Raw genomic sequence first — 115,343 nt, forward strand, 5'->3', positions numbered from 1 at the left:
TCAAGGAAGATAAAACTATGACCGCTGAACAATCCTTTATTGCAGAACTGACCAGTGATCACGGCCACCTGCATTTCCCTCGCCTGACACACGGCCGCGAAGTCACGATCCCTGTCACGGGCTTCTTCGACTTCTCCCCCACTCATACATTCGTTTCAGATACTTTATTTGCCAATAGAGACCTGCATCGTGCTCCCTTGCAGTTCTACTTCCTGAATATTGGAGGTTTTGTCTATCGCATGTTTGTTATCACGCCTGGCCCGCTCTTTGGCAGACTAGTCGGCATTGACGAAAATGACTGTCTCACCGCGATGGATGGTCCGAATGCAGGCCCAAAGAAATCCGCCATGTTTCATTTTTCAGACAAGAACGGCAACCTTGCTTCTCTCGACGACCCCAAATCAAACACTCTGTCCGTAACAATTCATGCTAACAACTACTCGCTAAAGCGCCGAAAGAATACAAGCGAAGGATTTATTATCTATACAGGCGCGGGAGTCCAGATAAACTTCACACTGAAAATCATCAAGCGCAACGTAGACTCGAGCATTCTGACCGTTTAATCATTTCAGGACCTGCCTTTTCATATAACAAGAAAAGGCAGGACAAACTTACCATCGAGCAAATACCTCGGCAGTTATGCTTCTACGCGAGAAAAGCTTTCACGAATCCTCTCTTCCGGCAAATCATCGGCGATGAACACGATCACGCTTTCACGCGTTTCATCGTCAGCCCACTCCGTGTCCCAATCGAATCCGTATAACTTCAACACCCCCTGAAACACCATGCGCCGCGGCTCGCCAAGGATGTTCAACACGCCTTTGTAGCGCAGCAATTGCTTGCCATGATCTTCCAGCAGTTCGTTCATGAACTCGCTGAGCTTGTCGATATCCAGCGGCTTGTCGGTGCGCAGCACCAGGCTCGAAATGCGGTCGATGGACGGCGCTTTGCTCACCGGGCGCAGGCTGACACCGCCGCCAAGGTCGGCATTGAGGTTGAAACCGCGCACGTCGAGCAATTCGGCCAGATCGATCTTGCCGTGCTCGACCACACGGATCGGTGCGCGACGGTTGATGCGGGTCAAGCGCTCGCTCAGCGCGGTAAAGGTCGCCTCGTCCACCAGATCGCGCTTGCTCACCAGTAACCGGTCGGCGAAACCGATCTGCGCCTGGGCGATGGTTTGAGTCAGGTGAGTGTCGGCGTGCGCCGCATCGACCAGGGTAATGATGCCGTCGAGGATGTAGCGCTCGCGCAGCTCTTCATCGATGAAAAAGGTTTGGGCCACCGGTGCCGGGTCGGCCAGGCCGGTGCATTCGATCACCAGACGGTCGAAGGCGATTTCGCCGCTGTCCAGGCGTTCGAGCAGCAGGTACAAGGCCTTTGTCAGATCGGTGTGGATGGTGCAGCAAACGCAGCCGTTGGACAGCGTCATCACTTGCACCGGTTCGTCGCCCAACAGTTGGGTGTCGATACCGGCGTCGCTGAATTCGTTCTCGATCACAGCGATTTTCAGGCCGTGTTCGGCTTTGAGCAGGTAGCGCAACAGCGTGGTTTTCCCCGCGCCGAGAAAGCCGCTGAGGATCGTGACGGGGATGGGAGAGGACAAACGGGTTCTCCTGTTTCACAAAATTAGAAAACAACACTAAAAAATTGTGGGAGCGGGCTTGCTCGCGAAAGCGGTGTCTCAGTCGACATTAATGTTGAATGACACACCGCTTTCGCGAGCAAGCCCGCTCCCACAGGGACTGCATCAGCCTGGCTGTTGCATCAACAGCACTTCGGCCCACCCTTGCCACCGTAACGAGCCTCTTGGCGTTCCCGGAAGAACATCTCGTAGGTCATCACCGGTTTGTCCGGGTGTTTGGTTTGCATGTGCTCGACGTAATTGTCGTAGTCGGGCATGCCGACCATCAGGCGCGCGGCCTGACCGAGGTATTTACCGAGGCGACTCAGGTCATTGAACATACTGCAATCCTCGATCAAGCATCCGGCAGAGCCTGGAATGGCGCTTCTTTATCCGTACGTTGTTTGCTGCCCCAGGCGGAAATGCCGACCTTGAGCGCATAGAACAGGATACTGAATACCACGAACAGGAACAGCGCCGTCAGCGTTGCGTTGGTGTAGGCGTTGAAGATCACGTGCTGCATCTGCGTAATGTCCTTGGCCGGGGCGAGGATCTGACCGTTGGCCAGCGCATCGCTGTACTTCTTGGCCAGCGACAGGAAGCCGATCGCCGGGTTGGCATCGAACAGCTTGATGAAGCCGGCGGTGGTGGTGCAGATCAGCAGCCACACGGCAGGTAGCATGGTGACCCAGACATAGCGCTGGCGTTTCATTTTGATCAGCACAACGGTGCCGAGCATCAGCGCGATACCGGCGAGCATCTGGTTGGAGATACCAAACAGCGGCCACAAGGTGTTGATACCACCCAGCGGATCGATCACGCCCTGGTACAGCAACCAACCCCACATCGCCACGCAACCAGCGGTTGCGATCAGGTTGGCGGTCCAGGATTCGGTGCGTTTCAGCGCCGGCACGAAGGAACCCAGCAAGTCCTGCAGCATGAACCGTCCGGCACGGGTACCGGCGTCCACAGCCGTCAGGATGAACAGCGCTTCGAACAGGATTGCGAAGTGGTACCAGAATGCCATGGTGTTTTCACCCGGCAGGACACTGTGCAGGATCTGCGCAATACCAACCGCCAGGGTCGGCGCACCGCCGGCACGGGCCAGGACCGTGGTTTCACCGATGTCCTTGGCCACCGCTTGCAACGCTTCCGGGGTGATTGCAAAACCCCAGCTGCTGACGGTTTGTGCCACGGCCACCACGTCACCGCCGACGACTGCCGCCGGGCTGTTCATGGCGAAATACACGCCCGGCTCAATCACCGACGCGGCAACCATGGCCATGATGGCGACGAAGGATTCCATCAGCATGGCGCCGTAACCGATGTAACGGGCGTTGACCTCGTTATCCAGCAGTTTCGGCGTGGTGCCAGAGGAGATCAGCGCGTGGAAACCCGAGACCGCGCCACAGGCGATGGTGATGAACAGGAACGGGAACAGACCGCCCTTCCACACCGGCCCGGTACCGTCGACGAACTGGGTCAGCGCTGGCATTTTCAGCTCGGGCATGGTGATCAGGATGCCGATCGCCAGGGCCACGATGGTGCCGATTTTGAGGAAGGTCGACAGGTAGTCACGCGGGGCCAGAATCAGCCACACCGGTAACGAGGCGGCCACGAAACCGTAACCGACCAGCATCCAGGTAATCTGCACGCCGTTGAAGCTGAACGCCTTGGCCCAGAACGGATCAGCGGCAATCTGCCCGCCCAGCCAGATCGAACCGAGCAGCAACAGCACGCCGACCACGGAGATTTCACCGATGCGGCCCGGACGGATGTAGCGCATGTAAATGCCCATGAACATCGCGATCGGGATGGTCGCCATCACCGTGAAAATGCCCCATGGGCTTTCGGCCAGGGCTTTCACAACGATCAGCGCCAGCACCGCGAGGATGATGATCATGATCAGGAAGCAGCCAAACAGCGCGATGGTCCCGGGGATGCGGCCCATTTCCTCACGAACCATGTCGCCCAGGGAACGGCCGTTGCGGCGGGTGGACATGAACAGGACCATGAAGTCCTGAACGGCACCGGCCAGCACCACGCCGGCAATCAGCCACAGCGTCCCGGGCAGGTAACCCATCTGCGCCGCCAGGACCGGACCGACCAGCGGCCCTGCGCCAGCGATGGCTGCGAAGTGGTGGCCGAAGAGGATGTGTTTGTTGGTCGGCACGTAGTCCAGACCGTCATTGTTGAGCACGGCGGGGGTGGCCCGTCGCGGGTCGAGCTGCATCACATTGTTAGCGATGAACAGACTGTAGTAACGATACGCAACCAGATAGATGGCCACGGCAGCGACCACAATCCACAAGGCGTTGATTGCCTCGCCTCGGCGCAATGCCACTACACCCAGGGCGCACGCCCCTACGGTTGCCAGCAGCAGCCAGGGTAGGTGGCGTAGCAGGCTATTATTATTTTTCATTTTATGATTCCAGCCAGGGTGGACAAGAAAGACAGTCATCCCGAGTTTAGCGCTAACGGCCGCAAAGGCCATCCCCCGACATGGGTTGAGCCATCACTTTGCTGGCAACCTGTGACAATGCGGGTCTATAGTCAGCGAACATTTACGAGGATTGCCTCATGAGCGAGCACCCTGCCGATCGCCGCCGCTTCAAACGTATTGCGTTCGATGCCCGAACCGAGCTGAGCCAAGGGGAATTCATCTGGCCGGTGAAGTTGATCGATCTGTCACTGAAGGGACTGTTGATCGAAAAGCCCGAACCGTGGCTGGGAAATCGGGAGTGGCATTTCCTGGTCGATGTTCATCTCAACGAGGACGTCGCCATCAAGATGGATGTGCAACTGACCCACGATGATCATGGTCAGCTCGGCTTCGTCTGCAAACACATCAGCCTGGAATCCATCGAACGCCTGCGGCGGTTGGTTGAGCTCAACCTTGGCGATCCGCAACAGCTTGAGCGCGAACTGGGCGCTCTGATCGAAATCTAAAGACTGGCGTCATTCCAATGTGGGAGCGGGCTTGCTCCGGGCGGCGTTCCGACGAAAGCGGTGTGTCAGGTGCCATTGATGGCAACTGACACTCCCTCTTCGCGAGCAAGCCCGCTCCCACAGGGTTTGTGTTCTGTCTGGAAAGTTAATCGAACAGGGCGTCGAGCGCCTGTTCCAGGCGCGTTACGGCAATAATCTGCAACCCCGGCGGCGCTTCTTTAGGCGCATTGCCCTTAGGCACGATGGCGCGTTTGAAGCCGTGCTTGGCGGCTTCTTTCAAGCGTTCCTGGCCGCTCGGCACCGGGCGTACTTCGCCGGAAAGCCCGACCTCGCCGAACACCAACAGATCGTGGGGCAGTGGCCGGTTGCGCAAACTGGACATGACCGCCGCCATCAGCGCCAGATCGGAGGCCGTTTCCAGCACCTTCACCCCGCCAACCACGTTGAGAAACACATCCTGATCGTGGGTCGGAATGCCGCCGTGACGGTGCAACACCGCCAGCAACATCGCCAGCCGATTCTGATCCAGACCCAGCGTTACCCGACGTGGATTGGCCAGATGGCTGTCGTCAACCAGCGCCTGGACTTCCACCAGCATCGGCCGCGTCCCTTCCCACGTCGCCATGACCACACTGCCCGGCACTTCTTCCTGCGCACGGGTGAGAAAAATCGCCGAAGGGTTGGAGACTTCTTTCAGCCCCTTGTCGGTCATACCGAATACGCCCAGTTCGTTGACGGCGCCGAAACGGTTTTTCACCGCCCGCAGCAAACGCAAACGCCCATCGGATTCGCCTTCGAAATACAGCACCGTGTCGACCATGTGCTCCAGCACCCGTGGCCCCGCCAAAGCGCCTTCCTTGGTCACGTGGCCGACCAGGAAAATGGCCGTGCCGCTCTGCTTCGCATAGCGCACCAGCAACGCCGCGCTTTCCCTGACCTGGGACACGCCACCCGGTGCCGACTGCAGTTGCTCGGTGAAGATCGTCTGGATCGAGTCGATCACCATTACCTTGGGCTTTTCCTGCCGGGCGGTGGCGATGATGGTTTCGATGCAGGTTTCGGTCATCACCCGCAGTTGATCCTGAGGCAAACCGAGACGGCGCGCGCGCATGGCCACTTGCTGCTGGGATTCTTCGCCGGTGACGTACAGCGCCGGCATGACTTTGGCGAGGTTGCACAGGGTTTGCAGCAGAATGGTCGATTTGCCGATGCCAGGATCACCGCCGATCAGCACCACCGAACCGTCCACCAGACCACCGCCCAACACCCGATCGAGCTCGCTGGACGCTGTGGAAAAACGCGGGATTTCTTCAACGCTGACTTCGGCCAGGGTCTTGATCTGTGCCTGTTGACCAGTCCAGCCGGTGCGACCGCTGGGGGCTGCTGCGCCACCGCTCTCCACCATGGTTTCGGTCAGGGTGTTCCAGGCCCCGCACTCGCCGCATTGGCCAGCCCACTTGGGGAAGGTTGAGCCGCACTCGGTGCAGCCGTACATGCGCTTGGCCTTGGCCATCTGAACTCCCGGCAAAAACCGCGATGATAGCTCAGCTGGAGTGGGTCACGCGCGGCGAAGTTACCCAGCGCCCCCCTGGCAGCAACTTGTTCAGTCTTTTGAATACATCCACTGCATTACTAACGGTGAAAACTGTACAACTTTCTCAGAAATTACTTTACACAATAGTTGTCTCGCTCAATAAAACAAAAACCAGAACCTGTACAGGCCTTCATCATTTACAACTTGAATGTACAATCCAGCCGTTAAGCAAACTTTACAATACGAACAACCAAGCCAGTGGCAATATAATGGCATTCTCCGCATCAAATATCAGATGGGACTGTTTAAGGTACGAGTCCATACATCCTGTAAACCATTCACATTAAACGACATATACCGCAGCTTATCCTTGCATCGAACGAGTGATACTAAAGCCCCTACTTTTTATGTTTGTTTCTGCACTCCCTCCACTCAGCAGAGCTGAGCGATCGAGGGAGAAAATGCCCACGGGCGCCCGGGACGCCCAACATTAAAGCGGCTACCCCGAACACGGTGGCCGGCAAGCGCTATACACAGTTGTTTCAAGCACGAAGCACCATGCTGATTTACACTGCGTTCACCAACCTCATCTGTAACAAGGAATAACCTATGGGCGTGATAAGTGAGTTCAAGGCCTTCGCGGTCAAAGGTAACGTGGTCGACATGGCGGTCGGTATCATCATCGGCGCCGCCTTCGGCAAGATCGTTTCATCGTTCGTCGGCGACGTGGTAATGCCACCGATTGGCCTGCTGATCGGAGGGGTGGACTTCAGTGATCTGGCCGTAACGCTCAAGGCAGCCAACGGCGATGTCCCCGCGGTAGTGCTGGCGTATGGCAAATTCATCCAGAGCCTGATTGACTTCATCATCGTCGCTTTCGCGATCTTCATGGGCGTCAAAGCCATCAACCGCCTGAAACGCGAAGAGGCCGTAGCGCCAACGCTGCCGCCGGTTCCGACCAAGGAAGAAGAGCTACTGGAAGAGATCCGCGATTTGCTCAAGGCTCAGAACAATCGGCCCTGAAGACGTTAGTCAAACAATCAACGGCGCCCCTTGAGGCGCCGTTTTTTTACCAGTAGTTTTCCACCGCCACCTGCCCGGGCCGGCGACTGAGGCTCAAGTGCATGTGGCGTTGTTTGAGCAATTTGCGCGTGTCATCGATCATCTGCGGGTTGCCGCAGAGCATGACCCTTGAGTGCTCGGCTGTCAGCGCCAGGCCTGCCGCCCGCTCCAGCTCGCCATTTTCGATCAGCGCAGTGATCCGGCCGCTCAGAGCGCCAGCATGTTGCTCCCGGGTGACGGTAGTGATGAACTGCAGTTTGTGCGCAAACTCCGCTAAATAGTCGCGCTCGGCCAACCCGCTGACGAGGTCCTGATAAGCCAGTTCCCGGGCTTCACGCACGCTGTAGACCAGGATGATTCGTTCGAATTTCTCCCAGACCTCGAAGTCCTGCAGGATCGACAGAAACGGCGCCAGGCCGGTGCCTGTGGATAACAGCCAGAGATCACGGCCGTCGACAAAGCGATCGAGCGTCAAGTAACCAAAGGCCTGACGCTCGACCAGCAGCGTATCGCCGACTCCCAGCCGACTCAGCTCACTGGTGAACTCCCCCCCTGGCACCACAATGGAAAAGAATTCGAGGAACTCGTCATAGGGCGACGACACCATGGAATAGGCGCGCCATACGGTGCTGCCGTCAGCCTTGGTAACGCCCAGCCGGGCGAATTGTCCTGCACGAAAACGAAAACCCGGGTCCCGGGTGGTCCGCAGGGTGAACAGACTGGGGGTCAGCGACTGGACGTCGAGCAAGGTCTGGCGAGTGAATTTTTCTGCGCTGGCGGTCATGGGGTGCTCCATTCAACAGATAGCCACAGTGTCCCGCAAAGCGGACAGCTTAAACACCGGTGATTTGTAGTGGCTTTAGCCAGGACCTCATTTACATTAAGTTCATAGTACGACTTAAACATTAACCACGCGGTTAACGAGCCTGATTACAATAAGCCCGACATGCCCTTATCTACTCTAATTTCCTGACGTTAGAACCAGATATTTGTTTAAAAATCTCAAACCAAGCTAAAAAGTCTCACACAGACTTAGGAAACATCCTACACTCGCCTTCGTGCCAGATCTTGGATCCAAAATGGCACCCCCAAGTATCAACATCTGGAGAGACACAATGGAGAGGTGGAAGGAATCACAACTCAATCAATTATCACAGGCAACGGAGATTGAGACTGCCTACCGGATTTCACTCGGCTTTGCGAAAAACATTGGCTTTAAATTTTTCGCTTTTTCAACAACATACCAAACAAAAACTGACCACTTTAATACAGTCCAACTCAACAACTACCCGACGGATTGGAACATTGAATATGAACAAAAAAATTTCAACGCAATAGACCCGGTAGTGGCTCACTGCAATCACTCCAGATTGCCTGTCCTATGGAGCGAAGAACTTTTTTCCAAGACTCCCTGGTTGTGGGATGCGCTTGAGAAGCAAGGATTGCAGCATGGCTGGTCACAATCGGTCCATGACGAGGACAATGGTGTTTGCAGCATTCTGAGCCTGGCCAGAAGCCATTGCCCGATCACTGCATTTGAGCTGTATGAAAATCTCGGTTTCTCGGTGTTCATCGGGCGCCACCTGCACGGGTTGGTCACACAGACACTGCCCAAGAAAGCGGCGAAGCCGGTCGTGCCGCATTTGTCTCCCCGCGAAATCGATGTATTGAGGCTGGCGGCTGATGGCAAGACTGCCTATGAGAGTGCCAGAATCCTCAATCTCAGCGCACGCACGGTCAATTTTCATGTGCAAAGCGCGATTCTGAAACTGGGAGTCAATAACAAGATTTCCGCAGTCATCGCCGCAACCAAGGACGGTATTCTCAACAGCAGCGCGATTCGCTGAGCCAAAAAACCTGCAAGTAATCCAAAAGAAAAAAACGTACCATTTGCGGTCCTTCTTGAGTGATGACGTGTAAACCTTCACGGCGCAGTACACTCGGACGGTCTCGCCCGCTACAACGCCCTTGGGCCGCGGGACACCTGTTGATGACCCCCGTTGATTACCCAGAGCCCCGCCTCATGCCCTTGCTCGAAACACCCTTCGCCCGACTCGACCTGATCCGCCAGCCCGAACAGCAGAACGAACCGCTGCAGGCGTTTGACGCCGCAGACGAATACCTGCTAACCCATCTGGCCGACCAACAGCCCTCGGCCGACACTCGGGTTTTGGTGCTCAACGACAGCTTTGGCGCATTGGCCGCCAGCCTGGTGGGCAAGGTTCAAGTGACCAGCAGCGGCGACTCGTTCCTGGCCTTTCAGGGACTGGAAAAAAATCTGATCCGTAACGGCCTGGCATTTGATGCGGTGCCAAGCGTACCTGCCAGTGAAGCCTTTTCAGGCCCCTTTGACCGGGTACTGATCCGGGTCCCGAAAACCCTCGCCTTGCTGGAAGAACAATTGATTCGCTTGCAAGGCCAACTGGCGCCGGGAGCCCAGGTGATTGCGGCGGCGATGATCAAGCATTTGCCCCGCGCTGCGGGCGATCTGCTGGAACTCTACATCGGCCCGGTGCAAGCCTCGTTGGCGGTGAAGAAGGCTCGGCTATTGATCGCGACCGCTGAAGTCAAAGCACCCGTCGTGTCCCCCTACCCGACCCGCTATCGACTCGACGCCCCTGAGATCGAACTGCTGAATCACGCCAATGTGTTCTGCCGCGAAGGGTTGGATATCGGCACGCGAGCGTTCTTGCCGCACCTGCCAAAGAACCTTGGCTCCGCGCGGGTGGCCGACCTCGGTTGTGGCAACGGCGTTTTGGCCATCGCCAGTGCCCTGCAAAACCCAGACGCCCACTACACGCTCGTGGATGAATCGTTCATGGCCGTGCAATCGGCGGCCGAAAACTGGCGCGCGGCACTGGGTGACCGGGAAGTGGTGGTACGTGCCGGCGATGGTTTGGCGGGCCAGGAACCACAGTCTCTGGACGTCGTACTGTGCAACCCGCCGTTTCACCAACAACAAGTCGTCGGCGACTTCCTGGCCTGGCGCATGTTCCAGCAGGCCCGAGAGGCGCTGGTCGTCGGTGGCGCGCTGTACATCGTCGGCAACCGTCACCTGGGTTATCACAGCAAGCTCGCGCGGCTGTTCCGCGGTGTCGAGCAAGTGGCGGCCACACCCAAGTTCGTGATCCTTAAAGCCCGAAAATAATCCCGGGTAAAAAAAACCCTCCAGCCAAGGAGGGTTGTGAATCCGTGCCGCAAGGCAACGGGATGGGATCTGCTGCAAAAAATCAGTGGGTCGTCAGCCCCGCGGCATTCATGAACATGCGCATCAGACTGGCCACGATGAACAGCGCCACAACGCTACCGGTCCAGATCATCGCCAGCCAGCCGAGTCGCTGCCAAAGCGGCTTTTTCTCTGCTGCTTCGATTTCCTGCAAGGAATGTTTACCCGCCATCATCGCAATCTCCTCTGAAGAAACGGCGCAGGTATCAGCCCTGCGCCACAGTCGCGCGTTCTAGTGATAGCCATCTTCGTGGGTGACCTTGCCGCGGAACACGTAGTAGCTCCAGAAGGTGTAACCCAGGATGAACGGGATGATGAACAGCGTGCCCACCAGCATGAAGCCCTGGCTTTGCGGTGGTGCGGCAGCGTCCCAGATCGAGATCGACGGCGGCACGATGTTCGGCCACAGGCTGATACCCAAACCGCTGTAGCCGAGGAAGATCAGCACCAGCGTCAGCAGGAATGGCGTGTAGTGCGCATTGCGAGCCACTGCACGGATCAGACCGTACATGGTCACCAGCACCAGAATCGGCACCGGCAGGAACCAGAACAGATTCGGCAGGGTGAACCAGCGAGCGGCAATCTCGGCATGGGCCAGCGGGGTCCAGATGCTGACAATACCAATCACCGCCAGTACCACAAAAGCCAGTGGCCGAGCCAGGTCATGCATCTGTTCCTGCAACTTGCCTTCGGTCTTCATGATCAGCCAGGTGCAACCGAGCAGCGCATAAGCCACCACCAGCGCCACGCCGCAGAACAGGGTGAACGGCGTCAACCAGTCCAGTGAGCCACCGGCAAATTGGCGATTGACCACCGGCAACCCATCAATGAATGCACCCAACGCAACGCCCTGGAAAAAGGTGGCGGCAACCGAGCCACCGATGAACGCCTTGTCCCAGAGATGGCGCTTGTCGTCCTTGGCCTTGAAGCGAAACTCGAAGGCCACGCCGCGAAAGATCAGCCCGATCAGCATGAAAATCAGCGGCAGGTACAACGCCGAGAGCACCACCGAATAGGCCAGCGGAAAGGCACCGAACAACGCTGCACCGCCCAGTACCAACCAGGTTTCGTTACCGTCCCAGACCGGCGCGACGGTGTTCATCATCACGTCACGATCGGTCTTGCCCGGAATGAACGGGAAGAGAATCCCGATCCCCAAATCGAAACCGTCCATGACCACATACATCATGATGCCGAAGATGATGATCACGGCCCAGATCAGCGGAAGATCAATACCCATGAGTCAAATCTCCTTGGTCAGGCTGGGGCGGTGGTCGTCGTCACCGTTGTCATCGGCGGCGGACAGCGGACGGGCCGGCGTGCGTTTCTGGCCAGGACCACCCTCGTTGGTTTCCTTGCCTTCGTCGATCTTCGGCCCTTTGCGCACCAGGCGCATCATGTAGCCCAGACCGGCACCGAACAGCGCGAAATAGACCACGACGAACATGATCAACGTGATGCTCATCTGCATGAAGCTGTGATTGGAGGACGCGTCTGCCGTGCGCATCAGGCCGTAGACCACCCACGGCTGACGGCCGATTTCAGTGGTGAACCAACCCGCGAGGATCGCGATCAGGCCGGACGGCCCCATCCACAACGCCAGGTACAGGAACGGTCGCGAGGTATACAGCTTGTCGCGTTTACGCAGCCACAGGCTCCACAGACCCGTGAAGATCATCAGCATGCCCAGGCCCACCATGATCCGGAACGACCAGAACACGATGGTTGAATTCGGCCGGTCTTCCGGCGGGAATTCCTTGAGTGCCGGGACCTGTTTGTCCAGCGAGTGCGTGAGGATCAGGCTGCCCAGGTACGGGATCTCTACCGCGAATTTGGTCCGTTCTTCTTTCATGTCCGGCCAGCCGAACAGGATCAGCGGGGTCGGCTCATCGCCGTGGTTTTCCCAGTGACCTTCAATCGCGGCGATTTTCGCCGGCTGATGCTCAAGCGTGTTCAGCCCGTGGAAGTCACCGATGACCGCCTGAATCGGCGCCACGATCAAGGCCATCCACATGGCCATCGAGAGCATGGTGCGGATCGCCGGGTTGTCCTTGCCTCGCAGCAAATGCCAGGCCGCCGAGGAACCGACGAAGAAGGCGGTCGCAACGAACGCTGCCGTGGCCATGTGCATCAGGCGGTACGGGAACGACGGGTTGAAGATCACCGCCAGCCAGTCCACCGGAATGACCTGGCCATTGACGATTTCGTAGCCTTGCGGCGTCTGCATCCAGCTGTTGGACGCGAGAATCCAGAAGGTCGAGATCAGTGTGCCGATGGCGACCATGACCGTGGCGAAGAAGTGCAGATTGCGCCCGACCTTGTTCCAGCCGAACAGCATGACCCCGAGGAAACCGGCTTCGAGGAAGAAAGCGGTGAGTACTTCGTACGTCAGCAGTGGCCCGGTCACGGAGCCGGCGAAGTCCGAGAAGCGGCTCCAGTTGGTGCCGAACTGATAGGCCATGACGAGTCCGGAGACCACGCCCATGCCGAAGTTGACCGCAAAGATCTTCGACCAGAAGTGGTACAGATCGCGGTACGTGTCGTTATGGGTTTTCAGCCACAGACCTTCGAGCACCGCCAGGTAACTCGCCAGGCCAATGGTGATGGCGGGAAATAGAATGTGAAACGAAATGGTGAACGCGAACTGAATCCGGGCGAGATCAAGTGCCTCCAAACCGAACATAAGTCTTCCTCTGTCAGGTAATACCGGCTGAAGGCTTGCGGCCTACACCCACTGCCCCCACGGATATGGAGTGTGGCGAATTTGAATTCGTTCTTTTTCTACAAACATCACAACGTAGGGAGTCTGGCCATCTGGCCGCCGGATCAATTCCACGAGCGGTCTTGATCTGGATCAAGCAACGTTGAAAGAGTAGTCCCATTTTTGACGATGGACGGTGTGGTCTTTTGCCGCGTGACAGGTTGCCTCAGCGCTACGGTCATAGGCAGAAACATATTCCCTGTGGGAGCGGGCTTTCTGCGTTTTCGAGATCGGTGTCTAGCTAACTAAATTTCCCTGCCCTGCAACTTTTGGTTACAGCTTGGTGATAATCTCGACCCTCCCCTCGCTCAAGACCTGCCCTCAGATGCCCAGCCAAGCGCCTTTGCTGTTACGTCATCACCGCCCTTTTATCGCGTTCTGGCTGGCTCGGGTGTTTACCGCCAGCGGTTTCCAGATGCTCACCGTGGCCATTGGCTGGAACCTCTACCAATTGACCGGCAATGTGCTCGATCTGGGCCTCGTCGGTCTGGTGGAATTCGCCCCGCGGGTGCTGTTCATGCTGCACACCGGGCACGTCGCGGACCGTTATGACCGGCGCAAGGTCGCGGCAATCTGTCAGTCCGTGCAAGCGTTGATCGCCCTGTCGCTGGCCATCGGTAGCGCGACCGACAATGTCACCCGGGAGATGATCTTCATCCTCGCGTTCCTGCTCGGTGCCGCCCGCTCCTTCGAAATGCCGACCACTCAAGCCTTGTTGCCGAGCATCGTGCCCAGCGCGCTGTTCCCCCGCGCCGTCGCCGCCGCCCAATCCGCACAGCAATCGGCGACTATCGTTGCCCCGGCCCTCGGAGGATTGCTTTACGCCTTCGGCAGCGTCTGGGTCTATGGCCCGACGGTGATCCTCTACCTCATCGCCTGCCTGCTGATGCTCAACTTGCCTGCACGGCAGACACCGCTGAACAAGGGCAAGGCGACGCTGGATTCACTGCTGGCGGGTATCCGCTTCATTCGTAGTCGTCCGGACATTCTCGGGGCGATTTCTCTGGATCTGTTTGCCGTCCTGCTCGGTGGCGCAACGGCGTTGCTGCCGGTGTTCGCCAAGGACATCCTGCTGACCGGCCCTTGGGGCCTGGGCCTGCTGCGTTCAGCGCCGGCAGTCGGTGCGCTGCTGATGTCGCTGTACCTGGCGAGATTTGCCGTGGAGCGCAACGTCGGACGGGTCATGTTCACCGCAGTGGGTGTGTTCGGCGTCGCGACCATTGCGTTCGGCCTGTCGACCTCGTTCTGGTTTTCCCTGGCGGTGTTGGTGGTGCTGGGCGCGGCGGACATGATCAGCATGGTGATCCGCGCCTCCTTCGTGCAACTGGAAACCCCGGACGAAATGCGCGGTCGGGTCAGTGCCGTGAACGGCCTGTTCATCGGTGCTTCGAACCAGTTGGGCGAGTTTGAATCCGGCTTGACCGCCCACTGGTTCGGCACCGTACCGGCCGTGGTCATGGGCGGTATTGGCACATTGGTGGTGACCGGGGCGTGGATCAAACTGTTCCCGACCCTGGCTAAGCGCGACCGCATGCATGTGCCGGTGGAAGAAGTGAAGGTCTGAAGCAGTTTGTCCGGGGCACGTTCTAGACCACCAACTCCCCCGCCACCGCCGCTCGCGTGGCCTTACCGCAGAGTTGCTCCACCAGCGTCAGGGCGAATTGCAATGCCGCCCCTGAACCCTGCGCGGTGATGCAGTTGCCATCGACCACCACCGGTTGATCGACGAAGTTGCACCCCAACAGTTGATGGCTGGCCGAGGGCAGGCAGGTCATGCGCCGCTGACGCAGTACGCCAAAGGCTTGCAACGCCAGCGCCGGGGCCTCGGCGATGCCGGCGAACAGGCGCCCGGCCGCTGCCTGATCCTTGATCAATTGTTGCAGGGGTTGATGCGCCGCCAGATGTTGCGCCCCCACGTCACCACCGGGCAGGACGATCAGGTCGAACGGCTGTGCCAGCACGTCCACCAGCATCGCATCGGACGTCACTCGGGTGCCGCGCGCGCAGGTGAGCATGCGCCGTCCCTCGACGCTGGCCACCACCACTTCAACCTTGGCACGGCGTAGCACATCGATCAGGGTCACTGATTGCAGGTCATCGATGCCCTCGGCGAGGGTAATCAGAGCTCTAAAGGTCATGGGCGCAGTCCACTGGATGATCTTTAAAGCGTAGTCAGCTTTCCCGCCCCTTGTTCGAGCCTGCCGTTACTTGATGTAAAGCTGCGTCGACAATGTATTGCCTGGCGCGTTGATCGACGTGTTGCTGAAGGTGAACGTGCCTTCCTGTTTACCCGCCAGATCGAAGACGTACAGATAGCCGACGGTTTTTTTCCCGACGGTGCACTCAGTCAGGTTGCCATTATCAAACGCACAGACCGGGGTCCGGGTGCCGTTCACTTCAAAACCGTCCACCCCGACATGCGCGCTACGACCGTAACCGACTTCCAGCACGTAGACCTTGATGTTCGGTCCGCTGTGATTGCAGCGGGTTTGCTCTTGCCCCTGCGCAATGTCTTCAAAACCACAGCTCGGCGACTCGACCTTGAGTACCTTCACCTGACTCAACGGCGCCGCCGATGCAGCCGAGGCGGTGTGTGCCCCCAGGAACAAGGCGATCGACACTCCGAATACGGCAATCAGACGTTTATTCATGCAATACATAAGTACCCCCAAAACCAGCGCGCAGTATGGCGCACTTGGCTTTACCGCAAAACATCGACGACGATCGCAGCCATAAGCAGCCATAACCCCACGCTGCTGGTATGATGCGCGGCTTTTTCCGACCCACAGAAAATTACCAGGCGCCAGCAGCGGTCTGTGCTTTGCTGTTGAGGTCGATACATTCACGGCGCCTGGCGCGCCACGGGGAGCAGACATGCTGGAAAGGCTGTTTCAACTCAAGGCACACAACACCAACGTGCGGACCGAGATTCTGGCGGGCTTCACGACCTTTTTGGCCATGGCCTACATTCTGTTCGTCAACCCGAGCATCCTCGGCGAGACCGGCATGGACAAGGGCGCGGTGTTCGTCGCCACGTGTCTGGCAGCCGCCATCGGTTCGACGGTGATGGGCCTGATCGCCAACTACCCGATCGCGCTCGCGCCGGGCATGGGCCTGAACGCCTTCTTTACCTACACCGTGGTCCTGCACATGGGCCACACCTGGCAAGTAGCGCTGGGGGCGGTGTTCATTTCGGCAGTGCTGTTCTTCCTGCTGTCGATCTTCCGCATCCGCGAATGGATCATCAACAGTATCCCGTTGCCGCTGCGCTCGGCGATTGCCGCCGGTATCGGCCTGTTCCTGGCCCTGATCGCCCTGCATAACGCAGGCATCGTGGTGAGCAACCCGGCAACCATGGTCGGCCTCGGCGATTTGAAACAACCGGCCCCGATCCTCGCGACCCTCGGCTTTGCCCTGATCGTGGCCCTTGAAGCACTGAAAGTACGCGGCGCAGTACTGATCGGCATTCTGGCAGTGACCATCGCTTCGATCGTGATGGGCTTCACCCCGTTCGGCGGCGTGATGTCGATGCCGCCGTCCCTGGCCCCGACCTTCCTGCAACTGGACATCAAGGGCGCCCTGGACATCGGGCTGGTCAGCGTGATCTTCGCCTTCCTGTTCGTCGACCTGTTCGACAACTCCGGCACCCTGATCGGCGTCGCCAAGCGCGCGGGCCTGATGGGCAAGGACGGCCACATGCCGAAAATGGGTCGCGCCCTGATTGCCGACAGTACCGCGGCCATGGCCGGTTCGCTGCTGGGCACCTCGACCACCACCAGTTACATCGAATCCGCAGCCGGCGTGAGTGCCGGTGGCCGCACTGGCCTGACCGCCGTTGTCGTGGCGATTCTGTTCCTGCTGGCGCTGTTCTTCTCGCCGTTGGCGGCCAGCGTTCCACCCTTTGCTACCGCACCTGCGCTGCTGTTCGTCGCGGTACTGATGACATCCGGCCTGGCCGAAATAGACTGGGACGACATCACCGTCGCCGCACCGGTCGTGGTCACTGCTCTGGCCATGCCGTTCACTTATTCCATCGCCAATGGCATCGCCTTCGGTTTCATCTCCTGGACCGCGATCAAGTTGCTGTCAGGCCGCGGCCGTGAGCTGAACTCGGCACTGGTGATTCTGTCGATTCTGTTCGTGATCAAGCTGGGTTGGTTCAACGCATGACTTTTGATTCCAAGGCTTACGCCGTTCAGCTCGAAGAGAAGGTCACGCGCCTGCGTGACCTGTTGGCCCCGTTCGGTGCGCCAGAACCTGTGGTGTTCGACTCGCCGCTGAAAAACTTCCGCCTGCGCGCCGAATTCCGCCTGTGGCGCGAAGCCGGTGATCGTCACTACGCGATGTTTTCCCAGGAAGACAAGCGCACGCCGATCCTGATCGAAGAATTTCCGATCGCCAGCCTGCGCATCAACGAATTGATGCCGCAGCTGAAAGCAGCGTGGCAAGCCAGTGCGGCCCTGAGCAACAAGCTGTTTCAGGTGGAGTTCCTGACCACCCTGGCCGGCGATGCGATGATCACCTTGTGCTATCACCGCCCGCTGGACGAGCATTGGCACGCGGCGGCGTCGAAACTGGCAGCCGATTTGAACGTCAGCATCATCGGCCGTTCCAAGGGCAAACGCGAAGTGATCGGTCACGATTACGTGGTCGAGCAGATGGACGTCGGCGGTCGCACCTTCAGCTATCGCCAGCCGGAAGGCGCGTTCACCCAGCCCAACGGCACCGTGAACCAGAAGATGCTCAACTGGGCTTACGACTCACTCGGTGATCGCTCCGACGATTTGCTGGAGCTGTATTGCGGCAACGGCAACTTCACCTTGCCGCTCGCGACGCGCGTGCGCAAAGTGCTGGCCACCGAAATCAGCAAGGCGTCGGTCAATGCCGCGTTGAGCAATCTCAGCGAAAACGCTGTGGGTAACGTCACCCTGGTGCGCTTGTCCGCCGAGGAGCTGACCGAAGCCCTGAACGAAGTTCGTCCGTTCCGTCGTCTGCACGGTATCGATCTGAAGAGCTACGAGTTCGGTAGCGTCTTCGTCGATCCGCCTCGCGCCGGCATGGATCCGGACACCTGCGAGCTGACCCGTCGCTTCGACAACATCCTCTACATCTCCTGCAACCCGGAAACCCTGGCGGCCAACATCGCCCAGTTGCACGACACCCATCGCATCACCCGATGCGCAATGTTCGACCAGTTCCCGTGGACCCATCACATGGAATCCGGGGTGTTGTTGACCCGCCGGTAATTGCCGACGCCAGATACAAATCAGCCGTCATCACGACGGCTTTTTTGTGCGTGCTTAAAGGGTGATATCTGTCTTGCGCGGGCGCCCGCCCTTACGGCCATTCGCCCGCGCAGCCTCTGCTTTGGCAGCGCTGCTTTGGCGACCATTACGCGAGGCGATGACCGACGCAGCCATCTCCATCAGCGGCTTGCTGGCCGAAATCATCCCGGCGATGGAGACTTGCAGATCCTTGCCCTCGTGGCAAAGGGCAGTCCCGGAAAAGCCGACTTTCAGGTCTGCGAAATCCTCGACGTCGAAATCATCGAACTCCGGATAGTGCTGCACGGGCAACAGCACGCCACTGCCATCAATGAAATTGACCGCCAGGCACGGTTCCACAAAGGTCACCGAAGTCGCCCGCAGACCGCCTTTGTGGCGCAGCTGGCCACGCTGGATGGCTTCATCCAGCACGGCTTCGGTTACGGGCCGATCCACCAACATTTTTGCTGTTATCGTTTTCATAGTTCGATCTCCACGCCCTCCGGAACGCCTATCAGCGCCAGCAGGGTCTTGTTCGTCTCGGGCTCATAGCAAGCCGAGCCAATCATGCAGGTCGTACTGGCGACCCTTTTTACCACCACGACTTCGCTGGTTTGCCAGTCCCATATCTGATGATCGAGGCAGACCGTGTGCAGCTTGTCCCACCAGATGCACCGAGCGCGGCGCAAATGAGCGGGTTGTCCGAGCGCGTGACGCAACCCTTCCAACACCGCTACAGGTGGCCTTCGAGAATGAGGAACCACGTCCCACAGCTCGACACTGTTGTGCCAGAAGCTGAATTTGAAGCGCGCACTCCAGGTTCCGGCATCCACATGTGCATGCGGCGGGCAGTGCTCATCGCGCAACATAATCACCATTGAAAACCCTTTGTAGCTGAATAATCGCATGCTAACCCATCCGTTAGGTTAATGAGCCCGAAGACCCGACATTCCCTGGAAAATCCGATAACTGGCACAGTGCTGAATCATCACTGCGACTTTTGAGACTAGCGCCAAGGCTCGGCTCGGGCCGGTGGATAACACCGCAAAATGGTAAGCAATCCTTTCCTCGCGCCTACAAAAAAGCCGTCCCGAGGACGGCTGTCTTGGCTTGTCAGGAAATCAACCCGACGGGTTTGTTCATCACGAACGCCCTGTATCTGTGTGCAGACATCTGATAAACACTGACTCACACACTTCATTTGATCCCCGGTGTAATCAATCATGCAGCGACAATTCGACGATCTTCAACTGGGCAGCATCGAGCTGTTTTGCCTGGCCGCCGAGGCCGGCAGCTTTACCGCTGCCGCACTGGTGGCTGGCGTGACGCCCGCAGCCGTGAGCCGTTCGGTGTCGCGCATGGAAGAACGCCTGGGCGTGCAGTTGTTCGCCCGCACCACTCGCAGCGTCAAGCTGACCGACAGTGGTCGCCGGTATTACGAAGAATGTCGCCAGGCGCTGGCGCAACTGGTCGAGGCCCAGCGTGAGGTCATGGGCCAGCAGCAACAGCCTTCCGGCACCCTGCGCATCAGCATTCCCACCACCTATGCCCATCACCGGATTCTGCCGTTGTTGCCGGCTTTCCGGGCGCGCTTTCCAGCGGTGAAGGTCGAGTCGCACATCAGTAATCGCAACATCGATTTCGTCGGTGAAGGCTATGACATGGCGATCCGCGTGCGGGCGATTCCGGATTCCGGCCTGATAGCCCGACAGTTGGAAGACGCCGCGCTGGTGATGATTGCCAGTCCTGACTACCTCAAGCACGCGGGCATTCCACAAACGCTGGATGATCTTAAACAGCACGAGTGCATCCAGTACGAATTGCCCAGCAGCGGTCGGCGGATTGCCTGGCTGTTCAACGACAATGGCGTGCACCGGGAGATTCTGGCCGAGGGCAACCTCAGTTGTTCCGATGATGTGCTGGGCGGCGTGACCCTGGCCAAACATGGCGCGGGACTGTTCCAGACCTATCGCTTCATCGTCGAAAACGAACTGGCCGATGGCTCGCTGGTGGAAGTGCTCAAGCCCTATGGCGGGCGCTCGCGGCCGTTCACCCTGCTCTACCCGCAAACGCGCCATATGCCGTTGCGTTTAAGGGCGTTTATCGATTTCCTGGTTGAGCATCTGCCCCGCTGAAAAGCCGAAACCGTCCGATCACCGCACACATTAACCTTGAGAACCGCCTCTTCAATTGACCAAATTAACCATCTAGTACAATTTATCTCCACAGGCTGAAACCCTCGGCCAATGCCAAAAACAATAAGTGGAGAGACCCCGATGTCCCCTATCGTTCTGGTGCTCAACGGCCCGAATCTGAACCTGCTCGGCACCCGTGAGCCGGCGACTTACGGCCACGAAACTCTGGCCGACATCTCTGCGTTGTGCGGTCGTGCCGCCGAAGAGTTCGGCCTGGCGGTGGAGTTTCGCCAGACCAATCATGAAGGCGAACTGCTCGACTGGATTCACGCCGCTCGCGGCCGTTGTGCCGGGATCGTCATCAACCCGGCCGCCTGGACCCACACCTCGGTCGCGATCCGCGATGCCCTGGTCGCCAGCGAATTGCCGGTTATCGAAGTCCACCTGTCCAACGTTCATGCCCGCGAGCCCTTCCGCCATCACTCTTTTGTGTCGGCCATCGCCACGGCGGTGATGGCCGGTTTCGGCAGCCACGGCTATCGCCTGGCGCTGGAGCATTTCAGCCAACGTTTAAAGGGATGAAGACCGTGACTCAGAACAACGCGGTACTGGCCGGACTGATCGGCGCCGGCATCCAGGCCTCTCGCACCCCCGCCCTGCACGAGCATGAAGGCGATGCCCAGGGTTTGCGTTACCTCTATCGCCTGATCGATCTGGACCCGTTGAAACTCGACAGCAGCGCCCTGCCCGACCTGCTGATCGCCGCCGAGCGGATGAACTTCACCGGCCTGAACATCACCTTTCCGTGCAAGCAGACGATCATCCCGCTGCTCGACGAATTGTCACCGGAAGCCCGCGGCATTGGGGCGGTGAACACAGTTGTGCTGAAGGACGGCAAACGCATCGGCCACAACACCGATTGCCTGGGCTTCGCCGAAGGTTTCCGTCGTGGCTTGCAGGGCGTTGCCCTAGAGCGCGTCGTGCAAATGGGCGCCGGTGGCGCCGGCGCGGCAGTGGCCCATGCACTCTTGAGTGAAGGCGTACAGCTGCTGAGCATTTTCGACGTGGAGACCAGCCGCGCCCAGAGCCTGGCGGACAACCTCAATCAACATTTCGGCAGCGGCCGGGCTGTTGCGGGCCATGACTTGTCGAGCACCCTGTCCCAGGCTGACGGTCTGGTAAACACCACCCCCATGGGCATGAAAAAACTGCCGGGCATGCCAGTGCCGGTGGAGCTGCTTCGAGGTGAGTTATGGGTGGCGGAGATCGTTTACTTCCCGCTGGAAACCGAACTGCTGCGCAACGCCCGCGCGTTGGGTTGCCGCACGCTGGATGGCGGCAACATGGCGGTGTTTCAAGCGGTGAAGGCGTTTGAGTTGTTCAGCGGCGTGGTGCCGGATGCGCAGCGAATGCTCGAGCATTTTCAGAGCATGAATGGCTGAAAAGCGAAGGCGTCAGGCCTGCAGATAGCGCAAAACCGACTCGCAGATCATCGCCCGATGACGTTGCTTGATGCTTTCTTCCGGCAGGTCGATCTGAAAAATCTCACTTAAGGTATGGCGGTTCGACACGCGATAGAAGCAGAACGAGCTGATCAGCAGATGCACATCCAACGGCTCGAGCCCCGCGCGGAACACACCTTCCTCAGCACCGCGACGCAAAATCTCGCCCAGTGAATCGAGGATGGTGTTGTTCATCGCCTTGATCGCATCGGAGCGCTTCACGTATTCAGCGTTGTGAATGTTCTCGATGCTGACGATACGCACGAAGTCGACATTACGATCATGGTGGTCGAAAGTGAACTCCACCAGCCGCCGAATCGCCTCCACCGGAGCCAGTTCCGTCAGGTGCAGACGATTTTCGGTGCTGCGGATATCGCCGTAGAGTTTCTCCAGCACCTCGACGTAGAGCTGTTCCTTACTGCCGAAGTAGTAATAGATCATGCGTTTTGAGGTGTGGATGCGCTCGGCAATCGCATCGACGCGAGCGCCGGAAAGCCCCTGCTGGACGAACTCGACAATCGCCTCTTGAAGGATATTCTCGCGGGTCTTTTCCGGGTTGTTCTTGCGACTCTTGCGCGGCTCGACAATCGGCTCGTCGGACGCTGCGGAGAGTTCTGAAGTTATCGTCATTGCGGGCTCACGGCCATCACTGCACAGGTTGGCGATTATGGGCCGCGCCGCACAGTGAAGGAAGCCGCGCGGCGGCGGTTTGTACCCATGTTTACGATTTTCCTACAACTTTGCCTGACGTACGGCACCGCTTCGAGACTTGGCCATGGCCGCCAGTCGCACCGCGACGTTGGCTGCGCCGTAACCTGCGTAACCGTTCTTGCGCTGGATGATTTCGAAGAAGAAGCGTCCTTCGAACGGTTCGGTATACACATGGAACAGCTCGCCACCTTGGGCATCGCGGTCATAGAGCACGTTGTAATAGGCCAGTTCACTGAGGAATTCGTCGTCGAAATCGAACCGTGCGGCGAGGTCATCGTAGTAATTGAGCGGGATATCCAGCAGCGGTACGCCCGCCTCCTTGGCCCGGCTGACTTCGGCAAAAATATCGTCGCAATCGAAGGCGATGTGATGCACGCCGGAGCCGCGATAACTCGACAGTGCATGTGAGATCGCGGTGTTGCGGTTCTCGGAAATGTTCAGCGGCAAGCGGATCGAACTGTCCCGGCTGCGCAGCGCACGACTCTTTACCAAGCCGTACGGGTCAGGCAGCACCACTTCATCATCGGCTTCAAAATCCAGCAGGCTTTTATAGAACAGCACCCAACTGTCGAGGCTGTCGGCCGGCAGCGCCATCGCCATATGGTCAATGCGCTTGAGGCCGCCGCTGGCCACGGCGGTGGGTTGCAGATTGAAGTCGGTGCCGTAGACATCGGCGTCCTGGTCCACCAGATAAATCAGGCTGCCATCCGGCGCGCGCACCGCGGCGAGCTCCAGTTCATTGGGGCCGACCAGCCCGCGATACGGCTGACCTTTATATGCCACGGCCCGAGCCAGCGCACTGGCGCTGTCCTTGACCCGCACGGCGGTGGCGCACAGCGAGGGGCCATGTGCCTCAAAAAAACTGTGGGCGAACGAGTAAGGCTCGGAATTGAGGATCAGGTTGATATCACCCTGACGCAGCAAGCTCACACTCTTGGAACGATGCTGGCCGGCTTTGACAAAACCCAGCCGCTCCAGCCAATGGGACAGCTTGGCGCCAAGGCTTTCGTCCACGGCGAATTCAAGAAACTCGATGCCGTTGTACTCGCTGGCCTGGGGCGTCTCGAACAGAATGTCGACAGTGGCCGGTGGCATGGCTTCCTGCGCCAGACGCTCGCGGGTTTTCTCTTCCAGGTACAGCAACGAGCGCAAACCATCAGCGGCATTGGCCCGTGGCGGCGCGGCGCGGAAGCCGTCGTTGAAGATCTCCAGCGACAACGGCCCGGTGTAACCGCTCTTGATGATTGGCGCGAGAAAACCCGGCAGATCGAATTCGCCCTGGCCCGGGAAACAGCGAAAATGCCGGCTCCACTCCAGCACGTCCATGGCCAGGATCGGCGCGTCGGCCATTTGCACGAAGAAAATCTTGTCGCCGGGAATCTCGGCGATCGCGCTCGGATCACCCTTGAGCGACAGCGTGTGAAAACTGTCCAGCAACACGCCGAGGCTCGGGTGATCGGCCTGACGGACGATGTTCCACACCTGTTGATAAGTGTTCACGTGGCGGCCCCAGGCCAGCGCTTCGTAGCCGATCCGCAAGCCACGAGCACCAGCGCGTTCGGCCAGCAAGCGTAAATCGTCGATCAGAATCTGTTCGTCACCGATGGCGTCGGCCGAAGCGTTGCTGCATACCAGCACCAGGTCGGTGCCCAGTTCCTGCATCAGGTCGAACTTGCGCTCGGCCCGTTCCAGGTTGCGCGGCAGACGGTCGCGGCGGCAGCCCTCGAAATCCCGGAAAGGTTGAAACAGCGTGATCGCGATCCCGAGATCGGCGCACATCTGTTTAATTTCCCGCGGACTGCCGTCGTAGTAGAGAAGGTCATTCTCGAAAATTTCCACCCCGTCGAAACCGGCGGCGGCGATGGCTTCAAGTTTTTCCGGCAGGGTACCGCTCAAGGACACGGTGGCAATGGAACGCTGCATATTTCGACTCCCGGTGGTGGAGACAATCTTGTTATCAATCGCACGCTTCGAGTAGGAGCACGGCTTGCCGGCGATGGCGATTTCGAGGACGCCATCGCCGGCAAGCCGGGCTCCTACAGGGATGGCGTTTAACTTGGGATGGATTATTGGCCGGTCGAATCGACACAGCAATTCAAAGTGTACTACCCAGTTAGTTTTGCGTGCGATTATCGAACACAATGGCCCTTGGCGAATTGACGATTTTTCGTCCACTGCGCAACATCAACGCCACATTGGGGGCCGTCATCAACCACGGCCCCCGGTGACCAAAGACCCAGAACACCACATAAAAATAATCGGTGGCCTACATGACTCCTTCTGAAAGCTCTTCCATGGAGCGCTCCTCCATGACTCCTGCCACCAGCGGCATCGGCGACAAGATCCGCGGTGCGATGGCGGTCGGCAAAACCCGTTGGGGCATGCTGGCGCTGGTGTTCTTCGCCACCACCCTGAACTACATCGACCGCGCCGCACTGGGCGTGATGCAGCCTATTCTCGCCAAGGAAATGAGCTGGACGGCGATGGACTACGCCAACATCAACTTCTGGTTCCAGGTCGGCTACGCCATCGGTTTCGTGCTGCAAGGCCGGTTGATCGATCGGGTCGGCGTCAAGCGCGTGTTCTTCTTCGCCGTGCTGCTCTGGAGCCTGGCGACCGGCGCCCACGGCCTGGCCACTTCGGCCGTCGGCTTCATGGTCTGCCGATTCATTCTGGGTCTGACGGAGGCCGCCAACTACCCGGCGTGCGTGAAGACCACCCGGTTGTGGTTCCCGGCCGGCGAACGCGCCGTGGCCACCGGCATCTTCAACGCCGGGACCAACGTCGGCGCGATGTTCACCCCCATGTTATTGCCGCTGATCCTGCATGTATGGGGCTGGCAGGCCGCATTCCTGTGCATGTCGGCACTGGGCGGGATCTGGTTGTTGTTCTGGGGCTTGAAGTACTACAACCCGGAAGAACATCCGAGCGTCAAACAATCGGAACTGGACTACATCCAGAAGGAAGTCGAACCGGAACAATCCCGCGTACCGTTCTCGAAAATCCTGCGCATGCGTGGCACTTGGGCCTTCGCCCTGGCTTATGCGATCACCGCGCCGGTGTTCTGGTTCTACCTCTACTGGCTGCCGCCGTTCCTCAATCAGCAATACAACCTGGGGATCAACGTGACCCAGATGGGTATCCCGCTGATCATCATCTACCTCACTGCCGATTTCGGCAGCGTCGGCGGCGGGATCCTGTCCTCGTTCCTGATCGGCCGTGGCGTCAACCCGATCAAGGCGCGGCTGATGTCCATGTTCCTGTTCGCCTGCTGCATCGTCGGCGTGATCATGGCGGCGGGTTCGAGCAGTCTGTGGGTCGCGGTGTTCGCCATCTCCCTGGCCATCGGTGCGCACCAGGCCTGGACCGCGAACATCTGGAGCCTGGTGATGGACTACACGCCTAAACACATGATGAGTACGGTGTTCGGCTTCGGTGGCATGTGCGCGGCCATCGGCGGGATGTTCATGACCCAGTTGGTCGGCCACATTCTGACGATCACCAACAACAACTACACCGTGCTGTTCACTATGATTCCGGCGATGTACTTCATCGCGCTGATCTGGATGTACTTCATGGCGCCGCGCAAGATTCCTACAGTCACCCCGTAAAACCCCTCCCCCGGCAGGCCTGATTCCAGGCCTGCCCTGCTGCTCTCACTGACGACTCTGCTGCCAGGCGGCTGCCAACCCGCTGCAACAAATCACCGCGATCCCGACCACGGTGGTCAGGGTCGGCGTGTGAGAAAACAGCAACCAGCCCAGCAAGCCGGCAAAGACAATCTGGCAATAACCGAACGGCGCCAACAACGCCGGGGCCGCGTGGCGGAAGGCTTGCGTCAGAAACAGGTGAGCCGTCATCCCGCAGGCGCCCAACGCCACCATCATGAATCCATGGCCCAGGCTGGGGACTTGCCAGAAGAAAGGCACCAGTGCGCTCATTACCAGGGTGTTGCACAGCCCGGCGAAGAAGTTGCTGGTGGTCGGGCTGTCGATATTGCTGAGCTTGCGGGTGAGCAACTGATAGAAGCAGAAAAACAGCGCCGAGCAGAGCGGCAGCAACACCGCCGGGGTAAAGAGTTCTCCGCCGGGATGGACGATGATCAACACGCCGATGAAGCCGCAAATCACCGCAATCCACTGGCCACGCGTGACGTGCTCGCGCAGCAGTGGCACCGACAGCGCAGTCACCAGAACCGGCGCAAGAAAGTTGACCGCCGTAGCTTCGGCCAAGGGGATGTACTGCAAGCCAGTGGTGAAAAACAGACTGGTGCCCAACAGGCACAACGCCCGCAACAGCTGAAGTAACGGCCGTTTGGTTCGTAGGACACCCAGCCCGGATTGCGGCAGAAAAATCCCGGCCATCAGTAAGGTGTGAACCAGATAACGGGCCCACACCACCATGACGATCGGGTAGAAGCCCGAGAGGTATTTCGACAAGGCGTCGTGACTGGAAAACAGGAAGGTCGCAACGACGATCAGCAAAATCCCTTTGAAGGGTTGGTTTACGCCGGAGAGCGGAGTGCTGACGGTCATTCGATATCCCTTGTGTAGTGCATCAACTATTTAAAAGCATCCCTTACAGGAAAGACGAACATAATTAATCTAGAACCTTGTTCCAGATTCCTACACAAGCAAACCGAAAAAGTGTGCGAACAACGCACGGTTTCTGTAGGAGCAAAGCTTGCTCGCGATGCAGGCACCGCGGTGTTTCAGACAGACCGCGTCATCGTTCATCGCGAGCAAGCTTTGCTCCTACAGGGGTGGTGGTCAGCTGAACAACTCCGACGCCAGACTGGCCGCTGACAGCTCATCGGCAAACTTCAACAACAGCGGCGCCAACTCATGCAATCGCGCCCCCGGCATCCGCGCACTCGGCCCGGCGATGCTCAGCACACCGATGACTCGACCATCACTCGGATGTCGCACCACCGCAGCAATCGCCGAGGTGCCCACCGCCGAACTTTCCTCAACCCAGGCATAACCCTGCTCCCGCGCCATACGCAGGCGCTCCAGCAATTCGATGTTGGAGCGTGGTGCATTCGGCCCGAGGTCTTTCGGCCGCTCACCACCCTGCCGTTCGACCAGGGACAACGCCTCGGCATCGCTCATACACGCCAGCCACGCATGCCCCGACGCGGTGTAAAACAAAGGCGCATCGCGGCCCATGTCCGGGTCGTAGCGCAGGCCGGAACGGGCGCCCTGGGATTTGGCGATCCAGATCTGCCGCTCACCTTCAATCACCCCAAGACGCACCAGCTCACCGGTTTCCTCGGCGAGGCGATCAAGCACCGGCTGCACAATATCGGCGCCGCTGCCCGACAAATAACGGAAACCCATGGCCACCAGTTTGGTTGACAGGTGATACCGCAGGTTCTCCGGATTCTGCCGCACATAACCCAGCCGAATCAGCTCGGCGAGCAACCGGTGAGTCGCGCTTTTGGGAATATCCAATTGCTCCGCCAGCGTCTGCATCGGCAGGCCACGAGGGTCACTGGTGAGGCTTTCAAGCACGCTGAAAACACGTTCAATCTGACTGCCGGCCATGGGAGGTTCCACACAAAATTTGTCCGATTCTAGAAGACAACCGACCGAATGCGAAATCTGGAACCAACTGTCCGATAACGATGCAGGCGGTCGCCTGCTCGATAAAAACCCGTCGCCTGAAGGAATTAGATGGGTTGTCCGTGTTCAATACGAGTCTGGAAGACGCCCGGCCACCCACCACAGGTTGCCGGGACGGCTGCTGTGCGCAACAAAAGATGGACGACCGGACTGGCGCCGCTCCCGCTCAGCAGCAACACTCATCCCCACGGACAATCAGAGGATTCCCACATGCTATGGAAAAAAGGCCGACGCAGCGACAACGTGGTCGATGCCCGTGGAGATGATGTCGGCAGTGGCGGTGGCGGGATGCGTTTCGGTGGCGGCAAGGGCCTGAGCCTGACGGCGATTATCCTGATCGTCGGGATCGGCTGGATGACCGGCCAGGACCCGCTGCAAATCCTCGGGCAACTGACCGGGCAGATGAGCGAGCAATCTGCACCGGCACCGACTCAAACCCGCAAGGCGCCACCGGCCACTGATGAAGGAGCCGAGTTCGTGCGCTCGATCCTCGGCGATACCGAAGACACCTGGGGTCAGATTTTCCAGCAGGCCGGTCGTCAATATAAGGACCCGACCCTGGTGCTGTTCAGTGGCCGCGTCAACTCGGCCTGCGGTCTGGCCAGTTCGGCGACCGGTCCGTTCTATTGCCCGGCGGACCAGAAGGTCTACCTGGACATGAGTTTCTTCCAGGAAATGTCCCAACGCTTTTCCGCCGCTGGCGACTTCGCCCAGGCCTACGTGATCGCTCACGAAGTCGGACACCATGTGCAGACCTTGCTCGGTGTGTCGGCGAAAATTCAGACCGCCCGCCAACAGGGTCGGCAGATGGAAGGTGACGGCGGTTTGCTGGTACGCCAGGAACTGCAGGCCGATTGCCTGGCCGGAGTCTGGGCCAACAACGCGCAGAAACGGCTGAACTGGCTGGAACCCGGTGACATCGAAGAAGCCTTGAACGCCGCCAATGCCATCGGCGATGACCGCTTGCAACAGCAAGGTCAGGGTCGTGTGGTGCCGGACTCGTTTACTCATGGTACGTCGGCGCAAAGGGTGCGCTGGTTCAAAACCGGATTCGCGCAAGGCCAGGTCGGCCAGTGCGATACCTTTGCAGCGAAAAACCTATAAATGAATAAGTGGCTGTTAGCTCTACTGATCACCTGCGCAAGCGCCCAGGCTGCCGAGCATGCGGTCAAAGAGGTCAGCTCCGGACGCCTGCTGCTGACTGCAGGTGAAATCGCGGTGGGCATCGGCACGGCGCCGACGAAAATCGAACGCGTGCTGATCATCATCCATGGTCGATTGCGCAATGCCGATACCTATCGCCAGAGCGCCGTGCACGCGGCCGAACAGGCCGGGCAAACCGCGAGCACCTTGGTGATCGCCCCGCAATTTCTCAATGAAACCGACGTCGCGGCCCATCCCGTGGCTGACAGCGTATTGCGTTGGCAGGGCAATGACTGGATGGCGGGCGGTGAATCCAGCGCTCCGTTTTCCATGAGTTCCTACGCGGCGCTCGACGAAATCATCGCCCGAATCGGCGATCGAAAACAGTTTCCGGACGTGAAGCAAATCGTCATCGCCGGTCACTCCGGCGGCGCTCAGGTGGTGCAGCGATACGCGTTGCTGGGCCACGATCAGCCAGCGCTCAAGGCGGCCGACATTCAGGTGCGTTACGTCATTGCCAACCCGTCGTCTTATGCGTACTTCGATGAACGACGGCCGGTGGCGTTCAAACACGCCGGTTGCCCGAATTTCAATCGCTGGAAATATGGACTGGTGGATTTACCCGCCTATGCCAAAGGGCAAACCGCCAAGCAGCTGGAAGAAAACTACGTCAAGCGCGATGTCGTTTACCTGCTCGGGCAGCAGGACAACGACCCGAATCAGCCGGCGCTGGATAAAAGCTGTGAGGCCCAGGCTCAGGGCGCCAATCGATTGGCTCGCGGGCGTAATTATTTTGCTTATCTGAAGCGGCTGCATCCTCAAGGTTTGAGTCAGCAACTGATTGAAGTACCCGGGGTCGGGCATGACGGGGATGGGATGTTCAACTCGCCGCAGGGTCAGAAGGCGTTGTTTGGTCACTGAGTTTTGTGGTGCCTGATCAGACGCCTTCGCGAGCAAGCCCGCTCCCACAGGTTTTGTGTTGGACAAAGTATTGTGATCAACACAAAACCTTGTGGGAGCGGGCTTGCCCGCGAAGGGGCCTTCAAGCGAACAACATTTGCCGCAACGCCACGCAATCCGCGGCATGCCAATCCGTCAACTCCGGCCAGGGATTATCCGGCAGGTTCACCAACACCGTCCGCGCCCCTGCCGCCCGACCGCAATCCAGATCAAAACGGTAGTCACCGACCATCACCATCTCACTGGCCGGGACATTCCAGGCCTGGGCCAACTTCAGCAAACCACCGGGATGCGGCTTTGGCGGTGCTTCATCACGGCCCAACACATCCTCCACCGCGAAGCAGTCGGCCAGGCCGATCGCCTCCAGCGTGACATGCGCCAGTTCGCGCGCATTGCGCGTGAGAATGCCCAGGTGATAACCGCGCCCGGCCAGCTCGCGCACCAGTTCTACCGCACCCGGTGCCGCTTTCGAACCGAGCGCCAGATCCCGTTCGTGTTCCAGCAACCACGCATGTTTGGCGGCGGCTTCATCGGCCGGCAGCGCGGCGAGGTGGGTCAGGATGTCGTGTTCGGCAGGAATCGCCAACGCCACGCGGATCGCCGCGAAGTCATGCACGGCCACCGTCAGGGTGCCGTCCATGTCGAACACCCAGTGCCGCACCTCGGCCAGGCTCATGCCCAATCCTTGCGGTGACGAATCAGGCCTTCCTGCGTGACCGACGCCACCAGTTGCCCGGCACGGTTGAACACGCTACCACGGCAGAAACCGCGCGAGTTGCCCGCCCAAGGACTGTCCATCGCATACAGCAACCAATCATCGGCGCGCAGATCCTGATGGAACCACAGTGCGTGATCGAGGCTGGCAACCTGCATGTCTTTCTGCCAGACCGATTTGCCGTGAGGCTGCATCGACGTAGTCAGCAGACCGAAGTCCGAGGCGTAGGCCAGCAAGTATTTATGTAGCGCCGGAGAATCGGCCAAGGCACCGTCGGCGCGAAACCAGACGTACTTGATCGGATCGGACGGCTGCGGGTTGTAGGGATCTTTCTCGGTGATCGGGCGGAACTCGATCGGTTTCGGGCACAGAAATTTTTCGCGCATGTGCTCGGGGATCAGGTGCGCGCGCTGCTGAGTGAGTTCCAGCTCCGACGGCAGGTTCTCCGGGCCGACCACAACCGGCATCTCGGCCTGGTGCTGGAAGCCTTCTTCGTCGTACTGGAACGACGCACTGCAGGTGAAGATCGGGTTGCCCTTCTGGATCGCCGTCACCCGGCGCGTGCTGAAACTGCCACCGTCGCGCACCCGATCAACCTGATAAACCACAGGCAATGCGGAATCGCCGGGACGCAGGAAATAACCGTGCATCGAATGCACATGGCGCGCTTCTTCGACCGTCTGACTGGCCGCCGACAGGGACTGACCGATCACCTGACCACCGAACAGCTGACGAAAACCCAGGTCCTGGCTGCGGCCACGGAACAGGTTTTCTTCGATCGGTTCCAGGGTCAGCAGGTCAACCAGATCATCCAACACTTGGCTCATTCAGACTCTCCTCACACAACGCATGCCGCGCAGTCATGGCTGCGACGGTCGATTCAATTTCTGGCCAGGGCCCATGGGAGCCATTGTAAACGTCCGTGCCGGCTTATCCATGCAAGGTTTGCAGCCATTGTTCACGGGTGATGCGGTACAGCGCATGGTGACGCAGGGGATGATCGACCGCGAGCATCGGGTGGTCGAAATCATCGGCTGAATCATGGTGCATGCCGATGGCCTGCATGACTTTCTGCGACGGCGTGTTGGTTTCGGTGGTGAAGGACACCACTTCTTTCAGCGCCAACCGGTCAAACCCGCAGCGCAGAGCGGTCCACGCTGCTTCACTGGCGTAGCCAAGGCCCCAGTGCTCGCGGGCCAGGCGCCAGCCGATTTCGGTGGCCGGGGTAAAGCATGCGTCGAAGCCGACCTCGGCGAGCCCGGTAAAACCGATAAATGCCCCGGTGTCCTTGCGCTCCAGCGCCCAGAGACCGAAACCATGTTCGGCAAAATGACCACGAATCCGTCCGATCAGCGAGGCACTTTCCAGACGACTCAAAGGCGCCGGAAAATATCGCATCACCTGTGGATCGGCGCACATCACCGCAAACTCCGGCAAATCTTCATCGCTCCACTGCCGTAACAGCAGTCGCGCGCTCTCGAGTTCCAGTATCGGTTCCATCATCTCCCCCTTTCCATGCCGCAAGTCTACAACGCTGGTAGGATCCGTCCTTCATTCCTACGTTAATTCGTCATGCCCCTGCCCCTGATCTATCACGAAGACTACAGTCCCGAGTTCCCGGCGGATCACCGCTTCCCCATGGACAAGTTTCGCCTGCTGCGCGATCACCTGGTGGACAGCGGACTGACTCGCGACGCCGACCTGCTGCGCCCCGACCTCTGCCCGCCAGAGATTCTCGCGCTCGCACATGACCCTGCGTATATCGAACGCTACATGGGCGGCGAGTTGTCCCGCGAAGACCAACGGCGCCTCGGCCTGCCCTGGAGCGAAGCCTTGGCCCGGCGCACGGTGCGGGCGGTTGGCGGCTCGCTGCTGGCGGCCGAGCAGGCGCTGGAACATGGTTTGGCCTGTCACTTGGCCGGCGGCACCCATCACGCGCATTACGACCATCCTGCCGGGTTCTGCATCTTCAATGACCTGGCCGTGATCAGCCATTTCCTGCTGGAAAGCGGTCGGGTGAATCGGGTGCTGATCTTCGACTGCGATGTACATCAGGGCGACGGGACTGCACGGATCCTGCACAACACCCCGGAGGCGGTGACCGTTTCCCTGCACTGCGAGAAGAACTTTCCTGCACGCAAAGCCGAAAGTGACTGGGACATTCCACTGCCCAAGGGCATGGGCGATGCCGATTACCTGAAGGTGGTGGACGATGCGCTCAATTATTTGCTGCCGCTCTACCAACCTGACTTGGTGTTGTACGACGCCGGCGTCGATGTGCATAAAGATGACGCGCTCGGCTACCTGAAGCTGACAGACGAAGGCGTCGCCGCTCGCGATGAAAGCGTGATGCGCCACTGCCTGGGCCGGGATATCCCGGTGGTCGGGGTCATCGGCGGCGGCTACAGCAAGGACCGCAAGGCATTGGCGCGCCGTCATGGAATCCTGCATCACAGTGCACAACGGGTCTGGCAGTCATCAGGTTGTCATTGAGGTGTGGGTCTTTACCCACAATGCCTGTGGAACTGCCTGTGGATAACCTGAGTGAAAGGTCCTACAGACCAGACCGCATATAGGTCACAGAGAGGCGGTTGTTTTTTAACCAGCTTTCGAATCCACCTACGGTCCCTGTGGGAGCGGGCTTGCCCGCGAAGAGGCCGGCAAATTCAATATCTTTGGTGGCTGACAGTCCGCTATCGCGGGCAAGCCCGCTCCCACAGTTATTGTGTACTGCTAGAATGCGCGGCTTATTCCGCCATCCCGCAGCGCATCCCATGACCCAGCCCTCGCCCTCCTCCCCTCACGTCGCAATTATCGGCGGCGGCCCCGCCGGTCTGATGGCCGCCGAAGTGCTGAGCCAGGCCGGGATCAAGGTCGACCTGTACGACGGCATGCCTTCAGTAGGACGAAAATTCCTGCTGGCCGGTGTGGGTGGCATGAACATCACCCATTCCGAAGCCTACCCGGCATTTCTCTCACGCTACGCCGAACGCGCGCCGCAGATTGCGCCCCTGCTGCGTGGCTTCGGTGCCGATGCGCTGTGCCAATGGATTCATGACCTGGGCATCGAAACCTTTGTCGGCAGTTCCGGCCGAGTCTTTCCTACAGACATGAAAGCCGCCCCCCTGTTGCGTGTATGGCTCAAACGCCTGCGAGACAGCGGCGTCGTTATCCACACCCGTCACCGCTGGCTCGGCTGGGATGACAGCGGTGGATTGCGCATCAACAGCCCCGAAGGCGAAAAAACCGTCAAACCTGACGCCACCTTGCTGGCCCTCGGCGGCGGCAGCTGGTCGCGGCTCGGCTCGGACGGCGCCTGGATGCTGCCACTGGAACAACACGGCGTAGGACTCGCGCCGCTGCAACCGAGTAATTGCGGCTTCGAGGTGCAGGCCTGGAGCGAGTTGATGGTCAGCAAATTCGCCGGCGCCCCGCTGAAAAACATCGCCATTGGCCTCAATGACGACGTGCCGCGGCTCGGGGAATGTGTGATCACGGCGACCGGGATTGAAGGCAGCTTGATCTACGCCTTGTCGGCGCCGATCCGCGAAGCCATCAATCAGCACGGCTCGGCAACCATTCACCTCGACCTGCTGCCGGGCAGACCTGTGGATAAAGTGCGGGCTGCGCTGAGCAAACCGCGCGGTTCACGCTCAATGTCGAAACACCTGCACAGTCAGCTCGGCATTGATGGCGTGAAAGCGGCTCTGCTGCGCGAACTGACGCCGGCCGAATACTTCGCCGATCCGGCGCTGCTGGCCAAAGCGATCAAGGCGCTTCCACTGACACTGGTGAAAACACGCCCACTGGACGAGGCCATCAGCAGCGCCGGTGGCGTGATGTTCGAAGCGATGGATGAGCGTTTGATGCTCAAGCAACTGCCCGGCGTGTTCTGCGCGGGGGAAATGCTGGATTGGGAAGCACCGACCGGCGGCTATCTGCTGACCGCGTGTTTCGCCAGTGGGCGAGCGGCGGGGTTGGGGATGGTGGAGTGGTTGAAGCACAAGGCTTGAAACCGAGTTGACCCCTTCGCGAGCAAGCCCGCTCCCACAGGGGATTTGTGGACGACACAGATCCAGTGTGGGAGCGGGCTTGCTCGCGAAGGCGGCTTAAGTTACGCCGCAGCTATTAAGGCTTCTTCTTACGCGGTCCGGTATTAAACACCGGCACCTTGCGCACAGGCTTGATCGAAGGCTCCGGCGCCGACGCATCACCGCTCTCAACCCACTTACCCAGATTGCGTTTACCGCCACCGGAGGTCTTTGGCTTCTTCGGTTTTTTCGGCTTCTTGACGACCTGACCGCTGGCATCGGTATCCGGTACCCGGTGCTCAGGCTCGAAGTCATGTTCCATCTGGCGAGGCAATGTCTGACGGGTCAACGTCTCGATGGCCGACAGCAGATTCACTTCATCAGCGCAGACCAGCGAAATCGCCTGCCCGGTTGCACCCGCGCGACCGGTACGACCGATCCGGTGGATGTAGTCCTCCGCCACGATCGGCAGGTCAAAGTTGACCACCAATGGCAAATCTTCGATATCCAGACCACGGGCCGCGACGTCGGTGGCCACCAGAATCTGCACTTCACTGGCCTTGAAGCGGTCTAGCGCACGCTGACGGGTTGCCTGCGGTTTGTCGCCGTGGATGCCGTCGGCATTGACGCCCAGTCCCTGGAGTTTTTCCACCAGCGCGTCCACGCCGTTGCGGGTCTTGGCGAACACCAGCACCTGCTTCCACTTGCCCTTGCGCAACAAGTGGATGAACAGCTCCGGCTTGCGCTTCTTGTCCACCGTCACCACCCATTGCTTGACGGTGTTGGCAGCCACGTTGCGCGGGCTGACTTCGATGCTCAACGGATCGTTGAGCATTTGTCCGGCCAGCAAACGGATCGCGTCGGAGAACGTCGCGGAGAACAGCAGCGTCTGACGTTGCTTGGGCAGCACGCGGTAGATATTCCCCAGTTCCTCGGAGAAACCCAGATCAAGCATGCGATCGGCTTCGTCCAGGATCAGGGTTTGCAGCTGATTGAACTTGAGGGCCTTCTGGCGATACAGGTCGAGCAAACGGCCCGGCGTCGCCACCAGCACGTCAACACCCTTGCGCAGCTTCATCATTTGCGGGTTGATGCTGACGCCGCCGTACACCGCGTAAGTGCTCAACGGCAGGTTCTCGGCGTACTGACGCACGGCTTCGTGAACCTGTTCGGCCAATTCGCGGGTCGGCACCAGAATCAGTGCGCGCACCGAGTTTGACGCCACTTTCGGCCCTTCCATGGCCAGCAATTGCAAGAGCGGCAGCGCGAAGCCGGCGGTCTTGCCTGTCCCGGTCTGGGCGGCGGCCATCAGGTCGCGACCGGCCAGCACCGCCGGAATGGCTTGCGCCTGAACCGGCGTCGGGGTCTGGTAGCCGAGCGTCTCGAGAGAGCGCAGCAAGGGTTCGATCAGGCCAAGGGAGGCGAAAGTCATGGGATTACCGTAGGAAAATTCAGCGCGGGTGTGCAATGGCGCGCAGTTTACCCTAATTCACGCTCGATTCTGTCTGCACCACGGCAGCGGGTCGTTCCGGCATCCGGCGCCACTGCGGCAAACCGATCAACACCACGGCGCTGATGATCACCAGCATGGCCAGCGCTTCTTCGATCCCGATGGTCTCGCCGACAAACACGATCCCCAACAACACCGCCACCGCCGGGTTGACGTAGGCATAACTGGTGGCCGCCGCCGGACGCACGTTTTTCAACAGGTACATATAAGCGTTGAAAGCGATGATCGAACCGAAGAAGGTCAGGTAGGCCAGGGCCGCCCAGCCTTCGATTGGCGGCATGGCATCCAGATGCTCACCACTCAGCGCACTGCCGATCAGCAGCGCTACACCGCCGACCAACATTTCCACGGCACTGGCCATCGCGCCTTGGGGCAGCGGCAAGTGTTTGCTCCACACCGAACCGAAGGCCCAGGACGCTGCCGCGAATATCAGCAAGGCGGCGCCCAGCGGGCTCGATTGCAAGTTGGAACCAAGATTGAGCATGGCAATGCCGATCAGCCCGAGCACAATCCCGGCCCATTCGAGACGGGTATTACGCGCGCCCCAGAAATATCCGCAGAGCAAGGTAAACAGCGGCACAGTCGCCACCGCCAACGCAGCCACACCCGAGGCGACGCCCATGTGTTCGGCCACGCTCACCCCGCCGTTACCGCACGCCAGCAGCAAAATCCCGATGATCCCGGCGGCTTTCCACTGCGCCCAGGTCGGTGCCGGCGCCCCGCGCCAACGCAGGAACGCGTACATCAACGTCCCTGCGATCACGAAGCGGATACCGGCGAGCAGCAGCGGCGGCCAGTACGCCACGCCGATGCGAATCACCAGGTAAGTCGAGCCCCAAATCACGTACAACGCGAAAAAGGCAGCGATCAACGGTAAGGGAAAACGACGTAAGCCAGGCATGGGGCAGCTCGTAGGCAAGACAAGTGAGCAGCTATTCTAGAAAGGCCAGCGGCGTAAAATAAGTTACAAAACCTGTTTATAGCGCCGGTACACTTTTCAAAACACGGAGATCACCGCTATAAACCGTGTTTTCGAAAGTCAGTCATTTTTCAGGAGTCCGACGATGGACAAATACGACCGCATGCTCCTCAGCGCCCTGCTGGAAAACGGTCGTGCGTCCTACGCCGACCTGGCGCGCAAAGTGAACCTGTCCGCTCCGGCCGTGGCCGAGCGCGTGGCCAAACTCGAAGCCTGCGGGGTGATCACCGGTTACCAGGCGAAGGTCGACATGTCGAAAATCGGTCTGCCGATCCAGTGCGTCATCGAACTGCGCCTGAACCAGCACGGCAACCAAAAGGCCTACGACGACCTGATCAAAATCCCGCAATTGACCGAGTGCCATCGGGTGACGGGTGATCCGTGCGTGATCATGCAAGCGGCGGTGGGTTCGATGCCGGAGCTGGAAGAGTTGATCAACCGGATCGCCAAGTTCGGATTCAGCAAGACCTCGATTGTGCTATCGAGCGCGATAGAGAAGCGCGTGCCGCTGGGACAGCTGGAAGGAAAGCCAATCTAATGCCACAGGAGGTCTAATGTGGGAGCGGGCTTGCTCGCGAAGGCGGTGTGTCAGACAACATCAATGTTGAAAGATAAATCGCTTTCGCGAGCAAGCCCGCTCCCACAGGGGATTTGCGGTGTGATCAGAATCCGCGAACGCCGCTATATCCGGCGCCCAACAAACACGGCATATCTTTTAAACGAACCCAGGGCTCTGTCCGCCAATGCAGCAGGCTTAACGTGCCTCCTGCCCATTCCATCAAGCGCAAACTCGGCGCCTGATTCGAAGCAACCCCGCCACCGTCCCGCAGCATCGGCACCACCTGATGGGTCAGCCAACGCCGCAGATTCCGGTTCTCCGGGCAGTAGTGATAGACCAGCATCGCGTATACGCCGGACTCACTCAGCATCAATGTCTCTTGAGGTTCGTCGCTTCCGGACAAACACATCATCCGGCGCTGATCGGCGTCGAGCTTGAGGGCTTGTCGGCCGTTTATATCCACGCCCATTAACCGGCCGATATCCCGGGCACAGAACCAGGCTTCTGCGTGCAGCAAAAGTGCTCGCAATTGGATGTGATGGCGGATGAAGGTTTGGGGGATGAAAGGAACAGGGGGATTAGGGATAACTTTATTCATGGCAGTCTCATATAGAAAGTTAGAGCTGCCAGCATCACTTGCAGATGATGGGTGGCAGCTGTGCGCGGGTCTGCAAGACCGAGTTGAGACCAATCCCGGCAGACCCGAAGGTCTCCCGCACACAGCTACCATAAATCAACGTTCGCTAATTAAAGCGGCGCGATTATAGGGGCGCATGTGGTCTCGTAACAAACTCTCGGCGGGCTTGCAGTCCCGATCGCTGAATTGGCAGCGACGTCCCAGAGGTTATCGATGCCCTAGATGAGGGGCAAGACGGACAATCCCTTAAGTTCGGTAGGAGCGATCGTCGAATTTGAGGCGTGATTAAACACAAGAACAACATCAGACACCGACCCTGTGGGAGCGAGCCTGCTCGCGATGGCGGAGTGTCAGTCAACATCACGGTTGAAGGTGAACCGCTATCGCGAGCAGGCTCGCTCCTACAGGGGATTTGTGGTGTGTCAGCTAGAACCCGCGATGGCGCTTCAGATGCTCATTGATCTTCGCCGCCGGCACTTTCTGCAAGCTCACCAGCAGATCATGGGACAACTCGCGCAATCCGTGCTTCTGCCGCAACTCCTGGGCCAAATGCGCCGTCAGGTTGGCCGCCATCTCGGCATCGGCCATGGCCCGGTGAGCTTTACCGGTGTCAGGCAGGCTGGCGAAGGTGGTGAGGGTGCCGAGTTTGTGGTTCGGCGCGGCGGGCATCAAACGGCGGGCGAGTAGCAGCGAGCAGGCAAAGTTCTGCAAGCGTGTGCGTTTGATACGCCCCAGCTCAAAGTCCCAGAACTTCTGGTCGAACGCGGCGTTGTGCGCCAGTAGCGGTGTGATGCCGACGAATTCGTTGACTTCGTTCATCACCTGCTCCGCCGATGGCGCGGTGCGGAGCATGGCGTTGCTGATGCCGGTGAGTTGTTCGATGAAGGCCGGGACGCGCACACCGGCATTCATCAGGCTTTGGTAACGCTCGACGATGCGCCCCTGTTCAAGGATCACCACGGCAATTTCCGTGGCCCGGCAGCTGCTGCTCGGGGAGATCCCGGTGGTTTCAAAGTCGATGACTGCTATGCGTTCCAAACCTGTTTCAACTCCGTAAAAATCAATTCTTGAGCAGCAACGCGCCTTCGATCGGCACGTAGCGGCTGGCGGCGCGGATCAGCGAGTTGGCCGTCAGGCCCGGCACGCCGTAGGCCACGGCTTGCACCCCGTGCTTGGTGATGATGCGCTCCAGCAGCATGTCGAAATCACCGTCACCGGAGGCCAGCACCACTTCGTCGACATGATCGGCGGCGTCCATGATGTCGAGGGTGATGCCCACGTCCCAGTCGCCTTTGGCCGAGCCATCGCTGCGCTGGATGTAGGGCTTGAGCTTCACGACAAAGCCGAGGTTGCGCAGGATCTGCTGGAATTGCTGCTGTTTGCTGTCGCCGCGATCGATGGCGTAGGCATAGGCCTCGACGATCTCGCCCTGTTTGCTGATATCAGCCCACAGCGCGGCATAGTTGAAATGGCAACCATAGGCCTGACGCACGGTGTAATAGAGGTTCTGGACATCGGCGAACACTGCGATTTTTTTCACCGGTCATCCTCGTTGGCGCGCCGCAGCGCAGGCAGGATCAGGCACCAGGCCCGAAAAGTTGCCCAGTATGCCAGCCTGAAGGATTGTTCCGCGAATAATCAGCCCGAAGCGCCGCAGCGCTCCGGACGAATGGCGTATCAGACGAAGGAATCGTCGTCGCCGCCGAAGAACGATGAGCTGTCATCGCTGTAGTCGGCGTCGGTAAAGCCGCCCTGATCACTGGAGTTGTCAGCCACGCGCTGATCATCTCTCCAGCCGTTATCGCCGCTCTGATCATTGACCTGAGCCGGTTCTGCCTTGATGACTTCAACCACTTCCGGCTGCTGATTGTGATGGAACAGGCTGCTGATGCCTTGCGCCAGCATCACACCACCGGCCACACCGGCGGCGGTTTTCAGCGCACCACCGAGGAAACCACTGCCGGCAGGCTGTTGCGGGGCGTAATTCTGCTGAGGCGGCGCTGCACCGAAGTTCTGTTGTGGTGGCTGCGAGTTGAACGACGGCCGCGCCGGTTCACGCCAGCCGCCACCACCCGATGCGGGTGGACTTTGGGTGGGCGCTGGCTGCGGATCACGGGAACCGCCACCAAAAATGCTCGACAGGAAACCACCGCTGCTCGGTGCAGCTGCAGCCGGCTGCGCCTTGGCCGATTGCAGTTCGGCCTGCAATTGCTGGACTTGCTGGGCGAGTTGTTTGTTCTGTTCGTCGAGGCTTTTGAGGGCGGCCTCTTGCACCAGAATCGCCTGGGTCATGAAATAGCCTGCCGCGGGCTGGCGAGTCAGGTGTTCCTTGATCCGCGCCTCGGCCTGGGCATCGCGCGGGGCTGAGTCCGTTTCGGCCTGTTGCAGCCGGGAAAACAGTCCATCGATCAGGGTTTGTTCTTCGCTGTTCATGGCGACCTCGTAGATTGCCGGGAATATCGTTGCCCTTATCCACTGTGGATAAGGTACTTATCCGTAATGGAGGCTGATACAGGATGTTTCAATGGTCTTTACCGAACGTTTACGTTTGCGCCCCAAAGCGCTTCATCGGTTAAAGTGGGCCACTGCTTCCAACCTGCGATACCGACTGATGAATTCGTTCGATGTACTGCGTGACTCACTGTATTTCTTCAAGCGCAATCTGGGCCAGATCGTGCGGCTGTGCCTGCCGCTGGTGATTCTGGAGGCGCTTTTGCAACAAGTGGTCGACCATTCCACGGAGCCGGACAGTTTTCCCGGCATCAGCGTGATGGTCGGCTTGTTGATTTACCCGCTGTACACCGCCGCGCTGATCCTGTTTCTCGATGCCCGCAGCCGTGGCGAATCGCCGCGTAACCGTGACCTGCTGTCGAGGTCCGCCTACCTATGGCCGCGTTTTGCCGTGCTGACGGCACTCAATACGCTGCTGATTCTGATCGGCCTGTCGCTGTATTTCCTGCCGGGCATCTGGCTAATGGTGACCCTCGCGTTTGGCGAGTATTTGCTGGTGCTGCGCGGCATGGCACCGCTGGCGGCAATGAAAGAAAGCCTGCGCCTGACCCGCGGCCATTTCCTGCGCATCCTGGTGTGCATTCTCTGTGTAATGGGCCCGTTGTGGGTGCTCAAGGGCGCGACCCTGGCGGTCTATCCCGAACCGCAGAACCCGGTGATTTCCCTGCTGATCGACAGCGCTCACAGCTTCCTGCAACTGTTCGTCAGCGTGGTGCTGTTCCGCTTGTTCATGTTGATCGACAAGGTGCCGGAAAAGATTGATCGACCTCTTTAAAGAACAACGCGCCCCTTGTAGCACTGCCTGTTTGCACCGGGGACATGGAGGACTGTGGCGAGGGGATTTATCCCCTCACCACAAGGCCGCGGCTACAAAAGGTGTGTGTTTCGGCTAATTGCCGGGCATTCCGTTTCGCCCTTGGGATTAAACCCGACGCTCGGTTATGCTCAGGGTCAACTTTTGTAACGCTATAAGCCGAGCCATGACCCGTCTACTGCGCTACACCCTGCTGGGCCTGTTGATCGTGACCGGCCTGATTGCCTTGCTGATCTACAACCTGACCTGGCGCCCCGAAGCCAAGGAAGCCTTACCGGTCAGTTGCAACGCCCAGGCACCGACGCTGGTGCCCGGTCAGGCGCTGAAGGTGATGACCTGGAACGTCCAGTACCTGGCGGGAAAACGCTACGTGTTCTGGAATGACCTGGCCGCTGGCAATGACGAAAAACCCACGCCCGAAGACATGGCTTTCAGCCTCGATGAAGTGGCGCGGGTGATCCGCGACGAGCAACCGGACGTCGTGCTGTTGCAGGAGCTCGATGACGACGCCAAGGCCAGCGATTACCAAAACCAGTTCAAGCTGCTTCAGGAGCGAGTCGCGGACCTGTATCCGTGCAGCACTCACGCCTTCGACTGGAAAGCCGACTTCGTGCCTGAACCGCACATCTTTGGCAGCGTCGGCCGGCAGTTGGCCACCCTCAGCCGCTACCAGATCGAACACGCCGAACGCCTGCAATTACCGGTCGCGCCGGCCAATTTCATCACCCGCCAGTTCAAACCGAAAAATGCCTTATTGGTCACGTATCTGCCGTTGAGCGACGGCGGTCAGATAGCGGTGCTCAACACCCATCTGGACCGCGTCATCCAGCCCGACGAAACGCTGCAATCCCAGGTGACGGCCATGGTCAAAGTCCTCGACAAGTTCGAAAGCCGCGGCACGCCGTGGTTGATCGGCGGGGACTTCAACCTGTTGCCGCTGGGGCAATATCGACGCCTGCCCGACGAGCAACGCACGCCCTACTCCGCCGACAGTGCGCTGCATGTGCTGTGGGACAAATACCCGATGATCCCGACCAACAACGAAGCCAGCGGCATTGACCGGGCGCAGTGGTTGACCCATTACCCGAATGATCCGGGCTTGAACGGCCCGGACCGGACTGTCGACTACCTGTTCTACAGTCCGCGGATCAAACGGGTCGAGGCGATGGTGAGACAGGACGATACCTTGCGGATCTCCGATCACTTGCCGGTGATTGCGCGGTTCCTCCTGCCGGCAGCGCCCTAACCTCCGCTTAATGCAAAACCTGTGGGAGCGGGCTTGCTCGCGAAGGCGATTTATCATTCAACATTGATGTCGGCTGACCCACCGCTTTCGCGAGCAAGCCCGCTCCCACAAGGATTGTGCGGGCTCAATGCCCCTCCTCCAGCTCATCATGCAATAGCCCGAAGATCTTGCGCTTCATGTCGATAAACGAGCGTTCCATGACCATGTCCAACGTCCGTGGGCGTTCGATCGGCACGTCCAGAATCTGTTTGATCCGCCCAGGCCTGGCGCCCATCACGTAGACCCGGTCGCCCAGCAGAATCGCCTCGTCGATATCGTGGGTCACAAACAACACGGTCTTCTTGCTGTTGCCCCAGACCCGCAATAACAGCTGCTGCATTTGCAGGCGCGTCTGGCTGTCGAGTGCACCGAAGGGCTCGTCCATGAGCAAGATTTGCGGATCGTTGGCCAGCGCCCGAGCAATGGCGACACGCTGCATCATGCCGCCGGACAGTTGCTTGGCATAGTTGTCGGCAAACCCGGTCAAGCCCACTTCGTTGACGTAGTAGTCGACAATCTCCTTGCGCTGGGCGGCGGCCATACCGCGACGCTTGAGGCCGAACTCGACGTTCTGCCTCACCGTCAGCCACGGGAACAGCGTATAGCTCTGGAACACCATGCCGCGATCCGCACCCGGCCCTTGAACTTGCTGGCCACCGACGTAGATCTCGCCTTCCGTGGGCTCATTCAAACCCGCCGTGAGGTACAGCAGACTCGACTTGCCGCAGCCCGAAGGCCCCACCAGCACGGCGAATTGCTGATCCGGCACTTCGAACGACACCTGATCCAGCGCGGTGAACACGCCACCGTCAGGCTTTTGATAGCGAAGACTGACCTTGTCCACTTGCAACCGTGGCGCGGCATGCACCGGGGCGGCCTGTGACGTGACGAAACGAGGGTTGACTGCGCTTACTGAGCCCATGCGGCGATCCTCAGACGGAGAAAACGGAACAGTTGATCGGTGACCAGGCCCAGCAGGCCGATGATCGCGATTGCCAGGAAAATCACATCCACTTGAAAGCCGCGCATGGCTTTAAGGCTCAAGTAGCCCAGGCCGCTGGAGGCCGCGACCAGCTCGGCAACCACCAGGTAAGTCCAGGCCCAGCCCATGGTCACGCGCAAGGTGTCGAGCACACCCGGCAACGACGCCGGGGCGATCACATGCAGCACCGCATCGCGGCGGTTCGAACCCAAGGTGTAAGACGCGTTGATCAGGTCCTTGGAGATGCCTTTGGACACGTCCGCGATCATCACCAGTTGCTGGAAGAACACGCCGAAGATGATCACCGAAACCCGCTGCTCCAGACCGATGCCGATCCACAGAATGAACAGCGGCACGAACGAAGTGACCGGCAGGTAGCGGATGAAATTGACCATCGGCTCAAGGAACGCCTGAACGATACGGAAGCTGCCCATCAGCAACCCCAGAGGCACGGCCACCAGCGACGACACGATGAAGCCGACCACCACCACTTCGAGGCTGGCCCACACATGCAGACCGAGCGTGCCGTCGCGGCCCAGGCGCACAGCGGCCTCGACCACCGCGCCCGGTGTCGGCAGAAACATGCCCGGCACCACGCCGCCATAAGACAACCCGGCCCACAGGCCGACCAACAACACCCAGGCCAGACCGCTCGCGCTCCAGATCACCGACACCGGAAGGCCGGTCTTGGGCGTGATGCAGCGGCTCAGCCATGAATTGCGCTTGAACATGCGAACCTCCTAGAGCGGGCTGACGAAGCGGTTGTCGATCAGGTCGTCATTGCTGACGTTGTAGGGTTTGCCCTGCAATTCACTGGCGGTCTCGTTGGCCAGTTTGATCAGCGGTTCGCTGTCGCCCGGATTGCCCGGCGAGCCCAGGAGTTTTTCGCTCATGGCCTGATCGTAGAAGCGTACGCCCTGCGCGGCAGCGGCCAGTTCCTTCGGATCGGCGAGGTAACCGCCGACGCCTTTGGCCATGATTTTGTAAGCTTCTTGCGGATGGTCCTTGGTGTACTGCACCGCTTTGTACAAACCGGCCACCAACGCCTTGACGTCTTCCGGCTGCTTCTCGATAACCGTGCAGTTGAGCGCGACCACGTCGACAATCACTCCCGGCGTACTGCTGCTGTCGATCAGCACCTTGCCTTGTTGCTTGCTGCGAACCATCGACAGGTGCGGTTCCCAGGTCACGGCGGCGGGCACGCGACCGGCGATGAACGCGGTGGCTGCGTCGTCAGCCGTCATGTTCTGCACGGTGATGTCGCTCATTTTCATGCCGTGCTTTTTCAGCAAATAAGACAACCAGAACTGCGAGGTCGAACCTTCGTTCACCGCCACGGCCTTGCCTTTCAACTCCTGCAAACTCTTGACGTCCTTGCCGACCAGAACACCGTCGCCACCATGGCTGTCATCCAGTGCAGCTACAGCCTTGAAGCAGAATTGCGGGCGGTACTTGAGCACTTCGTCGATGGTCGACGCCGAGCCCGACAACTCGCCCGAGGCTTGCGCGGCCATGTACATCGAGGCCTCTTCGACGACGGGCAATTCGACGGTCAAACCGTTTTCCTTGAAATAACCCAGGTCCTGAGCCAGGTAGAGCGTGCCGTAACCGACCCACGTGGTGTGGCCGATAGAGAGGGTGCCGGCCTGGGCGCTGGTAGCGACCGTCGCGGCGATGGCGGTGACCGCCAGTGGATGAGTGATGCAGTTCAGCAAGGACTTGATCATGGAGCACTCCCAAAGCTGTTGATTTAGTTTTGTCATGGGCAGTACGGCCAGCGGCCTTGGAGAAATGCTGCTACCTGAGGTCTCTGATGGACCTTTCGGTGAACAGTGTTTGGCTGACTGGCGAGGTCGATGTTGGACCAAGGCCGGGAGAAGGAAAATCAGGAAATATGTCGTTGGGAGTGATGAAAAAACTGGGTAGCGTGCGCCGTAAAAGGGCGGGATTGGCGGGGGTGCACGGGGTGGATGCAAAACATCAGAAGTGTGGTGAATCGACCATAGCTTTCGCGAGCAAGCCCGCTCCCACAGGGGATTTGTGATCAACACAGATCCCCTGTGGGAGCGGGCTTGCTCGCGAAGAGGCCCGCAAGAACGCTACAAGATTAAAGCCGACCGTATTCCTGCGCCGTACGATCAACAGCTTTCAGGGTTTTGCCAACCAGTTCATCAACCTCTTCCCGACTGGCAATCAACGCCGGCGCCATGATCATCCGCCCCAATGTCGAGCGAATAATCACCCCCTCTTCAAAGCCAATCGTGCGGCAACGCCAGGCAATGTCGTTCTCATTGGCAAAGCGCTTGCGACTGGTTTTATCCTCAGCCAATTGCAGCGCCGCCACCATGCCGACACCCTGAATATCGCCCACCAACGGGTGATTGCCGAATACCTCGCGCAAGCACTGTTGCAGGTACGGCCCGATGTCATCCTTGACCCGTGCCACCACCCCTTCATCACGCAATGCCGTGAGGTTGGCGATGGCCACTGCGGCCGCCACCGGGTGCCCGGAGTAGGTCAAGCCGTGGGCAAACACCCCGCCCTGCTCCACCAGCACCTGAGCCATTTTCTTCGACAGAATCAGACCGCCCATGGGGATGTAACCCGAGGTCAAACCCTTGGCGATCGACAGCGTGTCCGGCTCGAAACCGAAGTACTCGTGGGCAAACCATTCGCCGGTGCGACCGAAGCCGCCGATCACTTCGTCAGCGCACAACAGCACATCGTACTTACGGCAGATCCGCTGAATTTCCGGCCAGTAACTCTCGGGTGGAAAGATCATCCCACCAGCGCCCTGGAACGGTTCGGCGATAAACCCGGCGACCTTGTCCGCGCCGAGCTCGAGAATCTTCGCTTCCAATTGCTGCGCCGCCCGCAGGCCAAATTCAGCCGGGGTCAGGTTGCCCTCGTAGGCGAAAAAGTACGGCTCATCGATGTGTTCGATGTCGGGAATCATGCCGCCCATTTCGTGCATGAATTTCATGCCACCGAGCGCCGTCGCCGCCAGGGTCGAGCCGTGGTAACCGTTCCAGCGACCGATCATGATTTTCTTCTCGGGCTTGCCGAGAATCGTCCAGTAACGACGCACGGTGCGGATCAGCACCTCGTTGGCCTCGGAGCCGGAGTTGGTGTAGATCGCGTGGCTGTAGTGGCCCGGCAACAGGCTGAACAGCAGCTCCGAAAGCTCGATCACCTGCGGGTGGGTGGTGTGGAAAAACATGTTGTAGTACGGCAACTGCTCCAGTTGCCGGGTCGCGGCGGCGGCCAGGTCCTTGCGGCCGTAACCGAGGTTGGTGCACCACAGCCCGGACATGCCGTCGAGGTAACGCCGACCATCGTTGTCCCACAGGTGCAGACGCTCGCCACGGACCATCACCCGGGGGCCTTCATCGTTGAGCGCTTTTTGATCGACGAATGCGTGGATGTGGTGCGCAGCGTCGGCGGCCTGGTAGTCGCGGGTTTCACGTGGTGTGGTCATCGCCAGTTCTCCGTTTTTTTATTAGCGGCTGTTATGAGCGCAGCTGAAACCAGGTGGTCTTCAACTGGGTGTATTTATCGAATGAATGCAGCGACAGGTCGCGGCCGAAACCGGATTGTTTACCGCCACCGAAAGGCACAGTCACATCCAGCGCATCGACGCTGTTGACCGACACCGTGCCGGCTCGCAATTGCCGCGCCACGCGGTGGGCGCGATTGAGGTCGTCGGTCCACAGCGACGCGGCCAAACCGTAGACGCTGTCGTTGGCCAGTTGCAAGGCGTGAGCCTCATCATCGAACGCCGTGACCGCCAGCACCGGCCCGAACACCTCATCGCGAAACAGCGGCATGTCCGGGCTCACGCCGGTAAAAATCGTCGGCTGAATGAAGTTGTCGGAGCCGTTGAAAATCGACTGTCGACCGCCACAGAGTTTCGTCGCTCCTTGGCGTTCGGCCTGCTGGATGAACTTCATGATGCGTGACGTCTGGCGGCTGTCGACAATCGCCCCGGCGCGGCTCGACGGGTCCAATGGATCACCCGGCTGCCAACGTTCGGCCTGCACTTTGAGACGCTCGACGAACTCATCATGAATCGAACGCTCCACCAACAACCGCGAGTTGGCCGAGCACACTTCCCCCTGATTGAAGAAGATCCCGAACGCCGCTTTCTCTGCAGCGAGGTCGAGGTCCTGACAATCAGCAAACACCAGATTGGCGCTCTTGCCGCCACACTCCAGCCACACCTGCTTCAGGTTCGATTGCGCCGAGTACTGCATGAAATATTTGCCGACTTCGGTGGAGCCGGTGAACACCAGACAATCGACATCCGGGTGCAGACCGAGGGCTTTTCCGGTCTGTTCACCGAGCCCCGGCAGCACGTTCAGCACGCCGGCTGGCAGGCCGGCTTCCAGCGCCAGCTCGGACAGACGCAGGGAAGAAAACGGTGATTGCTCGGCGGGTTTGAGGATCACCGAATTACCCGCCGCCAACGCGGGGGCGAGTTTCCATGCAGCCATGTCCAGCGGGAAATTCCAGGGCACCACGGCAGCGACCACGCCCAGTGCTTCGCGGGTGATGGTCGCCAGCACGTTCTGCGCGCTCGGGGCGATCTGGTCGTAGAGTTTGTCGAGGCTTTCGGCGTACCAGCGAAACACCCCGGCGGCGCCTGGCACGTCGATGTTGTAGGCGTCCATCACCGGTTTGCCCATGTTCAGCGAATCGAGCAGCGCCAGTTCTTCGCGGTGGGTCATGATCAGATCGGCCAGGCGCAACAGCACCTGCTTGCGCTCACTCGGCGAACGCGCCGACCAGGTGCCGGCCTCGAACACCTGCCGCGCATTGCGCACCGCGGCGTCTACATCTTCTTTGCCGCACGCAACCACGTTGGCCAGGCACTGGCCGGTGGCGGGGTTGACCGCAGCGAAGGTCTGCCCCGACTGCGCCGCACGGGGTTTGCCGTCGATCACGGCTTGATCGGGAAACCGCTGCGCAGCAGCTTTTTTTTGCCAGTCTGTAAGCTCGAACACGTTCAGATGCTCCATGGGCTTTTCTTGTGAATTGGATGGTGGCCCAGGCCTGTGTCGAGGAAAAATAGTAAAAATGTCTTCGCAGACCATGAAAAAACTGGGCAGCCGATCTCCCCGGTGGCGCGGTATGTGGTTATTGTTCAGGCACAACAACACCGTCGTCAGAACGGATGCAGTCGGCGCGAAAATTGCCTGGATGTCGACATCATCCACCCCGAGGTTTGCCGTGGCTGCCTACAACCTGCGTCAATTGAAGTACTTCATCACCACCGTCGAATGCGGCAGCGTCGCCGAGGCGTCGCGCAAGCTGTACATCGCCCAACCGGCGATTTCCACGGCGATCAAAGGCCTGGAGGACAGCTTCGGCGTGCAACTGCTGATCCGTCATCACGCCCAGGGCGTGTCCTTGACCCCCAGCGGCGCACGCTTCTACCGCAAGGCCCAGGAACTGCTGCGCATGGCCAAGGAGTTCGAACAGAACGCCCTCGCCGACAACGACGTGGTGGCCGGGCAAATCGATATCGGTTGCTTCGAAACGGTCGCGCCGCTATACCTGCCGCAGTTGATTGCCGGGTTTTCGGCGCTGTATCCGGGGGTGAAAATCCGTATCCGCGACGGCGAACAGCAAGAGCTGGTGCAAGGCCTGACCTCGGGCACCTTCGACCTGGCGATCCTGTATGAACACGACCTCGACGCCACCATCCAGACCGAACCCCTGATGCCGGCGCAACGGCCTTATGCGCTGCTGCCGGCGGATCACCGCTTTGCTCAGCTCAAGCAAGTGTCGCTGCGTGACCTGTGCCTGGAGCCGATGATTTTGCTGGACGTGCAACCGAGCCGGACCTACTTCGTCAGCCTGTTCGAAGAGTTGGGGCTGACACCGAACATTGCCTTCAGCTCACCGTCGATCGAGATGGTCCGGGGCATGGTCGGGCAAGGCTTCGGCTTCTCGATCCTGGTCACCCGGCCGCATTCGGAATGCACCTATGACGGCCAGAAAGTGGTGTGCGTGGACATCGTCGAAGACATCACCGGCTCAGGGCTGGTGGCGGCATGGTTGAAGCGCGGGCAGTTGACCAAACCGGCGCAGTTGTTTGCCGACTATTGCCGCGAACAACTCACCGCGAAGGCCGGGACCAGAACATGAGCCTGGTGAACCCCTGTGGCGAGGGAGCTTGCTCCCGCTCGACTGCGCAGCAGTCGCAAAACAATTGCATGCGGTGTATCTGACACACCTAGGTGGCCGATTATGGGGCCGCTTCGCGCCCCAGCGGGAGCAAGCTCCCTCGCCACAGGTTTTGTGTTCGGTCATAGGGATTATTTACGGGGTTTGATTCGAGCGGTCGCTTCGGCGACCAGCGGGTCATCCGGCCAATAGTGCTTCGGGTAGCGTCCCTTCAAATCTTTCTTCACTTCGGCGTAAGTACTGCGCCAGAAGTTCGCCAGATCCTGGGTCACCTGCACCGGCCGTCGCGCCGGGGACAGCAGATGCAGTTTGACCACCTGCCGGCCACCGGCAATCCGCGGGGTTTCGGCCAGACCGAACAACTCCTGCAATCGCACCGCCAGAATCGGCGGCTGTTCGCTGTAGTCCAGACGAATCGATGAACCCGAAGGCACGCTTAAATGATGCGGCGCCAGCTCATCGAGCCGTTGTGGCAGCGGCCATGGCAACAGGTTATGGACGATGCTCGACAGGTCCAGATTGGCGAAATGACTGAGCCGCGAGACTTTGCCCAGATACGGCATCAGCCAATGTTCGAGGCTTTTGAGCAAGGCGGCGTCGCTGACATCCGGCCATTCGCTCTGCTCTTTACTGCTGAGGTCCAGCTGCCGCAACAACGCCACTCGCGCCTGCCATTGACGCAGCTCCGGAGTCCACGGCAGCAGCTCCAGACCTTTGCGCCGCACCAGATTCACCAATGCCTGACTGCGGGCAGTTTCATCGAGCCCGGTCAGGGGTTCACGGCTGAGGATCAATTCACCGACCTTGCGCTGACGCTCGGCGCGCAACACGCCTTCGCGCTCATCCCAATCCAGTTGATCGACCACGCGCACTTGCTCGGCCAGCACCGAATCGAACAGCGCCGGATCGAAATCCGCCGCCAGATAAATCCGTTCTTCACGCTGGCCCTGACGACTGCCGAGATCGGCGATCACCAGCCACGGCTGCTTCATCAAACTGTCGGCTTCGGCGAACAACGCCGCACGGCCGTTGGCCAGACGATACTCCGCACCACCGGCACGACGCTGCTGGGCAACGCGGTCGGGATAGGCCAACGCCAACAGCGCGCCGAGCCAACGCGGATGATCTGGATCGCTGACCGGTTCCGACGCTTTACCCCGCAGGTAACCGCGATACTGCCGCGCCAGTTGCCGGGCACGTTGCACGCCACCCTGAGCGCCGCGTGCGGCCCGTTCTTCGCCGGACAACAGCACCAATCGGCTGTGCAGATCCGCCCCGGCGCCACGCAAGATATCCCGCTCGCCGAGCAAGGCCGCGAGATCGCAGGCCATGTTGGCCAAGCCGAGCGCCTGACCGCGCAACAGCAAATGCGCAATACGTGGATGTGCCGGCAGTTCGGCCATGGCCTGACCGTGGCGGGTCAGCGCTTCGCCGTCCAATGCGCCCAGGCGCTCAAGCAAGTCCTGAGCCTGTGCATAAGCGGCGGCGGGCGGTACGTCGAGCCACACCAATTGCCCCGGTGTCACGCCCCAACGACCGAGCTGCAAGGCTAATCCGGCAAGGTCCGCCGAGAGGATTTCCGCACTGGCGTAGGCCGCCAGTTGCTCGTGCTGATCCTGCGACCACAAGCGATAACACACGCCCGGTTCCAACCGCCCGGCCCGGCCCGCGCGCTGAGTGGCGCTGGCTTTGGAAATACGCTGAGTATCGAGGCGGGCCATGCCGCTGCCCGGGTCGAAACGCGGTACCCGCGCCAACCCGGCATCGATTACCACGCGCACGCCGTTGATGGTCAGGCTGGTCTCGGCGATGTTGGTCGCCAGCACCACTTTGCGTTTGCCGGTGGGGGCAGGATCGATCGCGGCGCGTTGCGCGGCCAGATCCAGCTCACCGTGCAATGGGCAGAGCAAAACTTGCGTGCTCTCGCCCAGTGCATCGGCGAGTTGCTGATGCACCCGACGGATTTCCGCCTGCCCCGGCAGAAACACCAACACGCTGCCGGTTTCATCATTCAAGGCTTCGAGAATGGTTTGCACCAGACGCGGCTCGATGAATTCACCGGGCTGGAACGGCCGGCCCCAGCGCATCGCCACCGGGTACATGCGGCCTTCGCTGCGCAGGATCGGCGCGTCATCGAGCAACCCGGCCAGGCGTTCGCCTTCCAGGGTTGCCGACATCAACAGGATTTTCAGCGGCTGATCGTCACGAAACAGCTCGCGGCCATTCAGGCTCAAGGCCAGCGCCAGATCGGCGTCGAGGCTGCGCTCGTGGAATTCGTCGAAGATCAGCAGGCCCACGCCTTCGAGCGCCGGGTCGTCCTGCAAGCGTCGGGTCAGAATCCCTTCGGTGACCACTTCAATGCGGGTGTTGGGGCCGACTTTGCTGTCGAGACGAATGCGATAACCGACGGTTTCGCCGACCTTCTCGCCCAGCTCACTGGCCAGCCGCTCCGCTGCCGCGCGTGCGGCCAAGCGCCGCGGTTCGAGCATCAGAATGGTCTGCCCGGCCAACCAGGGTTCGTTGAGCAAGGCCAGCGGCACGCGGGTGGTTTTACCGGCGCCGGGCGGTGCTTCGAGCACGGCTTCGTGGCGTGTAGCCAAGGCTTCACGCAGGGCGGGTAAAACTTCATCAATCGGCAAAGAAATCATGCTGGCTCCAAAACAGAGGGCCGAGTATAACGGCGAACTGCCTGGCGTTCGTCGTGGTCCTAATTCATAACGGCTACGCTTCGTTTTCCAGATGACTCAGGAGATTTCATATGCGTGTTCCCTTTCGTTTGATTGGCGGTGTATTGGTCGCGACGTTGCTGACCCAGGTCACCGCTTGCGGGTCGATTTTCTACCCTGACCGTCGCGGTCAGATTGACGGCAAGATCGACCCGGCCATCGCCGCGCTGGATGCCGTGGGTCTGCTGTTCTACATCATCCCCGGGCTGATCGCGTTTGCGGTCGACTTCGCCACTGGCGCGATTTACTACGCGCCCGGCGAGACCGCACAGGTGGCCCCGGAAAAACTCAAGGAAGCCATCGGCGCCGACGGCAAGGTCGATAATCACAAGTTGCAGACTATTCTTGAAACTGAACTGGGCCGCAGCTTCCCGCTGGATGACCCACGCTTGATCCAGCACAAGGGCAGCGCCCAGCAACTGGCCATGTTCGGCCTGCAACCTGCGGCGTAACCCGTGCACATAAAGGAATAGCCGCACTTATGATTTCCAGCTCCGAACACGCCCGCCTGCTGCGGCTGGCGACCCGTGCCTCGGTGGCGGTGGCGTGCACGCTGATCGTCGCCAAAGCCATCGCCTGGTGGTTGAGTGGCTCAGTGAGCATGCTCGCCGGGTTGACTGATTCGACCCTCGACGGCGTCACCTCGCTGCTCAACCTGCTCGCGGTGCATTACGCCTTGCGCCCGGCCGACGATGATCACCGTTACGGCCATGGCAAGGCCGAGTCGCTGGCGGGCATGGCCCAGGCGTTGTTCATTGGCGGCAGTGCGGTGCTGATTGCCTTGCAGGCGATCGATCGACTGAAACACCCGGAACCGGTGGGGGCGCCCTGGATCAGTATCGGGGTGATTGTGTTTTCCCTGGTGCTGACCGTCGCCCTGCTGATGTTGCAACATCGGGTCGTCAAGGCGACCGGCTCCAACGCGGTGCGCGCCGACTCCCTGCATTACCGCTCGGACTTGCTGCTCAACGGCAGCATTCTGGTGGCGCTGGTGCTCGCCGAGTATGGCTGGCATCAGGTCGACCCGTGGTTCGGGCTAGGGATTGCCGCGTACATTCTCTGGAGCGCGATTCAGATCGCCCGGGAAAGTTTTACGGTGCTGATGGATGAAGCGCTGCCAACGGACGTCAGCCGGCACATGCTCGAACTGGCCTGCAGCGTACCGGGAGTATTGGGGGCGCACGACCTGCGTACGCGGGTTTCCGGCAACCAGTGGTTCGTGCAGTTGCACCTGGAGTTGCCGGGGGATTTGACCCTGTCAGTCGCTCACGGCATCAGCGATCAAGCCGCCGATGCGATTCACGCAGCTTATCCGCGAGCCGAAGTGCTGGTGCACGCCGACCCGCAGGAAGTGGCACTGGCAGGCAGGACTCAGAAAGAAACCTGATAGCCGCGACTGCTCAGGCAGTTGCCCTGGGCCTGACGGTAGGCTTGTACCACCGACGGGGCCGGCTGGTAGGTGGCCGTTCGCGGATCGAAGCCACTCTGCTGCACTGCGTATTGATAGCACTCGTAACCGTCCTGGTTGACCTGCTCTGGCGACTGACCGTTGGCCGGATACGCCACCACGTCATAACCATTGTTGACCGGTTGCGGCTGCGGTTGTACGGGGGGCTCGACCACGACGTAATCCTGAGTGCTTTCCTGATAGGCGTAATAAGCACCGGCCGCCAGGAACAACAGCGCCCCGCCGATCCACACTTCGCGCGCGTAATCGGGCAAGTAGCTGACGCGAATCCCGCGTGGCGGCTGCACCACCACGTAGCGCGGGCCTTGTGGGCGATACCAGTAGCCGCCGGAGTAGAAATAATCCTGACCACGGTACGGCACACGGTATTCACGGTCGGGGAAGCGATCGATCACATGACCGGGACGGTACTGCGGGCCAGGTCCCCAGCCATTGCCATGCCCGTCCGGGCGACCGGCCCAGCGATGGTCATCGGGACGCGGACCGTTGTTCTGCCAATGCTGATTGTTATCGTTGCGCCGCGGCACGTCCTGGTAGTAACCACGCTGTGGCTGCTGGGTCTGGCGCACGGTGTCGGGCCGGCCCTGGATCGGCAGGTCATTGGCCGGTGGCGGCGGTGGTCGAACCGGATTGTTGTAGTCGTGCGGCGCACGGTTTTGCCATTGACCGTCGTTCTGATTCTGGCCGTTGTGCTCGAACTGGCGACTGTTGTCGCCACGAATGATCTCGTTATTCTGCACACGTGGCTGGTTTTGCTGCGGATTGTTCTGCGGGCGCGGCTGGTAATTGCCGCCGTGGCCCTGATTGTTTCCCTGATGGCCATCCGAGCCGCGCTGCCCGCCATCGGGGCCACGGTCTTGCGGCTCATCGGCCAGCGACTGCGCAGTGACACTCACACACAGCAAACCAACACCGGCCAAACGCCAGATGCGCGACTTCATGCTTTTCCTCACTGCGGGTTAGGGCCTGTACGTAAGACTGGGAAAGCACAGGCCGGTTCTGCAACAGGTTATCAGTCGCGCAACTTATTTATTGAGGGCAGTCGGCAAATTCCGGGCAAAAGAAAAGGGAGACCCGTCGGCCTCCCTTTGAGAACTTCGTCCGTGCTCGACGCTTTTGACGTCGGCTCACCTCACGCCGTCTTCTGGACAGTGTGTAGCTCGGGGGTCGGCTCATCCCCGGTGGGGGTGGCGACCGCAGCTGGCCTGATTGGGCGAGCCGCACTGGACTGTTTGTCCGAGCAGTGATTCTGGTGATAAGAATAGGCTCGCGGCGCCGGCAGAGGATTGCGAAGATTGCTCAAATAAACATCACTTGCGCAATTTTTAACCCTGGATAGATAATCCACCGCAATAGTTATGACAAAGGCCTGATTGATGAGCAAACTCGACCGATACGACCTGAGCATTTTGGCGGAATTGCAGCGTGACGCGCGCATCTCCAACCAGGAGCTGGCCGAACGCATCGGCCTGTCCCCCTCGCCATGCTCGCGGCGGGTCAAGCAGCTGGAAGATGACGGCTACATCGCCCGCCAGGTGGCCCTGCTGGACCGCAAGATGCTCGGTCTGAGCCTGACGGCTTACGTGTTGATCGGCATGGACCGCCATACGCCAGAACGGTTCGAAAACTTCGAAGCGGCGATTCGTACGTTACCGCAGGTGCTGGAATGCAGCTTGGTGACCGGGATGGATGCCGACTACCAGCTCAAGGTCGTCGTGCCGGACATGGACCATTATCAAAAATTGCTGCTGGGACACCTCACCCGGATTGAAGGGGTGACGAGTGTGCGGTCGAGTTTTGTGCTTAATCAGGTGCTCAACAGTACCGAGTTGCCGCTGACTCATCTGCGCAGCTGAGGGCGCCTTCGCGAGCAAGCCCGCTCCCACATTTGGAATGCATTCCCCCCGTGGGAGCGGGCTTGCTCGCGAAGACGCCGGCACAAGCGACGAATGACTGCGACACACCGACGCAGGTCAATACTCCGCCAATTCGCCGTGGCGTATACTTCAGCGCCTTTTAGCCCCGCCCGCGCTGGAGATGTACGATGGATCCTGCAGTACTCGAAGAGTGGATGATGACCGGACTGGTCAGCATCCTGATCATTTTCATGGGTTTCATCGTCTGGGATCTGGCGAAGAAGTCCAAGGCCGGACGCTTTGGTTCGTTCATCCTGTTCTTCGTACTCGGCCTGGGCGTGGCCGCGTTCGTGATCAAAAGCGTGGTCATCGGCCTGATCGAATCCGGCACGTTATAAACGCGCCGGCACTTCCTTCCACTGGCCCTGATCGAGCCCTTCGATCGACCAGTCGCCGATTCTGACCCGCACCAGACGCAACGTCGGCAAGCCGACCGCCGCGGTCATGCGCCGTACCTGACGGTTGCGCCCTTCGCGAATCACCAATTCCAGCCAGCTCGTTGGCACGCTTTTGCGAAAGCGTACGGGCGGGTTGCGTGGCCACAGTTCAGGTTCTTCCAGCTGCCGCGCTTCAGCGGGTAGCGTCATGCCATCGTTCAGCTCCACACCTTCACGCAAGCGCCGCAATTGCTCGGCACTCGGCTCACCTTCCACCTGCACCCAATAGGTCTTGGCCAATTTGTGTTTCGGGTCGGCAATCCGCGCCTGAAGCTGGCCATCGTTGGTCAACAGCAGCAAACCTTCACTGTCGCGGTCCAGCCGTCCTGCCGGGTAAATCCCGGGAATCTCGATGTAGTCCTTGAGCGTCGCCCGCCCTTCGCCGTCGCTGAATTGCGTCAGCACATCAAACGGTTTGTTGAACAGAATCAGCTTCGGCTCGGCCGGCGGCGCTTTGGCGACACGGCGCGGGGCTGAGGACGATGGCGCAGGCTTCACGCCAGGGCGGCGGGAAACGGGACGTTGAGGACGGGACATGGGAAAAGGAACATCTAACGGTCAGGGCTGCTAATGCTAGTGCCCTGACCGCTAAATAACCATCTCGCAATCAGCGGAACGGCGGCTCGTCGAAGCTGCGCAGTTTGCGCGAGTGCAGCGAGTTGAGTTCGGTGCGCAACAAATCCACCGCCTCGATGCCGATCTTCAAATGCTGGCTGACCGCGCGCTCATAGAAGGCGTTGGCCGAACCCGGCAGTTTGATTTCGCTGTGCAACGGTTTGTCCGACACACAGAGCAACGTACCGTACGGAACCCGCAAGCGATAACCTTGGGCCGCGATGGTGCCGCTCTCCATGTCCACCGCCACGGCGCGAGACAGGTTGATCAGCGGACGTTCCTGAGCCCAGCGCAATTCCCAGTTACGGTCGTCGTAGGTCAGTACGGTGCCGGTGCGCAGGCGTTTTTTCAGTTCGTCGCCCTTCTCACCGGTGATATTGGCCGCCGCTTGCTGCAACGCCATTTGCACTTCGGCCAGGGCCGGAATCGGAATATTCGGCGGTACGACCCGATCGAGAATCCCGTCGCGGCGCATGTAAGCGTGCGCCAGCACGTAATCGCCAATCGTCTGCGACTGACGCAAGCCGCCGCAGTGACCGATCATCAGCCAGCAATGCGGACGCAGCACCGCCAGGTGGTCGGTGATGTTCTTGGCGTTGGACGGGCCGACGCCGATGTTCACCAGGGTCACGCCGTGGCCGTCGCTGGCGATCAGGTGATAGGCCGGCATCTGATAGCGGTGCCAGACCACACCGGCGGCAATCGCCGAGGCTTCGCCGTGGTCCATGCTCTTTTCGATGATCACGTTGCCCGGCAAGACCATACGCACGAAACGCGGATCGCTGCGCAACTGTTCCAGGCCATGGACGATGAACTGGTCAACGTAGCGGTGGTAGTTGGTCAGCAGAATCCATGGCTGCACATGACGCCAGTCGCTGCCGGTGTAATGCACCAGCCGGCGCAGGGAGAAATCCACCCGCGCGGCGTCGAACAAGGCCAATGGCAGCGGGTCGGTGTTTTCCCAATCGTACAAACCGTCGGCGATGCCATCGGTCGCGGCAGACAAATCCGTACTCGGGAACACCCGCGCCAGCACGGCAGCGGTAACGCCGGAGCCGGCCAGTTCATCGCCCTGCTCGACCACGTACGGATAAGGAATGTTTTGCTGACTGATGCCGACTTCTACCGTCACGGTGAAGTCGTGCATCAGTGGCACCAGCTGTTCCAGCAGGTATTTACGGAAGGCGGCGGGATGAGTGACGGTGACGCTGTAAGTCCCCGGCAGTTGAACCTTGGCGTAGGCGCGAGTGGTCTGTGGGACTTCGCCCTGGCAAAGGTAGGTCAGACGCAGTTCGGGATAACGAAACATCGCACGCTGTTCGGCGTCCGGTTCGACTCGATCCTTGAGGTAACGCTTGAGCGCCTGATTCAGCGCGGTGGTTGCACGATTGTGCAAGAGCGCAAGCCGGTCCACGGCTTGCTCGGCGGTTTGAACGACAATAAAAGCTTCGGTCACGATCAGCATCCTGTGTTCTGACTTGCAGGCCTTCATCTTGCCTGCATCGTCGCTTCACGGGAACAGCGGTTGTTACACAAATGCCAAGTCCACCCTAGATCCAATGTGGGAGCGGGCTTGCTCGCGAAGGCGGACTGTCAGCTAACATAGCTGTTGAATGTTGAACCGCTTTCGCGAGCAAGCCCGCTCCCACATTGGTTCAGTACCGTTCACGCGAGCGAGGTCAAAATCCCTGAGGGGTCGACCGGGCGACAATCGCTTCCACCTCCACCCCTCGTGGCAACGCGCCGTACACCCGACCGGCGGAACCGAGGCGGCTGGCAATGAAAGCGTCACTCACGGCCGCGTTACCCGCCTCCAGCAACAGCTTGGCCTGAAGGCCCAGCGCGATGTCTTCGGTCAACTGCCGCGCACGGTACTGAATGTCGCGGGTGTCCTTGAACGCTGCCTGCAATTGAGTGATGTGTGCAGCCAGGCGCTTGTCGCCATGACCATCGCCCAACTCGCTGAACAGTACGTCGAGCACACCCGGTTCCTTGGACAACGCTCGCAATACGTCGAGGCATTGCACGTTGCCGGAACCTTCCCACGTCGAATTGACCGGTGCCTCACGGTACAACCGCGGCAGGATGCTGTCTTCGACATAACCGGCGCCGCCCATGCATTCGGCGGCTTCGTTGATCATCCCGGGTGCGCGTTTGCAGATCCAGTATTTGCCCACCGCCGTGACCAGCCGGGCGAACTTGGCCTCATGCTCGTCATCCAGATGATCCAGCGCCCGGCCCATGCGCAGGCTCAAGGCCAGGGCGGCTTCACTTTCCAGGGCCAGGTCGGCCAGTACGTTCTGCATCAAGGGTTGCTCGCTGAGCAATTTGCCGCCGACCTTGCGGTGAGCGCAGTGATGGCTGGCCTGGGTCAGGGCCTGGCGCATCAGCGAACTGGAGCCGACCATGCAATCGAAGCGGGTCATGGCGACCATTTCGATGATGGTCGGAACGCCCCGTCCCTCCTCGCCGACCATCCACGCCAGCGCACCACGGAACTCCACTTCGCTGGACGCGTTGGAGCAATTGCCGAGTTTGTTCTTCAGGCGCTGTATGTAGAACTGATTGCGCGTGTCGTCCGGGCGATGGCGCGGCAGCAGGAAACAGGTCAAGCCCTTGTCAGTCTGAGCCAGGGTGAGGAAGGCATCGCACATCGGCGCCGAACAGAACCACTTGTGGCCCACCAGTTCATACGCCTGGCCCGGACCACTGGCACCGACCGGAAAAGCCTTGGTGGTGTTGGCCCGCACGTCGGTGCCGCCCTGTTTCTCGGTCATCGCCATGCCGATGGTAACCCCGGCCTTGTGGGCCATGCCGACGTTGCGCGGGTCGTATTCGGTGGAGAGGATTTTCGGCAGCCATTGCTCCGCCAGATCCGCTTGCAGGCGCATCGCCGGGACGCTGGCGAAGGTCATGGTCAGCGGGCAACCACTACCGGCTTCGGCCTGGCTGTGCAGGTAGGTCATGGAGGCACGGGCGACGTGGGCGCCGGACTGCGGATGTGCCCAGGGCAACGACGTCAAACCGTGCTCGATCGCCGTGCGCATCAACTCGTGATACGCCGGGTGAAATTCCACCAGGTCGATGCGATGGCCGTAACGGTCATGGCTGCTGAAAACCGGCTTGTTCTGATTGGCCAGGAACCCCGCTTCCATCAGCGGCCCGCCGGCCAGGGCGCCATAAGCGTCGATCCGCGACTCGGCCCAGCCGGCCCCGAAACGCCGCGACCACTCCTGCAACGGCAGGTCGATGCGATACAGGTTGGCGCCATCCAGCGACGGTGGCTGGTTGGTGACTTCGTGGGTTTCGGCGAACTGATGCAGGTTCATGACGGGGCTCCTTTGGTCAGCCAAGGAACTTCAGTTAAGCACCGCCCCCCGGCCGAACAAAGTGTCATATCTGCCTAACTGCCGGCGCTTTCACCCTGTCTTGGACACAGTACCCGGCGATAGAGCGCTGCCTGCAGGTCCTCGAATTTCACCGGTTTACTCAGATAATCGATCAAGGCACCGGTCGGGCAGCGCTCCCGATCAATGCTCAAGGCAATCACGAACACCGGCAGTTCGGCGCAGCCCGGCAACGCGCGGATCTGGCAACAGAGAGACGTACCGTCCAGCGGTGGAAGCTGGCAGTCGAGCAATACCGCATCGAAGGTTTCGCGCTGCAAGTGATCGATCGCGGCATCCCCGTTGTCGGCGGAGCGCACCCGGAACCCAAGTTTGAGCAACATGCCGCGCATCACCAACTGATTGATGCTGTTGTCATCAACCAGCAGTACGGTGCAGTCCTGAGGCAGTCGCAGGCGAGGAAACTCCCGGTTCATCAGGGGCACTGGCGGCCGCTCCACCACGGGCAGTTCGAACTCGACGTCGAGCTGGAAGCGGCTGCCACGACCAGGCTCGGAGCGGTGGGTCAGTTTTCCACCGAGCAGTTCGACCAGTTGCCGACAGATCGCCAGGCCGACGCCCAGACCGCCGTACTCACGGGTCATCGAGCCATCGAGCTGGAAGAACCGCTGATACAGTGTCGCCTCCCCCAGATCGGTGAAGCCGATGCCGGTATCGATCACCGCAAAGGACAGCGCCAGTCGGTCGGGCGCCACGGGTTTACCCGTCACCCGCAACGCCAGTCCGCCGATCCGCGTGAACTTGATCGCGTTATCCAGCAGGCATTCCAGGCATTGTGCCAACTTGGCGCTGTCGCCGTGCAAGCGATCCGGCAGTCCCGGCGTGACCTCGACTTTGAAGTCCAGCGACTTGCTGAGCGCGTTGCCCTCGAACTGCAGGCGCAAAGCCTCGACCACGCCGCGCAAACTGAAAACCGCCGGATAGGTCTTGAGCTTGCCAGCCTGCAACTCGGTCAGGGTGAGGATGCCGTTGACCATGCGCATCATGTCTCGCGCGGAACCGGCGGCCGTTTGCTGATATTGCTCCAGCTCCGGGTCCATCTCGACGGTCTGCATCAGCTCAAGCGAACCGATCACACCGTTCATGGGCGTGCGCAGTTCGTGGGTCAGGGTGGCGAGAAATTCGTCCTTGAGCTTGTTACTGCGAGCCAGTTGCTGGTTGAGCACTTCAAGCGTTTGACCGGCATCGAACAGGGTCTGCGCCTGTTGCTCGCGCATGGAATTAATGCGATCGGCCAGCGCCAGGGACAGCAGCGCCACTTCAATCGCCGAGCCGATCTGGCTGGAATACATGGTCAGGAACACGTTTGGCAGGTAACCCAGCACCATCAGGGTGTTGACAATGCCGCCGAGCAAAAACGCCGACCAGGCAATGATGAAATAACGCGCCACTCGCAGGCCACGCAGCCAGGCGAAAATCCCTGCGGCAAAAATCACGACGGTGAAGATCAGTGCCAGCGCCGTCGCCAGGCGCAGGGCCAGGGCGTAACTGGTCATCAACGACAACCCGACCACCACTGCGCTAAACGCGATCAACGCCAGCAATAAGCGGTCGAGCCAGCGACTGTAGGTCGCCGTCTGCAAGAAGCTGCGCGCGAACTGGCTGCCGAACAGGCCTGCGCAACCGATGAAAAAAGGCGTCGCCGCGTTGGCCCACCAAGGATTGTTCGGCCAGAAATACTCCACGGCCGCTCCGTTCACGGACAGCTGATACAAACCGAACGAGGCGATATAGAAGATGTAATAGAGGTAGCTGGTATCGCGCACGCTGAGATAGATGAACAGGTTGTACACCAGCATCCCCAGCAATACGCCGTAGATCAGCCCCAGCACATACAGTCGGATCGGTTGCTCTTCCAGGTAGGCCGTGCTCGACCATAGGGTGACCGGCGCCTGGATCGACCCTTCACTTTGCAGGCGCAGGTACAGGGTTTGTGCTTGATCAGCGGTGAAGTTCAGATCGAACAAATAGTTGTTCTGGCGGATCTCACGACTGTCGAACGGCAAGGCATCGCCGGTCTGACGTGCCAATTGATAGCCACCGGCCGCATCGGGCAAATAGAGATCAATGTGATCAAGGGGCGGATAGGCCAGTTCGAGCAACCAGGTGCGTTGCACCGCGGGGTTGTTGGGGTGGTAATGCAGGTCGATTTTCAGCCAGAACACTGAACGCGAGTAACCGGCGTTGAGGGTGGCTTTATCGTGGGGCTTGAAGTTTCCAGCCGCGGCCTGCGCACGGACATCGTCGATGGTCGCCTGACCGCCCGCGTCTTCGAACACTTGCAAGGTTCGGCCCAGGGGAAGGCTTTGAGTGAATTCGTCGAATTCGACTGCACTCGCCATGAGGGGCAAGCACAACAGCAACATCAGCAAATAGCGCATTTAAGCCCCAGCGTGGCCTGTCCGGTTATCTCAGGAAGCCCCTCATTCCTTTTGAGTAGACGTAAAACCGGTATTACCTGTTATTGGTTTGGATCCACTCTAGCATAGCCGTTGGTGGCCATTGAACACCATTGAAATTTTTCCTACAAAGGCTCTAGCACGGGCGTTCCAGCTCATTGCATTGGGCTAGAGCTGTTTCGCCGGTCAGATTGTGACAATGCCCACTCCGTGTAGCAGCCGGACGCAGACTTCGCCAGCTGCTACAAAGTCCGTGTCATGACTCGCTGGTCGACTGGTGGTAAGCTCGCGCACCATGAATATCTACAGCTCTCGCCCCGTTGTCCTCTGTCTCTCCGGCCACGACCCAAGTGGTGGCGCCGGCTTGCAGGCAGATATCGAAGCCCTGCTCGCTCAGGGTTGTCATGCGGCCCCGGCCGTCACCGCCCTGACCGTGCAAGACACGGTCAACGTCACTGACTTCCGCGTCCTCGACCGTGAGTGGGTGTTGGCCCAGGCCAATGCCGTGCTCAACGATTCGACGGTCGCGGCGGTGAAACTGGGCATGCTCGGTTCCCTGGAAATGGTCGACACCGTCGTCGAACTGTTATCAGCGCACCCGCATTTGCCGGTGGTCTGCGACCCGGTGCTGCGCGCCGGTGGCGGCGGACGCCTGGGCAAGGACGAAGTCGGCTACGCCATGCGCGAGCGCCTGCTGCCTCTGTCGATCATCGCCACCCCAAACCTTCCCGAAGCCCGCATCCTCGCCGAACTGCCCGAAGGCACCGCGGACGAGTGCGCTGAAAAACTCCTGCCATTCGTCAAACACCTGCTGATCACTGGCGGCCATGGCGATGAGCACGAAATCCACAATCGCCTGTACAGCCGCGACGGTCACCGCGAAACCTTCACCTGCCAGCGCTTGCCCGGCAGTTATCACGGTTCCGGATGCACGCTGGCCAGTGCCCTCGCCGGTCGTCTGGCCCTCGGCGAAAATCTCGCCAGTGCCGTGCAGACCGCGCTTAACTACACGTGGCGCACCCTGCGTGATGCGGAGCAGTTGGGCAAAGGCCAGTTCGTACCGCGCCGCCTGCCGCTGGATTTCTGTTCGTAACTGTCCATGCGTAAAGCAAAAAGGATTGCCCGATGAAGCTACGTGGCCTGTACGCCATTACCGATAGCCAACTGCTGGCCGGTAAATTTCTTTCGTACGTGGAGGCGGCGCTGGAAGGCGGCGTCACCCTGCTGCAATACCGCGACAAGAGCAGCGACGAGGCCCGCCGCCTGCGCGAGGCCCAAGCCCTGCGCGATCTGTGCGAACGCTACAAGACCCAGCTGATCATCAATGACGATGCCGAACTCGCTGCACGCCTGAACGTCGGCGTGCACCTGGGCCAGACCGATGGCCCGCTGACCCCGGCCCGCGCATTGCTCGGTCGCCAGGCGATCATCGGTTCGACCTGCCATGCGCAACTCGAACTCGCCGAGCAAGCGGCCAAGGAAGGCGCCAGTTACGTCGCCTTCGGTCGCTTCTTCAACTCCAACACCAAACCCGGCGCACCGACCTGCAGCCTCGAACTGCTCGACCAGGCCCGCAGCAAACTGCACCTGCCGATCTGCGCGATTGGCGGCATCACCCTGGAAAATGCCGCCCCGCTGGTGGCCCACGGGGTCGATCTGCTGGCGGTGGTCCACGGCCTGTTTGGCGCCGAGAGCACGGCAGAAGTGACACGCCGCGCCCGCGCATTCAATGAATTACTAAAAATCTGATTTGAGAGCCCGATCATGTCTCGTTCCGAAACGCTGTTTGCCAATGCCCAGAAACACATTCCCGGTGGCGTGAACTCGCCTGTTCGCGCATTCAAAAGCGTGGGCGGCACGCCGTTGTTCTTCAAACACGCGGAAGGCGCCTACGTCACCGACGAAGACAACAAGCGTTATGTGGATTACGTCGGTTCCTGGGGGCCGATGATTCTCGGCCACAGCCACCCGGACGTGCTGGACGCCGTGCGCAAACAGCTTGAGCACGGATTGTCCTACGGCGCGCCGACCGAGATGGAAACCCAGATGGCGGATCTGGTCTGCTCGATCGTGCCGTCGATGGAAATGGTGCGCATGGTCAGCTCCGGCACCGAAGCGACCATGAGTGCTATCCGTCTGGCCCGTGGTTTCACCGGCCGCGACAGCATCATCAAGTTCGAAGGCTGCTACCACGGTCACTCCGACAGTCTACTGGTCAAGGCCGGCTCCGGCGCCCTGACCCAAGGCGTGCCGAGCTCGGCCGGTGTGCCGGCGGCCTTCGCCAAGCACACCCTGACCCTGCCGTTCAACGACATCGATGCGGTTGAAACCATGCTCGCCGAAGTCGGCCAGGAAGTGGCCTGCATCATCGTCGAGCCAGTGGCCGGCAACATGAACTGCGTACCGCCCGCGCCAGGTTTCCTCGAAGGCCTGCGCACCCTGTGCGACAAACATGGCGTGGTGCTGATTTTCGACGAAGTGATGACCGGTTTCCGCGTTGCCCTCGGCGGTGCACAAGCCCACTATGGCGTGACACCAGACCTGACCACCTTCGGCAAAATCATCGGTGGCGGCATGCCGGTTGGCTGCTTCGGCGGCAAGCGCGAAATCATGTCGCACATCGCACCATTGGGCCCGGTCTATCAGGCGGGTACCTTGTCGGGCAACCCGTTGGCCATGGCTGCCGGCCTGACGACCCTGCGCCTGATCAGCCGCCCGGGCTTCCACGCAGAGTTGACTGACTACACCAGTCGCCTGCTCGACGGCCTGCAACAACGCGCGGATGCCGCGGGCATTCCATTCGTGACCACCCAGGCCGGCGGCATGTTCGGTCTGTACTTCAGCGGCGCCGACGACATCGTGACCTTCGATGACGTGATGGCCAGCGACGCCGCCCTGTTCGGGCGCTTCTTCCACCTGATGCTCGAAGGCGGCGTGTACCTGGCGCCGAGCGCCTTCGAAGCCGGCTTCACTTCGATCGCCCACGGCGAAACCGAGCTGAAACTGACGCTGGATGCCGCCGAGCGCGCATTTGCTGCATTGAAATAACGCTGTGTCGCTGACGTTGGCGGTTGCCAGCGTCAGCTTTCACCTGCATTCGCGCCCTTATTCCTTCGCTTCTGCTCAAATACCCAGCAAAGTGGCCGATATATTCCCCGCGCAGCAGAAAAACGAGTAAAGACTTTGTAAGGTTGGCCCTGCTTATTTCATAATGCGCGCTTATTGGATCCCTCGATGGGTCCGCGCGCCCCTCAGAGGTAAGTCGATTCCCATGAACCGCACCGGCCGCGCCCTTGCACTGGGCTGCCTGTTGCTCCTTCAGCCCCTGCTCGCGCTCGCACAAGCAGGCGGCAACTCGTTGTTAATCCCAGCGATGGGTCGTTGCACCCTCAATACTCAGCCGCAAGACCTGGCACAGGCGCTCGCCGCCTGCCAGAAAGCGTCGGATGAAGGGGATGCGCAAGCGCAATACGAGTTGGGTGAGTTCTACTACGACGGCAAAAATACGCCGCGCGACCTCAAAAAAGCCCTGAGCTACTTCGAAAAGGCCTCGCTGCAAGGCCATGCTCAGGCGCAATTCAAACTCGGCACCATGTTCTTCCACGGCGAAGGCGTACCGGCCAATAACGTTCAGGCGTATATCGTGCTGAAAATGGCGGCGGTCAATGGCGCTGAAGAAGCCTTGGACACCGCCGACGAAGTCGCCGAGAAAATGCCCCGCGAAGAACTGGAAGTCGCTACCCAGGTGCTAGGGCAAATCTTCCGCAAGTACTTGATGGAATTGCAGAGCGCCGATGGGCGTACGCCGTTCTCGCCACTGCCCTGAGTTCTGCATAGTTCTGACTGACCCCTTCGCGAGCAAGCCCGCTCCCACATTTAACCGCGTTCTACCTAAGGACACGGTCTACTGTGGGAGCGGGCTTGCTCGCGAATGGGGCGACTCGGTCTTGAGGCCTACTTCTCAGGCATCGGCATCGGAAACGGCATGACATTGCCGACCGCGCCGCGGGCTTCGCTGATTTTCGGTGTGCCGAGGCGCTCGACCTCGTCGATCCGCACGATCGAATGCATCGGCACAAAGCTGCGCACAACGCCTTCGAATTGAGCCTTGAGCTTCTCTTCGCTCGGATCGACGACCACTTGCGTACGCTCGCCAAAGACGAACTCTTCCACTTCCAGGAAGCCCCACAGATCACTTTGATAGATCTGCTTGGCATACATTTCGTACACCTGGCCCTGGTTGAGGAAAATCACCTTGTAGATTGGAGCTTCACGTTTGGTCATGGTGGGCGAGCAACACATCGGGGATAAAAATGAGGGCGCGAACTATAGCATAGCCGCCGGACGCGCAACGGTAGGAACCTTGGAACATGTTCCCTATAATGCGCGGTTCTTTGAATCACGTGAGACTGGGGTCCATGGCCAAGAAGCTTTACATCGAAACCCACGGTTGCCAGATGAACGAGTACGACAGCTCGCGCATGGTCGATCTGCTGGGCGAACATCAGGCCCTGGAAGTCACCGCTCGCGCTGAAGATGCCGACGTGATCCTGCTCAACACCTGCTCGATCCGTGAACGCGCCCAGGACCGGGTGTATTCCCAGCTCGGCCGCTGGCGCGAATTGAAACTGGCCAACCCGGACATGGTGATTGCCGTTGGCGGCTGTGTGGCCAGCCAGGAAGGCGCAGCCATTCGCGATCGCGCCCCTTACGTGGACGTGGTCTTCGGTCCGCAGACCCTGCACCGCCTGCCGGAAATGATCGACGCCGCCCGCGCTACCAAGCTGCCGCAAGTCGACGTCTCGTTTCCGGAAATCGAAAAATTCGACCACTTGCCCGAACCGCGCGTCGATGGCCCAAGCGCTTATGTGTCGGTCATGGAAGGCTGCAGCAAGTACTGCACCTTCTGCGTGGTGCCTTACACCCGTGGCGAAGAAGTCAGCCGGCCGTTCGATGACGTGATCGCCGAGATCATCCACCTGGCCGAAAACGGCGTGCGCGAAGTGACCCTGCTGGGGCAGAACGTCAATGGCTATCGCGGGACCACTCATGACGGCCGTTTGGCTGACCTGGCCGAACTGATCCGCGTCGTCGCTGCCGTCGATGGCATCGACCGCATCCGCTACACCACCTCACACCCGCTGGAGTTCTCCGACAGCCTGATCCAGGCCCACGCCGACGTGCCGGAACTGGTCAAACACCTGCACTTGCCGGTGCAATCGGGCTCGGACCGAATCCTGGCAGCAATGAAGCGCAACCACACCGCGCTGGAATACAAATCCAAACTGCGCAAGCTGCGCGCTGCCGTGCCGGGGATTTGCATCAGCTCTGACTTCATCGTTGGTTTCCCGGGCGAGACCGAAAAAGACTTCGAACAGACCATGAAGCTGATCGAAGACGTCGGTTTCGACTTCTCCTACTCGTTCGTCTATAGCCAGCGCCCGGGCACTCCGGCTGCCGATCTGGCCGACGACACGCCGGAAGCGCTGAAAAAAGAACGCCTGAACGCCCTGCAACATCGCCTGAACCAACAAGGCTTCGAGATCAGCCGACAAATGGTGGGCTCCATTCAGCGGATTCTGGTGACCGATTATTCGAAAAAAGACCCCGGCGAACTGCAAGGCCGGACCGAGAATAACCGCATCGTCAATTTCCGCTGCGACAATCCGACGTTGATTGGGCAGTTCGCCGATGTGCATATCGACGCCGCACAACCGCACTCGCTGCGGGGCTCGCTGATCCAATAACACCGCCGATCCGTGTGGGAGCGGGCTTGCTCGCGAAGGCGGTGTGTCAGCTACATTAATGTCGTCTGACACTCCCTCTTCGCGAGCAAGCCCGCTCCCACAGGGACCGTGCCAGACGCCCGATTCAGATTGGTCTGTATAAGACCTTTCGCACCCAGGCCTCTGGCGTTATCCTTGATTTCATCTTAATTGCCCCAGGGCGGCTAAATACGACCTTGAACGCACCCATAGAACCACATCGTTTTATCCTCGAGCCTTTTGAAGCTCGCCGCTTCGCCAATCTGTGCGGGCAATTCGACGAGCATCTGCGCTTGATCGAACAGCGCCTGAATATCGAGATCCGCAACCGCGGAGACCAGTTCGAACTGATCGGCGAACCCAAGCACACCACCTCCGCGGAAAACCTCCTGCGCCGCCTGTACCGGGAAACCAAGGGTACCGAGCTGTCGCCGGACATGGTTCACCTGTTCCTGCAGGAATCGGCCGTCGAAGAGCTGGACAACGTCTCCCCCTCCGAACCTTCCGTCGCCTTGCGCACCAAAAAAGGCATGATTCGCCCTCGCGGCTTGAATCAGTTGCGCTACGTGAAGGAAATCCTCGGTAACGACATCAACTTCGGCATCGGCCCGGCCGGTACCGGCAAGACCTATCTGGCCGTTGCCTGCGCGGTAGATGCGCTGGAACGCGAGCAGATTCGCCGCATCCTGCTGGTGCGTCCGGCGGTTGAAGCGGGCGAAAAGCTCGGTTTCCTGCCCGGCGACCTGTCGCAGAAGATCGACCCGTACCTGCGCCCGCTCTACGACGCACTCTACGAAATGCTCGGCTTCGAATACGTCGCCAAGCTGATCGAGCGTCAGGTGATCGAAGTTGCGCCGCTGGCCTACATGCGCGGTCGCACCTTGAACAACAGTTTCATCATCCTCGACGAAAGCCAGAACACCACCGTCGAACAGATGAAGATGTTCCTGACCCGGATCGGCTTCGGCTCTACCGCCGTCATTACCGGTGACATCACCCAGGTCGACCTGCCGAAAGGCACCAAATCCGGGCTGCACCATGTGATCGAAGTGCTCAAGGACGTACCGGGTATCAGCTTCACCCATTTCATGCCCAAAGACGTCGTGCGCCATCCACTGGTGCAGCGCATTGTCGAAGCTTACGAGCGCTTCGAGAATCGCGTGGCCGACGAACCGGCGAAGATCTCGTCCAAGGACAATCGCCACGATGCTTGAGCTTGATCTGCAACTGGCTACCGAAGCGCCAGCCCCAAGCGAAGCCGAGTTCCGCCAATGGTGCGAACTGGCGCTGCGCCAGCGCACCGCCGACTCCGAAATGACCATCCGTTTGGTCGATGAAGCGGAAGGTCGCGAGCTGAACCACACCTGGCGGCAAAAGGATTACGCCACTAACGTCTTGTCGTTTCCTGCCGATGTGCCCGACGAGTTTCTCGATATCCCGCTGCTGGGCGATCTGGTGATCTGCGTGGCGGTGGTCGAGCGCGAAGCCGCCGAACAAGACAAGGCACTCAAGGCCCATTGGGCTCATCTGGTCATTCACGGCTGCTTGCATCTATTGGGTTACGACCATATAGATGACGATGAAGCCGAAGAAATGGAAGCACTGGAACGAACGTTGCTTGCAGAGTTGGGCTATCCCGACCCGTATGCGGACGACGAAACAGACACATCCCCTATCGTTACAACAAAGGATTCAGAGTAATCGCTATGAGCGAAGATCGATCGAGCAACGGGCAAAAGTCATGGCTGGGTAAGCTCACCCAGGCTTTTGCCCACGAGCCGAAGAACCGCCAGGAGCTGCTGGAGCTGCTGCGCGACGCACACCAAAACAAGTTGCTGGACAGCGAAGCGCTGGCCATCGTCGAAGGCGCCATCCAGGTTGCTGACCTGCAAGTACGGGACATCATGGTCCCGCGCTCGCAGATGATCAGCATCAAGGCGACCCAGACACCCCGCGAGTTCCTGCCTGCCGTGGTCGACTCGGCCCACTCCCGCTACCCGGTGATCGGCGAAAGCCACGATGACGTGATGGGCGTGTTGCTGGCCAAGGACTTGCTGCCGTTGATCCTCAAGGAGAACGGCGACAGCTTCAACATCAAGGACTTGCTGCGCCCGGCCACTTTCGTGCCCGAGTCCAAGCGCCTGAATGTGCTGCTGCGCGAGTTTCGTGCCAACCACAATCACATGGCCATCGTCATCGACGAATACGGCGGTGTGGCGGGCCTGGTGACCATCGAAGACGTGCTGGAGCAGATCGTCGGCGACATCGAAGACGAGCATGACGTCGAAGAAGACAGCTACATCAAACCGCTGCCCAGCGGTGACTTCCTGATCAAGGCCCTGACGCCGATCGAGAACTTCAACGAGTTTTTCGACAGCCAATTCTCCGATGACGAATTCGACACTGTCGGCGGCTTGGTGATGAGCGCGTTCGGGCACCTGCCAAAACGCAACGAAATCACTGAAATCGGCCCTTATCGCTTCCGCATCCTGAACGCCGACAGCCGTCGGATTCACTTGCTTCGCCTGACGCCTATTGCTCGGTAAAAACTAAGGATAGAAATGCGCTGGATAACCCGCCCCGGCTGGCCCGGTAACCTGCTGGCCGTGGCGGCCGGTGCACTCACCACCCTGGCCCTGGCGCCGTTCGATATCTGGCCGTTGGCATTGCTGGCGGTCGGTTTCTTCTATGCCGGCTTACGCGAGCTGAACCCACGCCAGGCCTTGGGCCGTGGCTGGTGTTTCGGTTTTGGCCTGTTTGGCGCGGGCACCAGTTGGATCTACTACAGCATTCACCACTTCGGCGGCGCTTCGGTGCTGCTGGCCGGTTTCCTGATGCTGATCTTCACGGCGGCGATTGCCTGGTTCTTCGCCCTGCCCGCCTGGATCTGGGCGCGCTGGCTGCGCCGTAACGAAGCACCGCTGGCCGACGCCCTGGCGTTTGCAGCGTTGTGGGTCGGTCAGGAAGCCTTTCGCGGCTGGTTCCTGACGGGTTTTCCCTGGCTTTATTCCGGTTACAGTCAGCTCGACGGCCCGTTGGCCGGGCTTGCACCGCTCGGCGGGATGTGGCTGATTTCCTTCACCCTGGCCCTGACGGCAGCGCTGATCTATAACGCGTTGCGTCTGGTGCGCACCGGCCGCAAAGGTTTCATCGCCGCGGGTGTGTTGCTGCTGGTCGGCCCTTGGGTGGCCGGCATGGCGCTCAAGGAACACGCCTGGACAACCCCGGCGGGCGCTCCGCTGAGTGTCGCGGCGATTCAGGGCAACATCGAACAGAGCATGAAGTGGGACCCGGCGCAGCTCAACGCGCAGTTGGCGCTGTACCGCGATATGAGTTTCAGTTCGAAACGGGTCGACTTGCTGATCTGGCCGGAAACGGCCATCCCGGTGCTCAAGGAGTCCGCCGAGGGCTACCTGAACATGATGGGAAGCTTCGCAGCAGAGCGTAAGTCCGCACTGATTACCGGTGTGCCGATTCGCGAGGAAGTCCATCACCAGAAGCATTTCTACAACGGCATCACCGTCGTGGGCGAAGGCGATGGCACCTACCTCAAACAGAAGCTGGTGCCGTTTGGCGAGTATGTTCCGTTGCAGGAAGTGCTGCGCGGGCTGATCGCCTTCTTCGACCTGCCGATGTCGGACTTTGCCCGCGGTCCCGCCGATCAGCCGATGCTGCAAGCCAAGGGCTATCAGATTGCGCCGTTCATCTGCTACGAAGTGGTTTACCCGGAATTCGCCGCCAGCCTTGCGGCGCGTAGCGAACTGCTGCTGACCATCAGTAATGACACCTGGTTCGGCACGTCCATCGGCCCGCTGCAACATTTACAGATGGCGCAGATGCGCGCACTGGAGGCTGGTCGCTGGATGATCCGCGCCACCAACAACGGCGTGACCGGTTTAATCAACCCGTTCGGTCAGATCACCGCGCAGATCCCTCAGTTCGAGCGTGGCATTTTGTACGGTGAAGTGGTGCCCATGCACAACCTGACGCCCTATCTGGAATGGCGTTCGTGGCCGCTGATCATTGTTTGCGTGCTGTTGTTTGGCTGGGCGCTGGTGGCGAGCCGGATGGCAAAAACCGTCTAAGTCAGCTTTTGTGGCGAGGGGATAAATCCCCTCGCCACAGGTCATCAGTAAAACATTGAGTAACCGATCTGCCCCACCGCCTCATTCAACAGCTGCCCGCTCTGCCAGATCGACTTGAATTCCGGCATCCAGCCACCCAGTGGCCGGGCGTTGTCCACGCCTAAAAACCCCATCGGCGCTGGCACCACTTCAAAACCTGCTTTTTTGAAACTCCAGACGGCTCGCGGCATGTGCCAGGCCTGAGTCACGATCACCACACGCTTGATCCCTTGCGGCAACAACACCTCGGCGCTGAACTGCGCGTTCTCCCAGGTCGTGCGGCTGCGCCCTTCCTGCCAACGCACGGGGACGCCGAAATCATCTTGCAACGAGTCGGCCATCAACCGGGCTTCAGTCGGTGGCGTGTCGTAATGCAGGCCGCCACTGGTCAGGACCGGCAAGCCCGACGCCTTGGCCAGCCGCGCCGTATACCGCTCGCGCTGCAGCGCCACACCCGTTGGCTGGTCGTCGCCCCAGGCCAGATCGCCACGTTCACGCCCCGCGCCCAGCACTACAATCGCGTCGGCGTGCTGCGCCAATGTTGCCCATTCATCGCGAGCCAGCGGCGCTTCACGCTCCAGCGCCTTGGCGCCCCACTGCACCACCACCGGCAAGCTCATCAGCCAGAAGCCGCCCACGCCCAGCGCAAAGCACAACCCGGCAAGGCGCGGTCTTGAGCGTCGCAACCACCAGGCAAGCACCAACAGCAGCAAAAGAATGCCGGGCGGTAACAGGAGTTGTTTAACGAAATATCGAAAAGGCATCGAGCATCTCCAAAAAGATGCCCGAAGCCTAAGTGGGTTGACGCAAGGCGACAACAAATACGGAAGGAATATGCTTCACAAATACATCAGACATTGCTTCCAGTGTCCTTACTTGAATTGCAAAGACCGGACCTTTACCGCGTCCCTGCCGGGAACCTTGTCCTTGAGCCAGATGATCTTGGCCGAACGTGGTGCGTCGAGTTGCTTCACTGCTTCTGACAAGCATCCGTGTGTCTCACGTTCACTGCGATCGAGATACGCCTTGACCAGTGCAAACTCTGCGGGGCTCAAGCCACGCAATTCCAGTTCCACCGGACGCTCATCGCGTAACCGGTCAGCGGTTTTTGCCGCGTCCAGGGCGATTCCCAGACGATCGATCAGTCTCTCGTACAGCTCCGGTTTTGTAACTTTTTGCCGTGACTCAACCATCCATCACCTCATTGAAGATAAGACTCACTCCCCATTTAGAGCTTAGCTTCCATCAACAAACCGGCTGAGTGCTGCGACCAACGGCCCTCGCAGCGGTTTTTGGGCGACCCGCAGCAGTAATCAGGGTTTCCCTCGGTAGAGTGCGGTCATGTATGCTACGGCGCTTCCTGTAACTCCACTTCCAGCTCGTCTGGGCACCGAAACGCCGATTTGGCGTGATCACCGTCCAGCGTTGCATTGAAGAGGATTAGGCCACCCCTATTCAGTTCAAAAGTAGCCATGCACGAACAATATCAGCCCCGTGAAATCGAAGCCGCCGCCCAGTCGTTCTGGGACGAGCAAAAGTCCTTTGAAGTCAGTGAACAGCCAGGCAAGGAGACTTTCTACTGCCTGTCGATGTTCCCTTACCCCAGCGGCAAGCTACACATGGGGCACGTGCGCAACTACACCATCGGCGACGTGATCTCCCGCTACCAGCGCATGCAAGGCAAGAACGTCCTGCAACCCATGGGTTGGGACGCCTTCGGCATGCCGGCGGAAAACGCCGCGATGAAGAACAACGTAGCGCCCGCCAAGTGGACCTACGAAAACATCGCCTACATGAAAACCCAGCTGCGCAGCCTGGGCCTCGCGGTGGACTGGTCCCGCGAAGTCACCACCTGCAAGCCTGATTACTACCGCTGGGAACAATGGCTGTTCACTCGCCTGTTCGAAAAAGGCGTGATCTACAAAAAAAGCGGCACCGTGAACTGGGACCCGGTCGATCAGACCGTTCTGGCCAACGAACAGGTGATCGACGGTCGCGGCTGGCGTTCCGGCGCGCTGATCGAAAAGCGCGAAATTCCGATGTACTACTTCAAGATCACCGCCTACGCGGATGAGTTGCTGTCGAGCCTCGACGATCTGCCGGGCTGGCCTGAACAGGTCAAGACCATGCAGCGCAACTGGATCGGCAAATCCCGCGGCATGGAAGTGCAGTTCCCGTATGACGTCTCCTCAATCGGTGAAACCGGCGCGCTGAAAGTATTCACTACCCGTCCGGACACCCTGATGGGCGCAACCTACGTTGCGGTGGCCGCCGAACACCATTTGGCTACCCTGGCTGCGCAGAACAACCCTGAGCTGCAAGCGTTCATCGCTGAATGCAAGGGCGGCAGCGTTGCCGAAGCCGACGTCGCCACTCAAGAGAAAAAAGGCCTGCGCACTTCGCTGTTCGTCGAGCATCCACTGACCGGTGAGAAGCTCCCGGTGTGGGTCGCCAACTATGTGCTGATGCACTACGGCGATGGCGCGGTCATGGCTGTACCGGCTCACGACGAACGCGATTTTGAGTTCGCCACCAAGTACAACCTGCCGATCAAGTCAGTGGTGCGCACCAGTTCCGGTGACACCAACCCGGCTCCGTGGCAAGACGCTTACGGCGAGCACGGCACATTGATCAATTCCGGCGAGTTTGACGGCCTCGACTTCGCGGGCGCTTTTGACGCCATCGAAGTCGCGCTGATCAAGAAGAACCTCGGCGCCTCGCGTACCCAGTTCCGCCTGCGTGACTGGGGCATCAGCCGTCAGCGCTACTGGGGTTGCCCGATCCCGATCATCCACTGCAACACCTGCGGTGATGTGCCGGTCCCGGAAGATCAGTTGCCAGTCGTGCTGCCGGAAGACGTCGTGCCGGACGGCGCCGGTTCGCCATTGGCGCGCATGCCCGAGTTCTACGAATGCAGCTGCCCGAAATGCGGCGCACCGGCCAAGCGTGAAACCGACACCATGGACACCTTCGTCGAGTCCTCGTGGTACTACGCCCGTTACGCCTCCCCGCACTATGAAGGCGGTCTGGTGGAAAAATCGGCCGCCGACCATTGGTTGCCGGTTGATCAGTACATCGGCGGTATCGAACACGCCATTCTCCACCTGCTCTACGCGCGCTTCTTCCACAAGCTGATGCGCGACGAAGGCCTGGTGAGTTCCAATGAGCCGTTCAAGAACCTGCTGACCCAGGGCATGGTGATCGCCGAGACTTACTATCGTCGTGAAGCCAACGGTGCTTACACCTGGTTCAACCCGGCGGACGTCGAACTCGAACGCGACAGCAAAGCCAAAGTCATTAGCGCCAAGCTGATCGCGGACGGCCTGCCGGTGGAAATCGGTGGCACCGAGAAGATGGCCAAGTCGAAGAACAACGGCGTCGACCCACAGTCGATGATCGACCAGTTCGGCGCAGACACCTGCCGGCTGTTCATGATGTTCGCCTCACCACCCGACATGAGCGCGGAATGGTCCGACTCCGGAGTCGAAGGTTCGCACCGCTTCCTCAAGCGTGTCTGGCGCCTGGCTCAAGCCCACGTCACTCAGGGCCTGCCGGGCAAACTGGACGTCGCCAGCCTGAATGACGAGCAGAAAGCCATTCGTCGCTCGATCCACCAGGCGATCAAGCAGGCCAGCCACGACGTCGGCCAGAACCACAAATTCAACACCGCCATCGCTCAGGTGATGACGCTGATGAACGTGCTGGAAAAAGCCCCGCAAGGCACCGAACAGGATCGCGCGCTGGTTCACGAAGGTCTGGAAGCCGTCACTCTGCTCCTGGCCCCGATCACCCCGCACATCAGCCACGAGCTGTGGCATCGCCTGGGCCACGCTGACCCGGTGATCGACGCCGCTTGGCCGGTGCTGGACGAAAGCGCATTGGTGCAGGACAGCCTGCAACTGGTCATCCAGGTCAACGGCAAGCTGCGCGGCCACATCGAAATGCCCGCCAGCGCCAGCCGCGAAGAAGTCGAAGCCGCCGCACGGGCCAACGAGAACGTGCTGCGCTTTGTTGACGGTCTGACCATTCGTAAAGTGATCGTAGTGCCCGGGAAACTGGTCAATATCGTCGCCAGCTAATTGGATCAGGCGCCAGGTCATGCCTGGCGCCGAATAAAACCTTTCGGGCCGCAAGATCGGCCCACATGGTTTCAAGGGGAGCAACAAGATGATCAAACGCAATTTGCTGGTGATGGGCCTTGCGGTCCTGTTGAGCGCCTGCGGTTTCCAGCTGCGCGGCACCGGCACCACTGAACTGGCGATCAAGGAACTCGACCTGAGTGCCCGTAACGCCTACGGCGAAACGGTGACGCAACTGCGTCAGGTGCTGGAAAGCAGCGGCGTCAAGGTCTACAGCGGCGCACCTTACAAGCTGGTGCTGACCGATGAGCAGGAAAGCCAGCGCATCCTCAGCTACGCAGGTGCCGGTCGTACTGGCGAGTATCAGGTGACTACAGTGCTGAACTACGATATCCGTGGTGGGCGCGACCTGTCGCTGCTGAGTGACAAGCTCGAAGTGCAGAAAGTCTTCATGCACGACGGCAACAACCTGGTGGGTTCCGACCAGGAAGGCAACGACGCCCGCAAGGAAACCCGTCGTGAACTGGTTCAACGGATGATGCTGCGCCTGCAACAGCTCACGCCGACCCAGCTGGATCAGCTGCAACAGACCGCCGAAGCCAGAGCCAAGGCTGAAGCCGATGCACTGGAAGCGGCGCAGAAGGCTGAAGCGAACACTCCGCGTCAGTCGCCAATCCAACTGCCGCAGCAGTAAGACTTACGGGGCGCCCAGGCGCCCCGTTCGCCCTCTCCTATGAAACTCGCCCCCGCCCAACTCGCCAAACACCTGCAAGGTGCCCTCGCGCCGGTCTATATCATCAGTGGCGATGACCCACTGCTGTGTCAGGAAGCCGCCGACGCCATTCGTGCCGCCGCCCGCCAACAGGGATTCGACGAGCGCCAGGTCTTCGCCGCCGACGCCAGTTTTGACTGGGGAACGTTGCTGCAAGCCGGCGCGAGCATGTCGCTGTTCGCTGAAAAGCGCCTGCTGGAACTGCGTCTGCCGTCCGGCAAACCCGGTGACAAAGGCGCTGCCGCGTTTATCGAGTACTGCTCACGGCCCGCCGAAGACACGGTGTTGCTGATCAGCCTACCGAAACTTGACGGCAGTGCGCAGAAAACCAAGTGGGGCAAGGCACTGGTCGAAGGCCAGCAGACGCAGTTCGTGCAAATCTGGCCGATAGAGGCCAACCAGTTGCCGAGCTGGATCCGTCAACGGTTGTCCCAGGCCGGGCTTTCCGCCAGCCAGGACGCCGTCGAACTGATCGCCGCACGGGTCGAGGGCAACCTGCTCGCGGCTGCCCAGGAAATCGAAAAGCTCAAGCTGATGGCCGAAGGCGGTCAGATCACCGTCGAAACCGTGCAAGCGGCCGTCGCTGACAGTGCGCGCTTCGATGTCTTTGGACTGACCGACGCGATTCTCAACGGCGAAGCGGCTCATGCCCTGCGCATGCTCGAAGGGCTGCGCGGTGAAGGCGTCGAACCACCGGTGATTCTCTGGGCGCTGGCCCGGGAGCTGCGTCTGCTGGCCAACCTGTCGCTGCAGTACAGCCAGGGCGTGCCACTGGACAAAGCCTTCAGCTCTGCCCGACCGCCAGTCTGGGACAAACGCAAACCATTGATGAGCAAAGCCTTGCAACGCTACTCGGCGCAACGCTGGGCGCAGCTATTGCTGGAAGCTCAGCGCATCGACGCGCAGATCAAAGGCCAGGCGGCCGGTTCGCCGTGGATGAGTTTGAGTCGGTTGTCGTTGTTGATGGCCGGCCAGCGGCTGAACTTGCCTGCCGAGTAAACACAACCTCTGTAGCTGCTACAGAGGTTTCCTACACTACTCACATCCATTTGCCCTATAGACAGAATCTCAACTTCGGCAGATTATTTCCCCCGCAAAACCCACTCAATCGAGAGATCCGCTCATGAGCAAAAAGCCATCCAAAAATGGCCCCAACAAGGCCAAATCCATTATCGCCCAGCCACTGTTCCGCAGCCGTCAGGAACCAGCCGGCAAGGGCAAAGGCAGCTACCGCCGCGAAGCCTTCCAGCCTAATAGCTGGGAGGCTTCTTACTTTCTGGCGGCCTGAAAGGCAAGCGCTCGCTCAACATGTTAAGGTCTGCACCTGATTCGTACTCCCTGGACCCGTGCATGCCCCTTTGTATTTCCCGTCGTTGGCCCCTGCGCCAACTGATCGCTGCCTCCAGCCTCGTTTTGCTAGTCGCCTGCGCGGAAAAACCGACCGCCGCCGACGCCCAACCGCTTCAGACCCTCCCCGTTGCGACAGCCCCTGCGGTCATTCCGCCCGTGGTTCCGACCGGTGAAGACCTCGACATCCAGCCCACCCAGACCTTCGCCGAATGGCAGGCGGGGTTCCGCAAGGACGCTCTGGCCGCCGGTATCCGCGCCGACCTGTTCGACCGCGCCTTTGCCAATGTCAGCCTCGACACCAGCGTCATCCGCGCCGACCGCAGCCAGCCGGAATTTGCCCGTCCGGTGTGGGAATACCTCGACGGAGCCCTTTCGCCGCTGCGGGTACGCAAAGGCCAGGCGCTGGTCAGCCAGTACGCCGACATCCTGCAAAGCATCGAACAGCGCTACGGCGTCGATCGTCAGGCACTGGTCTCGGTGTGGGGCATGGAAAGTAACTTCGGGCAGTTCCAGGGCAACAAGTCGGTGATTAATTCCCTGGCGACTTTGGCCTATGAAGGTCGGCGTCCCGGATTTGCCCACGCGCAACTGATCGCCGCCCTGCAGATCCTGCAACAGGGTGATATCGAGCCTGAGAAAATGCTTGGCTCCTGGGCCGGCGCCATGGGCCAGACCCAGTTCATCCCAACCACCTACAACACCCACGCCGTGGACTTCGATGGCGATGGTCGCCGCGACATCTGGGGCAGCCCGGCCGACGCGCTGGCCTCGACGGCGCATTACCTGCAAAGCTCAGGCTGGCAGAAAGGCCAGCCATGGGGCTTCGAGGTGCAGCTACCGGGCAGTTTCAACTACGTCCTGGCCGATGGCACGATTCGCAAGAGCGTCGCTGAATGGCTGCAACTGGGTGTCACCCTGCCCAATGGCGGTCGGGTTCCGCCAGGCTCCGAACAGCTGTCAGCCGCCCTGCTGCTGCCGGCCGGTTACCGTGGCCCGGCGTTCCTGGTCCTCGACAACTTCCGCGCGATCCTCAAGTACAACAACTCGTCGTCTTATGCCCTGGCCGTTAGCCTGTTGTCCGAGCGTTTCAATGGCGCCGGCCTGATCAACGGCACATGGCCGAAAGATGATTTGCCGCTGAGCCGTACCGAGCGGATCGAACTGCAAAGCCTGTTGAGCGCTCAGAACTACGACGCGGGCACCGCCGACGGCATCATCGGCGCCAACACCCGCAAGGCGATCCGCAGCGCCCAGCAGTCGTTTGGCTGGCCGGCGGATGGGTATCCGACGCACAAGTTGCTCGAAGGCCTTCGTAACCGATAGTCAGCCGTATGGTGAATGCCGCCTTCGCGAGCAAGCCCGCTCCCACATTCGACCGTATTCCTATGAGAGAACTCGGTCACCTGTGGGAGCGGGCTTGCTCGCGAAGGCGGACTGTCAGGCGATGACCATCTAAGCCTTGATCACCACATCCTGCTCCAACACCAATTCCTTGCTCCCCGCATCCAATCTGACCAGCGCGCCCATTGGCAGCGTCAAATTCGGATCACAATGCCCGCTGCGCCACCCTGCCAACACCGGTATCCGCAAAGGCGCAAAGGTCTGCTTGAGCAAGCGCTCCAACGCAACCGTATCAACCCCCGCCACATCCCCCACCAAAACCCCGCGCAGCTTGTGCAGCGTGCCGGCCAGGCGCAGATGGGTCAGCAGCCGGTCGATGCGATACAGCGGCTCGTTAATGTCCTCGATGAACAGGATGACGCCCTCGGCATCCAACTCATACGGCGTACCCATGGTCGCCGCAATCAGCGACAGATTGCCCCCCAGCAAGCGTCCGTGAGCGATACCAGGCTCAATCGTCGTCAACGGGTAGGCGACCGGGTGCGCCAACACGCTGCCCGCCTTCACCTGCCCTCTGAGCATGTTGAAGAATGAAGACTCGGTAGGTTTTTGCTTGTCACCCAGCAGGTCGGCGTTGAGCATCGGGCCATGAAAGGTCACGAAACCCGCATAACGGCTGATCGCCAAGTGCAGCGCGGTGATGTCGCTGTAGCCGATGAACGGCTTGGCATTGTTGCGCAGCAGTTCAAAGTCGATACGATCGAGTAACCGCGGCGTACCGTACCCCCCACGCAAGCAAATGATCGCGTCGACCTCACTGTCGGCGAACGCGGCGTGCAGGTCATTGAGCCGTACATCATCACTGCCGGCTAAATAATCATCTTTCTCGTACACGCCAGGGAAAACCCGCAGTGAGTATCCGCGAGCGCGCATCCAGGCGATGGCATTGTCGGTGTCCAGCGCTGCGGGACCGGCAGGCGCAATAACGCCGATCAGCCCTTGCGACGGCAAGGCCGGAACGGGTGCGTGAGGACAAAGGGTGTGAGTCGGTCGAACGGTCATCCATGAATCTCCCTGCGTGAATGCGTCAAACACACAGTAGTCAGGAACGGGGACAAACAGAAGAGGGTCAGTCGCGCCGAAAGTTGCAGGAAAAGTCTGCCATTGCCGTGGGCAGGCAAAAAAACGCCCGCGAGGCTGAATGCCTGCGGGCGTTTTTCATGTCTGGCAGCCGATCAGGACGACATCAGCTCGGCTTTAACCAGTTTCGCCTGCTCGTCGGCGTGGTACGAGGAACGCACCAGTGGGCCGGAAGCGACGTTCTTGAAGCCCATCTTGTAACCTTCCTCGGCGAACCAGGCGAACACGTCCGGGTGCACGAAACGCTGGACCGGCAAGTGGCTGCGGGACGGCTGCAGGTACTGGCCCAGAGTCAGCATGTCGATGTCGTGTTCGCGCATGCGCTTCATGACTTCGATCACTTCTTCGTCGGTCTCGCCCAGACCCAGCATCAGGCCGGACTTGGTCGGAATGTGCGGCATCATCTGCTTGAAGCGTTGCAGCAGGGTCAGCGACCACTGGTAATCCGAACCAGGACGCGCAGCCTTGTACAGGCGCGGTACGGTTTCCAGGTTGTGGTTGAACACATCCGGCGGCTCGGCAGCGGTGATTTCCAGCGCAACGTCCATGCGGCCACGGTAATCCGGGACCAGGGTTTCGAGCTGCACGTTCGGCGACAGCTTGCGGATCTCGCGGATGCAATCGGCAAAGTGCTGTGCACCGCCGTCGCGCAGGTCGTCGCGGTCGACCGAGGTGATCACCACGTACTTGAGTTTCAGGTCAGCGATGGCGATGGCCAGGCTTTCCGGCTCATTGGTATCCAGTGGCTTCGGACGACCGTGGCCAACGTCGCAGAACGGGCAGCGACGGGTGCAGATGTCGCCCATGATCATGAAAGTCGCGGTGCCGCCGGAGAAGCATTCGCCCAGGTTCGGGCAGGACGCCTCTTCGCAGACACTGTGCAGCTTGTGTTTGCGCAGCAGGGCCTTGATGCGGTCGACTTCCGGGGAAACCGGGATACGCACGCGAATCCAGTCAGGTTTCTTCGGCAGTTCGGTGGTCGGAATGATCTTCACCGGGATACGTGCAACCTTCTCGGCGCCGCGCAGCTTCACGCCGGCTTCAACCTTGGCACGCGGGGCCGGACGCTCGGTGACATCCAGCGTCGGGATCATGGTTTGCACTGCATCAGTAGTCATATCAGTCGATTCCGCCCGTTAGGGTCGTCTGCTCAGCATAGTCGAGGTGTTTGACGAGCTGCGCGCGCAGCCGGGCACTTACCTCGGCAAATTCAATCGATCCTGCGTGATCGCTCAGCTGGGTCATCGCCAGCCCGGCGTAGCCGCAGGGATTAATCCGTCGAAACGGTTCCAGGTTCATGTCCACATTCAGGGCCAGGCCATGAAAGGAGCAACCGTGGCGGATCCGCAGACCCAGAGAAGCGATTTTCGCCCCATTGACGTAAACACCCGGAGCATCCGGCTTGGCCACGGCGGTCACGCCATAGCTGGCCAGCAACTCGATCAGGCATTGTTCCATGCGGCTGACCAGGTCACGCACGCCGAAACCCAGCTTGCGTACGTCGAGCAACAGGTAGGCCACCAATTGGCCGGGACCGTGATAAGTCACTTGACCACCGCGATCAACCTTTACCACCGGAATATCTCCCGGGAGTAACAAATGCTCAGCCTTGCCGGCCTGCCCCTGGGTGAACACCGGTGGGTGCTCGACCAGCCAGATCTCGTCCGCGGCATCGCTGCCGCGTTCGTTGGTGAAGCGCTGCATGGCGTGCCAGACCGGCTCGTAAGCCATCTGGCCTAGCTCGCGAAAGCCCACCGCGGCAGACATCACAGCACCATGTGCACGAAACCGGTAGCCCGCAACTCGCTGTTGATGTCGTACAGCTGTTCCTGACCGGTGGCGATGATGTGCAACTGGATGGTCGTGTACTTGCCGTTGGTACTCTGGCGCTCGGCCAGGGTCTGGTGGTCAACGGTCGCGTGTTTCTCAAGGATCGCGATGATCTTGTCCTTGAAACCCACGCCGGTGTCGCCGATCACCTTGATCGGGTAATCCGCGCAGGGGAATTCGATTTTTGGCGCCTTTACTTCGGTGTCTGTCATGGCGTAACGGCCTCGTAAGCCGTGGCAACGGACATGGCCCCGTTCCGGATTGGAACAGGGCCATGCAGGTCCACACTAATTCAGTTGAACAAGCCGTAGAAGAATAGACGGATGCTATCCCACATGCGGCGGAAGATACCACCCTCGTCGACCGCGTCCAGAGCGATCAGGTCAGCGCTATGCACGACTTTGTCGTCCAGCTTCACTTCGACTTTACCGATCACGTCGCCCTTGGCGATTGGCGCAACCAGTTGCGGGTTCATGGTCATGCTCGCGGCGAGCTTCTTCAGCTGGCCTTTTGGCAGGGTCATGGTCAGGTCTTCAGCCAGGCCGGCCTTGACTTGATTGGTGGTGCCTTTCCAGACAGGAGCCTGAGCCAGCTCGGCGCCTTTCTGATAGAACGTCTGGGTTTCGAAGAAGCGGAAACCGTAGGTCAACAGCTTCTGGGTTTCGGAGGCGCGAGCCACTTCACTGTTGGTGCCGAACACCACAGCGATCAGGCGCATGCCATCACGCACTGCCGAAGACACCATGCAGTAGCCGGCTTCGTCGGTGTGACCGGTTTTCAGGCCGTCGACCGTCTTGTCGCGCCACAGCAGCAGGTTACGGTTAGGTTGCTTGATGCCGTTCCAGAAAAACTCTTTCTGCGAGTAGATCGCGTAGTGAGCCGGGTCTTCGTGGATGATCGCGCGAGCCAGCACCGCCATGTCGTGCGCCGACGAGTAGTGCTCAGGGTTCGGCAGACCGGTCGGGTTCATGAAGTGGCTGTTGGTCATGCCCAGATCGGCCACGGTTTTGTTCATCATGTCAGCGAAGGCGTCTTCGCTGCCCGCGATGTGCTCGGAGAGCGCAACGCTGGCGTCGTTACCCGACTGAATGATGATGCCGTGCAGCAGGTCGCTGACCGTGACTTGCGAGCCGACCTTGATGAACATCCGCGAACCGCCGGTGCGCCAGGCGTTTTCGCTGACGGTTACCGGGTCGTTTTCGCCGATCTGGCCACGACGGATTTCCAGGGTCGCGATATACGCGGTCATCAGCTTGGTCAGGCTGGCCGGAGGCAGACGCTGGTCACCGTTGTTCTCCACCAGCACGTTGCCGCTGCTGGCGTCCATGAGTACATAGGCTTTGGCGGCCAGTTGCGGTGGCGACGGCATCATCTCGACCGCGAAAGCGGCAGGCGAGAGGAGCAGCGGTACTAGCAGGCACAGTCGTTTGGCAAAGGTGGTGATGTTCATCCGTCTCTCGAAATCGCTAATGGAAACTGCCCTAAGGGGCAAAACTAATCAGACAGCTTTCTAACGAGCTGTCGCGTGTTCAGTTGTTCACTCAGAACCCTTGCCGGGCTTTTGTTCTTTAACGAGCCAACAACCAGGTCCACCCCCCAAACCGCAAGCGAACCGTCAATCAAGTACTACGTATTACTCGGCAGTGACCAGGCTCGGCGAACCGAGATTGGCCAGGCGCACACTGTTCTGCACTTGCTGGATTTCACCCGGAGAGCCGATCGGCCCCAGGCGCACCCGATGCAGCGTCTGTTGATTGCGCACGATCGAACTGATGAACACCGGAGCGCTCACCATCCCGCTGAGCTTCGATCTCAGGAGTTCTGCAGCGTCCGGGTTGGCGAACGCGCCCACCTGCAGATACTGGCCAGAGGCTGGTACAGAAGCGTTTTTTTTTGCACTGATCGGCACAGGCACGGTGTCCGAAGCGTGTTGCTGCGGCGGTGGCGTCCATTGCTCGACCGTCCCCGCCGAAGCCGTAATCGTCGGCGCGGCATTTTGCGCTACTTGAGGCTCATTGAGCATCAAAGGCGCCGGACGGCCTTTCGCGGCCCACCACTGTTGTGGATCGATACCTTCAACCTTGACCCGCGCGGTGCCGATTTCGGCGTAGCCCAGTTTCTTGGCCGCTGCGTAGGACAAGTCGATGATGCGGTCCGAGTAGAACGGCCCACGGTCGTTGACTCGCAAAACCACGCTCTTGTTGTTGTCCAGGTTGGTCACCCGAACGTAACTTGGCAGTGGCAAGGTCTTGTGAGCAGCACTCATGCCGTACAGGTCGTAAACCTCGCCATTGGCGGTGTTCTGACCATGGAACTTGGTGCCATACCAGGACGCAGTGCCCGAGGCCACGTAGGTCTTGGATTCCTGCAATGGGAAATAGGTCTTGCCCAGCACGGTGTACGGGTTGGCTTTATAAGGACCGCTGTGCAGGGTCGGCGTGGCATCCGGGATGCGCGATACATCGACGTCCCACCACGGCGCGCCATCTTTGTGCGCGCGGTTGATGTCCAGGCCTGGCGCTGCGCGCACGGCGGTGGAAGACTTTTGGGTCGGCGAACGGCTGGTCGAACAACTGGCGATCAGCACCGCCAACGCGGCGAATGCCATCAGCTTCAGGGGTTTATTCATAGGCAATGCCCGCATTACTTGACGCCCCGTGCTTGGACCAGCTGTTCAGACAGTTGATGTACGGCCATGGCGTACATCACGCTGCGGTTATAACGCGTGATTGCGTAAAAATTCGTCAGACCCATCCAGTATTCGGGGCCATTGTCACCTTCCAGGCGGAAAGCCGTGACCGGCATATCATCGCGCAGCGCATCATGACTTGACCACCCCAGCGCCCGCAACTCCCCGACGGTTTTAGTCGGTTCGATGCCCGTGGTCAAACCTTCGTCCACCTGATCGCCACGTACATCGGCGCGGCTGACCACCGGTTCGCCGGCGACCCAGCCGTGACGTTTGAAATAACTGGCGACGCTGCCAATGGCATCGTCCGGATTGGTCCAGATATTAATGTGGCCGTCACCGTCGAAGTCCACCGCATAGGCACGAAAGCTGCTCGGCATGAACTGCGGCAACCCCATGGCGCCGGCGTAGGAACCTTTGAGAGTCAGCGGATCGACCTGCTCTTCCCGGGCCAGCAACAGGAACTCACGCAATTCCTTGCGGAAAAATTCGGCACGGGGAGGATAGTCGAAACCCAGGGTCGACAAGGCGTCGATTACCCGGAAATTTCCGGTATTGCGGCCGAAAAAGGTCTCGACCCCGATGATGGAGACGATTACCTGGGCCGGTACGCCATATTCCTGCTCGGCACGGGCCAGTACCGCCTCGTGCTGACGCCAGAAGTCCACACCACGGGCGATGCGCGCGTCGGTGATGAACATCGGGCGGTACTCGCTCCACTGCTTGACCCGCTCGGCCGGTTTCGAGATCGCGTCCAGAATCGACTGCTTGCGCTCGGCTTCGCGGAACACCCCCATCAGCTGTTCACCGGCAAAACCGTAGTCGCGGGTCATTTCACCGACGAATTCGGCCACTTGGGGTGAGCCTTCGTAATCGCCGGCCAACGCGTCCTGCGCTGTGCCAAGGATGCTTACCAGGCCGACCCATGGCGCATATCGAGTCGCCCAGCCACGCATTACTTGCATTGAAATCTTCACCTTATTCAAACCTGAGCGATCCACTTGCGATGGGTATGGATCGACATCAAAACCCCAAACGCTGACAGCAGCGTCACCAGCGAAGTTCCTCCGTAGCTAATGAACGGCAACGGCACCCCCACAACCGGCAACAGGCCACTGACCATACCGATGTTGACGAAAACGTAAACAAAAAACGTCATGGTCAGGCTGCCTGCGAGCAATTTGCCGAACAATGTCTGGGCCTGAGCGGTAATCACCAGCCCGCGGCCGATCAACAGCAGGTAAATCAGCAGCAGTGCGCAGATGCCCACCAGGCCGAATTCTTCGCCCATGACCGCAATAATGAAGTCGGTGTGGCTTTCCGGCAGGAAGTCCAGGTGCGACTGAGTGCCAAGCAACCAGCCTTTGCCGAACACGCCGCCGGAACCGATGGCGGCTTTCGACTGAATGATGTTCCAGCCAGTGCCCAGCGGATCGCTCTCGGGGTCGAGGAAGGTCAGGATTCGCTGTTTCTGGTAGTCGTGCATGATGAAGAACCACATCGCCACGGCCACCGGCACGGCGGCGGCGATCACGCTGATGATCCAGCGCCACTTCAAGCCACCCATAAACAGCACAAACGCACCGCCGGCCAGAATCAGCAGCGAAGTGCCGAGGTCGGGCTGACGCACGATCAGAATGAAGGGCAACCCAATCAGAAACAGACTGACACCCACATGCTTGAGCTGCGGCGGCAAGGTGCGCTTGGACAAGTACCAGGCGATGGTCGCCGGCATCAGAATCTTCATGAATTCCGAGGGCTGGAAGCGGATTACCCCGGGAATGTTGATCCAGCGCGTAGCACCCATGGCGTTGTGGCCCATGACATCCACCACCACCAGCAACAGCACACCGACCACATAACCGACTGGCACCCAACGGGCCATGAAACGCGGTTCGAATTGGGCGATGACGATCATCGATACCAGACCGATGCCGAACGAAGTGGCTTGCTTGGCCAGCAGATCCCAGCTTTTACCGCTGGCCGAATACAGCACGAACAGGCTGCCGGCGGCGAGCGTCAACAGCAGGATCAGCAACGGGCCGTCAATGTGCAGGCGTTGCAACAGCGTCGCACGGCGACGCATCACATCCTCACTGGAGAGGATGCGATCGAAATTACTCTTCACGGGCCGTAGCCTCCGCACTGATAGGGCTGGCGTATTCGGCTTTCAGTCGGCCGTCCTGGTCCAGGAGCCAGGCGTCCATGACTTGACGCACCACGGGCGCGGCGACGCCGGAACCGGATTCACCGTTCTCGACCATCACCGACACCACGATTTGCGGGTTGTCGGCCGGCGCGAAGCCGACGAACAAGGCGTGGTCGCGGTGACGCTCCTGAACCTTGGAACGGTCGTACTTCTCACCCTGCTTGATCGCGACCACCTGGGCCGTACCACTCTTGCCGGCAATCCGGTATTGCGAACCGATCGCCGCTTTGCGCGCAGTGCCACGGGCACCGTGCATCACCTGCTGCATGCCGTGGTTGACCTTGGTCCAGTCGGACGGGTCACGCAGGATGATGTCCGGCATCGGGTTTTCATCCTTCGGCCGCTCGCCTTCAACGGTCTTGGCCAGGTGCGGACGGTTCCACACCCCCTTGTTCGCGACCAGCGCCGTGGCCTGGGCCAGTTGCAAGGGCGTTGATTGCATGTAGCCCTGACCGATCCCCAGAATCAGCGTCTCGCCCGGGAACCAGGCCTGACGACGGGTTGCCCGCTTCCATTCCCGTGTCGGCATCAGCCCCGGCGACTCTTCGAACATGTCCAGCGAGACCTTCTGGCCAATGCCGAATTTGCCCAGGTAGGCCGACAGCCGATCGATCCCCAGCTTGTGGGCCAGGTCGTAAAAATAGGTGTCGTTGGAGCGCATGATCGCCGTGTCCAGATCGACGTAGCCGTCGCCGGTACGGTTCCAGTTGCGGTACTTGTGATCGTAATTGGGCAGCTGGTAATAGCCGGGGTCATACACCCGACTCGACGCGTTCACAACGCCAGAATCCAGGCCGGCAATTGCCACGGCCGGTTTGATGGTCGAACCCGGCGGGTACAGGCCGCGCAGCACGCGGTTGAACAGTGGCCGGTCGATGGAGTCGCGCAGCTCGGAATAGGCCTTGAAGCTGATGCCGGTGACAAACAGGTTCGGGTCAAAACTCGGCTGACTGACCATCGCCAGGACTTCGCCGGTTTTCGGGTCCAGCGCCACCACTGCGCCACGGCGACCGCCGAGTGCAGCTTCGGCGGCCTCCTGCAATTTGATGTCCAGGCTCAGGACGATGTCCTTGCCGGAAATCGGTTCGGTACGTTTGAGTACCCGCAGCACGCGGCCACGGGCGTTGGTCTCGACTTCTTCGTAACCGACCTGACCGTGCAATTCGGGCTCGTAGAAGCGCTCGATGCCCGTTTTGCCAATTTGATGGGTGCCGCTGTAACTCACCGGGTCCAGAGACTTGAGCTCTTTCTCGTTGATCCGCCCCATGTAACCCACCGAGTGCGCAAAGTGCGCGCCCTGCGGATAGTGACGCACCAGCTGCGCGACCACTTCCACGCCCGGCAGACGGAACTGATTCACCGCGATGCGGGCGATCTGTTCTTCGGTCAGCTCGAACAGGATCGGCACCGGCTCGAATGGCCGGCGCCCCTGACGCATGCGCTTCTCGAAGATCACCCGGTCCTCGGGCGTCAGCTCCAGCACTTCGACAATGACGTCGAGCACTTGCTGCCAGTCGCCGGAGCGCTCGCGGGTCATGCTCAGGCTGAAGCTGGGCCGATTATCGGCCACCACCACGCCATTGCGGTCGAAAATCAGCCCGCGGGTCGGCGGAATCGGCTGCACATGGACGCGGTTGTTTTCCGACAGGGTCGAGTGGTACTCGTACTGGATCACCTGAAGGAAATACAGCCGCGCGATCAGCACACAGATCAGCGACACCACCGCAATTGCCCCGAACACGACGCGGCCACGCACCAGACGGGCGTCTTTTTCGTGGTCCTTGATGCGGATCGGCTGGGGCATGAGGGCAGAACTACTTGTGGTAAGGGTGGCCGGACAGGACTGTCCAGGCACGATACAGCTGTTCGCCGATCAGGATTCGCACCAGCGGGTGCGGCAACGTCAGCGGCGAGAGCGACCAGCGCTGATCGGCCCGGGCACAGACTTCCGGCGCCAGCCCTTCGGGGCCGCCGACCATGAAATTCACCGTGCGCGAGTCCAGCCGCCAGCGATCGAGCTCGACCGCCAGCTGCTCGGTGCTCCAGGGCTTGCCGTGGACTTCGAGGGTCACAACACGCTCGTTCGGCCCGACCTTGGCCAGCATGGCTTCGCCTTCCTGACGGATGAAGCGCGCCACGTCGGCGTTCTTGCCACGGGTGTTGAGCGGTATTTCCACCAGTTCCAGCGCCAGCTCGGACGGAAGACGCTTGGCATATTCATGCCAGCCTTCTTCCACCCACTTGGGCATGCGAGAACCGACGGCGATCAGTCGCAGTCGCACAGCGGTCCCTTATTGCTGGTCTTTGTTGAGCTTGACGAAGTGCTCATGGGTGTTTTCCGGGCTGTGGTGAGCCGCGTTCAGAGCACGGCTCTGTTCTGCACCGGACCACAGACGCTCCAGGTCGTAAAACTGACGAGCCGAAGCGGTCATCATGTGCACGATGACATCATCCATATCCAGCAGGACCCAGTCGCTGTCGCCCTTGCCTTCTTCACCCAGCGGCTTGACGCCCTGGGCTTTGACCGCTTCGCGGACCTTATCCAGCATCGCGCCGATCTGGCGGTTGGACGTACCGGTGGCGATGATCATGAAGTCAGTGATGCTCTGCTTTTCACGAACGTCGATCACCTGGATGTCCTGGCCCTTGACGTCTTCCAGGGCCGCTACGGCAACCTTGACCAGCTCTTCGCCGCGCAGCTCGGGGCCGGTTGGAACTTCTACTGGCAGCGGGGCGCTCTTGAACGTGCCTTTGCGCTTTACTTTAGTTACGTCTTTGTTCGTCATATAAAACTCGTTTTGCTCGTATGTTCGGGCGCTTCGGTACACGCGTTCACGTGTTTTGAAGCGCGCCCTTTTTCAGTTCGACGCACGGTAGAGACCGTGCGCATCGATGTAGGCCAGGACCGCGTCGGGCACCAGGAAACGTACCGACTTACCGCTGGCCAGCAGTTGACGGATCTGGGTGGCGGATACCGCGAGCGGTGTCTGCCAGACGAATGCAATCTGTCCGCTCGGCCCTTTGAGGGCCAGCGGGTCGCTCACCGAGCGTGCCGCCAACAGATTGCGCAAGGCATCCGGCGGTTCGCTGTCGGCATCCGGGCGTTGCAGCACCAGGATGTGGCAATGCTGGAGCAACTCTTCCCAGCGGTGCCAAGTGGGCAGGCCGCAAAATGCGTCCCAGCCCAAAAGTAGAAAAACCTGGTCGGAGGCGGCAATTTCTGCGCGCATCAGTTCCAGGGTGTCGATGGTGTAGGACGGTTTGTCCCGCTGCAATTCGCGGGCGTCCACCACCAGCGGCGCCACACCGGCCACCGCGCACTCGACCATCGCCAGACGGTCTTTCGCCGATACCTGCGGCGTACCGCGATGAGGTGGTCTGGCACTGGGTGTCAGACGCAGTTCATCGAGCGCCAGCGATTCGGCGACTTCCAGCGCACTGCGCAAATGGCCGATGTGCACCGGGTCGAAGGTTCCGCCCAGCATGCCAATGCGTCGAGGCGCAGGCTCGCTGGCGGTTACCGGGGCTGACTGGTCGAGGTCGCCCAAGTCAGTCCGACGCCTGGCCGCGCAACTGGCCATCACCGACCACGATGTACTTCTCGCAGGTCAGACCTTCGAGGCCCACCGGGCCGCGGGCGTGCAGCTTATCAGTAGAAATGCCAATCTCGGCACCCAATCCGTATTCGAAGCCATCGGCGAAGCATGTCGGGGTGTTGATCATGACCGACGACGAATCGACTTCCGCGACGAAACGCCGGGTGTCGGCCAGGTTTTCGCTGACGATCGAATCGGTGTGATGGGAGCCGTACTTATTAATGTGCTCGATGGCCTGTTCCAGCCCGTCGACCACACGGATCGAAAGAATCGGCGCTAGGTACTCGGTGTTCCAGTCTTCTTCGCTCGCTGCAATAGCCTCGATAATCGCCCGGGTGCGTTCGCAGCCGCGCAGCTCGACGCCTTTTTCGCGGAACTGTGCAGCCATCGACGGCAGGAAATCCTTGGCGACCGATTGGTCCACCAGCAGGGTTTCCATCGCACCGCAGATGCCATAGCGGTAAGTCTTGGCGTTGAACGCGATGCGCTGGGCTTTCGGCAGGTCGGCATGAGCACTGACGTAAACGTGACAGATGCCGTCCAGGTGCTTGATAACCGGCACGCGAGCGTCACGGCTGACGCGCTCGATCAGGCCACGGCCACCACGGGGCACGATAACGTCGACGTATTCCGGCATGGTGATCAGCGCGCCAACGGCGGCACGGTCCGTGGTTTCGACCACTTGCACCACGGCGGCAGGCAAATCGGCTTCGGCCAGACCGCGCTGGATGCAGGCGGCAATGGCACGGTTGGAATGAATCGCCTCGGAGCCGCCACGCAGGATGGTCGCGTTGCCGGACTTCAGGCACAGGCTGGCGGCATCGATGGTCACGTTCGGCCGGGATTCGTAGATGATCCCGATCACGCCCAACGGCACGCGCATCTTGCCGACCTGAATGCCCGACGGCCGAAAGCTCATGTCGCGGATCGCGCCGACCGGGTCCGGCAGCGCCGCCACCTGACGCAAACCGACGATCATGCCGTCGATACGTTCCGGGGTCAGCGCCAGACGCTCAAGCAATGCAGGCTCAAGACCATTGGCGCGGCCAGCGGCCAAATCCAGTTCATTGGCAGCCGTCAGCTCGGCGCGTGCGGCGTCCAACGCCTTGGCAGCAGCCTGCAAGGCGCGGTTTTTCTGCGCGGTGCTGGCACGGCCGATGACGCGAGAAGCTTCGCGGGCAGCGCGACCCAATCGGGTCATGTAGTCAAGAACGGACTCAGTCATGGTCTGGAGTGGTCTTTGCTAAGGTCTTGGTAAAGAGTAAAGCGGCAGATTATAGCTGTCGCGTCCCGGGACTAACAGCGGTGACGGGCGGATGGTCGAAATGGAGGGCAATTTGCCGACGTTCAGCCGTGATTAAGCTGCAAATTGTTATCATCGCGGCTCAATCAGCCCTGATAAACACCGTTCATCATGACTAACCTGACTGTTCGCACGCCCGCGACAAGCCTGCCCAAGGGGCTCGCGGATGCATTTTTCGACAGAGATGCCCAAACGCTGGCCCGGGATTTACTCGGCAAAGTCATTCGTCACCGGGTCGGCGACCTGTGGCTCAGCGCCCGGATCATCGAGACCGAAGCCTATTACTTCGAAGAAAAAGGCAGCCACGCCTCCCTCGGCTACACAGAAAAACGTAAGGCTTTGTTTCTGGATGGCGGCCACATCTATATGTACTACGCCCGTGGCGGCGACTCCCTGAACTTCAGCGCCCAAGGGCCGGGCAATGCTGTGCTGATCAAATCCGCCTATCCGTGGGTCGATGACTTGAGCGGGCCGGCGAGCCTGGCGCAGATGCTGTTGAACAATCCCGACGCCCAGGGTCGCCCTCGCCCCTCGCAAAAACTTTGCGCCGGACAGACGCTGCTCTGCAAAGCGTTGGGCCTGAAGGTTCCGGTCTGGGACGCCAAGCGCTTCGACCATGAAGTGCTGCTGGTGGAAGATGTCGGCCCGGCGCCCGCTCACATCATACAAACCACGCGCCTGGGCATTCCCCACGGCCGCGATGAGCATTTGATGTACCGTTTCGTCGACGCGGCTTACGCGCCGTATTGCACGCGCAACCCGTTGCGACGGGGGCAGGTCGAAGGTCGCGATTATTTTTTGCTGACCTGAACAATGAAAATCCAGTGTGGGAGCGGGCTTGCTCGCGAAGGGGCCCTTTCAGTCGATATTAGTGCCGACTGACACTCCGCCTTCGCGAGCAAGCCCGCTCCCACAGGGGATTTATAGCGTTTTGAAGATCGCGTTTGTCCCTTGGGGCCAATTGAATAATCGATGGAGTTGTTTTTATGGGCCCATGGCTCGATAGCGTGACCGGTTGGTTGACGGTCAACCCGCAATGGCTGGCCGCGGCGGTGTTCATAGTGGCCTTTGTGGAATGCCTGGCGATTGCCGGGTTGATCGTACCTGGCACGGTGCTGCTGTTTGCCGTGGCGGTCCTGGCCGGCAGTGGCGCGCTGTCGCTGGGTGAAACGCTGCTGCTGGGCTTTCTCGCCGGGGTGCTGGGGGACATCGTTTCGTACTTCATCGGGCGACATTTCCATCAGAACATCCGGCGCCTGCCAGGGTTGCGCCATCATCCGGAATGGATCGCCCGCGCCGAAGCGTATTTCCAGCGCTACGGCATCGCCAGCCTGCTGGTCGGGCGCTTCATCGGTCCGCTGCGGCCGATGCTGCCGATGGTCGCGGGGATGTTCGACATGCCCTTCCCGCGCTTCGCCGCCGTCAGCTTGCTGGCCGCCGCTGGCTGGAGCGTCGCTTACCTGCTACCCGGTTGGGCCACGGGCGCGGCGATTCGCCTGCCGTTGCCGGAAGGTTTCTGGCCACAGGTCGGGCTGGTGGTCGGCAGCATCGCGGCGCTGGTAGGCCTGAGCGTCAACAGCAGCGTGCGCGCTCATCGCCTGGTGACCGTATACATCGCCGGCCTCAGCCTGGTGATCCTCGGTGGGTTGTTTATTGGCTTTGCGCATCTGAACGCCTTCGATCAGGGCTTGATGACGCTGGTACAGGAGCACCGCAGCCCGCTGCTGGATGAAGTAGCGGTGATGCTCACCCAGCTCGGCGAGTTCAAAAACATGTTCGTGATCAGTGCGGTGCTGACGATCCTGCTGTTGGTTACCCGACAATGGCGACACATGCTCTTCGCCGGCAGCACGCTGCTGATCACCGCGCTGGCGAACACCGGAACCAAAAACCTGTTTGCCCGGATGCGCCCGGAAGTACTGGCCGATCCACTGAGCAGCTACAGCATGCCCAGTGGTCATTCGTCTGGTTCGTTTGCGCTGTTCCTGACCCTGGCGGTACTGGCTGGCCGAGGCCAGCCAACGCGCATGCGCCTGACCTGGCTACTGCTCGGCTGCTTGCCGGCTGTGTCCATCGCCATGTCTCGGGTTTATCTGGGCGCGCACTGGCCAACCGATGTCCTGGCCGGAGCGGTACTGGCAGCTTGTGTTTGTGCGGCCAGCCTGGCCGTGACCCAGCGCCAGACAGTCCTGAATCCGATGCCGACCAAAGTCTGGTGGTTGGTCTTGCCGGTGTTGATGGCATTGTTCGGCTTCTTCGCGCTGTGGAATTTGCCTCACGCTTTGTTGCGTTACTCGTACTGATAGCGAAAGGCTCGCAGATACCAAGCTGAAAGCAGCTTCTCCTTTCGAAGAGAAGCTGTGAACTACCTGGACTGACCGCTATTACCGTCAGAAGATCGCAGTAGTTGATGAAACAGCGCCCCCTATTTATCGCGTTACTTAATTCAACCTCAACTTACAACATCATTGCATCCCCCAAAAAAAGCGCCCACGAGAGCATATAAAATAACCAAAGCTATAAATATGTACCGCACCTGCAACATCCACCTCAACAATACTGTTCAACGCCAATATGAGGCCCAAGAACCGAATGACATCTATATGAAAAAAGAGATACGCGAACATGTCCACGCCATCCATATCCACCGGGCAAAATCCAACACTGCCGAGAAACATCCGTATTACCGAAACGCCCCCTTCTCTCTCGGCACGGATGCCCTCATCCACGCCCCAAGATGAACAACGCCGGAACAGACTCTTACTCCAGGATCAATTGAACGGCCCGGTTCGCATTGGCGAATTAACCATCAGTCGCCAGGACTTGTATGACATGGGGGCAAGACTCAATGGCCAGGTGATCAACGCAAATCATCCGATTCAGCTTGAGCCCGACCAGACGTTCATAAACGCCCTGCAATTTGATCCGGCCAAGATCGAGGGCAGGCTGCAATCCCCTCAACATAGCGACAGCTGCGCGGGGTTGTTGTTTGAACTCGGCGTTCTGCGTTCGGCCAGCGCCCAATCTTTGCTTTCAGCATCATCCTCCGACTTGTCAGCGTCCATGCAAAGCCTTGGCAAACTGCTGGACTCCGCCCAGCAATTGTCATTGAGTACCCCATCGCTGCCTGAAAACCTGCCGAGCTGGGCCGACAAGGTCAAAAGCCGCAGCATGACCAGCATGGGCGTCGGGCTCCAGGGTTACGGCATCTACAGCGGCATCATGGGCACCGCAGAAGCACTGAAGAAAGGCGACCTGGTTGAAGCCGGCATCAACGTAGGCGGGATCACTGCCGAGGTGGGGTCTTTGTTCCTCGAGCGAGGTCTGGAAAACATCGGCAGAAACATGATGCTCAGTGGCGGCAAGGTGTTTACAGGGTTCAGCAAAACCAGTGCCGGCAAGTACCTGGCACGCGGCGCCGGCCTGCTTGCCAGCGTCCTGACTCTTCCCTTCGATATCTACACCGCCATCAAAGCGTTCAACGACGCCGCCACCGCCACCGGCAAACAAGCTCAGGATCACTACTTCAATGCAGCGCTTAGCCTGACCAGCGCCGGGCTGAGCATTGTTCTGGGTATAGCGGCACTTGCCGGTTTCAGTGCAGCCGGCCCGATCGGGATTGCGGCGGGTGCCGTGCTCATCCTGGGTGCAAGAATTTACGGTGCCGCCCGCCAGGTCGATGACATCGACGATTACATTACATTGAGCACCCACGAACGCTTGCGCTCGGGTTGGTTTGCGTTCACCGGGCAAACCATGGATCGAGACATTCTCGACCGCTACCTCGTCGCCAAGACCGACAGCAACTACAGCGAGCTACTGAGAAAGACGGCCCGAGGTTGGCTGGACAACGAATTGAAAGACACTGTCGAAGCGGTAGTGTTAGGCAGCTATCAAGTCGAATTGCAGACCGTCAAGCACTGGAAATACCAGTGGGACGATGCAGGCGGCGAAAGTCCTTACATCGAGGAAAAGGAAGCCGTCATCAAGGAAACCGACGACACGTTCGATGCCAGCCAAGGCATCAGCCACATTCCGGGCGCAATCATCGGCAGCGCGGGCGAGCACAAGGCCATCCTCTGGCAACTGGGAGGCGGCGACGACACCGTTGTGGGGGTCAGGGACAAACCCAACCAGTTCAGCTACGGCGCGGGAAAAAAGACCCTCACTGGTGGCGACAAGGATGATATTTTCAGCTTTCGGATCGCCGCCGACACTCTCCAGCCCACTGATCTGTCAGGCAGTCAGCTGCGAGGTGGTGCCGGCAATGACACGCTGCAACTGGAAGGCAAGGTCTCGCGCGACAAGCCGCATCAGGGCGTGCGCATTGACCTGCAAACAGGGCAACTGAACCTGCGCGCCAGCCCCGACACCCCGCCGCTGCGCTTTGAGTCTGTGGAAACTGTCGAAACGCTGGCGGACGCCGCGAATAGCATCACCGGCAGTTCGCAGGCGGACCGAATCGTCCTGCGCGGAAACGCGGACATTGCCGACACCGGCGCAGGTGCCGACACGATTGTGATCAAAGGGCCAAACAGCCAGGCCAACGGCGGTCCCGGCGAAGATCACTACATCATCGCCGACAAAACCGACGCCACCACACTGATCGAAGATGGCCAGGACCCCAGTCTCATCGACCTCGACTGGACGCTCGAGCGCATTCAAGGCTGGCGGGTCGAAGGAACTTCGCTGGTGCTGTCCGCACTTCACGGGATAGATGGAGAACTGCCGCAGATAACCGTCACGGTCAAAGGGATTTATCGCCAGGAAGCCGACAAACGCCTGCTGTGCAACGACAAACTGATAGTGCGCACCAAGGATCTCTACTCACTCAAACCTGACTTGCCGCAACAGCTCGATGGCCGCGACAGCGTCGACGTCAACGCAATCATCCTGGCGCGGGGCAAACCTGCAACCCCGCCGCAACTGTTGAACGGAGGAGACCATGTCGCCTCCAGCGCATCGCACTCAAGCTACTTCGTCTATCGACATTTGGCCTCGACCGTACTGGCTGTCCGGCACGTGAGCGAAACGACGCTCAGCACACTATTCCTGGACTACGACAGTCATGAAATAGAAGCCGTAGAGGCTGACTACACGATCAGGTCAACGCGCAACATCAACTCCAACTACCTGCGCTACCAAGACGTCAACTTGACCTTGCGTTTCACGGATCAAAAGCGCCTGACGCTCAAAGACATGGCCCGCAATCGCCCGGGGGTTGGTAGCAATGTCATGGGCAACCTGATCGCGTCGGGGCTGATGCCCACACACAACTTTGTGCTCATCATGCGCGACGGAATCTCCTATCGGGTAGGACTGCCGCACCATTCCTATCTTGAAGACCAACTCCAACAGGGTCACAGGACTGTATTGACGCCCCGCTCGCTGGTTGAGCGCAGCGGTCACTACCTGATGCAGCAACCCGCTGCCCACCCGCCCACCGTGCTTAAACCGCAGGACTTGCGGGTGGACATCCAGGCCGCGCCCCAGGCCGGCATTCTCGTGCTGGAGGGACAGGCCGCGACCTACGACATTCATCCGGCGGCCGACACCATCCTCAGGCTGTCGACTTCGGTCGCGATTGCCACTGCCATCGGTACTTCAACCTGGAATATTCATACACAGCACCTGAGTGAGACGATCGGCCGCGAGCACATCCGCCTGAACGGCGCGCAGCTATGGGTCGGCCACATCCTTATTCTGCTGCCCAATGACGAGACCGGTGACGCGCTGATGGAAACGGTGCGCGTATTCACCTCATCCGGTCACCGGTATGACATCGAACAGGAATTTGCCGTGGTGCTTCTGGCAGAAATCAATGCCCAGGCCTATTCCAGCATCGACGCGATCCAGGCAGGGATCAGTCTGCATCGCCAAGGCAACGAACCGATGACCGACCTGGTGCTCATCCGCAATCTGCAATTGCGTGACGATGACAGCAAAGCCATTTACTACGACAGCGTCGCCGAAGACTGGACGCTCGAAGGTGACTGGTCGCGCAAGCTGCAACATGAGGACATGCACATCGTGCGCGCGCCCGTGAACGAAACCCCAATGGATCAATGATCGAATTGCGCCACACCTGATTTCATTCAAACAACGAAGCGGCTACCGCTTCAACACTGGAAAGGATTCCAACATGGCCCCCAAACCACCGATATCTTCGATACCCAAAATCAACCTGCCTGAGCTGCCGACGACGACCCCGCCGCGACTGCAAGCGGATGCGTCGCTCCCGGGCACTCGCATGAACACAGGGCTGGAGTCGATGCAACCTGCTGCGGGATGGCCTGATGGCACGCCCCATGCGCCTGGGCTGACACCCGGTCTGTTGCCCGACGTCCCGCAGCCGATACAAACACAGGCACTCGCTGGGTCCACGGTGCCGACACGTCCTCTCGGCAATGATCCATTGAATGGGTTTCGAGTGTCGGTCTACTCGGCAAACACGTTGCCCCCGCCAAACGACGCCGGCTTGCGAATCCATGCCCAACGCCTGTACGCCGACATCCCGGGCAACGGTACTGTCCAAGTCAGCTATGACGCCGGCACGAACACATACCGGGCACAACGTCGCTTCGAAGTGACTCCCAGCGGGCCGGTTTTGCACCTGAACAACGATGGAAAAAGCTGGAGCCTCGATCCCCCCGCCCCGCCGCCAGTAAACATGTCAACGACTGCTATCGCCCCACGCATCTACCTTGATAGCACACACTATGTCTGGAACCCGGACGCAACAAATCTTCAGGGATACATCATTCTGCATCGAAAAAGAGGCCTGGACGCACACGTAGGACCCGAAACCCATACGGCCTTTCAGGATGACAACGGTTCGTTTGTCAAAGTCGAACCGGGCTCGACCCCGATCGACCAGCCAGCGACCAAACTCGCCGCGTGGACCGACCGTGAACTGTGGGATATGTACGATCTTTCCGGCAGTGATATCACCCGTTTCCGCGACGAAGTCACGGTCACCGGGATGAAGCCGCGATGGGCCTCCATTCGACAGGAGCGGCTTCAGAAATCGTATCTTCTCGATGAACTTCGCCGCTGGTTGGCGCCACATATGAGCCGGGATGAATTTAATCGGCGAATGGAGCCTCTGAACTATTCGGTCGAGCAATGGGCGGCGCAACTCGACAGGGTCAGTCTCGATTCGGTCGCCAGGCGCCAACGTGAAGTACACAAACGCAAGCTGGCCAACCCGCAAGCGCAAACCGGAGCGGAGGCAAAGCGCCCACGCCTGGCGGACGAACAATCCCCCACAGCGGATAGTCCCGCAGTGCCCGACTACATTACGAAGTCCGTTGAGTACGGAGCACTGAGAGACCAACTGATCGAACAACTTCGATCCCTGACAAGCACGGGACCCGGCGCGAAATCGCGGGAGGAGATCACCCGCCAGATTCAACCCTACAATCTGTCGACGCGACAGCTCTCGCGACTGGTCAGTGACGTGCAGGCCCAAGGGCGCATTCCCCAGTGGGCTGAGGACCTCAGACATTCTTCCATGGACGAAACCAACCCTCATCGGTTCGATGAAGTCTACGAAGAACTGTTGCCCGAGATACTGCACCTCAGAAACCAGTCAACCGGCAACATCGCCTTCTCCGACAACTTCACCCGTCCATATCTCAATGCCCTGCTCACAAAGGCCGGGTACCAGCGCAACAAATACAACTGCTTATACAGAACCGATATTCCGGCCATGTTCAGGGGGGACGACCGCAACCCCTTCGAGTTTTTCGAGGATCACATGCGCCCACGCCAGAAACACGGTGTCGGATCAACCACACAAAAAGCCGTGAGCGCAACGTTCAGTCTATCGGAGGCATATGTACATGCTCGCAGCGCTCCAGAGGTGGAAGCGTTGCTGTATGACACTCAGCATCACAAATACCCAGGGGAATTAATCGACTACAGCGGAACCCGCAGATACGAAGAAAGAGGCAAAAGTTCATCAAGCAGTGACGATAGTTCATCTAGCAGTGATGAGAGTTCATCAAGCAGTGACGAGAGTTCATCCAGCAGTGATGAGGACAGCTCAGGTAACCCGCTCTTACGCTTCCATGACAAACACTACATCGCAAAAAGGCAAAATCAGCGCATCGGGTTTACCTATTTGCTCGACACCCGCAATATTGAAGTTGTGCCTGGCGAAGAAAACCTGGCTTTCAATGCCTATGCGCGAACCGAAAAAAAGCCCGGTGAAAAGATCTGGTTTCCCGACGATTCATATGAAGGCCACATTTCAATGTCTGCGCGCGGCTTAAGTGCTGACAGGATCTGGCTGATCAACTCGAGCGGGACACGTGCAGCGAAGATCAATGACATCTGCGCCCTGTACCTACGTCAGCCCGAGTCCGCCAGGCACAGACCCCGTGCGGGCAGACCCATTGAAGAAAGAACATGGAGCGGTGACCACAACGAGTGGGAATATGACGACTTGATCGATCAGGCCGCAAACTTGGGCAAACCTGTCATCAAACTTCCTGACGGGGAAATATACTCTAACGACATTGTGTTTCCATAAGGTCAGCTCTGCTCATCGTTGAATAAGACCGGCCCTCGACTTCCGGGAGCCGGTCCCTTTCAGGCCACTATTGGAAAGGATTCCAACATGCCAAAACCACCAGTATCTTCAATACCGAAAATAAACATACCTGAACCACCCGCATTGAATCTGCCGCCACTGCAGGGGACAGGGCACTCTGCAATCGTTCGCCCAAATCTGCAGGCAGGCATGTCATCGGACACTACGCCGCCAGCCCCCTTGTTACCCATCTCTGGCCCCTCCCTGACTCAGCCTTCTCTACTGCCATTGCCCGCCTTGAATGTCCAGGACACCCCCACTGCCGGAGCACCAACCGCCGCTTCCGGCTCCGACCCACTGCACCTGTTCCGTCTGTCCACATCCTCTTCAAACCTCTTGCCTGCACCCGACGCTGACGGGTTTAGAGTCCAGGCACAACGCCGGTACGTCGATATTCAGTCCGGTGGAACGGTGCTTGTCGAGTTCGACGCCGCTGTCGGAATGTATCGGGCAAAACGGCGTAATGAACTGACGGCCTCGGGACCTACATTGCGGCTCAACCCAGATAGCAGAACCTGGCGCCTGGATGCCGAGTCGCTGCCCGGCGAGTCCTCGATCAAACCATCGCCTGCGCCACAACCGGCGTCTGCACAACAACTCCCCGCACAAAGCTACGTCGACATTGCCCACTACACCTGGGCCCCACAGGCAACCAATCTTCATGGGTATGTGGTGATGCATAAAAAACAGGACGCGGACCCGCTCGTCGGTCCGACGACCCAATATGCTTTTGTCGATATCAACGGACACTTTGTCAGAGTCGATCCACCAGATACCCCGATCAATCAGCCTGCGCAGCAAATTCCCGCCTGGACGGACTACGACATCTGGGACTTTTACGGATTGCAGGGAGCACAGATCAGCAGATTTCGCGCCGAGGTCGCCAGTACCGGCAACAAGCCACAATGGGCGCAACCGCGTACAAACCGACGCCGCAAACCCCATCTGATCAACGAATTGCGACGCTGGATGGCACCTGATAAGCAGCAGGACGAATTTGCCGAGTTAATGGAGCCACACTCGTACGGGCAATTGAAGGCGATGTTCGACAATGTGCAGCTCAACCAGCGCCATCCTCAACCAACTCCCCAAAAGCGGCCCCTGATCGACGAGCAACCAGGGCCTTCTAAAAAACGCCCCTTGATCGAGGATCTATCGGGGCCCGGTTTGCCGGCGACACCACCGCGCCTGCCGGATACGCAGCCGACCACAGAGACGGGAAACACCCCTGATTACGTCGAGATGGCGCGTATAACCGCAGAAGAAAGAGGCAAGCTTCTTGAACGGCTTCAAGTCCGGATGAACTTGCGCGGCCCGCACAAAACCCTGGATGAGGTGGCGGCGACGATGAAGCCTTACAACCTGTCGAACCGGCAACTCACACAGATGCTCGCCGAGATACAAGCCAACGGCACCGCCCCGCAGTGGGCCGAGAACCATAAACAAACGTCCATCGATGAGACAAACGTCAACCGGTTCGACGACGCCTACGAGGAGTTGCTGCCTGAAATCTTCAGCCTGCGAAACCGCGGGCGGGGCTTTACGGATTTCAATGCCAATTACACCCGCACCTATCTCGATGGCTTACTGGCGTACGCCGGGTACAAGCGCAATAAATACAACTGTTTGTACCGTACCGATATACCCGCGATGTTCAGGGGCGATGACCGCACGCCTTTCGAATTTTCCCGGGACGGCCATATGCTCCCGCGCCAGGATCTCGGTGAGGGCTCAACGACACAAAAGGCTGTCAGCGCAACCTTTAGTCTGAACAACGCGAAACAGTACATCCGCCAGTTCGGCAAGCAATCCGGGATAGAAGAACTTCTGTACGACACTCAGTACCACAAGTACCCCGGCGACTTGAGCCGAACCCAGTCGAGCGATACAGAATCCGTTGACAGTGCGGCAGACTCCGACGCCGACAGTGGCTCGGACAGCGAACCGGGACGGATCACGGAAAAGGACTATTACCCGAAAAGACTCAACCAGAACATTGCCTTTTGTTACCTGCTCGACACCCGCAACATCGAGATCGTCCCGGCTCGTGAAAACTATCATTTCAACAGGGATGCGCTCGACGAATCGAAAAGAACCGGCGGTAAAACCTGGTTTCCCGATGATGATCTGGAAGGCCATATCTCAATATCCAGCCGCGGCTTCAGCGCAGACCGGATCTGGCTGGTCAACTCGACCTTTACCCGCGCAGCACGGGTCAGTGACATCTACTTGCAATCCTATGTTCACGCCGACCACTCAACCAGAGGCGAGGCTGACAGTATCGAAGAGCGGACATGGGCCGGCGCAAACAACCTGAGTGACTACGACATGTTGATCGATCAGGTGGCGGCGGCAAACAAACCGGTGATTAACTTTCCCGCCGGTAAGGAAGTGTTCTCCAACGACGTGGTCTTTACGCCTGACTTGATAACGCCGACAACCGCCTGATCCTGTCGGCAGGCTCTAGGCGAACAACTCGCCTTGCAGCTCATCCAGCAGCGCCTGAATTGCATCCAGTCGCTGCTGCGGATCATCGAGTTGCAGCAGGTCGATCTTGTCCACTTCGGCAAACGGCAACAGGTACGCCAACTGATTGGCCAACGACTGCTGCCCGGTTGCCTCGGTGCCCATGTTCAACGCTTCGACCATCGGGTGTTCGGCCAAGGCTTTGAGCAGCGCAACCAGGTCGGCGTCCTCGTCTTGCAGCGGCTGCTCAGGTTCGTCCTCCAGCCACTCGACCTCGGCGACAGTCAGCTGATCGCGCTGAATCTCGGTGCGCAACACGTGGAAACGCCGCCCACCCTGCACCCGAATGCCCAGCAAACCATTGTCCTGCTGTTTGAAATCAGTGATCAGCGCCTCGCATCCGACCAGCGCGTAGCCCGCCGGGGCAATGCCGACTTCTTCGCCGTCGAGGATGCACACCACGCCAAAGCCACCGCCCTGCTTCATGCAGCGACTGATCATGTCCAGGTAGCGCGCCTCGAAGATCTGCAAATCGAGGATGCAGCCAGGAAACAACACTGTGTTCAGCGGAAAAAGCGGCAAGCTCATAGACATTTCCTTACACCACCATCGACACCGCCAACGGCAGGAAAACTGCCGTGGCCACGCCCATCAGACTCATCGCCAGCGCCGCGAAGGCGCCGCATTCTTCATTTTCCTGCATCGCCACCGCAGTGCCTACCGCGTGCGCCGTCATGCCCAATGCCATACCGCGCGCCTCAGGGCTGTGCACACCCAGCCTGGTCAAAAGACTCGGCCCGAAGATTGCCCCGATCACCCCGGTAATCAACACGAACACGGCCGCCAGCGCCGCGACGCCACCGATCTGCTCTGCCACCAGCATGGCAATCGGCGACGTCACCGACTTCGGCGCCATGGTCATCAGGATCATGTGCTCGGCACCAAACGACCAGCCCAGCAATACACCCATGCCGGTGGCGACGACGCCACCTATCACCAGCGTAGTAAATATCGGCCAGAACAACTGCCGAATGCGTCGCAGATTGAGGTACAGCGGTACAGCCAGCGCCACGGTCGCAGGCCCTAGCAGGATGCTGAGGATCTCGGTGCTCTTGCGGTACTCGGCATAGGTCAGGCCGCAACCCACCAATACGCCGATCACCAGCAGCATCGAGACCAGCACCGGTTGCAGAAAGATCCAGCGGGTTTTCTCGAACGCCGCCAGTACCAGCTGATAAGCCCCCAGCGTAATACCGATGCCGAACAACGGATGATGAATCACCGACGCCCAGGCGCCGTGCCAGTCGAAGATCATTGGCCATCCTCACGATGAGCGTGACGCTTGACCATGCGCTGCATCAGCACGCCAGCGAAGGCCATGGACAGCAACAGAGACAACACCAGCGCACCGACGATGGCCCAGAAATCCGCGGCAATGTCTTTAGCGTAAACCATCACACCCACGGCGGGCGGCACCAGCAACAACGGCAGGTAACGCAGCAGACTGCTGGCCGCGAGGTTCAGCGGTTCGCCAACCTGGCCACGGCTGATCAGGAATACCAACAGCAACAGCAGGCCGACAATCGGCCCCGGCAGTATCGGTAAAAACAAGTGGTTGATGGCTGTGCCCAGCAATTGGAACAGCACCAGCCAGGTCAGGCCACGTAACAACATCCGTCATCTCCCGCCAATATCATCCCGCACAAACGGGCCGAGCATTATAAGCACGCCAACGCTATAGACCGGCATTCGCCAAAATCATGGTCAGTTGACCGGAGCCATTTGCCATGTTGATCTAAAGTGGTAATCCGGGAGGTCAAATCCCCCCACCTCAAAACTATAAAACCGATGAACCCAAGGAGAGTCTCAATGCCCTATGTTCCAGTTGCAGAGCTCAAAGATTATGTCGGCAAGGAACTCGGACGTTCCGAATGGCTCACCATCGATCAGGAGCGCATCAACCTGTTCGCCGAGGCCACAGGGGACTATCAGTTCATCCACGTCGACCCGGTCAAAGCCGCGCAAACGCCATTTGGCAGCACCATTGCACACGGTTTCCTGTCGCTGTCGCTGATTCCCAAACTGATGGAAGACATCCTGATCCTCCCTGAAGGGGTGAAGATGGTGGTCAACTACGGTCTGGATACCGTGCGTTTCATCCAGCCAGTGAAGGTCAATTCCAGGGTACGACTCAAGGTCGACATGAACGAAGTCACCGAGAAGAAACCCGGCCAATGGCTGCTAAAGGCCACCGCCACGCTTGAGATCGAAGGCTCGGACAAGCCGGCCTACATCGCCGAGCCACTGTCTCTCTGCTTCGTGTAACCCATCCCGGATGCGAAGCAGCTCACGCTGTTTCGCGCCCTCTCCTGTTTCCTGGCTATATAAGGTCAAACAGCTGCGGCATACTCGGTCGCCTAATTGCCCGGATCCCGCTATGCGCCCACTTGCACTCCTCGCTCTGACCCTATTGCTCACCGCTTGCGGCGACGGCGAATCGCTGTTGCCCCCCGACGCTCGCTTGCCGGACGGTGGACGTTATCGCGGCGAACTGGTCAACGGATTGCTGCAAGGCCAGGGCCGTATCGATTACCCGAACGGCAGCTGGTACGCCGGCGATTTCGACAAGGGCCTATGGCATGGCCAGGGCGAATGGCACGGCAGTAACGGCGAAGTCTATCGCGGGGGATTCAACCTGGGGCTGTTCGACGGCAAGGGCACGCTGACCACTAGCGGCAGCAGCTTCACCGGTAGTTTCAAAGCCGGCCGACGGGACGGCGAAGGCACCCTCAAAGAAAACGGCATGACCTACCGCGGTGAATTCAAGGCCGATCAATATTCAGGGCTCGGTCGTCTCGAACTCGAAGACGGCAGTTCGTATCAGGGCCAGTTCGCCCACGGCAAACCCAACGGCGAAGGCCAACGGAGCGACGCCAGCGGCAATCAGTTCACCGGGCATTTCGTCGACGGTCAGCTCGAAGGCAACGGGACGTTCAACAGCGCCGATGGCGATATGTATGTCGGCAGCTTCAAGAACAACCAACTGCACGGCAAGGGCCGCTACGAGAACGCCGACGGTGATGTCTGGCTCGGTCAATTCAAGGAAGGTTCGCTGAACGGCAAGGGCGAGTTGATCGGTGCCGATGGCAGCCATTACATCGGCCAGTTCAGCGATTGGCGCTTCTCCGGCCAAGGTCGATTGAACCTGCCCGACGGCAGCTTTTACATTGGTCAGTTCGACGGTGACAGTTACTCGGGGCACGGCACCCTGGTGCTGACTGACGGCACGGTGCAAAACGGTACGTGGGTCAATGGCCAGCGGGTTCGCGATGCCGATGGCAAGCTGCTGCCCGATAGCCTGGAACTCGGTTTGCTGGCACAGGGCCGTTTGCTCAACGATGCACTGTCCAACGTGCCGGCTTCGACCCCAGCGGTCGAGTTGTACACCTTGACCCTGGGTGGTGACGGCAAGCAAAGCGTGTTCCTGCGCGAATCCGATTACGTCAGCAACATGCTCAGCAGCCGCTTTGGTGCGTTTGGCCAGATCCGCCTGGTGAACCATCGCGACCACCTCGTCGACCGGCCGATGGCCACCCGGGAAAACCTGCGCCGCGCCGCCGCCACCCTGGCCGAACGCAGTGGCCCGGAAGACTTGATCTTCATCTACCTGACCAGCCACGGCTCCAGCGAACACGAACTGGTGCTCGACCAGCCGCGCATGGAACTGTCCGATCTGCCGGCCGACGAACTCGCCACGGTGCTCTCTCCGCTGAAAAACCGCGACAAGATCATCGTGATTTCGTCCTGTTACTCCGGTGGATTCATTCCGGCTCTCAAGGATGAACGCACCCTGATCATGACCGCCTCGCGCGCTGACCGCGTGTCCTTTGGCTGCTCGGAAGAAGCCAACTTCACCTACTTCGGCGACGCGCTGTTCGCCCAGGCACTGAACCAGACCGACGACCTGGAGCAAGCCTTCAAACTGGCCAGGGCCACCGTTGCGGAACGCGAGCTTGCGGACAGCTTCGAAGCCTCTGAACCGCAGATCTGGGCGCCGAAAACCGTCCTCTCTCACTGGCAGTTGTTACGCAAGCAGCAGGCACGAAAAGCGCTTCGAAGTGTCTCCTCCGACAGCAAGGATGCAAAGAGCAACTAAGCTGAAGAGTATCAAGGGGGAAACACTATGTACTTGACGCCTCAACACGTATTGCTTGCCGGAGCTACCGGGTTGACCGGTGAACATTTACTTGATCGCCTGCTCAATGAGCCCACGATCTCACGAGTATTGGCGCCCTCACGCCGGCCATTGGCCGAGCATCCCCACCTGGAAAATCCGGTCGGCGACCCAGCAGTGTTTCTGCCGCAATTGAATGGTCGCGTCGACATCGCCTACTGCTGCCTGGGCACCACTATCAAGAAAGCCGGCTCGGAAGAGGCCTTTCGTGCGGTGGACCTGGACATGGTGGTGGCGTTCGCCAAACGTGCACGGGAGATGGGCGCACGGCACCTGATCGTGATCAGTGCCCTGGGTGCCGATCGCAGGTCCCCGATTTTCTACAACCGGGTCAAAGGCGAGATGGAATATGCATTGCGCGCACAGGACTGGCCGCAACTGACCATTTGCCGACCTTCGTTGTTGCTGGGCGAGCGTATGGAACCGCGTATGGCTGAGCAATTCGTCGGGCCCTTGTCCCGTTTGATCCCCGGCAAATACCGCGGCATCGAAGCCTGCCAACTGGCCCGTGCCATGTGGCGACTGGCGCTGGAAGAGCAGGATGGGGTGCGGATTGTGGAGTCGGATGAGTTGCGCAAGTTAGGCAAATAATCCGCAGACCTGTGGCGAGGGAGCTTGCTCCCTCGCCACAAGAGCCGCTCTCAATTTTACAACCCACCCGTCGCCTGAAAACTTACCCCGATCACCGTGAGCACAGACAGCGGCAACAGCAGCGTGTCGAGCAACGCACTGGCCGGCAGGTCGACGCCAGGGTAGCTCGGGGCTTCGGCGCCGAAGCGGTCCATGGCGCAGCAGCCGCCATTCAAGGCATACAAATCCAGACGCGTTCCCGAATACACCACCGGCGCCCCTGGCTTGGCGGCATCGAGCGTTCGCGCAGTGGCGCAGCCAGCCAATTGCAGCGCCAGCACCATTGCCAGCAGCTTATTCATCGCTGGTCAGATGATGTTCGCCCCAACGCGGCAGCATGTCCTGGGGAATGTTCAGCAGATTGAGAATTCGCGCCACGACAAAATCGATCAAGTCGTCGATGGTTTGCGGCTGATGATAAAAGCCTGGTGACGCCGGCAAAATCGTCACACCCATGTTCGACAACTTGAGCATGTTCTCCAGATGAATGCTCGAATACGGCGTCTCACGCGGCACCAGAATCAGCTGGCGACGCTCCTTCAAGGTGACGTCGGCAGCACGCTCGATCAGGTTGTTGCAAGCCCCCGTCGCAATAGCCGACAAGGTCCCGGTGGAACACGGCACCACCACCATCGCTGCCGGCGCGCCGGAGCCCGAAGCCACTGGCGACATCCAGTCTTCCTTGCCATACACCCGAATCTGCCCGGCGGCAGCGCCGGTGTATTCGGTGAGGAAGGCCTGCATCATCTGGGTTTTCGGCGGCAACGTAACGTCAGTCTCGGTGGCCATCACCAGTTGCGCCGCCTTGGAAATCAGGAAGTGCACCTCGCGGTCTTCACGAATCAGGCAGTCCAGCAGACGCAAACCATACTGGGCGCCGGAAGCCCCGGTCATCGCCAGCGTGATGCGTTCCGGGCCGTTGTTCATTGCAGCGCCTCGGCGAGTTTGCCGTGCAGGCCGCCGAAGCCACCGTTGCTCATGATCACCACGTGAGTGCCGGGCTGGGCCTGGCTCTTCACGCGCTCGATGATGCCTTCCAGCGAATCGCTGACGATCGACGGCACCGTGCACAACGCAGCAGTGGCCCCCAGGTCCCAACCGAGGTTGGCCGGCGCATACCAGATCACCTGATCGGCATCGACCACGCTTTCCGGCAAGCCGTCGCGGTGAGCGCCGAGTTTCATGGAATTGGAGCGCGGCTCGATGATCGCGATCAGCGGTGCATCGCCGATGCGCTTGCGCAGACCGTCGAGGGTCGTCGCAATCGCCGTCGGATGGTGCGCGAAGTCGTCATAGATGGTGATGCCACGTACTTGCGCGACTTTCTCCATCCGGCGCTTGACGCTTTTGAATGCGCTGAGCGCAGCGATGCCCATGGACGGCACAACACCGACGTGGCGCGCCGCAGCCAATGTGGCCAGGGCGTTGGCGACGTTGTGTTGGCCGGTCATGTCCCACTCGACCACACCTTGGGCAACACCTTCGAACATCACTTCAAATTTCGAACCGTCTTCGCTGAGCAGTTTGACCTGCCACTGACCGCCGGCACCGGTGGTTTGCACCGGGGTCCAGCAGCCCATTTCGATGACGCGCAGCAACGCAGGCTCGGTGGTCGGGTGGATCACCAGGCCTTCGCTCGGGATGGTCCGCACCAAATGGTGGAATTGCCGCTCGATGGCTGGCAGATCGGGGAAGATGTCGGCGTGATCGTATTCAAGGTTGTTCAGGATCGCCGTGCGCGGGCGGTAGTGAACAAACTTGGAGCGCTTGTCGAAGAACGCGCTATCGTACTCGTCGGCTTCGATCACGAAGAATGGCGTATCACCCAGACGAGCGGACACCGAGAAGTTTTGCGGCACGCCGCCGATCAGGAAACCCGGACTCATGCCCGCGTGTTCCAGTACCCAGGCGAGCATGCTGCTGGTGGTGGTTTTGCCATGAGTACCGGCGACGGCCAGCACCCAGCGACCTTGCAGCACGTGATCCGCCAGCCATTGCGGGCCGGAGACGTACGGCAGGCCTTTGTTCAGCACGTATTCGACAGCCGGGTTGCCACGGGACATGGCATTACCGATCACCACCAGATCCGGCGCCGGATCGAGCTGCGCCGGGTCATAGCCTTGGGTCAACTCAATGCCCTGGGCCTCAAGCTGAGTGCTCATCGGCGGATAGACGTTGGCATCGGAGCCCGTCACGTGATGGCCCAGCTCTTTGGCCAGAACCGCCATCGAACCCATGAAAGTGCCGCAGATACCAAGAATATGAATGTGCATTAGTCGACCTCGTAAAACATGGCCGCAGGTTAGCTTAGGGTGGGAAAATTCGCACTCTGTCTTTAATGATCGTCCCCACGCTGATCGCTCCCACGCTCTGCGTGGGAATGCAGCAAGGGATGCTCTGCGTCCCAAAAGCGGACGCGGAGCGTCCGGGGAGGCATTCCCACGCGGAGCGTTGGAACGATCAACGGCCTAGCGGGCTATCCCGTGTTTACGCAGTTTTCTGTAGAGGGTATTGCGGCTGACGCCCAACTGCTCCGCTGTATGAGTCATATGCCAACGCGTCTGTTCCAGCGCATTCAGCAAGGCCAACCGTTCAGCATCATCCAGCGGATGCTCCGACGGTTCTTCAACGGCAACAACCGGCACCGGTCGAGCCTGACGAATCATCACCGGCAAATCCTCCAGCCCGATCCGCCCACCGTCGCACAACGCCGCTAACGTGCGCAGCACATTGCGCAACTGCCGCACGTTCCCCGGCCAGGCGAAGGCCAGCAACGCCTGGCGTGCCGGACCGTCGATCAATACGGTTTCCCCGCCCGCCTCTTCGGCCAGCAAAAAGTCGAGCAACTGAGACTTGTCACTGCGATCACGCAGCGCCGGCAGCGTAACTTCCAGCCCGTTGAGCCGGTAAAACAAATCCTCGCGGAAGCTGCCGTCCTGCACCCGCTCCAGTAAATTACGGTGAGTGGCGCTGATGATTCGTACGTTGACCGACTCCGGCTCGCCGCCGATCGGCACTACCTGACGATCTTCCAGCACCCTTAATAGCCGGGTCTGCAACGCCAGGGGCATGTCGCCGATTTCATCGAGGAACAGAGTCCCGCCATCGGCCTGTTGCAACTTGCCGCGCATACCTTCCTTGCGCGCACCGGTAAAGCTGCCGCCGCGATAGCCAAACAGTTCGCTCTCGATCAGGCTTTCGGGGATCGCCGCGCAGTTAAGGGCGACGAAGGCTTTTTCTGCTCGCTGGCTGGCCTGATGGACGGCTTTGGCAAACGCTTCTTTGCCGGATCCGGTTTCGCCGTTGATCAGTAACGGTACGTCCCGCTCGAACACACGCAAGGATTTACGGAAATCCTCCTGCAACCCCGTGTCGCCCAAACAAATGCCCGATAAGCGCGAAGGTTCGGCGATCACCGCACTTTGCACCACCGGCACCGGAATGCTGCGTGGCTGCCCGCGCAACACCGCAAACAGACTCCGCCCGTCTCGGGTACGCAATGGCCAACTGGCGCTGGCGTTGACACTTGCGCGGCCGAGCAAGTCATCCAGCGAACAATCGAAAAACGCCTCCACTGGCTTGCCCAGCAACCCACCGCGAATATGCCCCAGCAGGTTCAACGCACTCTGGTTGACCGCACTGATTCGCCCTTCCCCGTCGAACGCCAGCAGCCCTTCGCTGAACAGTCCGACGGATTCGGCCTGAAGATGAAAACGCAGCAGCCATTGATTGTCGAAGTAGCGCAGGAAATAGCAGCTCTCGATCATCTTCGCCGACAGATTGACCAGGGCCATGGTGTGGAACTGACTTTGACGAGAGACCTCATGGCGCGCCGAGGACACGTCGAGCACCGCCAGCAATTCGCCGTGAGGGTCGAACACCGGGCTCGCCGAGCAGGTCAGGCCGGTGTGACGGCCGCGAAAATGCTCATCCTGGTGGATGGTCAGGGACTGACGCTCCACCAGGCAGGTGCCAATACCGTTGGTGCCTTCGCAGGCTTCGCTCCAGTCAGCGCCGAGCCACAGGCCGGCGCGCTCGAAAATCTTCCGCTCGGCAGGCGCGGTGACGCAATTGAGGATCACCCCGCGGGCGTCGGTCAGCAGAACCGCGTGGCCAGCGCCGGAGAGCTGCTGATGAAGGCTGGTCATTTCGCTGCCGGCGATGTGCAGCACTTGCTGCAAGCGCTCGCGGCTTTCGAGTACGCGGCCATGTTCCAGCACTGTCGGCGCCATGGTCAGGGCGGGGTCTAGGTGATAATCCTCAAGACAGCGCAGCCAGGAACGGGCAATCGACGGGTCGCTGCCGGGACCGTGCAGGTGGGATTTGCCCTGAGTGACGGTCAGGACCTGCTGGGCATGGCGACTCAAATGGTTGTCGTGCATTTCTTATTGTTCTCCCGAGCGGTTTACCCCCTGTAGGAGCTGAGCTTGCTCGCGATGGCGTCTGTACAACCAACATCAACATTGAATGTCAGGACGCCATCGCGAGCAAGCTCTGCTCCTACAGGTTATGCAGCAGGTGCATAGATCGCTATGACTGAGTCATATGGGCTCCGAGCATCCTCCAGCGCGACGTGCATTGCAATGCTGGCGAGACCGACCCGTCACACGTTGCGCCAGAAGCGGTACAAAGTGTCACAGGGGCCGTACCGAAACCGTCACAGACAGAGTCCGCCGGTCCGACAAAAACCGCGTAAAGCCTTGATTTACCTGACCTGCAACGCAGTGGCCCGACCTTTGCTCTACGCTTATAGCAGGCGCACATGCGCTCTCCCTTATAAGCACAAAAGCCAAGGAGAAATCACCATGCGTTACGCTCACCCCGGTACTGAAGGCGCTATCGTTTCGTTCAAGAGCAAATACGGTAACTACATCGGCGGCGAGTTCGTCGCGCCTGTCAAAGGTCAGTACTTCACCAACACCTCGCCAGTGAATGGCCAACCGATTGCCGAATTCCCGCGCTCCACGGCTGAAGACATCGAAAAAGCCCTGGACGCTGCCCACGCGGCCGCTGATGCCTGGGGCGCCACGTCCGCCCAGGCTCGCTCGCTGGTACTGCTGAAAATCGCCGACCGCATCGAACAGAACCTCGAAGTCCTGGCAATCACCGAATCCTGGGACAACGGCAAAGCCGTGCGTGAAACCCTCAACGCCGACATCCCGCTGGCGGCGGACCATTTCCGCTACTTCGCCGGTTGCATCCGCGCCCAGGAAGGCAGCGCTGCCGAAATCGACGGCAACACCGTGGCCTATCACATCCATGAACCGCTGGGCGTGGTCGGGCAGATCATCCCGTGGAACTTCCCGATCCTGATGGCCGCCTGGAAACTCGCCCCGGCCCTGGCCGCCGGTAACTGCGTGGTGCTCAAGCCTGCCGAGCAAACGCCGCTGGGCATTACCGTGCTGATGGAGCTGATCGGCGACCTGCTGCCACCGGGCGTGCTGAACGTGGTGCAAGGCTTCGGCAAAGAAGCCGGCGAAGCGCTGGCCACCAGCAAACGCATCGCCAAGATCGCCTTCACCGGCTCGACCCCGGTCGGCTCGC

Annotated in this window: 106 protein-coding genes (1 of these 106 cut by a window edge); 47 read left to right on the plus strand and 59 right to left on the minus strand. The window is 59.8% G+C overall.

Annotated features, from left to right (window positions below; genetic code table 11):
* Positions 1-17: 17 nt before the first annotated feature.
* Entirely contained in the window at positions 18-563 is a 546-nt protein-coding gene (locus tag KW848_RS16885) for a hypothetical protein (protein ID WP_218537518.1), read from the plus strand.
* Positions 564-637: 74 nt separating this feature from the next.
* Here KW848_RS16885 and yjiA read toward each other — a convergent pair whose 3' ends face one another.
* From yjiA to KW848_RS16900, 3 genes are all read right to left on the minus strand, one after another.
* Positions 638-1,606, minus strand: coding sequence for a GTPase (gene yjiA / locus KW848_RS16890; RefSeq protein WP_218537519.1), 969 nt, complete (start codon positions 1,604-1,606; stop codon positions 638-640).
* A gap of 161 nt (positions 1,607-1,767) precedes the next feature.
* The gene (locus KW848_RS16895) at positions 1,768-1,965 is read right to left on the minus strand and encodes a YbdD/YjiX family protein (RefSeq protein ID WP_008154232.1); all 198 of its coding nucleotides are present in this window, start codon (positions 1,963-1,965) and stop codon (positions 1,768-1,770) included.
* Between the two features lie 14 nt (positions 1,966-1,979).
* Positions 1,980-4,046, minus strand: a complete 2,067-nt coding sequence (locus tag KW848_RS16900; protein WP_218537520.1) for a carbon starvation CstA family protein — start codon at positions 4,044-4,046, stop codon at positions 1,980-1,982.
* Positions 4,047-4,204: 158 nt separating this feature from the next.
* On the opposite strand from KW848_RS16900, the gene KW848_RS16905 reads away from it, so the two are divergent.
* The gene (locus tag KW848_RS16905) at positions 4,205-4,573 is read left to right on the plus strand and encodes a PilZ domain-containing protein (RefSeq protein WP_192410852.1); all 369 of its coding nucleotides are present in this window, start codon (positions 4,205-4,207) and stop codon (positions 4,571-4,573) included.
* 145 nt (positions 4,574-4,718) lie between these two features.
* On the opposite strand, the gene radA is transcribed toward KW848_RS16905, so the two are convergent.
* The gene (radA, locus tag KW848_RS16910; protein WP_218537521.1) at positions 4,719-6,086 is read right to left on the minus strand and encodes a DNA repair protein RadA; all 1,368 of its coding nucleotides are present in this window, start codon (positions 6,084-6,086) and stop codon (positions 4,719-4,721) included.
* A 630-nt stretch (positions 6,087-6,716) separates the two neighbouring features.
* Between radA and mscL the strand changes: the two genes are divergently transcribed.
* On the plus strand, positions 6,717-7,130 hold the full coding sequence (gene mscL, locus KW848_RS16915) for a large-conductance mechanosensitive channel protein MscL (protein ID WP_008149145.1): 414 nt from the start codon (positions 6,717-6,719) through the stop codon (positions 7,128-7,130).
* A gap of 46 nt (positions 7,131-7,176) precedes the next feature.
* On the opposite strand, the gene KW848_RS16920 is transcribed toward mscL, so the two are convergent.
* Positions 7,177-7,953 (minus strand): ferredoxin--NADP reductase, encoded by a 777-nt coding sequence (locus KW848_RS16920; protein WP_111451115.1) that lies wholly within the window; start codon positions 7,951-7,953, stop codon positions 7,177-7,179.
* Positions 7,954-8,284: 331 nt separating this feature from the next.
* On the opposite strand from KW848_RS16920, the gene KW848_RS16925 reads away from it, so the two are divergent.
* Together KW848_RS16925 and KW848_RS16930 are read left to right on the plus strand one after the other, a co-directional pair.
* Positions 8,285-9,016 carry an autoinducer binding domain-containing protein gene (locus tag KW848_RS16925; RefSeq protein ID WP_218537522.1) on the plus strand — a complete coding sequence of 244 codons (732 nt, stop codon included), beginning with the start codon at positions 8,285-8,287 and terminating at the stop codon, positions 9,014-9,016.
* 176 nt (positions 9,017-9,192) lie between these two features.
* Positions 9,193-10,317 carry a methyltransferase gene (locus KW848_RS16930; protein WP_218537523.1) on the plus strand — a complete coding sequence of 375 codons (1,125 nt, stop codon included), beginning with the start codon at positions 9,193-9,195 and terminating at the stop codon, positions 10,315-10,317.
* Positions 10,318-10,399: 82 nt separating this feature from the next.
* Here KW848_RS16930 and KW848_RS16935 read toward each other — a convergent pair whose 3' ends face one another.
* The 3 genes from KW848_RS16935 to KW848_RS16945 are packed head-to-tail and all read right to left on the minus strand — an operon-like array spanning position 10,400 to position 13,078.
* On the minus strand, positions 10,400-10,567 hold the full coding sequence (locus tag KW848_RS16935) for a DUF2474 domain-containing protein (protein ID WP_074880353.1): 168 nt from the start codon (positions 10,565-10,567) through the stop codon (positions 10,400-10,402).
* 60 nt (positions 10,568-10,627) lie between these two features.
* Complete coding sequence (cydB, locus tag KW848_RS16940; RefSeq protein ID WP_123367752.1) at positions 10,628-11,635, minus strand: cytochrome d ubiquinol oxidase subunit II; 1,008 nt, start codon at positions 11,633-11,635, stop codon at positions 10,628-10,630.
* 3 nt (positions 11,636-11,638) lie between these two features.
* Positions 11,639-13,078 (minus strand): cytochrome ubiquinol oxidase subunit I, encoded by a 1,440-nt coding sequence (locus tag KW848_RS16945; RefSeq protein ID WP_218537524.1) that lies wholly within the window; start codon positions 13,076-13,078, stop codon positions 11,639-11,641.
* Positions 13,079-13,481: 403 nt separating this feature from the next.
* Between KW848_RS16945 and KW848_RS16950 the strand changes: the two genes are divergently transcribed.
* Entirely contained in the window at positions 13,482-14,720 is a 1,239-nt protein-coding gene (locus KW848_RS16950; RefSeq protein WP_218537525.1) for an MFS transporter, read from the plus strand.
* A gap of 22 nt (positions 14,721-14,742) precedes the next feature.
* Here the strand turns inward: KW848_RS16950 and KW848_RS16955 are convergent, their stop codons facing one another.
* Complete coding sequence (locus tag KW848_RS16955; RefSeq protein WP_111451122.1) at positions 14,743-15,294, minus strand: DJ-1 family glyoxalase III; 552 nt, start codon at positions 15,292-15,294, stop codon at positions 14,743-14,745.
* A 66-nt stretch (positions 15,295-15,360) separates the two neighbouring features.
* Positions 15,361-15,816 carry a DUF4879 domain-containing protein gene (locus KW848_RS16960; protein ID WP_111451123.1) on the minus strand — a complete coding sequence of 152 codons (456 nt, stop codon included), beginning with the start codon at positions 15,814-15,816 and terminating at the stop codon, positions 15,361-15,363.
* A 214-nt stretch (positions 15,817-16,030) separates the two neighbouring features.
* On the opposite strand from KW848_RS16960, the gene KW848_RS16965 reads away from it, so the two are divergent.
* Both KW848_RS16965 and trmA read left to right on the plus strand, forming a co-directional pair.
* Complete coding sequence (locus tag KW848_RS16965; protein WP_192410846.1) at positions 16,031-17,326, plus strand: NCS2 family permease; 1,296 nt, start codon at positions 16,031-16,033, stop codon at positions 17,324-17,326.
* Complete coding sequence (gene trmA / locus KW848_RS16970) at positions 17,323-18,402, plus strand: tRNA (uridine(54)-C5)-methyltransferase TrmA (RefSeq protein ID WP_218537526.1); 1,080 nt, start codon at positions 17,323-17,325, stop codon at positions 18,400-18,402. The genes KW848_RS16965 and trmA overlap by 4 nt, the downstream gene beginning before the upstream one ends.
* Before the next feature lie 54 nt (positions 18,403-18,456).
* Here trmA and KW848_RS16975 read toward each other — a convergent pair whose 3' ends face one another.
* Positions 18,457-18,903, minus strand: a complete 447-nt coding sequence (locus KW848_RS16975; protein ID WP_218537527.1) for a DUF2442 domain-containing protein — start codon at positions 18,901-18,903, stop codon at positions 18,457-18,459.
* Entirely contained in the window at positions 18,900-19,328 is a 429-nt protein-coding gene (locus tag KW848_RS16980) for a DUF4160 domain-containing protein (protein WP_111451127.1), read from the minus strand. The genes KW848_RS16975 and KW848_RS16980 overlap by 4 nt, the downstream gene beginning before the upstream one ends.
* Before the next feature lie 315 nt (positions 19,329-19,643).
* Between KW848_RS16980 and KW848_RS16985 the strand changes: the two genes are divergently transcribed.
* The 3 genes from KW848_RS16985 to KW848_RS16995 all read left to right on the plus strand — a co-directional run bounded on the left by KW848_RS16985 (position 19,644) and on the right by KW848_RS16995 (position 21,997).
* Positions 19,644-20,555, plus strand: coding sequence for a LysR family transcriptional regulator (locus KW848_RS16985; RefSeq protein ID WP_111451128.1), 912 nt, complete (start codon positions 19,644-19,646; stop codon positions 20,553-20,555).
* Positions 20,556-20,696: 141 nt separating this feature from the next.
* On the plus strand, positions 20,697-21,137 hold the full coding sequence (aroQ, locus tag KW848_RS16990; RefSeq protein ID WP_008149179.1) for a type II 3-dehydroquinate dehydratase: 441 nt from the start codon (positions 20,697-20,699) through the stop codon (positions 21,135-21,137).
* Complete coding sequence (locus tag KW848_RS16995) at positions 21,134-21,997, plus strand: shikimate dehydrogenase (RefSeq protein ID WP_256365191.1); 864 nt, start codon at positions 21,134-21,136, stop codon at positions 21,995-21,997. Before aroQ ends, KW848_RS16995 begins: the two co-directional genes overlap by 4 nt.
* A 12-nt stretch (positions 21,998-22,009) precedes the next feature.
* Here the strand turns inward: KW848_RS16995 and KW848_RS17000 are convergent, their stop codons facing one another.
* Both KW848_RS17000 and quiC read right to left on the minus strand, forming a co-directional pair.
* Positions 22,010-22,687, minus strand: a complete 678-nt coding sequence (locus tag KW848_RS17000) for a TetR/AcrR family transcriptional regulator (protein WP_218537529.1) — start codon at positions 22,685-22,687, stop codon at positions 22,010-22,012.
* Between the two features lie 102 nt (positions 22,688-22,789).
* On the minus strand, positions 22,790-24,691 hold the full coding sequence (gene quiC, locus KW848_RS17005) for a 3-dehydroshikimate dehydratase QuiC (RefSeq protein ID WP_218537530.1): 1,902 nt from the start codon (positions 24,689-24,691) through the stop codon (positions 22,790-22,792).
* A gap of 371 nt (positions 24,692-25,062) precedes the next feature.
* Between quiC and KW848_RS17010 the strand changes: the two genes are divergently transcribed.
* Positions 25,063-26,379 carry an MFS transporter gene (locus tag KW848_RS17010; RefSeq protein WP_223528572.1) on the plus strand — a complete coding sequence of 439 codons (1,317 nt, stop codon included), beginning with the start codon at positions 25,063-25,065 and terminating at the stop codon, positions 26,377-26,379.
* A gap of 45 nt (positions 26,380-26,424) precedes the next feature.
* Here KW848_RS17010 and KW848_RS17015 read toward each other — a convergent pair whose 3' ends face one another.
* Positions 26,425-27,303: a DMT family transporter gene (locus KW848_RS17015; protein WP_111451132.1), complete on the minus strand. Its 879-nt coding sequence runs from the start codon at positions 27,301-27,303 to the stop codon at positions 26,425-26,427.
* A gap of 234 nt (positions 27,304-27,537) precedes the next feature.
* Positions 27,538-28,314 carry an IclR family transcriptional regulator gene (locus KW848_RS17020; RefSeq protein WP_218537532.1) on the minus strand — a complete coding sequence of 259 codons (777 nt, stop codon included), beginning with the start codon at positions 28,312-28,314 and terminating at the stop codon, positions 27,538-27,540.
* Between the two features lie 288 nt (positions 28,315-28,602).
* Here KW848_RS17020 and KW848_RS17025 point away from each other — a divergent pair, with 288 nt between their 5' ends.
* Positions 28,603-29,496 (plus strand): neutral zinc metallopeptidase, encoded by an 894-nt coding sequence (locus KW848_RS17025; protein ID WP_111451134.1) that lies wholly within the window; start codon positions 28,603-28,605, stop codon positions 29,494-29,496.
* On the plus strand, positions 29,497-30,456 hold the full coding sequence (locus KW848_RS17030) for an alpha/beta fold hydrolase (protein ID WP_218537533.1): 960 nt from the start codon (positions 29,497-29,499) through the stop codon (positions 30,454-30,456). It begins immediately after the preceding gene.
* Between the two features lie 121 nt (positions 30,457-30,577).
* On the opposite strand, the gene KW848_RS17035 is transcribed toward KW848_RS17030, so the two are convergent.
* The 3 genes from KW848_RS17035 to KW848_RS17045 form a co-directional block, all read right to left on the minus strand.
* The gene (locus KW848_RS17035; protein ID WP_218537534.1) at positions 30,578-31,171 is read right to left on the minus strand and encodes an HAD family hydrolase; all 594 of its coding nucleotides are present in this window, start codon (positions 31,169-31,171) and stop codon (positions 30,578-30,580) included.
* A complete protein-coding gene (tesB, locus tag KW848_RS17040) occupies positions 31,168-32,037 on the minus strand; it encodes an acyl-CoA thioesterase II (RefSeq protein WP_218537535.1) in 870 nt (289 codons plus the stop codon). The genes KW848_RS17035 and tesB overlap by 4 nt, the downstream gene beginning before the upstream one ends.
* Positions 32,038-32,140: 103 nt before the next feature.
* Complete coding sequence (locus KW848_RS17045; protein ID WP_218537610.1) at positions 32,141-32,710, minus strand: GNAT family N-acetyltransferase; 570 nt, start codon at positions 32,708-32,710, stop codon at positions 32,141-32,143.
* Positions 32,711-32,782: 72 nt separating this feature from the next.
* Here KW848_RS17045 and KW848_RS17050 point away from each other — a divergent pair, with 72 nt between their 5' ends.
* Positions 32,783-33,703 (plus strand): histone deacetylase, encoded by a 921-nt coding sequence (locus tag KW848_RS17050; protein WP_033054220.1) that lies wholly within the window; start codon positions 32,783-32,785, stop codon positions 33,701-33,703.
* 281 nt (positions 33,704-33,984) lie between these two features.
* Positions 33,985-35,223, plus strand: a complete 1,239-nt coding sequence (locus KW848_RS17055) for a TIGR03862 family flavoprotein (protein ID WP_218537536.1) — start codon at positions 33,985-33,987, stop codon at positions 35,221-35,223.
* Between the two features lie 115 nt (positions 35,224-35,338).
* On the opposite strand, the gene KW848_RS17060 is transcribed toward KW848_RS17055, so the two are convergent.
* Complete coding sequence (locus KW848_RS17060) at positions 35,339-36,673, minus strand: DEAD/DEAH box helicase (RefSeq protein WP_074871125.1); 1,335 nt, start codon at positions 36,671-36,673, stop codon at positions 35,339-35,341.
* Between the two features lie 52 nt (positions 36,674-36,725).
* Complete coding sequence (gene yedA, locus KW848_RS17065; protein WP_218537537.1) at positions 36,726-37,652, minus strand: drug/metabolite exporter YedA; 927 nt, start codon at positions 37,650-37,652, stop codon at positions 36,726-36,728.
* A gap of 163 nt (positions 37,653-37,815) precedes the next feature.
* On the opposite strand from yedA, the gene KW848_RS17070 reads away from it, so the two are divergent.
* Positions 37,816-38,268 (plus strand): Lrp/AsnC family transcriptional regulator, encoded by a 453-nt coding sequence (locus KW848_RS17070; RefSeq protein WP_218537538.1) that lies wholly within the window; start codon positions 37,816-37,818, stop codon positions 38,266-38,268.
* A 124-nt stretch (positions 38,269-38,392) separates the two neighbouring features.
* Here the strand turns inward: KW848_RS17070 and KW848_RS17075 are convergent, their stop codons facing one another.
* The 4 genes from KW848_RS17075 to KW848_RS17090 all read right to left on the minus strand — a co-directional run bounded on the left by KW848_RS17075 (position 38,393) and on the right by KW848_RS17090 (position 41,359).
* Positions 38,393-38,887 (minus strand): Bro-N domain-containing protein, encoded by a 495-nt coding sequence (locus tag KW848_RS17075; protein ID WP_218537539.1) that lies wholly within the window; start codon positions 38,885-38,887, stop codon positions 38,393-38,395.
* A 465-nt stretch (positions 38,888-39,352) separates the two neighbouring features.
* Entirely contained in the window at positions 39,353-39,964 is a 612-nt protein-coding gene (locus tag KW848_RS17080; RefSeq protein WP_218537540.1) for a PolC-type DNA polymerase III, read from the minus strand.
* Positions 39,965-39,986: 22 nt separating this feature from the next.
* On the minus strand, positions 39,987-40,466 hold the full coding sequence (locus KW848_RS17085; RefSeq protein ID WP_008149222.1) for an NYN domain-containing protein: 480 nt from the start codon (positions 40,464-40,466) through the stop codon (positions 39,987-39,989).
* Between the two features lie 137 nt (positions 40,467-40,603).
* Complete coding sequence (locus tag KW848_RS17090; protein ID WP_218537541.1) at positions 40,604-41,359, minus strand: DUF2076 domain-containing protein; 756 nt, start codon at positions 41,357-41,359, stop codon at positions 40,604-40,606.
* A gap of 178 nt (positions 41,360-41,537) precedes the next feature.
* Here KW848_RS17090 and KW848_RS17095 point away from each other — a divergent pair, with 178 nt between their 5' ends.
* Together KW848_RS17095 and KW848_RS17100 are read left to right on the plus strand one after the other, a co-directional pair.
* On the plus strand, positions 41,538-42,212 hold the full coding sequence (locus KW848_RS17095; RefSeq protein ID WP_192410832.1) for a YciC family protein: 675 nt from the start codon (positions 41,538-41,540) through the stop codon (positions 42,210-42,212).
* A 205-nt stretch (positions 42,213-42,417) separates the two neighbouring features.
* On the plus strand, positions 42,418-43,497 hold the full coding sequence (locus tag KW848_RS17100; RefSeq protein ID WP_218537542.1) for an endonuclease/exonuclease/phosphatase family protein: 1,080 nt from the start codon (positions 42,418-42,420) through the stop codon (positions 43,495-43,497).
* A 124-nt stretch (positions 43,498-43,621) separates the two neighbouring features.
* Here KW848_RS17100 and KW848_RS17105 read toward each other — a convergent pair whose 3' ends face one another.
* The 5 genes from KW848_RS17105 to KW848_RS17125 all read right to left on the minus strand — a co-directional run bounded on the left by KW848_RS17105 (position 43,622) and on the right by KW848_RS17125 (position 49,521).
* The gene (locus tag KW848_RS17105) at positions 43,622-44,458 is read right to left on the minus strand and encodes an ABC transporter ATP-binding protein (RefSeq protein ID WP_218537543.1); all 837 of its coding nucleotides are present in this window, start codon (positions 44,456-44,458) and stop codon (positions 43,622-43,624) included.
* Entirely contained in the window at positions 44,446-45,249 is an 804-nt protein-coding gene (locus KW848_RS17110; RefSeq protein ID WP_218537544.1) for an ABC transporter permease, read from the minus strand. Before KW848_RS17110 ends, KW848_RS17105 begins: the two co-directional genes overlap by 13 nt.
* A 9-nt stretch (positions 45,250-45,258) precedes the next feature.
* Entirely contained in the window at positions 45,259-46,245 is a 987-nt protein-coding gene (locus tag KW848_RS17115) for an ABC transporter substrate-binding protein (RefSeq protein WP_218537545.1), read from the minus strand.
* Between the two features lie 380 nt (positions 46,246-46,625).
* Positions 46,626-47,996, minus strand: a complete 1,371-nt coding sequence (locus tag KW848_RS17120) for an aspartate aminotransferase family protein (RefSeq protein WP_218537546.1) — start codon at positions 47,994-47,996, stop codon at positions 46,626-46,628.
* A gap of 31 nt (positions 47,997-48,027) precedes the next feature.
* The gene (locus tag KW848_RS17125; RefSeq protein WP_218537611.1) at positions 48,028-49,521 is read right to left on the minus strand and encodes an aldehyde dehydrogenase; all 1,494 of its coding nucleotides are present in this window, start codon (positions 49,519-49,521) and stop codon (positions 48,028-48,030) included.
* 226 nt (positions 49,522-49,747) lie between these two features.
* On the opposite strand from KW848_RS17125, the gene KW848_RS17130 reads away from it, so the two are divergent.
* Positions 49,748-50,668, plus strand: a complete 921-nt coding sequence (locus KW848_RS17130; protein WP_218537612.1) for a LysR substrate-binding domain-containing protein — start codon at positions 49,748-49,750, stop codon at positions 50,666-50,668.
* Positions 50,669-50,838: 170 nt separating this feature from the next.
* Here KW848_RS17130 and hrpB read toward each other — a convergent pair whose 3' ends face one another.
* Positions 50,839-53,355 (minus strand): ATP-dependent helicase HrpB, encoded by a 2,517-nt coding sequence (gene hrpB / locus KW848_RS17135; RefSeq protein ID WP_218537547.1) that lies wholly within the window; start codon positions 53,353-53,355, stop codon positions 50,839-50,841.
* Between the two features lie 110 nt (positions 53,356-53,465).
* Here hrpB and KW848_RS17140 point away from each other — a divergent pair, with 110 nt between their 5' ends.
* Together KW848_RS17140 and KW848_RS17145 are read left to right on the plus strand one after the other, a co-directional pair.
* Positions 53,466-53,885 (plus strand): hypothetical protein, encoded by a 420-nt coding sequence (locus KW848_RS17140; RefSeq protein WP_008152885.1) that lies wholly within the window; start codon positions 53,466-53,468, stop codon positions 53,883-53,885.
* A 29-nt stretch (positions 53,886-53,914) separates the two neighbouring features.
* Positions 53,915-54,820: a cation diffusion facilitator family transporter gene (locus tag KW848_RS17145; RefSeq protein ID WP_218537548.1), complete on the plus strand. Its 906-nt coding sequence runs from the start codon at positions 53,915-53,917 to the stop codon at positions 54,818-54,820.
* On the opposite strand, the gene KW848_RS17150 is transcribed toward KW848_RS17145, so the two are convergent.
* Positions 54,805-55,842, minus strand: a complete 1,038-nt coding sequence (locus KW848_RS17150) for a DUF6515 family protein (protein ID WP_218537549.1) — start codon at positions 55,840-55,842, stop codon at positions 54,805-54,807. The two genes, KW848_RS17145 and KW848_RS17150, sit on opposite strands and share 16 nt — an antisense overlap.
* A 435-nt stretch (positions 55,843-56,277) precedes the next feature.
* On the opposite strand from KW848_RS17150, the gene KW848_RS17155 reads away from it, so the two are divergent.
* Complete coding sequence (locus KW848_RS17155) at positions 56,278-56,757, plus strand: Lrp/AsnC family transcriptional regulator (protein ID WP_094470495.1); 480 nt, start codon at positions 56,278-56,280, stop codon at positions 56,755-56,757.
* 188 nt (positions 56,758-56,945) lie between these two features.
* Entirely contained in the window at positions 56,946-57,155 is a 210-nt protein-coding gene (locus tag KW848_RS17160; RefSeq protein ID WP_007894445.1) for a DUF2788 domain-containing protein, read from the plus strand.
* Here the strand turns inward: KW848_RS17160 and KW848_RS17165 are convergent.
* The 4 genes from KW848_RS17165 to KW848_RS17180 all read right to left on the minus strand — a co-directional run bounded on the left by KW848_RS17165 (position 57,150) and on the right by KW848_RS17180 (position 63,657).
* Positions 57,150-57,791: a pseudouridine synthase gene (locus KW848_RS17165; RefSeq protein ID WP_256365193.1), complete on the minus strand. Its 642-nt coding sequence runs from the start codon at positions 57,789-57,791 to the stop codon at positions 57,150-57,152. The two genes, KW848_RS17160 and KW848_RS17165, sit on opposite strands and share 6 nt — an antisense overlap.
* A 70-nt stretch (positions 57,792-57,861) precedes the next feature.
* Positions 57,862-59,361, minus strand: a complete 1,500-nt coding sequence (gene amn, locus KW848_RS17170) for an AMP nucleosidase (RefSeq protein ID WP_178082220.1) — start codon at positions 59,359-59,361, stop codon at positions 57,862-57,864.
* 187 nt (positions 59,362-59,548) lie between these two features.
* The gene (locus KW848_RS17175; protein ID WP_218537550.1) at positions 59,549-61,198 is read right to left on the minus strand and encodes an acyl-CoA dehydrogenase family protein; all 1,650 of its coding nucleotides are present in this window, start codon (positions 61,196-61,198) and stop codon (positions 59,549-59,551) included.
* Between the two features lie 74 nt (positions 61,199-61,272).
* The gene (locus KW848_RS17180) at positions 61,273-63,657 is read right to left on the minus strand and encodes a hybrid sensor histidine kinase/response regulator (RefSeq protein ID WP_218537551.1); all 2,385 of its coding nucleotides are present in this window, start codon (positions 63,655-63,657) and stop codon (positions 61,273-61,275) included.
* 313 nt (positions 63,658-63,970) lie between these two features.
* On the opposite strand from KW848_RS17180, the gene KW848_RS17185 reads away from it, so the two are divergent.
* The 4 genes from KW848_RS17185 (at position 63,971) to KW848_RS17200 (ending at position 67,501) form a co-directional block, all read left to right on the plus strand.
* Positions 63,971-64,768 (plus strand): hydroxymethylpyrimidine/phosphomethylpyrimidine kinase, encoded by a 798-nt coding sequence (locus tag KW848_RS17185; RefSeq protein ID WP_008152868.1) that lies wholly within the window; start codon positions 63,971-63,973, stop codon positions 64,766-64,768.
* 32 nt (positions 64,769-64,800) lie between these two features.
* Positions 64,801-65,424 (plus strand): thiamine phosphate synthase, encoded by a 624-nt coding sequence (gene thiE, locus KW848_RS17190; protein ID WP_008152866.1) that lies wholly within the window; start codon positions 64,801-64,803, stop codon positions 65,422-65,424.
* A 15-nt stretch (positions 65,425-65,439) separates the two neighbouring features.
* Positions 65,440-66,723, plus strand: coding sequence for a glutamate-1-semialdehyde 2,1-aminomutase (hemL, locus tag KW848_RS17195; protein WP_008152864.1), 1,284 nt, complete (start codon positions 65,440-65,442; stop codon positions 66,721-66,723).
* 223 nt (positions 66,724-66,946) lie between these two features.
* Positions 66,947-67,501 carry a tetratricopeptide repeat protein gene (locus tag KW848_RS17200; RefSeq protein ID WP_111451157.1) on the plus strand — a complete coding sequence of 185 codons (555 nt, stop codon included), beginning with the start codon at positions 66,947-66,949 and terminating at the stop codon, positions 67,499-67,501.
* Between the two features lie 128 nt (positions 67,502-67,629).
* Here the strand turns inward: KW848_RS17200 and KW848_RS17205 are convergent, their stop codons facing one another.
* Positions 67,630-67,959, minus strand: coding sequence for a DUF1820 family protein (locus KW848_RS17205; RefSeq protein WP_007894425.1), 330 nt, complete (start codon positions 67,957-67,959; stop codon positions 67,630-67,632).
* A 134-nt stretch (positions 67,960-68,093) separates the two neighbouring features.
* Here KW848_RS17205 and miaB point away from each other — a divergent pair, with 134 nt between their 5' ends.
* The 5 genes from miaB to lnt all read left to right on the plus strand — a co-directional run bounded on the left by miaB (position 68,094) and on the right by lnt (position 73,525).
* Entirely contained in the window at positions 68,094-69,422 is a 1,329-nt protein-coding gene (gene miaB, locus KW848_RS17210) for a tRNA (N6-isopentenyl adenosine(37)-C2)-methylthiotransferase MiaB (protein WP_218537552.1), read from the plus strand.
* Between the two features lie 215 nt (positions 69,423-69,637).
* A complete protein-coding gene (locus KW848_RS17215; protein WP_111451241.1) occupies positions 69,638-70,654 on the plus strand; it encodes a PhoH family protein in 1,017 nt (338 codons plus the stop codon).
* Entirely contained in the window at positions 70,647-71,141 is a 495-nt protein-coding gene (gene ybeY / locus KW848_RS17220; RefSeq protein WP_192410823.1) for an rRNA maturation RNase YbeY, read from the plus strand. The genes KW848_RS17215 and ybeY overlap by 8 nt, the downstream gene beginning before the upstream one ends.
* A 5-nt stretch (positions 71,142-71,146) precedes the next feature.
* Positions 71,147-71,986, plus strand: coding sequence for an HlyC/CorC family transporter (locus KW848_RS17225; RefSeq protein WP_008152854.1), 840 nt, complete (start codon positions 71,147-71,149; stop codon positions 71,984-71,986).
* A gap of 15 nt (positions 71,987-72,001) precedes the next feature.
* Complete coding sequence (lnt, locus tag KW848_RS17230) at positions 72,002-73,525, plus strand: apolipoprotein N-acyltransferase (RefSeq protein WP_218537553.1); 1,524 nt, start codon at positions 72,002-72,004, stop codon at positions 73,523-73,525.
* A 44-nt stretch (positions 73,526-73,569) separates the two neighbouring features.
* Here lnt and KW848_RS17235 read toward each other — a convergent pair whose 3' ends face one another.
* Positions 73,570-74,328, minus strand: coding sequence for a YdcF family protein (locus tag KW848_RS17235; protein ID WP_218537554.1), 759 nt, complete (start codon positions 74,326-74,328; stop codon positions 73,570-73,572).
* Positions 74,329-74,436: 108 nt separating this feature from the next.
* Positions 74,437-74,757, minus strand: coding sequence for a hypothetical protein (locus tag KW848_RS17240; protein ID WP_111451162.1), 321 nt, complete (start codon positions 74,755-74,757; stop codon positions 74,437-74,439).
* A gap of 279 nt (positions 74,758-75,036) precedes the next feature.
* Here KW848_RS17240 and leuS point away from each other — a divergent pair, with 279 nt between their 5' ends.
* The 5 genes from leuS to KW848_RS17265 all read left to right on the plus strand — a co-directional run bounded on the left by leuS (position 75,037) and on the right by KW848_RS17265 (position 81,088).
* Complete coding sequence (gene leuS / locus KW848_RS17245; protein ID WP_218537555.1) at positions 75,037-77,643, plus strand: leucine--tRNA ligase; 2,607 nt, start codon at positions 75,037-75,039, stop codon at positions 77,641-77,643.
* A gap of 88 nt (positions 77,644-77,731) precedes the next feature.
* Complete coding sequence (gene lptE / locus KW848_RS17250; RefSeq protein WP_218537556.1) at positions 77,732-78,337, plus strand: LPS assembly lipoprotein LptE; 606 nt, start codon at positions 77,732-77,734, stop codon at positions 78,335-78,337.
* A 39-nt stretch (positions 78,338-78,376) separates the two neighbouring features.
* Complete coding sequence (holA, locus tag KW848_RS17255) at positions 78,377-79,414, plus strand: DNA polymerase III subunit delta (RefSeq protein ID WP_111451165.1); 1,038 nt, start codon at positions 78,377-78,379, stop codon at positions 79,412-79,414.
* A 124-nt stretch (positions 79,415-79,538) separates the two neighbouring features.
* Positions 79,539-79,703 carry an alternative ribosome rescue factor ArfA gene (gene arfA, locus KW848_RS17260; protein ID WP_218537557.1) on the plus strand — a complete coding sequence of 55 codons (165 nt, stop codon included), beginning with the start codon at positions 79,539-79,541 and terminating at the stop codon, positions 79,701-79,703.
* A gap of 62 nt (positions 79,704-79,765) precedes the next feature.
* Positions 79,766-81,088: a lytic murein transglycosylase gene (locus KW848_RS17265; RefSeq protein ID WP_111451166.1), complete on the plus strand. Its 1,323-nt coding sequence runs from the start codon at positions 79,766-79,768 to the stop codon at positions 81,086-81,088.
* 129 nt (positions 81,089-81,217) lie between these two features.
* Here KW848_RS17265 and KW848_RS17270 read toward each other — a convergent pair whose 3' ends face one another.
* The 13 genes from KW848_RS17270 to KW848_RS17330 form a co-directional block, all read right to left on the minus strand.
* The gene (locus tag KW848_RS17270) at positions 81,218-82,168 is read right to left on the minus strand and encodes an LD-carboxypeptidase (protein ID WP_218537558.1); all 951 of its coding nucleotides are present in this window, start codon (positions 82,166-82,168) and stop codon (positions 81,218-81,220) included.
* Between the two features lie 173 nt (positions 82,169-82,341).
* Positions 82,342-83,364: a lipoyl synthase gene (gene lipA / locus KW848_RS17275; protein WP_008152832.1), complete on the minus strand. Its 1,023-nt coding sequence runs from the start codon at positions 83,362-83,364 to the stop codon at positions 82,342-82,344.
* 1 nt (position 83,365) lies between these two features.
* Positions 83,366-84,013: a lipoyl(octanoyl) transferase LipB gene (gene lipB / locus KW848_RS17280; RefSeq protein ID WP_056744566.1), complete on the minus strand. Its 648-nt coding sequence runs from the start codon at positions 84,011-84,013 to the stop codon at positions 83,366-83,368.
* Positions 84,013-84,288: a DUF493 domain-containing protein gene (locus KW848_RS17285; RefSeq protein WP_150641215.1), complete on the minus strand. Its 276-nt coding sequence runs from the start codon at positions 84,286-84,288 to the stop codon at positions 84,013-84,015. Before KW848_RS17285 ends, lipB begins: the two co-directional genes overlap by 1 nt.
* 80 nt (positions 84,289-84,368) lie before the next feature.
* On the minus strand, positions 84,369-85,526 hold the full coding sequence (locus KW848_RS17290; protein ID WP_033054153.1) for a D-alanyl-D-alanine carboxypeptidase family protein: 1,158 nt from the start codon (positions 85,524-85,526) through the stop codon (positions 84,369-84,371).
* 183 nt (positions 85,527-85,709) lie between these two features.
* Positions 85,710-86,720 carry a septal ring lytic transglycosylase RlpA family protein gene (locus KW848_RS17295; protein ID WP_192410816.1) on the minus strand — a complete coding sequence of 337 codons (1,011 nt, stop codon included), beginning with the start codon at positions 86,718-86,720 and terminating at the stop codon, positions 85,710-85,712.
* A complete protein-coding gene (gene mltB / locus KW848_RS17300; RefSeq protein WP_192410815.1) occupies positions 86,720-87,730 on the minus strand; it encodes a lytic murein transglycosylase B in 1,011 nt (336 codons plus the stop codon). The genes KW848_RS17295 and mltB overlap by 1 nt, the downstream gene beginning before the upstream one ends.
* Before the next feature lie 17 nt (positions 87,731-87,747).
* The gene (gene rodA, locus KW848_RS17305; RefSeq protein WP_192410905.1) at positions 87,748-88,851 is read right to left on the minus strand and encodes a rod shape-determining protein RodA; all 1,104 of its coding nucleotides are present in this window, start codon (positions 88,849-88,851) and stop codon (positions 87,748-87,750) included.
* A gap of 31 nt (positions 88,852-88,882) precedes the next feature.
* Complete coding sequence (gene mrdA, locus KW848_RS17310; protein WP_111451171.1) at positions 88,883-90,778, minus strand: penicillin-binding protein 2; 1,896 nt, start codon at positions 90,776-90,778, stop codon at positions 88,883-88,885.
* Between the two features lie 10 nt (positions 90,779-90,788).
* Positions 90,789-91,256 (minus strand): 23S rRNA (pseudouridine(1915)-N(3))-methyltransferase RlmH, encoded by a 468-nt coding sequence (rlmH, locus tag KW848_RS17315; protein WP_007937439.1) that lies wholly within the window; start codon positions 91,254-91,256, stop codon positions 90,789-90,791.
* 9 nt (positions 91,257-91,265) lie between these two features.
* Positions 91,266-91,760, minus strand: coding sequence for a ribosome silencing factor (gene rsfS, locus KW848_RS17320; protein WP_111451172.1), 495 nt, complete (start codon positions 91,758-91,760; stop codon positions 91,266-91,268).
* 72 nt (positions 91,761-91,832) lie between these two features.
* A complete protein-coding gene (gene nadD, locus KW848_RS17325) occupies positions 91,833-92,522 on the minus strand; it encodes a nicotinate-nucleotide adenylyltransferase (protein ID WP_256365194.1) in 690 nt (229 codons plus the stop codon).
* Position 92,523: 1 nt separating this feature from the next.
* The gene (locus KW848_RS17330; protein WP_218537559.1) at positions 92,524-93,795 is read right to left on the minus strand and encodes a glutamate-5-semialdehyde dehydrogenase; all 1,272 of its coding nucleotides are present in this window, start codon (positions 93,793-93,795) and stop codon (positions 92,524-92,526) included.
* Between the two features lie 189 nt (positions 93,796-93,984).
* On the opposite strand from KW848_RS17330, the gene KW848_RS17335 reads away from it, so the two are divergent.
* The 5 genes from KW848_RS17335 to KW848_RS17355 all read left to right on the plus strand — a co-directional run bounded on the left by KW848_RS17335 (position 93,985) and on the right by KW848_RS17355 (position 104,917).
* Complete coding sequence (locus KW848_RS17335; protein ID WP_192410814.1) at positions 93,985-94,683, plus strand: DNA-3-methyladenine glycosylase; 699 nt, start codon at positions 93,985-93,987, stop codon at positions 94,681-94,683.
* A gap of 176 nt (positions 94,684-94,859) precedes the next feature.
* Positions 94,860-96,176 carry a bifunctional DedA family/phosphatase PAP2 family protein gene (locus KW848_RS17340; protein WP_218537560.1) on the plus strand — a complete coding sequence of 439 codons (1,317 nt, stop codon included), beginning with the start codon at positions 94,860-94,862 and terminating at the stop codon, positions 96,174-96,176.
* Positions 96,177-96,705: 529 nt separating this feature from the next.
* Positions 96,706-99,942 carry a calcium-binding protein gene (locus KW848_RS17345; protein WP_218537561.1) on the plus strand — a complete coding sequence of 1,079 codons (3,237 nt, stop codon included), beginning with the start codon at positions 96,706-96,708 and terminating at the stop codon, positions 99,940-99,942.
* 73 nt (positions 99,943-100,015) lie between these two features.
* The gene (locus KW848_RS17350; RefSeq protein WP_218537562.1) at positions 100,016-102,409 is read left to right on the plus strand and encodes a hypothetical protein; all 2,394 of its coding nucleotides are present in this window, start codon (positions 100,016-100,018) and stop codon (positions 102,407-102,409) included.
* Positions 102,410-102,880: 471 nt separating this feature from the next.
* Positions 102,881-104,917 carry a hypothetical protein gene (locus KW848_RS17355; protein WP_218537563.1) on the plus strand — a complete coding sequence of 679 codons (2,037 nt, stop codon included), beginning with the start codon at positions 102,881-102,883 and terminating at the stop codon, positions 104,915-104,917.
* A 15-nt stretch (positions 104,918-104,932) separates the two neighbouring features.
* Here KW848_RS17355 and KW848_RS17360 read toward each other — a convergent pair whose 3' ends face one another.
* Genes KW848_RS17360 through KW848_RS17370 form a run of 3 tightly spaced genes read right to left on the minus strand, consistent with a single transcriptional unit; the run spans position 104,933 to position 106,609 of the window.
* The gene (locus tag KW848_RS17360; protein ID WP_008152802.1) at positions 104,933-105,523 is read right to left on the minus strand and encodes an LON peptidase substrate-binding domain-containing protein; all 591 of its coding nucleotides are present in this window, start codon (positions 105,521-105,523) and stop codon (positions 104,933-104,935) included.
* A gap of 10 nt (positions 105,524-105,533) precedes the next feature.
* A complete protein-coding gene (locus KW848_RS17365; RefSeq protein WP_008152800.1) occupies positions 105,534-106,250 on the minus strand; it encodes an LrgB family protein in 717 nt (238 codons plus the stop codon).
* Complete coding sequence (locus KW848_RS17370) at positions 106,247-106,609, minus strand: CidA/LrgA family protein (RefSeq protein ID WP_008152799.1); 363 nt, start codon at positions 106,607-106,609, stop codon at positions 106,247-106,249. The genes KW848_RS17365 and KW848_RS17370 overlap by 4 nt, the downstream gene beginning before the upstream one ends.
* A gap of 195 nt (positions 106,610-106,804) precedes the next feature.
* Here KW848_RS17370 and KW848_RS17375 point away from each other — a divergent pair, with 195 nt between their 5' ends.
* The 3 genes from KW848_RS17375 (at position 106,805) to KW848_RS17385 (ending at position 109,760) form a co-directional block, all read left to right on the plus strand.
* Complete coding sequence (locus KW848_RS17375) at positions 106,805-107,260, plus strand: MaoC family dehydratase (protein WP_218537564.1); 456 nt, start codon at positions 106,805-106,807, stop codon at positions 107,258-107,260.
* 112 nt (positions 107,261-107,372) lie between these two features.
* Positions 107,373-109,091, plus strand: coding sequence for a C13 family peptidase (locus KW848_RS17380; protein WP_218537565.1), 1,719 nt, complete (start codon positions 107,373-107,375; stop codon positions 109,089-109,091).
* Between the two features lie 27 nt (positions 109,092-109,118).
* Entirely contained in the window at positions 109,119-109,760 is a 642-nt protein-coding gene (locus tag KW848_RS17385) for an oxidoreductase (RefSeq protein ID WP_218537566.1), read from the plus strand.
* 56 nt (positions 109,761-109,816) lie between these two features.
* On the opposite strand, the gene KW848_RS17390 is transcribed toward KW848_RS17385, so the two are convergent.
* From KW848_RS17390 to KW848_RS17405, 4 genes are all read right to left on the minus strand, one after another.
* The gene (locus KW848_RS17390; protein ID WP_111451182.1) at positions 109,817-110,101 is read right to left on the minus strand and encodes a YceK/YidQ family lipoprotein; all 285 of its coding nucleotides are present in this window, start codon (positions 110,099-110,101) and stop codon (positions 109,817-109,819) included.
* Complete coding sequence (ubiX, locus tag KW848_RS17395; protein WP_111451183.1) at positions 110,094-110,726, minus strand: flavin prenyltransferase UbiX; 633 nt, start codon at positions 110,724-110,726, stop codon at positions 110,094-110,096. The genes KW848_RS17390 and ubiX overlap by 8 nt, the downstream gene beginning before the upstream one ends.
* Positions 110,723-112,072, minus strand: a complete 1,350-nt coding sequence (mpl, locus tag KW848_RS17400; RefSeq protein ID WP_218537567.1) for a UDP-N-acetylmuramate:L-alanyl-gamma-D-glutamyl-meso-diaminopimelate ligase — start codon at positions 112,070-112,072, stop codon at positions 110,723-110,725. The genes ubiX and mpl overlap by 4 nt, the downstream gene beginning before the upstream one ends.
* A 195-nt stretch (positions 112,073-112,267) precedes the next feature.
* A complete protein-coding gene (locus KW848_RS17405) occupies positions 112,268-114,181 on the minus strand; it encodes a sigma-54-dependent Fis family transcriptional regulator (RefSeq protein ID WP_218537568.1) in 1,914 nt (637 codons plus the stop codon).
* A 423-nt stretch (positions 114,182-114,604) separates the two neighbouring features.
* Between KW848_RS17405 and KW848_RS17410 the strand changes: the two genes are divergently transcribed.
* Positions 114,605-115,343, plus strand: partial view of an aldehyde dehydrogenase family protein gene (locus KW848_RS17410; RefSeq protein ID WP_024164580.1) — the 5' end (the start) only. The gene runs 782 nt beyond the window's last position; 739 of the gene's 1,521 nt are visible here — the first part of the coding sequence; its start codon is at positions 114,605-114,607; the stop codon falls past the right edge of the window.

Source organism: Pseudomonas sp. PDM25, assembly GCF_019219045.1.
Lineage (GTDB): Bacteria > Pseudomonadota > Gammaproteobacteria > Pseudomonadales > Pseudomonadaceae > Aquipseudomonas.

Bases quoted from the DNA above. Each gene is read 5' to 3' on its own strand.
- KW848_RS17180 (WP_218537551.1), bottom strand. From the start codon at position 63,657: ATGCGCTATTTGCTGATGTTGCTGTTGTGCTTGCCCCTCATGGCGAGT.
- lptE (WP_218537556.1), top strand. From the start codon at position 77,732: ATGATCAAACGCAATTTGCTGGTGATGGGCCTTGCGGTCCTGTTGAGC.
- KW848_RS17120 (WP_218537546.1), bottom strand. From the start codon at position 47,996: ATGACCACACCACGTGAAACCCGCGACTACCAGGCCGCCGACGCTGCG.
- arfA (WP_218537557.1), top strand. From the start codon at position 79,539: ATGAGCAAAAAGCCATCCAAAAATGGCCCCAACAAGGCCAAATCCATT.
- KW848_RS17150 (WP_218537549.1), bottom strand. From the start codon at position 55,842: ATGAAGTCGCGCATCTGGCGTTTGGCCGGTGTTGGTTTGCTGTGTGTG.
- KW848_RS16950 (WP_218537525.1), top strand. From the start codon at position 13,482: ATGCCCAGCCAAGCGCCTTTGCTGTTACGTCATCACCGCCCTTTTATC.
- KW848_RS17385 (WP_218537566.1), top strand. From the start codon at position 109,119: ATGTACTTGACGCCTCAACACGTATTGCTTGCCGGAGCTACCGGGTTG.
- KW848_RS16965 (WP_192410846.1), top strand. From the start codon at position 16,031: ATGCTGGAAAGGCTGTTTCAACTCAAGGCACACAACACCAACGTGCGG.
- KW848_RS17285 (WP_150641215.1), bottom strand. From the start codon at position 84,288: ATGACAGACACCGAAGTAAAGGCGCCAAAAATCGAATTCCCCTGCGCG.
- KW848_RS17240 (WP_111451162.1), bottom strand. From the start codon at position 74,757: ATGGTTGAGTCACGGCAAAAAGTTACAAAACCGGAGCTGTACGAGAGA.
- KW848_RS17090 (WP_218537541.1), bottom strand. From the start codon at position 41,359: ATGAACAGCGAAGAACAAACCCTGATCGATGGACTGTTTTCCCGGCTG.
- ubiX (WP_111451183.1), bottom strand. From the start codon at position 110,726: ATGAACAACGGCCCGGAACGCATCACGCTGGCGATGACCGGGGCTTCC.
- tesB (WP_218537535.1), bottom strand. From the start codon at position 32,037: ATGAGCCAAGTGTTGGATGATCTGGTTGACCTGCTGACCCTGGAACCG.
- KW848_RS17330 (WP_218537559.1), bottom strand. From the start codon at position 93,795: ATGACTGAGTCCGTTCTTGACTACATGACCCGATTGGGTCGCGCTGCC.
- KW848_RS17105 (WP_218537543.1), bottom strand. From the start codon at position 44,458: ATGGGCTCAGTAAGCGCAGTCAACCCTCGTTTCGTCACGTCACAGGCC.
- rodA (WP_192410905.1), bottom strand. From the start codon at position 88,851: ATGCGTCGCCGTGCGACGCTGTTGCAACGCCTGCACATTGACGGCCCG.
- quiC (WP_218537530.1), bottom strand. From the start codon at position 24,691: ATGCAGCGTTCCATTGCCACCGTGTCCTTGAGCGGTACCCTGCCGGAA.
- KW848_RS17365 (WP_008152800.1), bottom strand. From the start codon at position 106,250: ATGATCTTCGACTGGCACGGCGCCTGGGCGTCGGTGATTCATCATCCG.
- KW848_RS17270 (WP_218537558.1), bottom strand. From the start codon at position 82,168: ATGACCGTTCGACCGACTCACACCCTTTGTCCTCACGCACCCGTTCCG.
- KW848_RS17055 (WP_218537536.1), top strand. From the start codon at position 33,985: ATGACCCAGCCCTCGCCCTCCTCCCCTCACGTCGCAATTATCGGCGGC.
- KW848_RS17175 (WP_218537550.1), bottom strand. From the start codon at position 61,198: ATGAACCTGCATCAGTTCGCCGAAACCCACGAAGTCACCAACCAGCCA.
- KW848_RS17035 (WP_218537534.1), bottom strand. From the start codon at position 31,171: ATGAGCCTGGCCGAGGTGCGGCACTGGGTGTTCGACATGGACGGCACC.
- ybeY (WP_192410823.1), top strand. From the start codon at position 70,647: ATGCTTGAGCTTGATCTGCAACTGGCTACCGAAGCGCCAGCCCCAAGC.
- rsfS (WP_111451172.1), bottom strand. From the start codon at position 91,760: ATGACGAACAAAGACGTAACTAAAGTAAAGCGCAAAGGCACGTTCAAG.
- yedA (WP_218537537.1), bottom strand. From the start codon at position 37,652: ATGCCTGGCTTACGTCGTTTTCCCTTACCGTTGATCGCTGCCTTTTTC.
- KW848_RS17045 (WP_218537610.1), bottom strand. From the start codon at position 32,710: ATGGAACCGATACTGGAACTCGAGAGCGCGCGACTGCTGTTACGGCAG.
- KW848_RS16930 (WP_218537523.1), top strand. From the start codon at position 9,193: ATGCCCTTGCTCGAAACACCCTTCGCCCGACTCGACCTGATCCGCCAG.
- KW848_RS17205 (WP_007894425.1), bottom strand. From the start codon at position 67,959: ATGACCAAACGTGAAGCTCCAATCTACAAGGTGATTTTCCTCAACCAG.
- KW848_RS17185 (WP_008152868.1), top strand. From the start codon at position 63,971: ATGAATATCTACAGCTCTCGCCCCGTTGTCCTCTGTCTCTCCGGCCAC.
- miaB (WP_218537552.1), top strand. From the start codon at position 68,094: ATGGCCAAGAAGCTTTACATCGAAACCCACGGTTGCCAGATGAACGAG.
- KW848_RS16945 (WP_218537524.1), bottom strand. From the start codon at position 13,078: ATGTTCGGTTTGGAGGCACTTGATCTCGCCCGGATTCAGTTCGCGTTC.
- KW848_RS16905 (WP_192410852.1), top strand. From the start codon at position 4,205: ATGAGCGAGCACCCTGCCGATCGCCGCCGCTTCAAACGTATTGCGTTC.
- trmA (WP_218537526.1), top strand. From the start codon at position 17,323: ATGACTTTTGATTCCAAGGCTTACGCCGTTCAGCTCGAAGAGAAGGTC.
- KW848_RS17235 (WP_218537554.1), bottom strand. From the start codon at position 74,328: ATGCCTTTTCGATATTTCGTTAAACAACTCCTGTTACCGCCCGGCATT.
- KW848_RS16920 (WP_111451115.1), bottom strand. From the start codon at position 7,953: ATGACCGCCAGCGCAGAAAAATTCACTCGCCAGACCTTGCTCGACGTC.
- KW848_RS17095 (WP_192410832.1), top strand. From the start codon at position 41,538: ATGAATTCGTTCGATGTACTGCGTGACTCACTGTATTTCTTCAAGCGC.
- lipB (WP_056744566.1), bottom strand. From the start codon at position 84,013: ATGTCTGCCGCGGTGGGCTTTCGCGAGCTAGGCCAGATGGCTTACGAG.
- KW848_RS17145 (WP_218537548.1), top strand. From the start codon at position 53,915: ATGATTTCCAGCTCCGAACACGCCCGCCTGCTGCGGCTGGCGACCCGT.
- KW848_RS16980 (WP_111451127.1), bottom strand. From the start codon at position 19,328: ATGCGATTATTCAGCTACAAAGGGTTTTCAATGGTGATTATGTTGCGC.
- KW848_RS17050 (WP_033054220.1), top strand. From the start codon at position 32,783: ATGCCCCTGCCCCTGATCTATCACGAAGACTACAGTCCCGAGTTCCCG.
- KW848_RS16995 (WP_256365191.1), top strand. From the start codon at position 21,134: ATGAAGACCGTGACTCAGAACAACGCGGTACTGGCCGGACTGATCGGC.
- KW848_RS17345 (WP_218537561.1), top strand. From the start codon at position 96,706: ATGGGGGCAAGACTCAATGGCCAGGTGATCAACGCAAATCATCCGATT.
- KW848_RS16960 (WP_111451123.1), bottom strand. From the start codon at position 15,816: ATGTATTGCATGAATAAACGTCTGATTGCCGTATTCGGAGTGTCGATC.
- KW848_RS17390 (WP_111451182.1), bottom strand. From the start codon at position 110,101: ATGAATAAGCTGCTGGCAATGGTGCTGGCGCTGCAATTGGCTGGCTGC.
- mpl (WP_218537567.1), bottom strand. From the start codon at position 112,072: ATGCACATTCATATTCTTGGTATCTGCGGCACTTTCATGGGTTCGATG.
- radA (WP_218537521.1), bottom strand. From the start codon at position 6,086: ATGGCCAAGGCCAAGCGCATGTACGGCTGCACCGAGTGCGGCTCAACC.
- mrdA (WP_111451171.1), bottom strand. From the start codon at position 90,778: ATGCCCCAGCCGATCCGCATCAAGGACCACGAAAAAGACGCCCGTCTG.
- lnt (WP_218537553.1), top strand. From the start codon at position 72,002: ATGCGCTGGATAACCCGCCCCGGCTGGCCCGGTAACCTGCTGGCCGTG.
- KW848_RS16925 (WP_218537522.1), top strand. From the start codon at position 8,285: ATGGAGAGGTGGAAGGAATCACAACTCAATCAATTATCACAGGCAACG.
- KW848_RS16935 (WP_074880353.1), bottom strand. From the start codon at position 10,567: ATGGCGGGTAAACATTCCTTGCAGGAAATCGAAGCAGCAGAGAAAAAG.
- KW848_RS17335 (WP_192410814.1), top strand. From the start codon at position 93,985: ATGACTAACCTGACTGTTCGCACGCCCGCGACAAGCCTGCCCAAGGGG.
- KW848_RS17010 (WP_223528572.1), top strand. From the start codon at position 25,063: ATGGAGCGCTCCTCCATGACTCCTGCCACCAGCGGCATCGGCGACAAG.
- KW848_RS17370 (WP_008152799.1), bottom strand. From the start codon at position 106,609: ATGTTGTTACGTGGCCTGACCTGGCTGGTGCTGTTCCAATTGCTGGGC.
- KW848_RS17350 (WP_218537562.1), top strand. From the start codon at position 100,016: ATGGCCCCCAAACCACCGATATCTTCGATACCCAAAATCAACCTGCCT.
- KW848_RS17015 (WP_111451132.1), bottom strand. From the start codon at position 27,303: ATGACCGTCAGCACTCCGCTCTCCGGCGTAAACCAACCCTTCAAAGGG.
- KW848_RS17000 (WP_218537529.1), bottom strand. From the start codon at position 22,687: ATGACGATAACTTCAGAACTCTCCGCAGCGTCCGACGAGCCGATTGTC.
- KW848_RS17160 (WP_007894445.1), top strand. From the start codon at position 56,946: ATGGATCCTGCAGTACTCGAAGAGTGGATGATGACCGGACTGGTCAGC.
- hrpB (WP_218537547.1), bottom strand. From the start codon at position 53,355: ATGATTTCTTTGCCGATTGATGAAGTTTTACCCGCCCTGCGTGAAGCC.
- leuS (WP_218537555.1), top strand. From the start codon at position 75,037: ATGCACGAACAATATCAGCCCCGTGAAATCGAAGCCGCCGCCCAGTCG.
- KW848_RS17020 (WP_218537532.1), bottom strand. From the start codon at position 28,314: ATGGCCGGCAGTCAGATTGAACGTGTTTTCAGCGTGCTTGAAAGCCTC.
- KW848_RS17200 (WP_111451157.1), top strand. From the start codon at position 66,947: ATGAACCGCACCGGCCGCGCCCTTGCACTGGGCTGCCTGTTGCTCCTT.
- holA (WP_111451165.1), top strand. From the start codon at position 78,377: ATGAAACTCGCCCCCGCCCAACTCGCCAAACACCTGCAAGGTGCCCTC.
- KW848_RS17265 (WP_111451166.1), top strand. From the start codon at position 79,766: ATGCCCCTTTGTATTTCCCGTCGTTGGCCCCTGCGCCAACTGATCGCT.
- aroQ (WP_008149179.1), top strand. From the start codon at position 20,697: ATGTCCCCTATCGTTCTGGTGCTCAACGGCCCGAATCTGAACCTGCTC.
- KW848_RS17025 (WP_111451134.1), top strand. From the start codon at position 28,603: ATGCTATGGAAAAAAGGCCGACGCAGCGACAACGTGGTCGATGCCCGT.
- KW848_RS17140 (WP_008152885.1), top strand. From the start codon at position 53,466: ATGCGTGTTCCCTTTCGTTTGATTGGCGGTGTATTGGTCGCGACGTTG.
- KW848_RS17290 (WP_033054153.1), bottom strand. From the start codon at position 85,526: ATGAACATCACCACCTTTGCCAAACGACTGTGCCTGCTAGTACCGCTG.
- KW848_RS17380 (WP_218537565.1), top strand. From the start codon at position 107,373: ATGCGCCCACTTGCACTCCTCGCTCTGACCCTATTGCTCACCGCTTGC.
- KW848_RS17295 (WP_192410816.1), bottom strand. From the start codon at position 86,720: ATGCGGGCATTGCCTATGAATAAACCCCTGAAGCTGATGGCATTCGCC.
- KW848_RS17075 (WP_218537539.1), bottom strand. From the start codon at position 38,887: ATGAATAAAGTTATCCCTAATCCCCCTGTTCCTTTCATCCCCCAAACC.
- KW848_RS16985 (WP_111451128.1), top strand. From the start codon at position 19,644: ATGCAGCGACAATTCGACGATCTTCAACTGGGCAGCATCGAGCTGTTT.
- cydB (WP_123367752.1), bottom strand. From the start codon at position 11,635: ATGGGTATTGATCTTCCGCTGATCTGGGCCGTGATCATCATCTTCGGC.
- KW848_RS17155 (WP_094470495.1), top strand. From the start codon at position 56,278: ATGAGCAAACTCGACCGATACGACCTGAGCATTTTGGCGGAATTGCAG.
- KW848_RS17225 (WP_008152854.1), top strand. From the start codon at position 71,147: ATGAGCGAAGATCGATCGAGCAACGGGCAAAAGTCATGGCTGGGTAAG.
- KW848_RS17100 (WP_218537542.1), top strand. From the start codon at position 42,418: ATGACCCGTCTACTGCGCTACACCCTGCTGGGCCTGTTGATCGTGACC.
- mscL (WP_008149145.1), top strand. From the start codon at position 6,717: ATGGGCGTGATAAGTGAGTTCAAGGCCTTCGCGGTCAAAGGTAACGTG.
- KW848_RS17030 (WP_218537533.1), top strand. From the start codon at position 29,497: ATGAATAAGTGGCTGTTAGCTCTACTGATCACCTGCGCAAGCGCCCAG.
- KW848_RS17375 (WP_218537564.1), top strand. From the start codon at position 106,805: ATGCCCTATGTTCCAGTTGCAGAGCTCAAAGATTATGTCGGCAAGGAA.
- mltB (WP_192410815.1), bottom strand. From the start codon at position 87,730: ATGCAAGTAATGCGTGGCTGGGCGACTCGATATGCGCCATGGGTCGGC.
- KW848_RS17165 (WP_256365193.1), bottom strand. From the start codon at position 57,791: ATGTCCCGTCCTCAACGTCCCGTTTCCCGCCGCCCTGGCGTGAAGCCT.
- KW848_RS17405 (WP_218537568.1), bottom strand. From the start codon at position 114,181: ATGCACGACAACCATTTGAGTCGCCATGCCCAGCAGGTCCTGACCGTC.
- lipA (WP_008152832.1), bottom strand. From the start codon at position 83,364: ATGACTACTGATGCAGTGCAAACCATGATCCCGACGCTGGATGTCACC.
- KW848_RS17115 (WP_218537545.1), bottom strand. From the start codon at position 46,245: ATGATCAAGTCCTTGCTGAACTGCATCACTCATCCACTGGCGGTCACC.
- thiE (WP_008152866.1), top strand. From the start codon at position 64,801: ATGAAGCTACGTGGCCTGTACGCCATTACCGATAGCCAACTGCTGGCC.
- KW848_RS17360 (WP_008152802.1), bottom strand. From the start codon at position 105,523: ATGAGCTTGCCGCTTTTTCCGCTGAACACAGTGTTGTTTCCTGGCTGC.
- KW848_RS17340 (WP_218537560.1), top strand. From the start codon at position 94,860: ATGGGCCCATGGCTCGATAGCGTGACCGGTTGGTTGACGGTCAACCCG.
- KW848_RS17070 (WP_218537538.1), top strand. From the start codon at position 37,816: ATGGACAAATACGACCGCATGCTCCTCAGCGCCCTGCTGGAAAACGGT.
- KW848_RS17060 (WP_074871125.1), bottom strand. From the start codon at position 36,673: ATGACTTTCGCCTCCCTTGGCCTGATCGAACCCTTGCTGCGCTCTCTC.
- KW848_RS17110 (WP_218537544.1), bottom strand. From the start codon at position 45,249: ATGTTCAAGCGCAATTCATGGCTGAGCCGCTGCATCACGCCCAAGACC.
- hemL (WP_008152864.1), top strand. From the start codon at position 65,440: ATGTCTCGTTCCGAAACGCTGTTTGCCAATGCCCAGAAACACATTCCC.
- KW848_RS16900 (WP_218537520.1), bottom strand. From the start codon at position 4,046: ATGAAAAATAATAATAGCCTGCTACGCCACCTACCCTGGCTGCTGCTG.
- KW848_RS16885 (WP_218537518.1), top strand. From the start codon at position 18: ATGACCGCTGAACAATCCTTTATTGCAGAACTGACCAGTGATCACGGC.
- amn (WP_178082220.1), bottom strand. From the start codon at position 59,361: ATGAAGGCCTGCAAGTCAGAACACAGGATGCTGATCGTGACCGAAGCT.
- KW848_RS16895 (WP_008154232.1), bottom strand. From the start codon at position 1,965: ATGTTCAATGACCTGAGTCGCCTCGGTAAATACCTCGGTCAGGCCGCG.
- KW848_RS16975 (WP_218537527.1), bottom strand. From the start codon at position 18,903: ATGAAAACGATAACAGCAAAAATGTTGGTGGATCGGCCCGTAACCGAA.
- KW848_RS16955 (WP_111451122.1), bottom strand. From the start codon at position 15,294: ATGACCTTTAGAGCTCTGATTACCCTCGCCGAGGGCATCGATGACCTG.